General features: G+C 62.7%; 118 protein-coding genes (2 of these 118 only partly in view). 57 read left to right on the top strand and 61 right to left on the bottom strand.

From position 1 onward, the window contains the following. The 3 genes from KF794_05030 to KF794_05020 all read left to right on the top strand — a co-directional run. A protein-coding gene (locus tag KF794_05030) for a hypothetical protein (GenBank protein QYK46058.1) crosses the window boundary here: on the top strand, positions 1-133 show its 3' portion. The gene continues 68 nt to the left of window position 1, outside the view; the window shows 133 of its 201 coding nt (coding positions 69-201); its start codon lies beyond the left edge, outside the window; the stop codon is at positions 131-133. Between the two features lie 444 nt (positions 134-577). Beyond that, on the top strand, positions 578-1,468 hold the full coding sequence (locus KF794_05025) for a L,D-transpeptidase (protein ID QYK46057.1): 891 nt from the start codon (positions 578-580) through the stop codon (positions 1,466-1,468). A 45-nt stretch (positions 1,469-1,513) separates the two neighbouring features. Continuing rightward, on the top strand, positions 1,514-2,014 hold the full coding sequence (locus KF794_05020; GenBank protein QYK46056.1) for a hypothetical protein: 501 nt from the start codon (positions 1,514-1,516) through the stop codon (positions 2,012-2,014). On the opposite strand, the gene KF794_05015 is transcribed toward KF794_05020, so the two are convergent. Both KF794_05015 and KF794_05010 read right to left on the bottom strand, forming a co-directional pair. After that, a complete protein-coding gene (locus KF794_05015; GenBank protein QYK46055.1) occupies positions 2,006-2,917 on the bottom strand; it encodes a zinc ABC transporter substrate-binding protein in 912 nt (303 codons plus the stop codon). The two genes, KF794_05020 and KF794_05015, sit on opposite strands and share 9 nt — an antisense overlap. 9 nt (positions 2,918-2,926) lie before the next feature. After that, positions 2,927-3,988 carry a hypothetical protein gene (locus KF794_05010; GenBank protein QYK46054.1) on the bottom strand — a complete coding sequence of 354 codons (1,062 nt, stop codon included), beginning with the start codon at positions 3,986-3,988 and terminating at the stop codon, positions 2,927-2,929. A 172-nt stretch (positions 3,989-4,160) separates the two neighbouring features. On the opposite strand from KF794_05010, the gene KF794_05005 reads away from it, so the two are divergent. Next, on the top strand, positions 4,161-5,048 hold the full coding sequence (locus tag KF794_05005) for a cation transporter (protein QYK46053.1): 888 nt from the start codon (positions 4,161-4,163) through the stop codon (positions 5,046-5,048). Here the strand turns inward: KF794_05005 and KF794_05000 are convergent, their stop codons facing one another. The 3 genes from KF794_05000 to KF794_04990 are packed head-to-tail and all read right to left on the bottom strand — an operon-like array spanning position 5,049 to position 6,988. After that, the gene (locus KF794_05000; GenBank protein ID QYK46052.1) at positions 5,049-5,519 is read right to left on the bottom strand and encodes an OsmC family protein; all 471 of its coding nucleotides are present in this window, start codon (positions 5,517-5,519) and stop codon (positions 5,049-5,051) included. It abuts the gene before it with no gap. 26 nt (positions 5,520-5,545) lie between these two features. Continuing rightward, positions 5,546-5,950: an NADH:ubiquinone oxidoreductase subunit NDUFA12 gene (locus tag KF794_04995; GenBank protein QYK46051.1), complete on the bottom strand. Its 405-nt coding sequence runs from the start codon at positions 5,948-5,950 to the stop codon at positions 5,546-5,548. A 45-nt stretch (positions 5,951-5,995) separates the two neighbouring features. After that, on the bottom strand, positions 5,996-6,988 hold the full coding sequence (locus KF794_04990) for a hypothetical protein (protein QYK46050.1): 993 nt from the start codon (positions 6,986-6,988) through the stop codon (positions 5,996-5,998). 632 nt (positions 6,989-7,620) lie between these two features. On the opposite strand from KF794_04990, the gene KF794_04985 reads away from it, so the two are divergent. Beyond that, entirely contained in the window at positions 7,621-11,298 is a 3,678-nt protein-coding gene (locus KF794_04985) for a vitamin B12-dependent ribonucleotide reductase (GenBank protein ID QYK46049.1), read from the top strand. A 63-nt stretch (positions 11,299-11,361) separates the two neighbouring features. Further along, on the top strand, positions 11,362-11,793 hold the full coding sequence (locus KF794_04980) for a hypothetical protein (protein QYK46048.1): 432 nt from the start codon (positions 11,362-11,364) through the stop codon (positions 11,791-11,793). 103 nt (positions 11,794-11,896) lie between these two features. Here the strand turns inward: KF794_04980 and KF794_04975 are convergent, their stop codons facing one another. The 5 genes from KF794_04975 to KF794_04955 all read right to left on the bottom strand — a co-directional run bounded on the left by KF794_04975 (position 11,897) and on the right by KF794_04955 (position 15,753). Beyond that, entirely contained in the window at positions 11,897-12,439 is a 543-nt protein-coding gene (locus KF794_04975) for a hypothetical protein (GenBank protein QYK46047.1), read from the bottom strand. A gap of 33 nt (positions 12,440-12,472) precedes the next feature. Then, entirely contained in the window at positions 12,473-13,228 is a 756-nt protein-coding gene (locus KF794_04970) for a hypothetical protein (protein ID QYK46046.1), read from the bottom strand. Next, complete coding sequence (locus KF794_04965) at positions 13,218-13,802, bottom strand: hypothetical protein (protein QYK46045.1); 585 nt, start codon at positions 13,800-13,802, stop codon at positions 13,218-13,220. The genes KF794_04970 and KF794_04965 overlap by 11 nt, the downstream gene beginning before the upstream one ends. A 1,020-nt stretch (positions 13,803-14,822) precedes the next feature. Next, entirely contained in the window at positions 14,823-15,077 is a 255-nt protein-coding gene (locus tag KF794_04960; protein ID QYK46044.1) for a hypothetical protein, read from the bottom strand. A gap of 16 nt (positions 15,078-15,093) precedes the next feature. Beyond that, complete coding sequence (locus tag KF794_04955; GenBank protein QYK46043.1) at positions 15,094-15,753, bottom strand: hypothetical protein; 660 nt, start codon at positions 15,751-15,753, stop codon at positions 15,094-15,096. A gap of 381 nt (positions 15,754-16,134) precedes the next feature. On the opposite strand from KF794_04955, the gene KF794_04950 reads away from it, so the two are divergent. Continuing rightward, a complete protein-coding gene (locus tag KF794_04950) occupies positions 16,135-16,296 on the top strand; it encodes a Flp family type IVb pilin (GenBank protein QYK46042.1) in 162 nt (53 codons plus the stop codon). A gap of 22 nt (positions 16,297-16,318) precedes the next feature. On the opposite strand, the gene KF794_04945 is transcribed toward KF794_04950, so the two are convergent. Next, positions 16,319-16,630, bottom strand: a complete 312-nt coding sequence (locus KF794_04945; protein QYK46041.1) for a hypothetical protein — start codon at positions 16,628-16,630, stop codon at positions 16,319-16,321. 140 nt (positions 16,631-16,770) lie between these two features. On the opposite strand from KF794_04945, the gene KF794_04940 reads away from it, so the two are divergent. Continuing rightward, complete coding sequence (locus KF794_04940) at positions 16,771-17,268, top strand: pyridoxamine 5'-phosphate oxidase family protein (protein ID QYK46040.1); 498 nt, start codon at positions 16,771-16,773, stop codon at positions 17,266-17,268. Between the two features lie 18 nt (positions 17,269-17,286). Here the strand turns inward: KF794_04940 and KF794_04935 are convergent, their stop codons facing one another. The 3 genes from KF794_04935 to KF794_04925 all read right to left on the bottom strand — a co-directional run bounded on the left by KF794_04935 (position 17,287) and on the right by KF794_04925 (position 18,487). After that, positions 17,287-17,547 carry a PilZ domain-containing protein gene (locus KF794_04935; protein QYK46039.1) on the bottom strand — a complete coding sequence of 87 codons (261 nt, stop codon included), beginning with the start codon at positions 17,545-17,547 and terminating at the stop codon, positions 17,287-17,289. Positions 17,548-17,642: 95 nt separating this feature from the next. Beyond that, positions 17,643-17,909, bottom strand: a complete 267-nt coding sequence (locus KF794_04930) for a hypothetical protein (GenBank protein QYK46038.1) — start codon at positions 17,907-17,909, stop codon at positions 17,643-17,645. 62 nt (positions 17,910-17,971) lie between these two features. Then, positions 17,972-18,487, bottom strand: coding sequence for a hypothetical protein (locus KF794_04925; protein ID QYK46037.1), 516 nt, complete (start codon positions 18,485-18,487; stop codon positions 17,972-17,974). A 123-nt stretch (positions 18,488-18,610) separates the two neighbouring features. Between KF794_04925 and KF794_04920 the strand changes: the two genes are divergently transcribed. From KF794_04920 to KF794_04905, 4 genes are all read left to right on the top strand, one after another. Further along, positions 18,611-19,093: a DUF3859 domain-containing protein gene (locus KF794_04920; GenBank protein ID QYK46036.1), complete on the top strand. Its 483-nt coding sequence runs from the start codon at positions 18,611-18,613 to the stop codon at positions 19,091-19,093. 39 nt (positions 19,094-19,132) lie between these two features. After that, entirely contained in the window at positions 19,133-19,669 is a 537-nt protein-coding gene (locus tag KF794_04915; protein ID QYK46035.1) for a thermonuclease family protein, read from the top strand. Between the two features lie 50 nt (positions 19,670-19,719). After that, on the top strand, positions 19,720-20,079 hold the full coding sequence (locus tag KF794_04910; protein QYK46034.1) for a GFA family protein: 360 nt from the start codon (positions 19,720-19,722) through the stop codon (positions 20,077-20,079). Between the two features lie 73 nt (positions 20,080-20,152). Continuing rightward, the gene (locus KF794_04905; protein QYK46033.1) at positions 20,153-21,553 is read left to right on the top strand and encodes an amidase family protein; all 1,401 of its coding nucleotides are present in this window, start codon (positions 20,153-20,155) and stop codon (positions 21,551-21,553) included. A gap of 7 nt (positions 21,554-21,560) precedes the next feature. On the opposite strand, the gene KF794_04900 is transcribed toward KF794_04905, so the two are convergent. The 5 genes from KF794_04900 to KF794_04880 all read right to left on the bottom strand — a co-directional run bounded on the left by KF794_04900 (position 21,561) and on the right by KF794_04880 (position 27,051). After that, positions 21,561-22,463: a crotonase/enoyl-CoA hydratase family protein gene (locus tag KF794_04900; protein QYK46032.1), complete on the bottom strand. Its 903-nt coding sequence runs from the start codon at positions 22,461-22,463 to the stop codon at positions 21,561-21,563. A 355-nt stretch (positions 22,464-22,818) separates the two neighbouring features. Then, positions 22,819-23,535 (bottom strand): hypothetical protein, encoded by a 717-nt coding sequence (locus tag KF794_04895; GenBank protein ID QYK46031.1) that lies wholly within the window; start codon positions 23,533-23,535, stop codon positions 22,819-22,821. A 210-nt stretch (positions 23,536-23,745) separates the two neighbouring features. Beyond that, a complete protein-coding gene (locus KF794_04890; GenBank protein ID QYK46030.1) occupies positions 23,746-24,408 on the bottom strand; it encodes a ceramidase domain-containing protein in 663 nt (220 codons plus the stop codon). 212 nt (positions 24,409-24,620) lie between these two features. Then, positions 24,621-26,228 carry an EAL domain-containing protein gene (locus KF794_04885; GenBank protein ID QYK46029.1) on the bottom strand — a complete coding sequence of 536 codons (1,608 nt, stop codon included), beginning with the start codon at positions 26,226-26,228 and terminating at the stop codon, positions 24,621-24,623. A gap of 88 nt (positions 26,229-26,316) precedes the next feature. Further along, positions 26,317-27,051, bottom strand: a complete 735-nt coding sequence (locus KF794_04880) for a glycosyltransferase family 2 protein (protein QYK46028.1) — start codon at positions 27,049-27,051, stop codon at positions 26,317-26,319. Positions 27,052-27,147: 96 nt separating this feature from the next. On the opposite strand from KF794_04880, the gene KF794_04875 reads away from it, so the two are divergent. Together KF794_04875 and KF794_04870 are read left to right on the top strand one after the other, a co-directional pair. Beyond that, complete coding sequence (locus tag KF794_04875; protein QYK46027.1) at positions 27,148-28,314, top strand: glycosyltransferase family 4 protein; 1,167 nt, start codon at positions 27,148-27,150, stop codon at positions 28,312-28,314. After that, positions 28,311-29,399: a glycosyltransferase family 4 protein gene (locus tag KF794_04870; GenBank protein QYK46026.1), complete on the top strand. Its 1,089-nt coding sequence runs from the start codon at positions 28,311-28,313 to the stop codon at positions 29,397-29,399. Before KF794_04875 ends, KF794_04870 begins: the two co-directional genes overlap by 4 nt. A 3-nt stretch (positions 29,400-29,402) precedes the next feature. On the opposite strand, the gene KF794_04865 is transcribed toward KF794_04870, so the two are convergent. Then, a complete protein-coding gene (locus tag KF794_04865) occupies positions 29,403-30,683 on the bottom strand; it encodes a nucleotide sugar dehydrogenase (protein QYK46025.1) in 1,281 nt (426 codons plus the stop codon). A 114-nt stretch (positions 30,684-30,797) separates the two neighbouring features. Between KF794_04865 and KF794_04860 the strand changes: the two genes are divergently transcribed. Then, entirely contained in the window at positions 30,798-31,598 is an 801-nt protein-coding gene (locus tag KF794_04860; GenBank protein QYK46024.1) for a glycosyltransferase family 25 protein, read from the top strand. 1 nt (position 31,599) lies between these two features. Here KF794_04860 and aspS read toward each other — a convergent pair whose 3' ends face one another. From aspS to KF794_04840, 4 genes are all read right to left on the bottom strand, one after another. Continuing rightward, positions 31,600-33,396 carry an aspartate--tRNA ligase gene (gene aspS / locus KF794_04855; protein ID QYK46023.1) on the bottom strand — a complete coding sequence of 599 codons (1,797 nt, stop codon included), beginning with the start codon at positions 33,394-33,396 and terminating at the stop codon, positions 31,600-31,602. Positions 33,397-33,552: 156 nt separating this feature from the next. Then, positions 33,553-34,299, bottom strand: a complete 747-nt coding sequence (locus KF794_04850) for a glucose 1-dehydrogenase (GenBank protein ID QYK46022.1) — start codon at positions 34,297-34,299, stop codon at positions 33,553-33,555. 143 nt (positions 34,300-34,442) lie between these two features. Continuing rightward, positions 34,443-34,736 (bottom strand): helix-turn-helix transcriptional regulator, encoded by a 294-nt coding sequence (locus KF794_04845; protein ID QYK46021.1) that lies wholly within the window; start codon positions 34,734-34,736, stop codon positions 34,443-34,445. A 32-nt stretch (positions 34,737-34,768) separates the two neighbouring features. Beyond that, positions 34,769-35,230, bottom strand: coding sequence for an Lrp/AsnC family transcriptional regulator (locus KF794_04840; GenBank protein QYK46596.1), 462 nt, complete (start codon positions 35,228-35,230; stop codon positions 34,769-34,771). A 133-nt stretch (positions 35,231-35,363) separates the two neighbouring features. Between KF794_04840 and hppD the strand changes: the two genes are divergently transcribed. Next, positions 35,364-36,479 (top strand): 4-hydroxyphenylpyruvate dioxygenase, encoded by a 1,116-nt coding sequence (gene hppD, locus KF794_04835; protein ID QYK46020.1) that lies wholly within the window; start codon positions 35,364-35,366, stop codon positions 36,477-36,479. Positions 36,480-36,606: 127 nt separating this feature from the next. On the opposite strand, the gene infA is transcribed toward hppD, so the two are convergent. Together infA and KF794_04825 are read right to left on the bottom strand one after the other, a co-directional pair. Beyond that, the gene (gene infA / locus KF794_04830; protein QYK46019.1) at positions 36,607-36,888 is read right to left on the bottom strand and encodes a translation initiation factor IF-1; all 282 of its coding nucleotides are present in this window, start codon (positions 36,886-36,888) and stop codon (positions 36,607-36,609) included. 8 nt (positions 36,889-36,896) lie between these two features. After that, entirely contained in the window at positions 36,897-38,501 is a 1,605-nt protein-coding gene (locus tag KF794_04825; protein ID QYK46018.1) for a DEAD/DEAH box helicase, read from the bottom strand. 322 nt (positions 38,502-38,823) lie between these two features. On the opposite strand from KF794_04825, the gene rnd reads away from it, so the two are divergent. Beyond that, complete coding sequence (gene rnd, locus KF794_04820; GenBank protein QYK46017.1) at positions 38,824-39,984, top strand: ribonuclease D; 1,161 nt, start codon at positions 38,824-38,826, stop codon at positions 39,982-39,984. On the opposite strand, the gene ppx is transcribed toward rnd, so the two are convergent. From ppx to KF794_04795, 5 genes are all read right to left on the bottom strand, one after another. Continuing rightward, on the bottom strand, positions 39,981-41,447 hold the full coding sequence (ppx, locus tag KF794_04815) for an exopolyphosphatase (GenBank protein QYK46595.1): 1,467 nt from the start codon (positions 41,445-41,447) through the stop codon (positions 39,981-39,983). The genes rnd and ppx overlap by 4 nt on opposite strands. Before the next feature lie 31 nt (positions 41,448-41,478). Further along, positions 41,479-43,704: an RNA degradosome polyphosphate kinase gene (locus KF794_04810; GenBank protein ID QYK46016.1), complete on the bottom strand. Its 2,226-nt coding sequence runs from the start codon at positions 43,702-43,704 to the stop codon at positions 41,479-41,481. Between the two features lie 100 nt (positions 43,705-43,804). After that, positions 43,805-44,476, bottom strand: a complete 672-nt coding sequence (locus KF794_04805; GenBank protein QYK46015.1) for a chromosomal replication initiator DnaA — start codon at positions 44,474-44,476, stop codon at positions 43,805-43,807. Between the two features lies 1 nt (position 44,477). Then, entirely contained in the window at positions 44,478-45,563 is a 1,086-nt protein-coding gene (locus KF794_04800; protein QYK46014.1) for an AI-2E family transporter, read from the bottom strand. Further along, positions 45,560-46,120 carry a CDP-alcohol phosphatidyltransferase family protein gene (locus KF794_04795; protein QYK46013.1) on the bottom strand — a complete coding sequence of 187 codons (561 nt, stop codon included), beginning with the start codon at positions 46,118-46,120 and terminating at the stop codon, positions 45,560-45,562. Before KF794_04795 ends, KF794_04800 begins: the two co-directional genes overlap by 4 nt. A gap of 155 nt (positions 46,121-46,275) precedes the next feature. On the opposite strand from KF794_04795, the gene purM reads away from it, so the two are divergent. Then, the gene (gene purM, locus KF794_04790; protein QYK46012.1) at positions 46,276-47,349 is read left to right on the top strand and encodes a phosphoribosylformylglycinamidine cyclo-ligase; all 1,074 of its coding nucleotides are present in this window, start codon (positions 46,276-46,278) and stop codon (positions 47,347-47,349) included. Beyond that, the gene (locus KF794_04785) at positions 47,346-47,930 is read left to right on the top strand and encodes a phosphoribosylglycinamide formyltransferase (protein QYK46011.1); all 585 of its coding nucleotides are present in this window, start codon (positions 47,346-47,348) and stop codon (positions 47,928-47,930) included. Before purM ends, KF794_04785 begins: the two co-directional genes overlap by 4 nt. Here the strand turns inward: KF794_04785 and KF794_04780 are convergent. Together KF794_04780 and ndk are read right to left on the bottom strand one after the other, a co-directional pair. Further along, positions 47,927-48,772, bottom strand: a complete 846-nt coding sequence (locus KF794_04780) for a TerC family protein (GenBank protein QYK46594.1) — start codon at positions 48,770-48,772, stop codon at positions 47,927-47,929. The genes KF794_04785 and KF794_04780 overlap by 4 nt on opposite strands. Before the next feature lie 203 nt (positions 48,773-48,975). Beyond that, positions 48,976-49,398: a nucleoside-diphosphate kinase gene (gene ndk, locus KF794_04775; GenBank protein QYK46010.1), complete on the bottom strand. Its 423-nt coding sequence runs from the start codon at positions 49,396-49,398 to the stop codon at positions 48,976-48,978. A 140-nt stretch (positions 49,399-49,538) separates the two neighbouring features. Here ndk and KF794_04770 point away from each other — a divergent pair, with 140 nt between their 5' ends. The 6 genes from KF794_04770 (at position 49,539) to KF794_04745 (ending at position 55,684) form a co-directional block, all read left to right on the top strand. Beyond that, on the top strand, positions 49,539-51,005 hold the full coding sequence (locus tag KF794_04770) for a hypothetical protein (protein ID QYK46009.1): 1,467 nt from the start codon (positions 49,539-49,541) through the stop codon (positions 51,003-51,005). Positions 51,006-51,030: 25 nt separating this feature from the next. Continuing rightward, the gene (locus KF794_04765; GenBank protein ID QYK46008.1) at positions 51,031-51,558 is read left to right on the top strand and encodes a damage-inducible protein DinB; all 528 of its coding nucleotides are present in this window, start codon (positions 51,031-51,033) and stop codon (positions 51,556-51,558) included. Positions 51,559-51,716: 158 nt separating this feature from the next. Next, the gene (locus KF794_04760) at positions 51,717-52,304 is read left to right on the top strand and encodes a porin family protein (GenBank protein QYK46007.1); all 588 of its coding nucleotides are present in this window, start codon (positions 51,717-51,719) and stop codon (positions 52,302-52,304) included. A gap of 191 nt (positions 52,305-52,495) precedes the next feature. Continuing rightward, a complete protein-coding gene (locus KF794_04755) occupies positions 52,496-53,071 on the top strand; it encodes a porin family protein (GenBank protein QYK46006.1) in 576 nt (191 codons plus the stop codon). Between the two features lie 258 nt (positions 53,072-53,329). Further along, positions 53,330-54,274, top strand: a complete 945-nt coding sequence (locus KF794_04750; protein ID QYK46005.1) for a sulfurtransferase — start codon at positions 53,330-53,332, stop codon at positions 54,272-54,274. Positions 54,275-54,472: 198 nt separating this feature from the next. Further along, positions 54,473-55,684 carry a YeeE/YedE family protein gene (locus tag KF794_04745; GenBank protein ID QYK46004.1) on the top strand — a complete coding sequence of 404 codons (1,212 nt, stop codon included), beginning with the start codon at positions 54,473-54,475 and terminating at the stop codon, positions 55,682-55,684. Positions 55,685-55,803: 119 nt separating this feature from the next. Here KF794_04745 and KF794_04740 read toward each other — a convergent pair whose 3' ends face one another. Then, a complete protein-coding gene (locus tag KF794_04740; protein ID QYK46003.1) occupies positions 55,804-56,253 on the bottom strand; it encodes a DNA polymerase III subunit chi in 450 nt (149 codons plus the stop codon). 6 nt (positions 56,254-56,259) lie between these two features. Continuing rightward, the gene (locus KF794_04735) at positions 56,260-57,765 is read right to left on the bottom strand and encodes a leucyl aminopeptidase (GenBank protein ID QYK46002.1); all 1,506 of its coding nucleotides are present in this window, start codon (positions 57,763-57,765) and stop codon (positions 56,260-56,262) included. Positions 57,766-57,964: 199 nt separating this feature from the next. On the opposite strand from KF794_04735, the gene lptF reads away from it, so the two are divergent. From lptF to KF794_04700, 7 genes are all read left to right on the top strand, one after another. Beyond that, positions 57,965-59,086: an LPS export ABC transporter permease LptF gene (gene lptF / locus KF794_04730; protein ID QYK46001.1), complete on the top strand. Its 1,122-nt coding sequence runs from the start codon at positions 57,965-57,967 to the stop codon at positions 59,084-59,086. A 5-nt stretch (positions 59,087-59,091) separates the two neighbouring features. Continuing rightward, positions 59,092-60,195: an LPS export ABC transporter permease LptG gene (lptG, locus tag KF794_04725; GenBank protein QYK46000.1), complete on the top strand. Its 1,104-nt coding sequence runs from the start codon at positions 59,092-59,094 to the stop codon at positions 60,193-60,195. Further along, positions 60,195-62,624 (top strand): LPS-assembly protein LptD, encoded by a 2,430-nt coding sequence (locus KF794_04720; GenBank protein QYK45999.1) that lies wholly within the window; start codon positions 60,195-60,197, stop codon positions 62,622-62,624. Before lptG ends, KF794_04720 begins: the two co-directional genes overlap by 1 nt. Before the next feature lie 97 nt (positions 62,625-62,721). After that, positions 62,722-63,669, top strand: coding sequence for a SurA N-terminal domain-containing protein (locus tag KF794_04715; GenBank protein ID QYK45998.1), 948 nt, complete (start codon positions 62,722-62,724; stop codon positions 63,667-63,669). Next, positions 63,670-64,653 carry a 4-hydroxythreonine-4-phosphate dehydrogenase PdxA gene (gene pdxA / locus KF794_04710; GenBank protein ID QYK45997.1) on the top strand — a complete coding sequence of 328 codons (984 nt, stop codon included), beginning with the start codon at positions 63,670-63,672 and terminating at the stop codon, positions 64,651-64,653. Continuing rightward, entirely contained in the window at positions 64,650-65,498 is an 849-nt protein-coding gene (gene rsmA, locus KF794_04705; GenBank protein QYK45996.1) for a 16S rRNA (adenine(1518)-N(6)/adenine(1519)-N(6))-dimethyltransferase RsmA, read from the top strand. Before pdxA ends, rsmA begins: the two co-directional genes overlap by 4 nt. Before the next feature lies 1 nt (position 65,499). Next, on the top strand, positions 65,500-66,558 hold the full coding sequence (locus tag KF794_04700; GenBank protein ID QYK45995.1) for an alcohol dehydrogenase catalytic domain-containing protein: 1,059 nt from the start codon (positions 65,500-65,502) through the stop codon (positions 66,556-66,558). Here KF794_04700 and gmk read toward each other — a convergent pair. From gmk to fabD, 8 genes are all read right to left on the bottom strand, one after another. Then, a complete protein-coding gene (gene gmk, locus KF794_04695) occupies positions 66,555-67,160 on the bottom strand; it encodes a guanylate kinase (GenBank protein QYK46593.1) in 606 nt (201 codons plus the stop codon). The genes KF794_04700 and gmk overlap by 4 nt on opposite strands. Positions 67,161-67,224: 64 nt before the next feature. Next, positions 67,225-68,112 carry a YicC family protein gene (locus KF794_04690; protein QYK45994.1) on the bottom strand — a complete coding sequence of 296 codons (888 nt, stop codon included), beginning with the start codon at positions 68,110-68,112 and terminating at the stop codon, positions 67,225-67,227. A gap of 75 nt (positions 68,113-68,187) precedes the next feature. Continuing rightward, positions 68,188-69,354 carry an endolytic transglycosylase MltG gene (mltG, locus tag KF794_04685; protein ID QYK46592.1) on the bottom strand — a complete coding sequence of 389 codons (1,167 nt, stop codon included), beginning with the start codon at positions 69,352-69,354 and terminating at the stop codon, positions 68,188-68,190. A gap of 157 nt (positions 69,355-69,511) precedes the next feature. Then, positions 69,512-70,774, bottom strand: coding sequence for a beta-ketoacyl-ACP synthase II (gene fabF / locus KF794_04680; GenBank protein QYK45993.1), 1,263 nt, complete (start codon positions 70,772-70,774; stop codon positions 69,512-69,514). A gap of 67 nt (positions 70,775-70,841) precedes the next feature. Next, positions 70,842-71,081, bottom strand: coding sequence for an acyl carrier protein (locus tag KF794_04675; GenBank protein QYK45992.1), 240 nt, complete (start codon positions 71,079-71,081; stop codon positions 70,842-70,844). A gap of 279 nt (positions 71,082-71,360) precedes the next feature. Continuing rightward, on the bottom strand, positions 71,361-72,098 hold the full coding sequence (gene fabG, locus KF794_04670; protein ID QYK45991.1) for a 3-oxoacyl-[acyl-carrier-protein] reductase: 738 nt from the start codon (positions 72,096-72,098) through the stop codon (positions 71,361-71,363). A gap of 22 nt (positions 72,099-72,120) precedes the next feature. Beyond that, positions 72,121-72,741 (bottom strand): glutathione S-transferase family protein, encoded by a 621-nt coding sequence (locus tag KF794_04665; GenBank protein ID QYK45990.1) that lies wholly within the window; start codon positions 72,739-72,741, stop codon positions 72,121-72,123. 5 nt (positions 72,742-72,746) lie between these two features. Continuing rightward, positions 72,747-73,685, bottom strand: a complete 939-nt coding sequence (fabD, locus tag KF794_04660) for an ACP S-malonyltransferase (GenBank protein QYK45989.1) — start codon at positions 73,683-73,685, stop codon at positions 72,747-72,749. Positions 73,686-73,955: 270 nt separating this feature from the next. Between fabD and rpsF the strand changes: the two genes are divergently transcribed. The 8 genes from rpsF to KF794_04620 all read left to right on the top strand — a co-directional run bounded on the left by rpsF (position 73,956) and on the right by KF794_04620 (position 81,322). Then, complete coding sequence (rpsF, locus tag KF794_04655; GenBank protein QYK46591.1) at positions 73,956-74,381, top strand: 30S ribosomal protein S6; 426 nt, start codon at positions 73,956-73,958, stop codon at positions 74,379-74,381. Next, entirely contained in the window at positions 74,381-74,629 is a 249-nt protein-coding gene (gene rpsR / locus KF794_04650; GenBank protein QYK45988.1) for a 30S ribosomal protein S18, read from the top strand. Before rpsF ends, rpsR begins: the two co-directional genes overlap by 1 nt. Before the next feature lie 98 nt (positions 74,630-74,727). Further along, positions 74,728-75,696 (top strand): DUF2232 domain-containing protein, encoded by a 969-nt coding sequence (locus tag KF794_04645; protein QYK45987.1) that lies wholly within the window; start codon positions 74,728-74,730, stop codon positions 75,694-75,696. Between the two features lie 28 nt (positions 75,697-75,724). Then, the gene (rplI, locus tag KF794_04640) at positions 75,725-76,336 is read left to right on the top strand and encodes a 50S ribosomal protein L9 (protein ID QYK45986.1); all 612 of its coding nucleotides are present in this window, start codon (positions 75,725-75,727) and stop codon (positions 76,334-76,336) included. 186 nt (positions 76,337-76,522) lie between these two features. Continuing rightward, positions 76,523-77,785: a class I SAM-dependent methyltransferase gene (locus KF794_04635; protein ID QYK45985.1), complete on the top strand. Its 1,263-nt coding sequence runs from the start codon at positions 76,523-76,525 to the stop codon at positions 77,783-77,785. Between the two features lie 188 nt (positions 77,786-77,973). Next, entirely contained in the window at positions 77,974-79,470 is a 1,497-nt protein-coding gene (locus tag KF794_04630; GenBank protein ID QYK45984.1) for a replicative DNA helicase, read from the top strand. Between the two features lie 109 nt (positions 79,471-79,579). Further along, positions 79,580-80,701 carry an alanine racemase gene (gene alr / locus KF794_04625; GenBank protein ID QYK45983.1) on the top strand — a complete coding sequence of 374 codons (1,122 nt, stop codon included), beginning with the start codon at positions 79,580-79,582 and terminating at the stop codon, positions 80,699-80,701. A gap of 24 nt (positions 80,702-80,725) precedes the next feature. Then, positions 80,726-81,322, top strand: coding sequence for a DUF4337 domain-containing protein (locus KF794_04620; protein ID QYK45982.1), 597 nt, complete (start codon positions 80,726-80,728; stop codon positions 81,320-81,322). 71 nt (positions 81,323-81,393) lie between these two features. Here the strand turns inward: KF794_04620 and KF794_04615 are convergent, their stop codons facing one another. Then, positions 81,394-81,810 carry a hypothetical protein gene (locus tag KF794_04615; protein QYK45981.1) on the bottom strand — a complete coding sequence of 139 codons (417 nt, stop codon included), beginning with the start codon at positions 81,808-81,810 and terminating at the stop codon, positions 81,394-81,396. Between the two features lie 175 nt (positions 81,811-81,985). On the opposite strand from KF794_04615, the gene KF794_04610 reads away from it, so the two are divergent. The 6 genes from KF794_04610 to KF794_04585 all read left to right on the top strand — a co-directional run bounded on the left by KF794_04610 (position 81,986) and on the right by KF794_04585 (position 89,135). Further along, positions 81,986-83,440: a YcjX family protein gene (locus tag KF794_04610; GenBank protein QYK45980.1), complete on the top strand. Its 1,455-nt coding sequence runs from the start codon at positions 81,986-81,988 to the stop codon at positions 83,438-83,440. Next, positions 83,437-84,438: a TIGR01620 family protein gene (locus tag KF794_04605; GenBank protein QYK45979.1), complete on the top strand. Its 1,002-nt coding sequence runs from the start codon at positions 83,437-83,439 to the stop codon at positions 84,436-84,438. Before KF794_04610 ends, KF794_04605 begins: the two co-directional genes overlap by 4 nt. A 50-nt stretch (positions 84,439-84,488) precedes the next feature. Further along, positions 84,489-85,895 (top strand): DNA repair protein RadA, encoded by a 1,407-nt coding sequence (gene radA / locus KF794_04600; protein ID QYK45978.1) that lies wholly within the window; start codon positions 84,489-84,491, stop codon positions 85,893-85,895. A 159-nt stretch (positions 85,896-86,054) separates the two neighbouring features. After that, positions 86,055-86,744, top strand: coding sequence for a CvpA family protein (locus KF794_04595; protein QYK45977.1), 690 nt, complete (start codon positions 86,055-86,057; stop codon positions 86,742-86,744). Positions 86,745-86,746: 2 nt separating this feature from the next. After that, a complete protein-coding gene (locus KF794_04590) occupies positions 86,747-88,243 on the top strand; it encodes an amidophosphoribosyltransferase (GenBank protein QYK46590.1) in 1,497 nt (498 codons plus the stop codon). Positions 88,244-88,388: 145 nt separating this feature from the next. Then, positions 88,389-89,135, top strand: coding sequence for an SDR family NAD(P)-dependent oxidoreductase (locus KF794_04585; protein ID QYK45976.1), 747 nt, complete (start codon positions 88,389-88,391; stop codon positions 89,133-89,135). On the opposite strand, the gene der is transcribed toward KF794_04585, so the two are convergent. The 4 genes from der to panB all read right to left on the bottom strand — a co-directional run bounded on the left by der (position 89,136) and on the right by panB (position 92,631). After that, the gene (gene der, locus KF794_04580; GenBank protein ID QYK45975.1) at positions 89,136-90,557 is read right to left on the bottom strand and encodes a ribosome biogenesis GTPase Der; all 1,422 of its coding nucleotides are present in this window, start codon (positions 90,555-90,557) and stop codon (positions 89,136-89,138) included. It abuts the gene before it with no gap. 83 nt (positions 90,558-90,640) lie between these two features. Next, on the bottom strand, positions 90,641-90,961 hold the full coding sequence (locus KF794_04575) for a hypothetical protein (protein QYK45974.1): 321 nt from the start codon (positions 90,959-90,961) through the stop codon (positions 90,641-90,643). A 3-nt stretch (positions 90,962-90,964) separates the two neighbouring features. Next, positions 90,965-91,678: a tetratricopeptide repeat protein gene (locus tag KF794_04570; GenBank protein ID QYK45973.1), complete on the bottom strand. Its 714-nt coding sequence runs from the start codon at positions 91,676-91,678 to the stop codon at positions 90,965-90,967. Between the two features lie 110 nt (positions 91,679-91,788). After that, positions 91,789-92,631: a 3-methyl-2-oxobutanoate hydroxymethyltransferase gene (gene panB / locus KF794_04565; GenBank protein ID QYK45972.1), complete on the bottom strand. Its 843-nt coding sequence runs from the start codon at positions 92,629-92,631 to the stop codon at positions 91,789-91,791. Positions 92,632-92,818: 187 nt separating this feature from the next. Between panB and KF794_04560 the strand changes: the two genes are divergently transcribed. Further along, the gene (locus KF794_04560) at positions 92,819-93,721 is read left to right on the top strand and encodes an NAD(P)/FAD-dependent oxidoreductase (GenBank protein ID QYK45971.1); all 903 of its coding nucleotides are present in this window, start codon (positions 92,819-92,821) and stop codon (positions 93,719-93,721) included. Between the two features lie 165 nt (positions 93,722-93,886). Here the strand turns inward: KF794_04560 and KF794_04555 are convergent, their stop codons facing one another. Both KF794_04555 and KF794_04550 read right to left on the bottom strand, forming a co-directional pair. After that, entirely contained in the window at positions 93,887-95,500 is a 1,614-nt protein-coding gene (locus KF794_04555; protein QYK45970.1) for a peptide chain release factor 3, read from the bottom strand. A gap of 86 nt (positions 95,501-95,586) precedes the next feature. Then, complete coding sequence (locus tag KF794_04550; protein QYK45969.1) at positions 95,587-95,934, bottom strand: ArsC family reductase; 348 nt, start codon at positions 95,932-95,934, stop codon at positions 95,587-95,589. A 135-nt stretch (positions 95,935-96,069) separates the two neighbouring features. On the opposite strand from KF794_04550, the gene KF794_04545 reads away from it, so the two are divergent. Genes KF794_04545 through KF794_04530 form a run of 4 tightly spaced genes read left to right on the top strand, consistent with a single transcriptional unit; the run spans position 96,070 to position 97,804 of the window. Next, on the top strand, positions 96,070-96,432 hold the full coding sequence (locus KF794_04545) for a helix-turn-helix transcriptional regulator (GenBank protein QYK45968.1): 363 nt from the start codon (positions 96,070-96,072) through the stop codon (positions 96,430-96,432). Next, positions 96,429-96,923: an SRPBCC family protein gene (locus KF794_04540; GenBank protein QYK45967.1), complete on the top strand. Its 495-nt coding sequence runs from the start codon at positions 96,429-96,431 to the stop codon at positions 96,921-96,923. Before KF794_04545 ends, KF794_04540 begins: the two co-directional genes overlap by 4 nt. A 41-nt stretch (positions 96,924-96,964) precedes the next feature. Beyond that, positions 96,965-97,378 (top strand): VOC family protein, encoded by a 414-nt coding sequence (locus tag KF794_04535; protein ID QYK46589.1) that lies wholly within the window; start codon positions 96,965-96,967, stop codon positions 97,376-97,378. A 30-nt stretch (positions 97,379-97,408) separates the two neighbouring features. Next, positions 97,409-97,804 carry a cupin domain-containing protein gene (locus tag KF794_04530; protein ID QYK45966.1) on the top strand — a complete coding sequence of 132 codons (396 nt, stop codon included), beginning with the start codon at positions 97,409-97,411 and terminating at the stop codon, positions 97,802-97,804. 74 nt (positions 97,805-97,878) lie between these two features. Here the strand turns inward: KF794_04530 and KF794_04525 are convergent, their stop codons facing one another. Beyond that, the gene (locus KF794_04525) at positions 97,879-98,307 is read right to left on the bottom strand and encodes an organic hydroperoxide resistance protein (protein ID QYK45965.1); all 429 of its coding nucleotides are present in this window, start codon (positions 98,305-98,307) and stop codon (positions 97,879-97,881) included. 148 nt (positions 98,308-98,455) lie between these two features. On the opposite strand from KF794_04525, the gene KF794_04520 reads away from it, so the two are divergent. Further along, on the top strand, positions 98,456-98,941 hold the full coding sequence (locus tag KF794_04520; GenBank protein ID QYK45964.1) for a MarR family transcriptional regulator: 486 nt from the start codon (positions 98,456-98,458) through the stop codon (positions 98,939-98,941). A 6-nt stretch (positions 98,942-98,947) separates the two neighbouring features. Here the strand turns inward: KF794_04520 and KF794_04515 are convergent, their stop codons facing one another. After that, entirely contained in the window at positions 98,948-99,271 is a 324-nt protein-coding gene (locus KF794_04515) for a helix-turn-helix transcriptional regulator (protein QYK45963.1), read from the bottom strand. Between the two features lie 144 nt (positions 99,272-99,415). Between KF794_04515 and KF794_04510 the strand changes: the two genes are divergently transcribed. Beyond that, positions 99,416-99,946: a dihydrofolate reductase family protein gene (locus KF794_04510; GenBank protein QYK45962.1), complete on the top strand. Its 531-nt coding sequence runs from the start codon at positions 99,416-99,418 to the stop codon at positions 99,944-99,946. A 12-nt stretch (positions 99,947-99,958) separates the two neighbouring features. Here the strand turns inward: KF794_04510 and KF794_04505 are convergent, their stop codons facing one another. Together KF794_04505 and guaA are read right to left on the bottom strand one after the other, a co-directional pair. Beyond that, a complete protein-coding gene (locus tag KF794_04505; protein ID QYK45961.1) occupies positions 99,959-100,465 on the bottom strand; it encodes a hypothetical protein in 507 nt (168 codons plus the stop codon). Positions 100,466-100,588: 123 nt separating this feature from the next. Further along, positions 100,589-102,199 (bottom strand): glutamine-hydrolyzing GMP synthase, encoded by a 1,611-nt coding sequence (gene guaA, locus KF794_04500; protein QYK45960.1) that lies wholly within the window; start codon positions 102,197-102,199, stop codon positions 100,589-100,591. A 141-nt stretch (positions 102,200-102,340) separates the two neighbouring features. Between guaA and KF794_04495 the strand changes: the two genes are divergently transcribed. Beyond that, on the top strand, positions 102,341-103,240 hold the full coding sequence (locus KF794_04495; protein QYK45959.1) for a GNAT family N-acetyltransferase: 900 nt from the start codon (positions 102,341-102,343) through the stop codon (positions 103,238-103,240). Positions 103,241-103,351: 111 nt separating this feature from the next. On the opposite strand, the gene KF794_04490 is transcribed toward KF794_04495, so the two are convergent. The 5 genes from KF794_04490 to KF794_04470 are packed head-to-tail and all read right to left on the bottom strand — an operon-like array spanning position 103,352 to position 106,709. Continuing rightward, complete coding sequence (locus tag KF794_04490) at positions 103,352-104,650, bottom strand: RsmB/NOP family class I SAM-dependent RNA methyltransferase (protein QYK45958.1); 1,299 nt, start codon at positions 104,648-104,650, stop codon at positions 103,352-103,354. An 8-nt stretch (positions 104,651-104,658) separates the two neighbouring features. Then, positions 104,659-105,300: a 5'-methylthioadenosine/S-adenosylhomocysteine nucleosidase gene (locus KF794_04485; protein ID QYK45957.1), complete on the bottom strand. Its 642-nt coding sequence runs from the start codon at positions 105,298-105,300 to the stop codon at positions 104,659-104,661. A 3-nt stretch (positions 105,301-105,303) separates the two neighbouring features. Next, entirely contained in the window at positions 105,304-105,726 is a 423-nt protein-coding gene (locus KF794_04480; protein QYK45956.1) for an MAPEG family protein, read from the bottom strand. Positions 105,727-105,735: 9 nt separating this feature from the next. After that, entirely contained in the window at positions 105,736-106,158 is a 423-nt protein-coding gene (locus tag KF794_04475; GenBank protein ID QYK45955.1) for an MAPEG family protein, read from the bottom strand. An 8-nt stretch (positions 106,159-106,166) separates the two neighbouring features. Continuing rightward, positions 106,167-106,709, bottom strand: a complete 543-nt coding sequence (locus tag KF794_04470) for a hypothetical protein (protein QYK45954.1) — start codon at positions 106,707-106,709, stop codon at positions 106,167-106,169. Between the two features lie 65 nt (positions 106,710-106,774). Between KF794_04470 and KF794_04465 the strand changes: the two genes are divergently transcribed. Next, positions 106,775-107,323, top strand: a complete 549-nt coding sequence (locus tag KF794_04465) for a hypothetical protein (GenBank protein ID QYK45953.1) — start codon at positions 106,775-106,777, stop codon at positions 107,321-107,323. 3 nt (positions 107,324-107,326) lie between these two features. Here the strand turns inward: KF794_04465 and guaB are convergent, their stop codons facing one another. Continuing rightward, entirely contained in the window at positions 107,327-108,808 is a 1,482-nt protein-coding gene (gene guaB, locus KF794_04460; protein QYK45952.1) for an IMP dehydrogenase, read from the bottom strand. A gap of 206 nt (positions 108,809-109,014) precedes the next feature. Between guaB and KF794_04455 the strand changes: the two genes are divergently transcribed. Next, positions 109,015-109,788: an enoyl-CoA hydratase gene (locus KF794_04455; protein ID QYK45951.1), complete on the top strand. Its 774-nt coding sequence runs from the start codon at positions 109,015-109,017 to the stop codon at positions 109,786-109,788. A 301-nt stretch (positions 109,789-110,089) separates the two neighbouring features. Next, positions 110,090-110,902, top strand: coding sequence for a hypothetical protein (locus KF794_04450; GenBank protein QYK45950.1), 813 nt, complete (start codon positions 110,090-110,092; stop codon positions 110,900-110,902). Positions 110,903-111,453: 551 nt separating this feature from the next. On the opposite strand, the gene KF794_04445 is transcribed toward KF794_04450, so the two are convergent. Further along, a protein-coding gene (locus KF794_04445) for an aquaporin family protein (GenBank protein ID QYK45949.1) crosses the window boundary here: on the bottom strand, positions 111,454-111,639 show its 3' end. It continues 477 nt past the right edge of the window; only the last 186 of its 663 coding nucleotides appear in the window; its start codon lies off the right edge, out of view; it ends in the stop codon at positions 111,454-111,456.

Below are 111,639 nucleotides of genomic sequence, written 5' to 3'. Positions count from 1 at the left end.
ATCCGCCCAAGCCCAATCGGTTTACGAGAAGTGCAAGGCGAGGCATGCGCCTCCGGGCAACTATTCCCAGCAGCAGCGCGAAGCCGCTGCGGCCCGCATCAAAGCCTGCGTTGCAAATAAAGGGAAAGGCTGAACCTCAGCCTCTCTTCGCTTTCTTGCGCAAACGAACGTAATCCGCGGGCCGGTTGCCATCGCGGTGGCAATGCCGACGCAAGCAGCGATTCGATTTTTTCGATGCGTTGCTTGCGCCGGTTCGCTGGCTATTTGCTCGAGACAGCCTTCCCGGAAAATGCCGGGCTATCCGGTTCGTGACCGCGATACCCACGTCCGATGGGCGACAGAGCTTCCTGTCGTCCTTCTGCGCGACACCGGCCTGCCGTGGCGAAACGGCCTTCTGGCTGGCTGACATTTTCGTGATCGTGCCCGGAAACGGGCGACTGGTTCTATCGCACCGCCATTTTCTCGCCGCGCGGGGCTGTAGAACTGGAAAAAAGCCCCCAGATACCGCAAAGAGGGCGTAACGGAATTGCCGCGGCCCGCGGAGTTCCCTCAAGAGGCGAGCCGAGACCCAAGAAACATGTCCGAACCGTTTTCGCGCAGGCGTTTTCTCTCAACCGCCGCAGCCTTTGCTGCGGGTACGGTCCCCGCGCTTGCCCAGTTCAATCCGCCTCCCCTGCCACCCGCGCAGGACCCTTTCCCGCAATATCCGGGACAGGGACCGGGACCGCGTCCGCCTGCGAACGTTGACCCGCGCGATCCGCGCTATGATCCCCGTTACGATCCGCGCAACAACCCGCAATACGACCCTCGTTACGATCCACGTAACGACCCGCGCTATTCCGATCCCCGTTATCAGCAGCAGCAACAGGGTCCCGGCCAGCAACCGCAACAGGGCCAGCAGCCGCAGGTCCCGCAGAATCCGAACGACCTCGCCGCGCGCGAGCAATGGTACACGCGCGAGTCGATCCCCGATCAGCGCTTCCCGATCCGCAAGGTCAATCAGGAACTGCTCAACCCGGAATTCCGCCGTCAGCTCATCGCCTATCGTCATGACGAGCAGCCGGGCACGCTCGTCGTCGACGCCAAGAACCATTTCCTCTATTCGCTGCGCGAAGGCGGCAACGCCATCCGCTACGGCGTTGGTGTCGGCCGCGAAGGTTTCGGCTGGTCGGGACGGGCATATATTGGCCGCGTCGCGGAATGGCCGGACTGGGTACCGCCCAAGGAAATGCGGCTGCGCCAGCCGGAATTGCCGGAGCGTATGGCCGGCGGACCGGAAAACCCGCTCGGCGCACGCGCGCTCTATCTCTACGAAGGCAACAAGGACACGCTGTACCGCATCCACGGCACCGCGGAGCCTTGGACCATCGGCACCAACGTCTCCTCCGGCTGTATCCGGCTCCTTAACGAAGAGATCGCGGACCTTTATCTCCGCACACCGGTCGGAACGCGCGTCGTCGTGATATAAGTCTCGTGCTGTCCGCTTGTTTGCGGACGCACGGAGGGCGCAATCATGGTGGCTGGTATCCTGCAGAACACACCGTACTGGGTGTGGGCGGTTCTCGTTGTCCTGCTTGTCTTCGGTTTCCTGCAATCGCGCGACCGCACGATGGCTGCGGCGCAAGTCGCGGTTTTGCCCGCAATCATGATTCCGCTATCGCTGCTGGCGATCGTGTTGTCGTTCGGCGCGAGCACGGTCGCGCTGGTGGCGTGGTTGGCGGGCCATGTCGCCGCTGTCGTGTTCAATCGCACGGTGCTACGCACGCCGCGCGGAGTACGCTATCTCGCGGGCGAGCAGAAATTCTCAGTGCCGGGAAGCTGGCTGCCGCTGCTGTTGATGATGGTTATTTTCGCCGCGCGCTTCGTGAACGGTGTGCTGCGCGCGGTGCAGCCCGCTTTTGCTGCGAGCACGGTGTTCGCGGCCGGTCTTAGCGCGATCCTAGGCTTTTGCAGCGGGATGTTTCTCTCGCGCGCGGTAGTCACCCTCGCCGCGAAGCGCAACGCATCAGCGTAACGCCGCGGCGATGGTGCGCGCGTTGTGGCGCATCATCTCGATATAGGTCGCGGCCGGACCGCTGGCATCAGAAAGCGCATCCGAATAGAGCGTGCCGCCGAGCTTCGCGCCGGTCTCTTTTGCGATCTGCTGGATCAGGCGCGGATCTGAAATGTTTTCGACAAAGACCGCGCGCACGCCTTCCTTCTTGATCTGACGGATGAGGCGCGCGACTTGCGCTGCACTCGCCTGCGTTTCACCGCCCGCACCCTGCACCGCAAGGAATTCCACCGCATAGGCGTCGCCGAAATAATGGAAGGCGTCGTGCGAGGTGATGACCCGGCGTTCCTTCTGCGAAAAACCTGAGAACAATTGTTTGATCTCCGATTCGAGCGCGTCGAGCTGTTTCAGATAATCGGCGGCATTCTTCGCGTATTCGTCCTTGCCTGCCGGGTCGATGCCGGTCAGCGCGTCACGGATATTCGCAACATAGATCTTCACGTTCGCCACTTCCTGCCATGCGTGGGGATCGTAGCGCTCGCTATGCTTGTGCTTGTGATTATGACCGTGACCGTCGGTCTCTGCGGAAAGTGCCTTCACGCCTCGCGACGCGACCAGCCGCGCGCCCTTGTAGCCCACGCTTTTGACAAGGCGGTCGGCCCAGCCTTCGAAGCCGAGGCCGTTGATGACGACAAGCTGCGCGCCCGCGATCTGCTTCGCATGAACCGGGGTCGGTTCGAATGCATGAGCGTCCGCATTCGCGCCGACCAACGACGTCACCTCGACGCGGCTGCCGCCGACCTGCTTCACGAGGTCGGCAAGAATGGAGAAGCTGGTAACTACTTTGGGCCTCTCCTGCGCGCCCGCCGCGTGCGGCAGAACGAGCGCAAGGATGGCGGCAGCAAGAAACAGAATTTTGCGCATCGTCTTCTCCTAGAAATGAATGCCGGCTCTTACGCGAAACAGGTCGCGCTCGAAGTTGGCAAGATCGAGACGGAGATCGCTTCCCGCCTCCTGTCCCCAGACCTGCCGGTTCCATGCCACCGAGAGGAAGCCGCGTTCCCCGATCTGCGCGAACAGTGTCGGGCCGATATAGAACGCTTCACCTGTGAAGGCGCGGAACGTTAGCCCCTCATAGGAACGAAGATACTGCACGTTGGTGCCGAGATAGAGGCGGTCGGCGACAAGACCGGTCAACGCAAAACCAAATCCGATCTTCGAGCCGCGCTCCCATTCGGTTTCGCCCTGCTCCAGCACGCGCTCCACTTCATGCAGCACATTGAAGCCTGCGAACAGGCGATCCTTCACCAGTTCGGTGTCGAAGATCAGCTTGTTCTCGGAGCCGTATTTCCTGGCGCGGATGCCGGTGAGTTCGTCGTAGCGCTGCACGACCGGCTCGAGGTGCAGCGTCACGCCCACCGGCGAGATGCCGCGCTTCAGAAGATTCCAGCGCAATTCGCCGCCGAAACCGTTGAATACGTAACCGCTGCCGGCGTCGTCGAAGCCGGTGACGCCGACAATGTTGTGCCGCGCGGCGGAAAGGCTCAGCGCGGCGTTGAAGCTGTCGGTCACACCGTAGGCCAGTTCGAACTTCTGACCGAAGGCCTGATACTTGCCGTCGCGCTTGTTCGTGCGCAGAACCGCCTCTGTCATCAGGATCACCGCGCCGCGATGATGCACGTCGGAACCGGAGATGAAACCGAACAAATGCTCGGTCTCGACACCGTGGTTATGACCGAAATGCGGATCGTTCGGATGACGGCTGTGACGATCGTGAACATGGCCATCGTTATGATTGTGCAAGCCGTTGCCGTGGTTGTGGTTATGATCGTGGCGGTGCGAATGCCGATGTTGCGGCGGACGTTTCTGAAATCGCGGCGTGCGAAGATCGACCGTCTCCTGTCCGAACGGCTCGGTGCGCGCCTGCGCACCCGGCACGCACACGGCCATTGCCGCCGCCAGCACACCTGCCGCGATTCCTCCACGCAACGCCATTTCAGCCCCCATCAACGATACAATGTATCGACATTGATACAATATATCATTCCTAGGTCAAGCGCGTTCCGCATGGCGCGCACATGCAAACGATTTGCATTTGAATTCCAGCGGCTTGCGAAGACCGGGACGAGCGCCTAGACCGGCCCTGTTTTCGCGGACGGCCCTTTCCATGAAGCGCGTCGAAATCTTCGCAGCCGTGAGCATCGCGGTCGGCGTCGCCGTCCTCGCGTTGAAGTATCTCGCCTATCATCTGACCGGCAGCGTCGCGCTGCTCTCGGACGCGATTGAGAGCATCGTCAACGTGCTGACCGCGATCGCTGCGCTCATTGCTATCCGCTTCGCGGCACAGCCCGCCGACAAGGATCATCCCTACGGTCATCACAAGGCGGAATATGTTTCCGCCGTCATCGAGGGCGTGCTGATCGTGATCGCGGCAATCGCGATCCTGCGCGCGGCATGGGGTGCGTATCAGATGCCGCGCATGATCGAAGCCCCCTGGCCCGGCCTCGCGGTGAACGGCGCGGCGACGCTGCTGAACGCGGTGTGGTGCGCGGCGCTGATCGGTCAGGGCCGCAAGCATCGTTCGCCCGCGCTCACGGCCGACGGCTACCATCTTCTGACCGACGTGGTGTCCTCGCTCGGCGTGCTCGCTGGCCTGATCCTCGCCGTCTATACCGGCATCGCAGTGCTCGACCCCCTGCTCGCGGCGCTGGTCGCGCTCAACATTCTCTGGTCGGGCTGGAAACTGATGCGCGAGTCCGCGGGCGGCCTGCTCGACGAGGCGCTACCGGAGGAAACGCTTGCGCGCATCCGTGCAGCAATCGCTAAAAATGCGGACGGCGCCATCGAGGCGCACGATCTGCGCACGCGGCAGGCCGGGCCGATGACCTTCGTCGATTTTCATCTGGTGGTAAAAGGCTCGATGTCGGTCACCGAAGCACACGACATCTGCGACCGGCTGGAGCGCGCGATCAAGGCCGAATTGCACGACGCGCTGATTTCGATTCACGTCGAGCCGGACGACAAGGCGAAACACTCCGGGATCGTGGTGCTGTAATCAGCCCGCGACGATCTCCGGCTCGCAGCGCACCGGAAAATTCACCGAGTTCGCGACGAAACACTTTGCATGCGCGTCCTCATGCAAGGCGCGCGCGACTTCGGTATCTCCCGCCGCAATCGTGACGCGTGGGCGCAGCACGGCACCCGTAACCTTGCCTTGCATTTTTTCATCCAGCGACAACACGCATTCCGCTTCGTCGCGATATTCCATCACCACGACCCCGGCATCCGCGCACAAATGCAGATACCAAAGCATGTGGCACGACGAGAGCGAGCCGATCAGCAGTTCGTCCGGATTGTAATGGTCGAGCGAATGAAACGCCGAGGTCGCGACGATCGCGGGCTTGTCTTCGCCCTGTTTCGTCTTCGCGGTGATCGTGTGCGTGCGGGAAAAGGAACGATAGCTTTTCGTGCCCTCGCCGCCTTCGGCGGACCAGTGCAGCGTCGTTTTATAGATGTGGTCAGCCACGGCTCATGCGCCCCGCAGCAATGGCATCAGTCGTTCGGCGACCAAGCCTTGTAGTCGCCGGTCGCTTTCGGCCGCTTGCCCTGCGCGAGCGTGGAGCCGCGCGGCCGCCACGCGCTCGGCGTGCCGGTGTAATTCGGGCGATGCGGCTTCTGCCAGCTTTTCGGCTGGTAGTTTTCCTCGGTCGGCGGCGTATCGACGGTGTGATGCAGCCAGCCGTGCCAGTCCGGTCCGATGCGCGAAGGCTCGGCGAGACCGTTGTAGATCACCCAGCGGCGCTCGAACTGGTAGCCGGGATCGACTTTGCCGGAGCGGTAGTAGCGATTGCCCTGCTCGTCGGTGCCAACATACTTGCCATAGAGCAGCGTCCAGAGCCGGGTGCCCCAGGTCGCCGAATTCCACCAAGTGAAGATGCCGAGCAGGAAGTCTTTCATGGCGCCGCTCCTAGCATGCTGCCGCGAGAGGTCCAACGCGGCTTTTTAGGCATTCACCGCGCTGCCGGGGGCCACGCCGAGTTCGCGCAGGCGCAGCGCGATATGCTTCACCACGCCCCGCACGCCGGGGGATTTCAGGTCGGGGTCCTGCTGGAGCATGAGCTGCGCCAGCTTGGAGAGGTGCATCTTCGGGTCGGTGCCGTAGTGGATGGCGGAGAGCACGCTCTCGTCCACGTAGCGCCCGCCCTGTTCGGCGGCCATCTCGGCATCCATCGCGTCCAGCCCCCAGATCTTCTTCAGGAACTCCGCGTCGTCATGGAAAGAAGGCATCGGCTCCGGCGGCGGAGGCGGCACTGGCCTTTCCACCGGCGGCGGAATCACCGGCGCGGCGGCAACGGGCGGCGGCGGAGTAACGGCCGGAATCACCGGAGCCGGACGCGGCGCGACGGCCGGCGGCGTCACCTTGATCATGGAAGCGGGCGCGGGTTTCCCCGGCTCGATGGAAGGTTCGATGACAACCGGCGGCGGCGCGACAACGGAAGGCTGCACGACTGGTGTCGCCTGCGGCGTGACCGATGCAGGTTGCATGACGGGTGTCGCGGGTGGCGGCGTCACAGGTGCCTGCAAGGCGGAAGGATGCGCGACGGGTTGCGACACCGGCGGCTGCGCCGGCTGTTGCACGGGTTCGGGCGCGGAAACCGCCGCAGCCTGTAGCGCCGCGGTTTCTTCGGGAAGAATCTCCTCGATGGCGGCGACCGCATTTTGCTCGGCGGCGGCTTCTTCCTTTTTCTCCGCCTTCTCCGGCGCGGGCCTGCTGAAGCGCTCGACGATGATCGCGACCAGCAAGCCGAGGCCGACCGACGCAAAATAGATCAGCGCCATCTTGGATGCGGGCAGCCCGCCGGGCCGCGCGCAGGCGCGCACGAAGCCGAGCATCTCCGCGTATTGCGGATTGCGGCACAACCACGGGACGCCCGCGAGACTCGCTCCCGCATAGGCACCCGCAAACACAATGAGACCGACCAGCCAGGGACGCATGAACGCTATTCTTTTTCCGCCGCTTCGGAGTGTTGCGCCAAACCCCGCCTGTTCATGCCACCCGCGACTCGCCGAGTCTAGAATCAGGGCGTCACGCATCCGTCGCCGCCCTGTCGAGGGACGAGGCCATAATATTTTCTCGCCCCGGATTCCGTGGATTGCGGGCAAAGCCAGCAAAACCGGGCTGTCGACTCGCGGCCTAGCTCCTAGGGTGGCTACGTCAACTCTTGTCCTGACCGGGGAATCGCCTCCGAATACCGCTTCAGGATCGGCGGATTCGGGCAAGCAGCTATCCCCGTTATTCATGCCTGACCCTACCAGTTTTAGTGTTTGGTAACGGGTCGCGTACTATTACTTGACGTGTAGGTGGAGTCACCGTAGCGTCATGATCCTCCCGGGAAGCAAGTAATGCGGACCTTTCCGGGCACCCCCAGACGAGGGCTGAGACGAGGGCGCCGGGCAGTAGCCTGCCCAGCGAACGGTCGTCCTGTCGCCTCGATGGGGTCTAGAATCAGGGTCCGAACCAGCCCGAAAGTGGCTGGTTGGTCCCAAGGGAGGCCCGGCAGAGATCGGGCCTGAACATAAGAGCGCGGAAAGACGGGTTCCGCGCCCGAATTAAGGGGACGATGAAGATGCGTATTCCGCGCCGGTACACCAAAGAAGGCCAGTCGCCTTATTCCGCCATCAGCTTCCGCAAGGCGACGAGCGAAATCCGCAATCCGGACGGCTCGGTGGTCTTCAAGCTCGACAACATCGACGTGCCCGAGCACTTCTCGCAGGTCGCGACCGATGTTCTCGCCCAGAAGTATTTCCGCAAGGCCGGCGTGCCCGCGAAGTTGAAGCGCGTGGAAGAGGAAACCGTACCCTCTTTCCTCTGGCGCTCCGTCGCGGATGAAGCCGCCCTCGCCTCGCTCCCCGAAAAGGAACGCATCGTCGGCGAAACGCAGGCGACTCAGGTGTTCGATCGCCTCGCCGGTACCTGGACCTACTGGGGCTGGAAGGGCGGCTATTTCGATTCGGAAGCCGACGCATCCGCGTTCTTCGACGAAATGCGCTACATGCTCGCCATGCAGATGGCGGCGCCGAACTCGCCGCAGTGGTTCAACACCGGCCTGCACTGGGCCTACGGCATCGACGGTCCCGGCCAGGGCCACTTCTACGTCGATTACCGCACCGGCGAGCTGACGAAGTCGGCTTCGTCCTACGAACATCCGCAGCCGCATGCCTGCTTCATCCAGTCGGTGCAGGACGACCTCGTCAACGAGGGCGGCATCATGGACCTGTGGGTGCGCGAAGCGCGCCTGTTCAAATACGGCTCAGGCACCGGCTCGAACTTCTCGATGCTTCGCGGCGAGAACGAGCGCCTCTCCGGCGGCGGCAAGTCGTCGGGCCTGATGAGCTTCCTCAAGATCGGCGACCGCGCCGCGGGCGCGATCAAGTCGGGCGGCACCACGCGCCGCGCGGCCAAGATGGTCGTGGTCGATGCCGATCACCCGGACATCGAGCAGTACATCGACTGGAAGGTGATCGAGGAGCAGAAGGTCGCCGCACTCGTGACCGGCTCGAAGACCGTGCAGAAGCACATGAAGGCGGTGATGAAGGCCGCCATCAACTGCGAAGGCAACGGCGACGACTGCTTCAACCCGGAAAAGAACCCGGCGCTGAAGCGCGAGATCAAGACCGCGCGCAAGGCGATGGTGCCGGACAACTACATCCAGCGCGTCATCCAGTTCGCGAAGCAGGGCTACAAGGACATCCACTTCCCGGTCTACGACACCGACTGGGACTCGGAAGCCTATCTCACGGTCGCGGGCCAGAACTCGAACAACTCGGTGCGCGTCACCGACGAGTTCCTGCGCGCGGTCGAGAAGGACGGTGACTGGAATCTCACGCGCCGCAAGGACGGCTCGGTCGCAAAAACGCTCAAGGCAAAAGAGCTTTGGGAAAAGATCGGTCACGCCGCATGGGCCTGCGCCGATCCCGGCATCCAGTTCCACACGACCGTCAACGACTGGCACACCTGCCCCGCCAGCGGCCCGATCCGTGCGTCGAACCCGTGCTCGGAATACATGTTCCTCGACGACACGGCGTGCAACCTCGCGTCGCTGAACCTGCTCCGCTTCCGCAATGCGGACAAATCGTTCGACGTCGACTCGTACGAACATGCCGTCCGCCTCTGGACCATCGTGCTCGAAATCTCGGTGCTGATGGCGCAGTTCCCGTCGCGCGAGATCGCCGAACTCTCGTACCGCTACCGCACGCTCGGCCTCGGCTACGCGAACATCGGCGGCCTCCTGATGACTTCAGGCATTGCCTATGACTCGGACGAAGCCCGCGCACTCTGCGGCGCGCTCTCCGCGATCATGACCGGCGTCTGCTACGCGACCTCCGCCGAGATGGCCGCCGAACTCGGCGCCTTCCCCGGCTACGAGCCGAACCGCGAGCACATGCTCCGCGTCATCCGCAACCATCGCCGTGCCGCGCATGGCGACAAGGACGGCTACGAGCAACTCTCGATCCCGCCGGTGCCGCTCGACATCGCGAACTGCCCGGACAAGGAACTTGTCGCGCGCGCAGCCGCGGCGTGGAACCGCGCGCTCGAACTCGGCCACAAGCACGGCTTCCGCAACGCGCAGACGACGGTCGTTGCGCCGACCGGCACCATCGGCCTCGTGATGGATTGCGACACCACCGGCATCGAACCGGACTTCGCGCTGGTGAAGTTCAAGAAGCTGGCCGGCGGCGGCTACTTCAAGATCATCAACCAGGCGGTGCCGGAAGCGCTGCGCACGCTCGGCTACGGCGAGGCGCAGATTGCCGAGATCGAAGCCTACGCGGTCGGCCATGGCACGTTGTCGAACGCGCCCGCCATCAACCACGCTTCGCTGGCTACCCGCGGCTTCGACGCCGACACCATCAAGAAGGTCGAGGGCAAGCTCGCCACCGCCTTCGACATCAAGTTCGTGTTCAACCGCTGGACGCTCGGCGACGACGTACTGAAGAAGCTCGGCGTCAGCGACGAACAGATGGCGGACCCGGCGTTCGACCTCCTCACGCATCTCGGCTTCGCCAAGCGCGACATCGAATCCGCGAACACGCATGTTTGCGGCGCGATGACGCTGGAAGGCGCGCCGCACCTGAAGCTCGAACACTATCCGGTGTTCGACTGCGCGACGCCCTGCGGCCGCATCGGCAAGCGCTATCTCTCGGTGGAATCGCACATCCGCATGATGGCGGCGGCGCAGCCGTTCATCTCCGGCGCGATTTCGAAGACGATCAACATGCCGAACGACGCCAGCGTCGAGGACTGCAAGGCGAGCTACATGCTCTCCTGGAAGCTCGCGCTGAAAGCCAACGCGCTCTATCGCGACGGCTCGAAGCTCTCGCAGCCGCTCAACTCCGCGCTGATTCAGGACGAGGACGACGAGGAAGATCAGGTCGAGGCGCTGATCGCCGCGCCCGCGGCTTCGCGTGCTACCGCCCTTGCCGAGAAAGTGGTGGAGCGCATCGTGGAGCGCGTCGAGCGCATCCGCGACCGCGAGAAGCTGCCCTCGCGCCGCAAGGGCTACACGCAGAAGGCCGTTGTCGGCGGCCACAAGGTGTATCTGCGCACCGGAGAATACGATGACGGCCGCCTCGGCGAGATCTTCATCGACATGCACAAGGAAGGCGCGACGCTGCGCTCGCTCCTCAACAACTTCGCAATCGCGATCTCGCTCGGCCTGCAATACGGCGTGCCGCTCGACGAATATGTCGATGCCTTCACCTTCACCCGCTTCGAGCCGGCGGGCGCGGTGCAGGGCAACGACACCATCAAGATGGCGACCTCGATCCTCGACTATGTGTTCCGCGAACTCGCGATCTCCTATCTGGAGCGCTACGAGCTGGCGCATGTCGACCCAAGCGAGACCGGCGGCGCCGCGCTCGGCTCCGGCGAGAACGAGGGCAAGGCTTCGCCCGTGATCTCGCGCGGCCTCCTGCGCGGCAAGGCGCCGTCGCTGGCGGCGATCAACACCGACGCGCGCGGCACCGATGCGGGACGTTCCGCCTCGCCTGCGGCGGCGGTCGTCACCGCGTTCATGGGCGGATCGGGCGGCGGCGCAACCAAAGCCGCGACCGCGCTGAAGCAGGAGCCGGTGGTCGAGTCGGAAGCCGACCGCGCGAAGGCGCTCGAAGCCACGCAACGCGCGGCGGCGAAGGCGAAAGGCTACGAAGGCTCCGCCTGCCCCGAGTGCCACAACTTCACGATGGTGCGGAACGGCACCTGCCTGAAGTGCGATACCTGCGGCTCGACCACGGGCTGCAGCTAAGAGAGCAAACATCCGGCGCGAGCAATCGCGCCGGTTTCGTTTCAATCATAAGGAGACCCGAAAATGCTCCGTTCTCTTCGCGTCGCGTTTGTCGCGCTTGTTGTCGTGGTTGCAACTTCCGTCTCGGCGCTCGCCGAAACCTGCTCTGTCCGCATCCACTTCGTGAAAGCCGGCTGGGTGATCGGCGGCACGGTGGGCTCCGGCACGCTTACCTGCGGTGGGCGCAGTTATCCGCTCTCGATCGGCGGCCTTTCGTATGGCTTTACGTTCGGCGCTTCCTCGATCCGCCTGCGCGGCGTCGCGCGCAATGTCCACCGCATCAGGGACATCGAAGGCGCTTACGTTGCTGGTAGCGCCGGCGGCGCGATCATTCGCGGGCCGCAGGCGGCGGTGCTGACCAACCCGCGCGGTGTGGTGCTCGAACTCGCCGGCGAGCAGACCGGCCTGATCGTCAGCCTCGACCTGAACGGGATGGCGCTGTCGCTGGCGAGATGATTGAATACTCAAGACGCGACGATGTTTCGACAACGCAACGTTTGAACTAAAAAGGGCCGCGGAGAAATCCGCGGCCTTCACTTTTTGATACATAAGAACGTTTCTAGCTTTCCAACCAAATCTCGAACTCGGCTTTCGCCTTCGACGTTAAGCGATAGTCAGGCGGCGTGCCCCCAAGTTTACGCTGACTCGATGTAATGAAATTCGAGCCATGGCGCTTTAGGGTTGTAGAAAGATTTGGAAGTGAAATCTTCACATCCAAACCTTGAAGCACCTTATGAATCTTCCCCGACGTTAGAGGCTCATTCGCAGCCCAGAGAACTAGAGCTACTTTGTAATAGTAATCCCCCTTCTTATTGATGATCTTCGTTCGGATAACATCAAACCGCTCGTGTTCCTTAATTTCGTTCGCGAGTGCATTGGCATCAAATGCATCATCGCCTAATTCGTCTTTCTTATTAGATGTTGTACTAGATCGACTAGACTTCTTTCTCTGAGATGGCGTGTCGTCCAATACTCGTCCTTGGTGCTCGACAAGTTTTGGCCACCACTTCTCGATCATGCTCTCGACATCGCCCCGGTTGCCCGACGCGGAAATTTTTCGGCCGCCGACTTGTAGTTTCATCTTAAATGCACCTGTAGGCATATCATCACTCCATAAACAGAATGGGGAAATTCTTTACGCTGCTTCCTGACGAATGCGACGAACGATTTCTGTCGCCTTCGCATAACCGGCATTCGTCAGCCGATACCCTTTCTTTGGCTCTCCGAAAATGAGCTTACCTTCGACCATTGCACGCAACTTGTTACCTAGCGTTCCAAGATTTCGCCCAACCATACTTTTCTTGATCGATGCGAGCGGAACGAAATCTGGATAGAAACTGCGCAACAGAAGCGTTACTTCATCCTCGAGTGACACGTTTGCGTGAACGAGTCGGACATCGTCGATGTCTTCAATCAATTCATCGATCGGCGCTTGGACTTGAGCAATTAACGCCCCGGCCTCCTGCATCGATATCTTATTCGCGTGGCGAAGGAATTCGGTGACAATCCAACTGGCAGCATGATGCAGATAAGCGAGGTCATAAAAATTTGGATCGACCATTCCCTTATGCGCGATGCTTCGTCTATTTCGTAGCGTGTACGCCGACCGGGCTATGCGTCCTGCACAAATGCGAAGATCGTCGTGCAGCTTTGTCTCGCTTTCGACTTTCTTATTTAGGTATTCGTCCACAGCCGGCTTAACTTGATAGGTACGACCGGCGAGGTGTTGGAGGCACTGCACTACCGTTTCGACAAACTTTCCCGGTGCGGAGCGACCGAGTGTCTTGGTCGAGAAGTCTTGCCGAATGACCATAAAATCTTCGACGAGCTCTCCGGCTAGATTCGCCGGGAGCATCGTTGAGAGAGCTAGTTCAAGGCGCTTACGATCCATTTCCCGACCGTTGTGCAATCATGTCGTCGACAGCACGAATGCCTGCAGCAGTGAGCCGGTAGAGCTTTCTTGCCTGCTTCGCCTTTCCTGACTTCTTAGTCTGGATAACCAACGCCGGGTTCATCGCCTTAAGCGCGTCGAAGGCCATGGTTATGTTCGACAGCGGCCCGACCGCGTTCGCGAGTTCTTTATTCACGTCAGCAGACGCAAATTCCTCCGATCCCTGGCAAACCTGCATCCAATATCCACCGCACAAGGCTCGCATTACCCCGGTATCCGGGCCGGCTGCATTTAACAGCTCTGCGAAGGAGGCGTACTGATCATTACCTCCACCTTGACGTGCCGACCGATTCGGATTCACTGAACCTCCACGGCTGGCAATCGCGGGGCGGTCGAGTGCAATCGCATCTGCCACGCCGAAAATGTCGGCCAAATACGATACGGCCCGGCGGCGACCTTGTGGACCAAGTTTTTCAAGGGTTTTGAGGGCTTCAAGCGTAAAAGTCATCTCCTTCGCAGGATCGACCTCTGCTTGCTTTTCTTCGACGACTGCGGGGACATTGGCTTGTGGCACTGGCTAATCCTCCAAACTAGGCTTGGAGTGGATGTAGCGTTCCTCGTTTGTTTCGTCAAGGTTTCCTGAACGGGTTTGTTTTTTTCACTATCCTACCCTACTCCGATAATCAGCAGCTTAGTAATATAGGTAATATCTCTTCATTATCAATTACTTATATAAACAGCGTCCTGCCTTGATTCCATAACCTGATTTAATGTTGATGTTGAAAACACTAATTAGAACAATACGTTGCGGCGTCGTGACATTGCGCTCCGTCCACGAGTGGCAATCGCGGAGCGGTCGAGTGCAATCGCATCTGCCACGCCGAAAATATCGGCCAAATACGGCCCGGCACCGGCCCTAAGCGGGGACAATCAAATTTCGCGACGCGGATTTCGCAGCCCGGGCAAAGCCTTCCGCCACCAGCGAATAATTCCGTCCCCGCTCGTCCGCACACGCTTACGTTCGCCCTGTCCTGATCCACGAAAGGGCCACGTCGCGCGGCGTGTTCGATGTGCGGATCGGGAGCGGTGGCCGCAGCTTCGCGCGTAACGCACGCGTTGTTGCGGCGGCTGAAGTCGCGAAGTCCCGGCGAGCCTGCCGCTCGTCACAAGGGCCTTCCTTGGCGGCTTTCCGGGAACGTGTGCCAACACGCGCGACGGAAAAGCCGAGAAGGCCCGCCAGCGGTGGATAGCAAGGTACATCCACCGGGGGTTTCGCGAAGCAGGCCGTAACACCACTGCGCGTAGTCTTGAAAGGCGCGAATGGGGTAAACCCCACGCGCGCTACTAGGCACGATTGGCGAACGCGCTTGCCGCTTGCGGCATTCGCGAAAAAGAGCGCCAAGCGTGCTGGGACGCCGGGAGAACTTCCGGCTTTCTCGGTGACGACCTCGTTTGCGCTTTCTACTTTTTTGCGCAGACGGCCGCGGGAGACGGAATTCTCCCGGCGTCCCCGCCGCCCTTTCAATTTTGGGACGGCGTCAAATTGCTCATGCTGCGGCTCGTTCGAGCGCGTAAAGGAAAACCCGTGCGCGCCTCACGCTGTTCGGAAATTGCTCCAGAGTACGACCAGCAGCGCGGCAGTCGCAGGCGCGGCAACCAGCCCCACGAAATACGGCAGCGCGGACAGCACAATCGCAATCGCCGCCAGCGCGCCGGCAACACCGCATGCGAGCACCTGCACCGCGGAAAGCCTGCGGCCCGCAAAAGCATTCGCGATCAGCGCGCCGCCATAGCCGAACAAGAATTGAACCGCGATCAGAATTATCGCGATGATGGTGTAATCGCCCATGCGAAATTCTCCTCTTCTAGTTCGCCCCTTCCCGCTTGCGCATCTCCTCGATGCGCTCGGGCCAGAGCCGCAGTGCGAACTCGATCCCCATTTCGGTCAAGTGGTCGTTCGCAAACCGGATGACGCTGTGCGGGCCGAGGACGTCCACGAACAGATGCGACGAGTTCATCACATACACATACGAGTGCGCCGTCGTGTAGTAGCTGGAGAGCGGATGCCCGCGCTCATGCCCGATGTTGATGTCGATGCCGTCGCCGAAACCGGGACCGTCGATTTCGATACCCCGCGGAATGCAGCCGGGCGCCTCGCACAGCGCCGCGATCGTGTAGGCAAGGTTTTTCCCGGCGCGCTGCGGATCGGCTGGCCTTGCGGCCCCGGCCTCCGTCCCGGCAAGTTCGACCGCGCGCTTCACCAGCGCGGCGCAGCTCGCCTTGTCGTTCATCGCAGGCGCGCGCATCAGCGCCGAATACGGACGCGCGATCTCGCCGGCCCGCAGAAAACAGAGCGCCTCGAAGTAATCGAGATCCGCCTTCGTGAAGCGGGAGATGTGCTCGTTAAACTGGCTATGCAGTACCTTGCGTTCCGGCAGGTGGATAACCGGCGGGAACGATTGCGGGATGAACGGCTCCACGCCGCGGACAATCGCGGGCAATTCCAGCGCTGGCTTTTCCGTCATCCGAAAATCTCAAGACCCGACCCCGGCGGTCATAGCGCGAAAGCGCGGAAAGACAAATTACCCGCTCCGGTTTCCCCTTCCCGCGCGGCTCATCCCGACAAGGAGCGCGGACGAGCAGGATTTCGTCGTGCCGATTTAACGACGAAGCGGGCGCTGCCCGCCGGGCGCGGTTGCGCATCGAGTTCCCGATGCAGCACGCTTTCAGGTTCCATCCTCATCACGCGTTAACGACGCCGTAGAAGCAAATCATTCCAAGCCGCTATCTAGTTAATCGCGGAAAGGTTTCGGCAAGGTCCCGCGGGCTACACCACGGTTACACGACGCGCCAGAAGGCGGGTTCAAAACAAACCTTCCACGACATAAGCCTTGGGGATTGCAGTCATGAAACTCGTCCACGAATTTCTTCGCAACGAATCCGGCGCCACCGCCATCGAATACGGGCTGATCGCCGCGTGCATTTCGGTCGCCATCATCGCCGTCGTGCAGGGCGTCGGCACCAAGCTGACCTCAACCTTCACCTCGATCCGCAGCGCGCTGAAGTAAGCAGCCCTTTCTACGGCTCGCGCTACGCCATATCGCCGTTACGCTTCGGCGTCTGCCGGTGCGCGTTGCGAATGGCAATCGACGTCACCGCAATCGCTCCCACCGCAACCACGCCACCGAGGATGAGCGCGGCAGGCAGCGTGTAGCCGCGCGGACGCTGCGCGCGCAGCATCGGCAACCTCTTCCGAACATCGCGGTAGGAAGGTAGCCGGTCGCGAATCTGCCGTGCTTCCGGCAGCGCGTCGCGCAGTTCGCCGATCTTGCCCTGCAGGCGATCGAGCCTGTCGGTGATCGCGTCGAAGTCAATGTAGCGGGTCAGATCGTGGAGTCGCATCGGGGCCTCGCGGGTTCGGCGGTGATTTGCCGAGCAAACCCGCAGTGCGGCCATAAGTTCCTGCGGCAAGGAACCCAGCCGCGCCCTGCCGGTTGCCCTCGGAGCAATCGAGGAGCGCCCATGCCTACGCAACAAGACCCATGCCTACGCAACAAGAAATGACCGCGAAGTTCTGGAAACACCTGCACCGCGACCGCACGTTGATGCTCGGCGTCGAGGACGCGGAAAACGGCCACTTCCGCCCGATGACCGCCCTACTGGAGCATGAAACCGGCGGCCCCATCTGGATTTTCACCTCACAGCAAGGCGCGGTCGCGAATGCGCTGCAGAGCCGGAAGAAACGCGCAATGGCCGCCTATTCCGCCAAGGGGCACGATTTCTTCGCGACCGTGCATGGCACGATCCAGCTCGATATGAACCGCGAGATGATCGACAAGCTGTGGAATCCGTTCATCGCCGCCTGGTTCAAAGGAAAGGACGATCCGAAACTCGCACTGCTTCGTTTCGATGCGGCGCGCGGAGAAATCTGGCTGAACGAAAACAGTCTTTGGGCCGGCGTGAAAATGCTGCTCGGCTCCGATCCCAAGGAAGACTACAAGGAAAAGGTCGCGAAAGTCGCGCTCGGCGGCGGCAGGTAAAGGGCGGCGAAACGCAGATCAGAAACCTACGCCAGCGCGAAATCCCTTCTGCCAAACCAGAAAACATTTCTTGCGTAAGCCGCCGTGCAGCAGCTCGAAATATTTCGGCAGCGTCACCGGCTTCGTAAATTCCAGACAAGCGCCGCCGGAGGAGATGTCCGAGACGCCGCATTCCACGACCGGCGCTTTCGGATCGAGGATGAGTTTCGCAGTCCGGGCAACGAGGCCGGACGGCTTCACGCGGATGAACCTGCGATTGTCGGAACCGTTTTTCGGCATGATGCAACCTCGCCGCAAGCTTCGCACGGCGGGGTTGAAAACCGCGTAAATGCCGCGCCCTAACGCGCGGTAATCCTAACCGGTCGTTAAAGCCGTTACTGGCAGCGGCACTCGTAGTTGAGGCTGATGCAGTTCTTGCCCGGCGGGCAGTTGCAGGTCTGCGCGCCATCGCCGGACTTGCAGGATTTGAGCAGAATGTCGCCGTTCAAAAGGCTCATGCCGTTGCCGCGTTCGACGAACTTCACGCTTACGATCGCGCCGCGGGCGTCGCGCACTACCACTTCCGAATAGGAAGCGGGCTGACCGGCGTGGGCGCTGCCGAGCAACAGGAATGTCACGGCCAAGGCTGCAAAAATTTTCATATGAATCCTCCCTCAAGGACAGGGAGAGCCTAGCAAGCAGGACGCGCAGCGAAAAGCGGGCGTTACGGCAGTCTTTCCTCGCCGAGCATCAGCGCATTGATCTCCGCTTCCGCGGCTTCCGCCGGCGCGCGCGCCGCGAAGCTGTCGATCTCCACCGGCCCGCTCGCATTCGCGACGATGGCTTGCAGCAGAAAGCGCGACGGGCCTTCGGTCTGCGGATCCTCGATCACGTTCAGTTCGAGGATGTCGGCGAAACGGTAGCGCGTCTTCCAGCCGATGCCGAACGAGCCGTTACCGTCCACGATCATCTCGCGGGCTTCGCCGTCGAAGGTCACGGTTCGCGTCAGTCCTAGAATCGCGGCCAGCAGGAATACCGCCCCGATCAGTCCTGCGCCGATGCCGATGATCCAGAATGGGATCATGGCAAGCTGAAACAGCGGCACGCCGGGCCGGATCAGGAGTTCGTGCGGCGCGGACAGGGCCAGCGCGCCGCCCACGCCGAGGATGATACGGGCGATCCAACCCAGCGGCTGGTGGAAGACGAGGCAGTAGGCGCGTCCGGTGTCGATCTCGGCCATGCTTCCCGCCTAGCCGCCCTGCGCGGCACTGTCACGGGGTGTTGTGACGGCGCTGCTATGCGCCGGTCAAACATTCGCGCTAGGCTTATCCGGCATTCAGACTATCGGGATTGCGGAGAGACCATGAGACGAATTCTTGCTGCCGGAGCGGTTCTTTTCTTTGCGATGGCCGCGCAGGCCAACGCGCAGGTGCGCGGGTTCGAAACCTGGTACGGGCTTTACACGGTCGAAGGCGTGCAGATCGTGGACGATCCTTCCGCGCCGAGCGGTAAACGGCGCGTCGGCGGCAGGATCAAGGAACCGGCACAGAACAGCGACCGTATCCAACTGACGCCCGGCTCCTATTTCGGCTTCGGCTATGTGTTGCAGGATTCTGGCGGCGCGACCTCGGTGCAGGTGCGCCATGTGCAGCTCATTCCGCCGCCCGGCATCACCGACAATCAGGGCCGCGTACACGACAGCCTTCAGAGTGACCTGAACCTTTCCACCAACCGCGATCTGTTCATCGGGATTTCGATGGGCGAACGCACCGTGAAAGGCGTGTGGACCATGCAGGTCTGGGAGGGCGGCCGCGTTCTGCTGGAGCGCAAGTTTACGTTATACTAGGACCCCGCAATCGTCTGACCTAGTAAAGACCAATCCGTAATGACATTCCGTAAAGTTGCGCCCTGGCTGTTCGTGCTCGCCATCGCTCTTGGCGTGGTGATCTGGAGCCTGTTCTTCGACCGCGTCGAACGTACCGACAAGGACGGCCGCGGCATCGTCGTACAGGACGGCGACTCCTTCATCATCGACCAGACCACTATCCGCCTCGAGGGCATCGACGCGCCGGAGATCAAACAGAACTGCATGTCCGGCGATGGCTCGTTCTGGCGCTGCGGACGCGACGCGCAGGCGTTCCTCTCGAAGTTGCTGCGCAAGGGAGACGTGCGCTGCCAGCCGCGCGCGAAGGATCGCTATGGCCGCACCATCGCCACCTGCTCCGCGCGCGACACGGCTGACGTGGCGGAAGCGCTAGTGCGCGCCGGCTGGGCGATCAACGCCGCGAAGATCGGCGAAGGCAAATACGCGGCGGCCGAAGCGGAAGCCAAGGAAGCCAAGCGCGGCATCTGGCAGGGTCCGTTCGAGCGGCCTTCGGTATACCGATTCAACCATCCGCGCGAAGACGTGCCGAAGCAGTAAGCATCGAACGGAGCGCAGGCTTGCGCGTTTCGTAATCGAAGGAATGTTCAATGACCGAAGCGAAAAAATATACCGGAAGCTGCCATTGTGGGCGCGTGCGCTTCGAAGCGACGGCGGACCTTTCCAAAACCGTCACCTGCAATTGCTCGATCTGCGCGAAAAGCGGAACCATCCTCACCTTCCTGCCGCCATCGCAATTCGTATCGCAATCCGGCGACGGCGATCTCGTCGAATACAAGTTCAACAAGCACGTCATCTCCCACCTGTTCTGCCCGACATGCGGCATCAAGCCTTACGCCCGCGGCCAGATGCCGAACGGCGACCCCATCATCGCGCTGAACGTGCGCTGCCTGGACGGCGTCGAACTGGAAACGCTGAAGCCGAAGCATCTGGACGGCCGCAGCTTCTAGGCCCGAAAGCCGCTTGACGCAGGCCACAGGCTCCGGCGACCCTTCGCGCGGCAAGTGCAAGGAGCCTTCCCTTATGACCGATCTCTGGCGGCTGGACGCGACCGAACAGGCGCGGCTGATCCGGACCGGCGCTGTTTCCAGCGTCGACCTCACCAAGGCGACGCTCGCGCGCGTGGATGCGGTCAATCCGAAGATCAACGCCATCGTCGACCTGCTCGCAGAAGATGCGCTGCGCGATGCGGAAGCAGCCGACAGAAAAACCAGAAGCGGCGAAGCGGCGGGCGCGCTGCACGGCGTTCCGGTCACGGTGAAGATCAACGTCGATTTCAAGGGCCGCGCCAATACGAATGGCGTGGTCGCCTACAAGGACAACATCGGCAAGGAAGACAACCCGGTCGTCTCCAACCTGCGCAAGTCAGGCGCGATCATCATCGGCCGCACCAACACGCCTGCGTTCTCGATGCGCTGGTTCACTGACAACGCGCTGCACGGCCGCACACTCAATCCATGGAATAAAGAGATTACGCCCGGCGGCTCGTCGGGCGGCGCCGCCGCTTCGCTGATCACCGGCATGGGTGCGATAGGCCACGGCAACGACATCGGCGGCTCGATCCGCTATCCGGCTTACACCTGCGGCTTGCAGGGCATACGCCCCAGCTTCGGCCGCGTGCCGACCTACAATGCTTCGCTGGCCGCCGAGCGTCCGCATGTCGCGCAGTATGCTTCGATGCAGGGACCGTTGGCCCGCTCGATCCGCGACCTGCGGCTTTCGCTCGATGCGATGTCGGCGCGCGACTGGCGCGATCCGTTATGGATTCCGCTTGCGCCGGTGAACGTACCGAACGCAACCCCGGTGCCGGTCGCACTGTTCGACGAATGGGAAGGCTGCAAGGCCGATCCGCAGGTGGCAGACGCCTTGAAGAAGTCCGCACAATGGCTGGAAGACGCGGGCTACAAGGTCGAGCGCGCCGCACCGCCTTATTTCGGCGAAACCACGCAACTGTGGCTCCGGCTGGTGCTGAACGAAGGCCGCTTCGGATTCAATCAGGCAATCGAACAGCTCGGCGACGACGCAATCCGGAAAGCCTACCCGGCCGGTGCGGTGCCGGAGCTGGATTACGAAACCTTCGTGAAAGAACTCGCGTTGCGCAGCAAATACCTGCGCGCATGGAACGAGTTTTTCGAGAAGTATCCCGTGCTGCTGCTGCCGTCCTGCTGGAAGCAGCCTTTTCCGGTGGACGCCGATTTGCGCGGCGGCAACGCCTTCGTCGAGCTTTCCGATGCGCAAAGCCCGCAACTTTCCACACCGATCCTAGGCCTGCCCGGAGTGGCAGTATCGACCGGACTGGCAGATGGCGTGCCGATGGGCGTGCAGCTCGTCACCGCGCGCTTCGAGGAAGCGAAAGCGCTTGATGCGGCGGAAGTGATCGAGGCACGCGCGCCGAAGGTGGAAGTGATCGACCCGAAGTTCTGATTACCTGCTATTTCTTCTTGGGAACGATCACGTTCTTCGGATTGGGTTGCTGGTCTTTCGGCGCGGTGGAGTAGTCGCCGAATGGGGAGTCGCGGCGCGTGATGACTTCCTTCACGCCCTCTTTCTCCGCGACCTCGATGAACTCCAGCGCTTCCGGCGTATTGCGCATCAGGCCGTCGAGGATCGGGCCGAGGTTCTGCACGCTGGATAATCCCATCGCCTCGTAGGCCTGATTGACCATCATCTTCTGCGCGGACAACTGCGAGAGCGGGATGGTGCAGAGTCTCTGCGCGATTTCGGCGACCGTCGCTTCCAGCTTCTCGAACGGCACCGACTGGTTGATGAGGCCTATCTTCGCCGCCTCCACGCCGGAAAGCGCCTTGCCGGTCAGCGCGTATTCCTTCGCCTTCGTCAGGCCGAGGCGATAGATCCACATGCCGGAGAGATACGCGCCCCACATGCGCGAGTAAGGCGTGCCGATGCGCGCGTCATCGCTCGCAACCACGAGATCGCAGCACAGCGCATAGTCGGAGCCGCCGCCGACGCACCAGCCATGCACCTGCGCGATCACGGGTTTGGACGAGCGCCACAGACTCATGAACTTCTGGTGCGGCGAGAGCGCGGGCGTGGTGGCGAAGGAGAAGTCCTTGCCGGCGTCCCACTTGCCGCCGGTGTTCATGTGCTCGTCCCAATGGTGGAAGCCCTTGCCGAAGTTGTAGCCGGCACAGAATGCCCTGCCCGCGCCGCGCAGCACGATCACCTTGATCTTCGGGTCGCGGGTCGCGGCGTGTACTGCCGTCTCCACCTCGTCCGGCATCGGCGGGACGATGGTGTTCAGTTCTTCCGGCCGGTTCAGCGTAATCGTCGCGACCGCATCTTCGGTGTCATACAGAATGGTCTGGTATTCCATTGGCGTTCCCCAAGCTTTTTGCCGCGAAGCGTATCAGCCGCTTCCTCCCCCATCCAAATCAGGGTTTTTCGGGCTTTTCCCTGCAAGCAAGGACAAACGCTAAAATTTCACCATCCCGGAACCTATCGCGCAGCCGAGCGTTGTTAGCGGGAATGTGAATTGCATCAAGGAGCGAGGCTATGGGACGCGGATTGTTACTGTGGCTGATCGGTATTCCCCTGCCGATCATTCTCATTGTCTGGCTGCTCGGCGGCCTGAGCTGACGACGAGTAGTAACGCCGGCTGATCCCTCCCCCCGGTCAGCCGTTGCACATGGCCCGGAGCGTCCCCCCGCTCCGGGTCATTTTTCTTACGGTTATTTCCGCAGGCGCGCCCTTTCTTCCGCGCGCTCGACCAATCCCGGCGGGTTGCGGTCGACGTCGATCCTGAGAAAAAACCAGATATCCACCGCGGTCTTCGCCGCGATCAAAAGCACCAGCGGCGCGATCTTTCCGAACTTCTGCGCCAACGCAGCGCCCACGATGATAACAACGTGCATGGTGACGATGCGGGCATAGAGGCCGCCGATCAGCGCACCCTTTTTCTGGTCGATGACATCCTCGCCTACCAGCCTTTTCCAGAGCGGGAGCCTTGCCATCTCGATAACAAATGCGATGCCGCGTCCAACGAAGGAAATCGCCAGCGGAATCAAAAGTCCGTTCGCGAGGACGATATTGTTCCAGAAATCGGCCGGCATGGTCCGGAAGAAGTTTTCGTCGAGCTGTGGGGTGCCCCCTGCGCGGCCTGAAAAGAACGCCCACAGGAACAGGAAGTGGCCCAACATGAACCCGCCCGAATGGACGAGAAAGAACGCGAAAAAGAACAGGCGCGAGAACACCTCGCCAAGGAAACTTCTGGAGAAATCCGAACCGATCAGAACCCGAAGCAGGGTCCAGAACGCGATGACGACCGTTTCCGCCCAGTAGAGCATGAGCAGAACGAACACATCCCAGCCCCAGTACAACACGCCGATCAGCGGGATCAGGTTCGAGACAAGCACCAATAACGTCGAGGGATAAAGCAGTCGGGTCATGGATCATTCCGCCAGGCGGCCGGTGGGTTTCTGCAATTCGTCCCGGCAATTCACACGATTCGGCAGGCGGCGTACTGCCCGGCCCGCGCAAGTTTGTTATATTCAATTATTGCTGCGATTCGGTTCCTTCTCTCTACCGTATCGCGCAGATCCACTCCTCCCGGCGTGGCGTAAAGAACTGAGGCGGCCTTCGGGCCGCCTCTTCTGTTTCTAGCGCGCCTCTGCCCGCGCCTTGATCGCGGTCCACAACATCAAATAGATCAGCGCGCCATTCAGGCAGTGCCACATGAAATGCGTGCCGAGTGGAAACTGTGCGCATACCGACGGATCCACGATCCGGAAGCTGAGCGAAAGCGCAAACAATGCCGCGCCGGACAGAAACGCGCCGCCGATCCACAGCTTCGAGCCGCCCTTCGCACGCAGTGCAAAGCCGATGAGGACAAGCGCGAAAAACACCGGGAAATAGAATCCCGAATTGTTGAGAAAGCCCGGCGGCAGCAATCGCGGCAGTATCGCGGAGAAAGCGAGAAACCCTGCAAGCCAGAGTGCCGTTGCCAGCGGCGACTGATCAAGATAGCGCCGCAAGGCCAGTACGAGAAATGTAGCGACGAAAACCGCAATCGGGATTGCGTCCGCGAGCAAGCCCCAGCGCGTGCCGAAAGTATGAAACAGTGTTGAACCAATGCCGACCGCAACCGCAAGCGCAATCAGGACAAGGATGAAGCGATCGCCCTTCCCTTCGCGCTGCCACAACACAAAGGCCGCACCGGCCGCGATGAAGAACGCAAGATTGCTGAACGCATTGATTGGCTCCGCCCAGAACCCCGCATCGAGGCGTTCGCAATAGAGGTCGATCGGGTCGTTCCAGGCCATCGCGGAGATTCCTTCTGTCTTGCTTTCCTGCTCGCCGGGCGCGGAGTTTGCCCGCGCAAAGGCCGATTTGCGAGTCTTTCGATGCGTATAGACGCGCGGCTTCGCAACGCGATTCTGGCGCTTCATGCATCGCCGGAGAAATCAGCAAATTTGCGAGTCGGGAGAATCGGTTACGCGGTGCTGTAACAGCGCAATGTCAGCAAATCGAGCCGTTATGCAGCGGAAGCGGCCTTTTGCTCGTCGCCCGTCTGTTTGCGAGCCGCGCCGTCCATCGCCTCAACCAATGCGAGATAGGACGACGCCGGCAACGGCGGCGCGAACACATAGCCCTGCGCCAAATGCACGCCCTTCTTCTGCAAGTATTCGACCTGTTCGAAGTTCTCGACGCCTTCGGCGATCACTTCCATCTTCATCGTTCGCGCAAGCTCGAGCAGTGTCTCGATGATGGTATGCGAATGGCGCTCGGTGGAAATTGCGTCGATGAACATCTTGTCGATCTTGATGGCATCGACGCCGAGCTTCATCAGGTAAGAAAGCCCGCCATGACCGGTACCCACGTCGTCAATCGCGACGCGGATGCCGGTCGCCTGAATCTTTTCGATGATCTTGCGGGCATGATCAAGGTCGGGCAATGGCTCACGCTCGGTCACTTCCAGCACGATCTGCTTCAGGCTCATCTTCGAAGATCCGAAAATGGACTTCAGATCGGCAAGAATCGTCTCGTCCTTGAAATGCCCGGCATAGAGATTGAACGCGAGATTCAGGTGCGGACGGGTGGAGTGGGACTGCTCCATCTCCTCCTTCGCACATTTCATCAGTGCGCGCGTCATCGGGTAGATCAGCCCGGATCGTTCCGCGAGCGGAATGAAGTTGGCGGGAGAAACCATCGTGCCATCGGCGCGCCGCCAGCGCGCCAGCACTTCCGCGCCGACGACCTTACCGGACTGAATGTCGACGGTCGGCTGATAGTACGGGATCACTTCACCGCGGTCGATTGCCTCGCGGAACTGCACTAGCGGATCATTCCGATTACGCCGCACATAAAGCGCGCCAAGCGCAAAGGTCAGAATCGTGATCAACGCCGAGCAAAGACGCCCGATCATCAGGAGGTCGCTGTATTCCTCGCTCAGGGTAGCGCGCGTGCGTTCCGCGCTCACCGAAACCGGAAAGCGATCCGAGCGGATGTGAAAACCGATCATGCGCGTATCGTCTGCGCTGAGGCCTTCGTCGCCAGCCGGACGCGCTGCGATCACTTCGGAGCGGTCGAGGTACAGTCGCAAGCTGCGGCCGCCCTGATAGTCGCCTTCATAGGTATCAGGCAGCAGGAATTCGGACGGCACCAGTGCGCCGAGCGGCTTCGCATCCTTGCGGTCGAAGCGCAGGCGGACAGCGCGATCATTGCGGTCGCGGAAGCGTACCATTGCCAGTTCGAAGCGGCGATCAGCCAGCGGCAGTTCGCGCGAGACAGCACGCGGCTCCACGCCCTCACCGAAGTTCGTGCACAACGTGACGCCGCTGTCATCGAGGATCGAGATTTCCTTGATCGGCGTGGAACCGGCGGTGGCACGCCGCATCAGATCCAGAGATTTCTGGCTGCAGTCGTTCGCGCCGGAAGCGGCGAGATCGACAAGCGACGCCATCGCGCTCTCGAGGCGGAGTTCGGCGAGACTCAGCGAACTGCGCGCAAGCGACTCCAGTTTCGCGCGCGCGCTCCGCTCGACATAGGTTTGCAGGGAATATTCGACCGACAGAATCGGCACGCAGGCAGCCGCAACGCCGCCGAGCACGACTGCTCCCCACCATGTTTTGCTCTGACGCACGCAACGCTTCCGGCTACAAATCCGCAGCCTGTAGTAAAGCGTCCCGCAATTAAGGTTGCGTTAACGATGGAATGGTGCAGCGCAGGCTTTATGCGGCGCCGGACCACTTTTTATATGTGTAGGCCGCCTGATAGCGCGCGACCCGATGGCCGAGACGGCCTTCAAGAAAACCGAGGCGGAAAACAAACGCGCGAAGGTAAGCCGCGGCTGCACGGAGCGCCGCCTTCGCGGCCGAACCCTGTCTGCCCCGTTCCGCGAGCTGGCGGGCAGCAATCGCACCGTAACGCGCGGCCTTCTCGCGCGCGTCTTCGAGGCTGACGATGGTGTCGTGCTCGATAGGATTTTTCAGTGTTGCAACCGCGCCATCCGCAATCACGCTTTCATGCACGCGGTCCTCGCTGAAGCGCGCCTTCGATTTGCGGAATAGCCGCAGCACATGATCCGGCCACCAGCCGCCATGGCGGACAATCTCGCCGCAGAAACGGTTTCGCCGCGGCATCCGCCAGGCATCGGCACTTTTTGGGTTCGCGATAACCGCGCGGATTTCTTCCGCCAGTTCGGGGCCGATCCATTCGTCTGCATCGAGCGAAAGAATCCATTTGCCGCTCGCATGGTCGAGCGCGCGCTGCTTCTGCGGGCCGAAGCCCGGCCAGTCTTCCGGTTGCAGCACCTTGGCGCCGAGCGAACGCGCGACCTCGACCGTGCGGTCCGTGCTGGCGCTATCCACCACCACGATCTCGTCCGCGAACGGAACGGAAGCGAGGCAGCGCCGGATATTGGCTTCCTCGTTCTTGGTAATCACAATTAGGGACAAGCGCGGCATGGGGAACGGCTGGAACAACGGGAACGCCAGCAGCGATAACAGATGGCAGGGCGCGCAGAAAGCCGCTATAGGTCGCCGCCTCGATTCAGCAAAACCATGTCCACGCCAACACCGCCAAGCACCCCTCGCGTGCCGCCTTCCGTCGCCTTCGTGCGGCAGCAGTTTTCGCATTCCGGCGGCGCGGAACTGATCCTCGACCGCACCATCGCGGCGCTGGCTTCGCATGGCGCGCGCATCTCTCTGATCGCGCGCGAATGGCGGGAGCGGCCGGGAATTACTTTCCTCCGCTGCGAGAGCGGAAAGTTTCCGCGGGCAACCCGCGACTCGCGCTTCGCGGCGGCAGCCTGCGGCATCGTTGCCGGGCTTGAGAACACGTTGGTGCAATCGCACGAGCGGATCGAGTGCTGCGACATCTATCGCGCGGGCGATGGTGTCCATGCCGCCTATCTGGAACGGCGCGTGCGGACGCTCGGCACGGCGCGGCGCTTCTTCCAGAACATCAGCCCCTATCATCGCGACGTGCTAAGGCTTGAACGGCGTATGTTCGCAAGCCCGCGGCTGAAAGCCGTGGTGGTGAACTCAAAAATGGTGGCGGACGAAATCGTCGCGCATTTCGGATTCCCGCGCGAAAAGATTCACCTTGTGCCGAACGGGATCGACCTGGGGCGCTTCTCCCTTCCCTCGCTTGCGGACCTGCGCAAGGAAGCGCGCGCGGATCTGAATCTGAAGCCGGATGCGAAAGTTCTTCTGCTGCTCGGCTCCGGCTATGAGCGCAAAGGCTTGCCGCAGGCCATTGCCGCGCTCGCAAAAATGGCCACCAAGGCGGAATTGCTCGTGGTCGGGCGCGAGCGCAAGCCTTCGTATTATCGCGAGCTGGCTTCGCGTCATGGCGTTGCCGGACGTGTTCATATCTTCGGCGAACAGGCGGACCCGGTGCCGTATCTCGCGGCGGCCGACGCGATGATCCTGCCTTCGCTTTACGATCCGTTTCCTTCCGCCGTGCTGGAAGCGCTCGCCTGCGGTTTGCCGGTCGTGACTTCGGAGAACTGCGGTGCGCGCGATGCAGCACGCGAGCTGGACCGCGATATGGTTTGCGATGCGCTCGATATTCACGGCATCGCTTCCGCTGCGGATCGCGCGCTGGCGCTTGCGGCGCAGGGAGAAACGAAAATGCGCTGCCGCGCCATCGCCGAGCAGTACCGCATGGAATTCATGATCGAGCGGATGCTCGCGCTCTACGAAAAGCTGGCCGCAGCAAAATGAAAATCCTTCACACCGAAAGCTCCATCGGATGGGGTGGCCAGGAAATCCGCATCCTCGACGAGAGCGCGGGGCTGATCGCGCGCGGGCATGAAGTGGCCATCGCCGCACCGCCGGAAGCGGAGATCGCACGCGCAGCACCTGCGCGCGGCATCGCCTATTTTCCTGCGCCGATCTACAAGCGCACATGGCGCGCGCTTTCAACGCTGCGCAAGGTGATTACCGACTATCGTCCCGATGTCGTCGTCACGCATAGTTCGAGCGATAGCTGGCTGACGGCGGCGGCGACATGGTTCGGCCGCAGCGTACCCATCGTTCGCGTTCGTCATCTCGGTGCGCCAGTACGCTCCAGCCTCACCAGCCGCTTCATCTACGCCACCGTGCCGCGCTTCGTCGTTGGCACGGGTCATGCCGTGCGCGACATGCTGATCCGCAATGTGCGGGTCGATCCGTCGCGGATATTTTCCATTCCGACCGGCACCGACACCGAGAAGTTTGCGCCGCGTGACCGCGTGGCCGCGCGCCGCAGCGGCCCGTTCTCCGAGAACGATCGCGTCGCCGGCATTGTCGCGACATTGCGCATGGGCAAAGGCGTGACCTACCTGCTCGCCGCCGCCACGCTTCCCGAACTTGCGGGCGTGAAGCTGCTCGTCGTCGGCGACGGCCCGCAACTCGAAAACCTGCAACGCGAAGCCGGCGAACTCGACATCGCGGACCGCGTGCATTTCACCGGACGGCAGGAAGACGTGACGCAATGGCTGAACATGATGGATGCCTTCGTGTTGCCTTCCATCGTCGACGAAGGCGTGCCACAGGCGCTCTCGCAGGCGATGGCGAGCGGCCTGCCTGTGGTCACTACCGAATCCGGCGCGATCACCGAACTCGTGCGCGACGGCGAAACCGGCATCTATGTTCCGCGCAAAGACCCGGCTGCACTCGCAACCGCCATTCGCCGCGTGCTGGATGATGGCGCACTGGCGCAACGCATCGGCACGGCTGCGCGTGCGCATATCGAAGCAGGTTATACACGAAAGAAAATGCTCGACGACATGGAAGCGCTACTCGCGCGCGCCATCACGGAACGTTGAGAGCTATGGCCGCCAGAGCGTGATGCCGGCGGGCTTCGCCTTGCGGTCGAGGCAGCCCTTCACGTCGAGCACGATGCCGCTCTCCCCGCCGAGCGCCTTGCGCACCGTTGCCCACGCATCGTCGCGGAAGATTTTATGTGGCACGGCGAAGATCACTGCCTCGGCAGACGTGAGCTTCTCTAGCGGCGTCAGGTCGATGCCGTGTTCGTGTTTCGTAAGTTCCGCGTCAGCCACCGGATCGCAGACCGCGACCGTTGCGCCGCTCGCTTTCAGGGAACGCAGCAGATCGGCGACCTTTGAATTGCGCACGTCCGGCACGTTCTCCTTGAACGTCATGCCGAGGATATTGACGCGCTTCTGCGCGGATTTCGATTGCAGCAGCAGCCGCAGGCATTCCTGCGCGACCACTTCCGAGAAACCGTCATTGATGCGGCGGCCTGCGAGAATGATTTCCGGATGGAAACGCGCAATCTCGGCGCGGTGCGTCAGATAATAAGGATCGACGCCGATGCAGTGACCGCCGACCAGCCCCGGCGTGAACGGCAGGAAATTCCACTTCGTGTTCGCCGCGGCCAGCACATCGTAGGTGTCGATGTGCAGCTTGCGAAACAGCGACGAAAGCTCGTTCATGAAGGCGACGTTGAGGTCGCGCTGCGTGTTCTCGATCACCTTTGCCGCTTCCGCGACCCGGATCGACGGCGCACGGTGGATGCCGGCGCTCACCACCGAACCATACACATCGGCGACGGTGCCGAGGCTCTCCTCGTCCTGCGCGGAGACGACCTTGATAATGGTCTCGAAGCGGTGCTTCTCGTCGCCCGGATTGATACGCTCCGGCGAATAGCCCACCTTGAAATCAATGCCGCCGACAAGGCCGGATTTGTCTTCGAGGATCGGCATGCAGACTTCTTCGGTCGCGCCCGGATAAACGGTCGATTCGTACACGACGATGTCGCCTTTCTTCAGCGCGCCGCCGACGATCCCGCTCGCGGATTTCACGGCGGTCAGGTCGGGCCGGTTGGCGTTGTCGATCGGCGTCGGCACGGTGACGATGAAGAAGTCCGCCTGTTTCAAATCGGCGGGATCGTGCGTGAGGTGAAGGTTTTCATTACGCAGATCGCCTGCCGCGACCTCGCGCGTGCGATCGACGCCAGCGCGCAATTCGTCCACGCGGCGCGCGTCGATGTCGAAACCGGTGACCTTCGCGCCCACGCGCGCAAAAGCGGCAGCGACAGGCAGGCCGACATAGCCGAGACCGATGACAGCGATTTTCCGGGAATGCATTTGCAGGCGCGGGACCGGCGGTTTCAACGAGGGCGCAAGCTATAAACCGCCTGCCCGCAGATGCAAGCATGGGCGGCGTTAACCCCGCCGCACGCTATTTACCGTGTCTTTCGAATGCTCTATCTGGGCGCGATGATCCCGGTACGCATTGTCAGCCTGCAATCTTCGGCTGACCGCCGCCAGCACTGTGCCGATGTTTTCGGCGAACGCGGCATCCCCTTCACGTTCTTCGATGCCGTCGACGGACGAAAGATGTCCGCCGCGGAAATCGCCACGCTCGATCCGCGACGCTACGATTTGCAGCTAGGCCGCGAACTCAGCCCCGGAGAAATTGGCGTGGCCGCAAGCTTCCGCGCCCTGCTCGGCGAGATCGCTTCCGGCAACGACAAATATACCGCCGTGTTCGAGGACGATACCGTGCCGCTCGAAGGCCTGGAGCACTTCCTGCAAACGGAAACACTCTCGCGCCTGCCAACATTCGACGTGCTGCGGCTCTACGACGACGTGCGTGTGCCGCGCGCGGCGCTCGCGGTGATGGCCGCGAAAGAAAACGGCGCCTGCGTTTATATTCCGGTGAAGGCCGGTCTCGGTTGCGTAGCGCAGGTGGTCACGCGCGATGGCGCGCGAAAGATCGCGGAAGCCATCGTCCCATTGCGCGCGCCGCTCGACAACCTGATCTATCGCGATGCATGGGTGCCGGACCTGCGCATCCTGCAAGTACGGCCCGGCGTGGTCGGCTACCGGAAAGTGGGCGACGAGCGCACGACCATCGGCGGCGTGGTTCGTGGCGACAAGAATTTCGCGAACAACACGCGGCGCAAGCTGGGGCTGTTGCGGCGTAACCTGCGCGCAGCCTATCGCCTCGCGGCGACGTGGGGTGCCGGCACGCTCTTGAAGCTGCGGATTTACAAGTAGCCTACTTGTCCGGCAGCGAGAGCCGGATGTGCAGTTCGCGCAACTGCTTCGGCGTGACTTCCGACGGCGCACCCATCAGCAGGTCTTCCGCGCGCTGGTTCATCGGGAACGGCACGACCTCACGCAGGTTCTCCTCGCCGCAGAGAAGCATGACGATGCGATCCACGCCCGGCGCGATGCCGCCGTGCGGCGGTGCGCCGTAGGAAAGCGCGCGCAGCATGCCGCCGAACTTCGCTTCCAGCACGTCCTCGCGGTAACCGGCAATCGCAAAAGCCTTCTTCATCACTTCCGGGCGATGGTTACGGATCGCGCCCGACGACAGCTCGATGCCGTTGCAAACGATGTCGTACTGGATCGCCTTCATGCCGAGAATCTTGTCGTTGTCGTCGTTCTTCAACGCGAGGAATTCTTCCGGGTCCATGTTCGGCATGGAGAAGGGGTTGTGCGAGAAGTCGATCTTCTTCTCTTCCTCGCTCCATTCGAACATCGGGAAATCGACGATCCAGCAGAAGTCGAAACGGTCCTTCGCGACGAGACCCAGTTCTTCGCCCACTTTCGTGCGTGCGGGGCCGGCGAACTTCACGAAGTCCTTCGGCTTGCCCGCAATGAAAAACGCAGCGTCGCCGATGGCGAGGCCAAGCTGATCGCGGATCGCGGTCGTGCGCTCCGGCCCGATGTTCTTGGCGAGCGGGCCTGCACCGCCCTCCTCGCCCTCGCGCCAGAAGATATAGCCGAGGCCCGGCTGGCCTTCGCCCTGCGCCCATGAATTCATGCGGTCGCAAAACGCGCGGTTGCCGCCGGTCTTCGCCGGGATCGCCCATACTTCGACCGAAGGATCTGACTCGATCATCTTCGCGAAAATCTTGAAGCCCGAACCCGCGAAATGCTGCGTGACGTTCTGCATTTCGATCGGGTTGCGAAGGTCAGGTTTGTCGGAGCCGTATTTCCGCAACGCTTCCGCATACGGGATCATCGGAAACTTTTTCGTCACCGGCTTGCCGTTCGCGAATTCCTCGAACACGCCGCGCATCACCGGCTCGACTGCGTCGAACACGTCCTGCTGGGTCACGAAGCTCATCTCGATGTCGAGCTGGTAGAACTCGCCGGGCGAACGATCCGCGCGCGCGTCTTCGTCGCGAAAGCAAGGCGCGATCTGGAAGTAGCGGTCGAAGCCGGAGATCATCAAAAGCTGTTTGAACTGCTGCGGCGCCTGCGGCAGCGCGTAGAACTTGCCCGGATGAATGCGCGACGGCACGAGGAAGTCGCGCGCGCCTTCGGGCGACGACGCGGTCAGGATCGGCGTCTGGAATTCGAAGAAGCCCTGCTCCTTCATGCGGCGGCGCAGGCTGTCGATGATTTGCCCGCGCTTCATGATGTTCTGGTGGATGCGGTCGCGGCGCAGGTCGAGGAAGCGATACTTCAGGCGCAGCTCTTCCGGATATTCCTGATCGCCGAACACCGGCACCGGCAATTCGCCTGCCGCGCCCAGCACTTCGATCTCGGTCGCGAACAGTTCGACTTCTCCCGTGGGAAGGTCCTTGTTGTCGGTGCCTTCCGGGCGCTTGCGCAGCTTGCCATCGACACGGATCACCCATTCCGAGCGCAGCTTCTCGGCGGTCTTGAAGGCCGGGCTGTCGGGATCGGCCACAACCTGCGTCACGCCGTAGTGGTCGCGCAGGTCGATGAACAGGAGGCCGCCGTGGTCGCGGATGCGGTGGCACCAGCCCGAAAGCCGGACGGTTTCGCCGATATGCGAGGCGCGGAGCGCGCCACAGGTCTGGGAACGGTAGCGATGCATGTTCTTCAAGATCTTGGGGGAGCCGGATTCGCCTTTGAAATCGCGGCGAAAAGCGCATGGGGGGACATGGATGTCAACCCAAGCGCTGCACCGGAAAATCGTCATGGCCGGGACAAGCCCGGCCATGACGCGCGTTACAGGGAGATGGCTTGCCGCCTACCGCGCCCCACCCGATGCATCGAGATACTGGCCGGTGAGCCATTGCGACTGGTCGGAGGCAAGGAATACGGCCACGCGCGCGATGTCGTCCGGCCGGCCGAGACGGCCGAGCGGCGTGTCCTTGATCATGTATTCCTCGAATTCGCCGCCGGAGAAACCGGCGGAATGCATGCCCTCGGTCAAAACACCGCCGGGGCGGATCGCATTCACCCGGATTTTCTTCGGTGCAAGTTCGTTCGCGAGCGTACGGGTGAGCGAGTCTACGGCTCCCTTGGTCGCAGAGTAAACGGTAGTGGTCGCCAGACCTTTGTCGCTTGCGATCGAGGAGATGTTGATGATGCTCGCGCCCTCGCCCAGATATTTTGCGGCCTCCTTCGTCGCGAGCAGCGTGCCGAGCACATTGGTGTTGAACAGACGATGGAACTCGTCCTCGCTGATTTCGTGCAACGCATGGAAGCGATAGATACCGGCGTTGTTCACGAGAATATCGACACGTCCGAAGGCCTTGATCGTTTCTTCGAACAGACGCCTGACATCGGCTTCCTTCGCGACATCGGCGTGTAACGTGATGGCCTTGCCCTTGGCCGCGGATATTTCGGAAACGACCTTCTCCGCACCTTCCTTGCTGGAGGCATAGTTCACCACGACCGAGGCGCCTTCGGCAGCGAGGCTTTTTGCAATCGCAGCCCCGATACCCTTCGACGCGCCGGTCACGACGGCGACTTTACCCTTGAGATTGCTCATCTTTCTTCTCCATCCGGCAGGGGCAAAATCGCCCTTGCCATAATTCGATATTTCTATAATCATCGAAGTATGAAGCCGAAAGAGAACCGCAAGAGGTACGGCGACTTCAAAAGACGAAAGTTCAATTTCGCAGGTGCGCGGCGCTAAATCTTTGCGAGCCGGTCGAGGTATGCCCGCAGCACGTCGCGCTGGAGGGTAAGATTTGCGTATTTTCCGTCGCGCGTGATTTCGATCAGGCCCGCGGTTTCAAGCTCTTTCATGTGATGCGACATGGTCGCAGCACTGATCTTGTGATTCTGGCTGAGCGCGCTGCAAGCCATCGGACCCTTGGTGTGCGCGCCGATGTCCTGCAAAATCGCGAAGCGGCGCGGCTCGGCAAGCGCGCGCGCGATGCGCGCGAACTGCTTGTCGGTGAGTGCCGTTTTCTGCTTCGCCATGCCAATCAACGTAGTGCTTTGTAATCTCAAGTCTAGAGCGGCAGTTTCGTCCCCTGTTTCAGCGTCTCCAGGACCACGTTGGAGCGCACCCGCTCGACACTCTCATGGGGCAGCAGCACCTGGTTCACCAGCGCGCCGAGCGCGGGCAAATCCTCGACCACCGCCTTGACGAGGTAGTCGGCGTCGCCGGTGAGCGCGTGGGCCTCAAGGATCGCAGGCGTACGCGCGACGAAATCGCGGAAGCGCTTCGCGTTCTGGCCGGAATGGGTCGCCAGCGTCACCTGAATGAATACGGTTACGCCGAAGCCCATGCGCGCAGGATCGACGTCCGCCCGGTAGCCTCGGATCACGCCCGCCTGCTCCAGCCGTGTCCGGCGGCGCGAGGCCTGCGAGGCGGAGAGGTTCACGCGCTCGGCAAGCTCGGCATTGGTGAGCGCGCCGTTCTCCTGAAGTGCTGCGACCAGCGCCCGGTCCTGCGCATCCAGAACGATTATTTCTTGCATTGATCTGCCTCAATATGCGCATTTTATGCACAAGCAGCGTGTAAAACGCCGCAAATGACCGCCTTTTGCAAGAACTTCCTGCAATCCTGTGCGTCAAATCAGGGAAAGCAGGAGGAAACGCAGAATGGGTCCCTTCCCGCATGACGCCGAACCGGCGCAAATCTCGAAGCACAACCCGATGGGCACCGACGGCTTCGAGTTCGTCGAATACGCGCACCCGCAGCCGGAAAAGCTGCACCAGCTTTTCAAGCTGATGGGCTTCACCGCGACGGCGAAGCACAAGACGAAGAAGATCACCGTCTACCAGCAGGGCACGGTCAGCTATCTCGTCAACGAGGAGCCGGGTTCGCACGGCTTCAACTTCGTCGCGAAGCATGGTCCCTGCGCGCCCTCGATGGCGTTCCGCGTGGTCGATGCGAACCATGCGTTCAAGCGCGCGCTGGAAATGGGCGCGGAAGCCGCCGACCCGAAAGACGGCGCGAAGTCGCTCGACGTCCCCGCCATTAAAGGCATCGGCGGATCGCTGCTCTACTTCATCGAGCGCTACGGCGAGAAAGGCACCGCCTACGACGACGAGTTCGAGTGGCTAGGGAGCCGCGACCCGAAACCGGAAGGCGTCGGCCTCTATTATCTCGACCACCTCACCCATAACGTCATGCGCGGGCGCATGGATGTGTGGGCCGGGTTCTACGAGCGGCTGTTCAACTTCAAGCAGATCCGCTTCTTCGACATTGAGGGCAAGCTCACCGGCCTGTTCTCGAAGGCGCTGACCAGCCCCGACGGAAAAATCCGCATCCCGATCAACGAGAGCGCGGACGAGAAATCGCAGATCGAGGAATACCTGCACGCCTATAACGGCGAAGGCATCCAGCACATCGCCTGCGGCTCGCGCGACATCTACAAGACCATCGAGAAGCTGCGCGCGGACGGGCTGAAGTTCATGCCCTCGCCGCCCTCGACCTATTACGCGAAGGTCGATGGCCGCGTGCCGGGCCACGGCGAAGACTTACCGCGGCTGGAGAAGAACGGGATTCTTATCGACGGCGAAGGCGTGGTCGATGGCCGCGAGACGAAAGTGCTCCTGCAAATCTTCTCGTCGAATGCGATCGGCCCGATCTTCTTCGAGTTCATCGAACGCAAGGGCGACGACGGATTCGGCGAAGGCAATTTCCGCGCCCTGTTCGAGAGCATCGAGGAAGACCAGATCCGCCGTGGCGTGCTGAAAGAGGACGCGGCGTAATTCGCCTGCAGCCTCATCCTGAGGAGCAGGCGAAGCCCGCGTCTCGAAGGATGAGGCAATTCGTCGGCCTCATGGTTCGAGAGGCGGCGCATTAACACGCGCCGCTCCTCACCATGAGGACTGGAGTTTACCGCCGGCCGCCGCGGAACGGCGGCTTGCGCTGTGCGCCCGGCGCCATGACCGGCGCGTCGCCCTTGTGGCGGAACGAGATGCGGCCACGGCCGAGGTCGTAGGGCGACATCTCGACGGTGACGCGGTCGCCTTCCAGCGTGCGGATGCGGTGCTTCTTCATCTTGCCCGCGGCATACGCGAGGATGACGTGATCGTTGTCGAGCTTTACGCGGTAATTGCCGTCGGGAAGCACTTCCGTGACGATGCCGTCGAACTCGATGAGATCTTCTTTCGCCATGCGTTTCCTTAGTGTTGCGCGGGGCGCGGCTGCTGGTGCCCGCCGCGGCGCTTCGGTTTGCGGTTCATGAAGGCGACGCCGGACAACTGCCCGCCATTTACCGCCTTCGGCTGGTTTTGGGTACCATTGTTGTTGTGCTGCCGGTGTTCCGACTTGGCGTGATTGCGCGGCTGCTGCGCACGCTGCTCATGCTTGCGCTCGCCTTGCGGATGCGGGCGCTTGGAACGGTGTTCGTGGCGGCCTTCGTGCTTGCGCTCGCCGTTGAACTGCGGACGCGGCTGGCGCGGCTCGCTACGCTGTTCCTTGCGCGGTTCCTGCCCCTCGGCGATGTGCAGCGGACGCTCGCCCGCCTCGCCCTGCGGCTGCGGACGCTGGCCGCGATGCGGGTTGTTCCCGCGGCGGTGACGCTTGCGACCCTGCCCGTTGTTGCGGCCACCGCGATTTTCGCGCTTCGGTTCACCCAGCGACGGGTTCAGACGGCGATCCGTGGTCGGGATCGAGATTTTCGTCAGCCGCTCGATGTCGCGGAGGAATGCACGCTCGTCGTTGGCGACGAACGAAATCGCGATACCGTCCGCGCCGGCGCGCGCAGTGCGGCCGATGCGATGCACGTAGCTTTCGGGAATGTTCGGCAGGTCGAAGTTGAAGACATGGCTGACGCCATCGACGTCGATGCCGCGCGCGGCGATATCGGTCGCGATCAGCACGCGCACCTTGCCGGAGCGGAACGCACCGAGCGCGCGTTCGCGCTGGTTCTGCGACTTGTTGCCGTGGATCGCGTCGGAAGCGATGCCGGCCTTCTCAAGGCTCTTCACGACCTTGTCCGCGCCATGCTTGGTGCGGGTGAAGACAAGCGCGCGATCGATCGGTTCGGCTTTGAGCACTTCCGCGAGCAGGTCGTTCTTGCCGTTCTTTTCGATGAAGATGACGCGCTGCTCGACCTTGTCGGCGGTCTTTGCGACCGGCGTCACGGCGACGCGCACCGGCTCGTTCAGGAATTGCGCGACGAGATGCTCGATCTCCTTCGGCATGGTCGCGGAGAAGAACAGGCTCTGCTTCTTCGCGGGCAGCATCTTCACGATCTTGGTGATGTCGTGAATGAAGCCCATGTCCAGCATCCGGTCGGCTTCGTCGAGTACGAAGAACTCGATGCGGTCGAGGCGGAACGCTTTCGTGTTCACGAGGTCGAGCAGGCGGCCCGGCGTCGCGACCAGGATGTCCACGCCGTTCGCGAGCGCCTTGATCTGGCGGCCGATGTTCACGCCGCCGATGGCAAGCGCGGTCGAGAGGCGCAGATGGCGGCCGTAGGTCTTGAAGCTCTCGGCGATCTGGCCGGAGAGTTCGCGTGTCGGCGAGAGCACCAGCACGCGGGCGGATTTACGCTCCAGCTTGCCGCGGTTCAGCGCGAGATGGTTGAGGATGGGGAGCGCGAAGGCGGCGGTCTTGCCGGTGCCGGTCTGCGCGATGCCGACCAGATCGCGGCCCGAAATCACGGGCGGGATGGCTTGCGACTGGATCGGGGTCGGGGTGGTGTAGTTTTCTTCGGCCAGCGCACGCGCAATCGGTGCAGCAAGGCCAAGTCCGGAAAAAGAGTCCAACAACGTTTCTTTCATGCATGCGAAACGTCGGCGCCGCCCTTATAGGGGCGGATTGCCGCGAATCGCGGGGGTTGAAGACACCCCGCGTGGCCTGGGAGGTCAAGAAATCGATCTGATAAGGACGGGCGGAAAAGCCTGCTTTGGCTTCGTCACGCGGCCCGTGTGAGTCCTTAGACGCCGCCCATGTGGCTTATTCGGGGCAATTTTACAAGGCCCGGCAGGCTTTTATCTCCCTGCTGCCCCACACGGGGGAAAGCCGCACGGCTATTCTCACCGGGGAGGCTTGCGACAAGGCTCGCGGTTTACGCGCGTTGCCCGCTTCGCTAGTGCTTTTTACATGAATCTGATTACGACGACCGGCGAATTAACCGCCGCCTGCGAGCGACTTTCGAAACATCCTTTCGTTACCGTCGACACCGAGTTCCTGCGCGAGACGACGTTCTGGCCGAAGCTGTGCATCGTGCAGATGGCCTCGCCCGACGAGGCGGTGGTCATCGACGCGCTGGCTGCCGGCATCGACCTCGCCCCCTTCTTCACGCTGATGAACGACGAGAAGATCGTGAAGGTCTTCCACGCGGCGCGGCAGGACATCGAAATCGTCTGGCATCGCGCCAAGATCATCCCACATCCGGTGTTCGACACGCAGGTTGCGGCGATGGTGCTGGGATACGGCGACTCCATTTCCTACGACCAGCTCGTGCAGCGCATCACCGGCGGGCAGATCGACAAGTCGTCGCGCTTCACCGACTGGGCGCGACGGCCGCTGACGCCGCAGCAGATGACCTACGCCGTTTCCGACGTGACGCACCTGCGCGAGGTCTATCTCAACCTCAACGCCGAACTGGAAAAGAAGAACCGCACCTCGTGGGTGCAGGACGAGATGAAGATCCTCACCTCGCCTTCCACCTACGAGCAGCACCCGGAGAATGCGTGGGTGCGCCTGAAGGCACGCGTGCGCAAGCCGAAGGAAATCGCGGTGCTGATGGAAGTCGCAGCCTGGCGCGAACGCGAGGCGCAGTCGCGCGACGTGCCGCGCGGTCGCATCCTGAAGGACGAAGTGATCGGCGAGATCGCCATGCAGCAGCCAAAGACTGCGGAAACGCTGGCCACGCTCCGCTCGTTGCCCAAAGGTTTCGAGCGTTCGCGTGCGGGTGAAGGCATCCTGCAAGCGGTCGCAGCGGGACTTGCGCGCGACCCGGTTACGTTGCCGAAATTCGAGCGGCACCGTCCGCTGAGCAACGGCGCATCGGCGACGGTCGAATTGCTCCGTGTGTTGCTGCGCATGACGTCCGAGCAAAATGGCGTCGCTGCGCGCGTGATCGCCAACGCTGAAGACCTCGAAGCGATTGCGACCGACGACAACGCCGATGTGGCGGCGCTGAGCGGCTGGCGGCGCGATATGTTCGGCGAGAAAGCGCTCCTGCTGAAGCACGGGCAACTTTCGCTGGCCATCGAAAAAGGCCGCGTGGTCGCGAAGGCGAACCAGTCCGAAAGCTAGCCTGCCTCGATCACGTACTGCCGGCCGATGACGCGGCCCAACTGGCGCACACGGTTATTCAGGCGGCCACCGGCAAGCGCGGCGAGCTCGTCCGGCAGTTTCAGTTTCAACACGCCCTTCTCCACTTTCAGCGGCGCACGCGGCAACACGCCCGGCATCGACGCGCTCGCGAGATAGGCGACGCGCAGCACCGCGCCGAGGATGCGCGCGCGGTCGATCAGGCGCGTGCTCGCCAGTTCGCGGATGCGCGGCGAAAGCTCCTCGTCGTTCAGGCCGGTGTGGCGGTAGAAAATCGAGATCGCGAGGAATGCGCGCCCCGGATGGTCGACGCCGGTGAAGGCCGCGTTGGAAATGATGTTGACGCTCTGCTCGCCGCGGTAATCGGGGTGCGCGCGCCAGCCGATGTCCGCCAGCAGGCAGGCGGCATGGCGCAGCCGCATTTCCTCCGGCGTTTCGTCGATGCCGGTGGAGTCCATGAAGGCGTCGGTCCACGCCAGCAACTCCTCGCCGTGCTCCGGCGAGCGCGAGCGCAGCACGTTCATCTCGCGTGCTGCCGCGAGCAACGGATCGGAGACGCGCTCCTCTTCCGAAAGACGCTCGAACAAAAGCCCCTCGCGCACGCCGAGCGCGGAGATGACGATTTCCTTCGGCTTGCCGATGCGGACGATCTGCTCCAACACCAGCGAGCCGTAAGCGAGCAAAGGACGCCGCGCCTCGGCGATCACTTCGATCCGCGAGAGCGTTTCCGGATCGACGCGATGCAGGAGGCTGGAAAATTCCATCGCCTCTTTCGCGGGGATCGAATAGCCGTGCATGACGTGGAGCGGATAGCCGGTCTGCCACATGTGCAGCCGCGCGATGGCGCGCCATGTGCCGCCGACCGCATAGAAGCGCCGCCCCGCGAGCGATTTCAGGAGCGGTACTTCCTTCAAGCGATCGCGGACGATCTTCTCCGCCGCTTTCAGCGAGCGCGCGGAAGCATCCGCCAGCGACAGCGAACCGAGGGGCAGCGTGATGCCCTCCCCGGTCTGGTGGCCCTTCACCTCGATCAGTTCGAGCGAGCCGCCGCCGAGGTCGCCGACCAGTCCGTCGGCGCCGCTTGCGCCGGAGAGCACGCCATAGGCCGCGAGCATCGCCTCGCGCTGGCCCGAGAGCAGTTCGATATCGCAGCGGCAGATTTCCTTCGCCCTCGCGAGGAACTCCGCGCCGTCGATTGCGTCGCGCACCGCGGCGGTCGCAATCGCGATGGATTCGGATACGTGCATGACGTCGCAAAGTGCGCGGTAGCGCTTGAGCGCTTCGAGCGCTTTCTCCACCGCGTCGGGTGCGAGCCTGCCCGTGCTCGCAACTTCGCGGCCGAGGCCGCACAGCGCTTTCTCGTTGAACAGCGGCGTGAGATTGCGGCTCAGGCTCTCGTAGACGACGAGGCGCACCGAGTTGGAGCCGATGTCGAATACCGCGATCGGTTCGCTGGCAGGCAAGCGGCCGCGCGCGTCACTCTGCTGCTGACTGCCTTGCCCGTTCCGCTTTACGGACGAGACTACGCGGAGAAGAGTCTTTGAGAGATTTGCCACGTCCCGAGAGGCTCGGATTCGTCATGAAATATTGGTGAGCGTTGAACGGTTCCTCACCGGCCGCGGGCAATATGCGGGCTGAGCTACCGTCGGGCAAGACCCGCCAGCTTTGCTCGTTATCCTTGAGGTTAGCGACCATGATCTGATCGAGCACCTGCTGGTGCACGGTCGGATTGAGAATCGGCACCAGCGTTTCGACTCGACGGTCGAGATTGCGCGGCATCAGATCGGCGGACGCAATGTACACTGCGGCTTTCCGGTGCGGCAGGCCATGGCCCATGCCGAAACAGAAAATGCGGCTGTGTTCGAGGAAACGGCCGACGATGGATTTGACGCGGATGTTCTCCGACAATCCCGGCACGCCCGGACGCAGGCAACAGATGCCGCGCACGACAAGATCGATCTCAACGCCCGCCCTGCTCGCATCGTAAAGCGCGTCGATCACCACCGGATCGACCAGCGAATTCATCTTGAGCCAGATCGCGGCGGGCTTGCCCGCGCGCGCATGCGCCATTTCCTGCTGGATATGATCGAGGATGCGCTGCTTGAGGCTGATCGGCGAAACCGCCATTGCTTCGAGATTCTGCGGCTCGGCATAGCCGGTGATAAAATTGAAGACGCGCGAGACGTCGCGCGCGATCGCCTGATCCGAAGTGAAGAAGGAAAGATCGGTATAAATGCGCGCCGTCACCGGATGATAGTTGCCGGTGCCGAGATGGCAGTAGGTTGTGACCGACTTGCCCTCGCGCCGCACCACCATCGACATCTTGGCGTGGGTTTTCAGTTCGATGAAGCCGAACACAACCTGCACGCCCGCGCGCTCAAGGTCGCGCGCCCAACGGATGTTGGCTTCCTCGTCGAAGCGAGCCTTCAGTTCGACCAGCGCGGTCACGGACTTGCCGGCCTCCGCGGCTTCGGCCAGCGCCTTCACGATGGGGCTGTCGGACGAGGTGCGGTAGAGCGTCTGCTTGATCGCGATGACGTTCGGGTCGCGCGCGGCCTGCATCAGGAACTGCACTACCACGTCGAACGACTCATACGGGTGGTGGACGATCAGGTCCTTCTGGCGGATCGCAGCAAAGCAATCGCCGCCGGAATCGCGGATGCGTTCGGGGAAGCGCGGATTGTAGGTCTTGAACTTGAGATCGCGCCGCTCGATGGAAACGAGTTGCGAAAGCTCGTTCAACGCCAGCGTACCTTCGGCGACGAAGGTTTCGTATTCGAGCACATGCAGCGCGTTCGCGACGAAGGCGCGCAATTCTGGCGCCATGCCGGCTTCGATTTCGAGACGGATCACCGAGCCGCGGCGGCGGCGCTTCAGCGCGGTCTCGAAGAAGCGCACCAAGTCTTCGGCCTCTTCCTCGACCTCGATATCGCTGTCGCGAATGATGCGGAACGCACCCTGCCCGCGCACGACATAGCCGGGAAACAGCTTGGCGATGAACAAGCCGATCACCGCTTCGAGCGCGATGAAGCGCATTTCCTTGTTGTCGCCTTCCGCCAGCCGGATGAAGCGCTCGATCTGCGCCGGGACGCGGATCAGCGCGTTCATGCCGCGCTGGTCGCTGACGCGCGAAAGCTGCAAGGCGAGCGAGAAGCCGAGGTTCGGAATGAACGGAAACGGATGCGATGGATCGACCGAGAGCGGCGTCAACACCGGAAATACTTCGCGCAGGAAATATTCTTCCAGCGAAGCGAGTTCGGTTTTGCTGAGATCGGCAGCGTCGGTGATGACGATACCTTCCTTCGCGAGCAGGCTGCGCAGGTTGCGCCACTGCCCCTGCTGTTCGCTCGCGAGCTTCGCGGTCTCGGCCACGACTTCGATCAATTGCTCCGCAGGCGTAAGGCCGTCGGGGCTTTGCGTCATCACGCCTTCGCGCACCTGGCCGCGCAGGCCGGCGACGCGCACCATGTAAAACTCGTCGAGGTTCGCCGCCGAGATCGAGAGAAACCGCAGCCGTTCCAGTAGCGGATGTTTTTCGTTCTCGGCTTCTTCCAGCACGCGGCGATTGAAGCGCAGCCACGAAATTTCGCGGTTGATGAAGCGCTCAGGCTTCGCGCGCAGCTCCGCCGCCTCCGCGGACACGGCGGGGGTGCTCGCCTCCGTTACGGGGAGGTCGGTCAGCGGTTTGATTTCGAGATTCATCTACGCCTCGGCGCACTTCCAGCGCTTGGCTAAAGCATAGTCCGAATTGACGAAATTTATATGACCGTAAATTATGCAACCATTCCAGATGGTTGATGGGCTATTGGCGCAACAAGGCCGAAACGAAAGCCCTTGTTGCAGGCTTCCCCGCGGCGAGCGCCGCCGCGTCCACCCGCGCCACCAGTTCGCGCGCGGAGCCGAGCGAGCGCTCCATCCGCGGCAGTAAATACGCGATGACATCCGGCTCGATTGCGATCTGGCGGTCCGCGAACAACTTCACCAGCACGGCAGCGATCAGTTCGTCATCGGGCGCGGACAAAATTGCCTTCGGCAACGCGCGCAGCCGTGAGGCGAGATCTGGCAGCGCCGCGGCGCCATGATCGGGCGAGTGCTCCGACGTAATCAGCACATGCGCCGCGTCCTCGCGCGCCATGTTGAGGAGGTGAAACAACGCCGCCTCGTCATATTCGCCGGGCACGAGATTTTCGAGCACCGCCGCGCCGGTGGAAAGCGCGGCCGCAGCCTCCGCCCTGCTCAGCATCCGCAGCGGCAGCACGCGCGCGCCCGCGCGCTCGGCCCAGATCGACGCGAGATGGCTTTTCCCCGAACCGTGCGGACCGACAATCACCGCACCATGCGTCGGCCATTCCGGCCAGCGCTCGACCAGCGCCAGCGCTTCGGCGTTCGCGGGACTTTCCAGAAAATCATCGCGGCGAAAGCTGACCTCGTGCGGGAGGTCGAGCGGAAGCTGCCGCGCCGCTGCACCGCGCATGTCATTGATCCTTTGCGCGGCGGCGTGGCGTCTCGCCGGTATAGAGCGAGCTTGCCATGTATTGACGGAGCGCGAAACGCGCGAGCACGCCGACCGCCGCCGCCATCGGCACCGCGAGCAGCAACCCGACGAAGCCGAACAGATAACCGAACGCAACCAGCGAGAACATCAGCCACACGGGATGCAGGCCGACGCTCTCGCCGACCAGCTTCGGTTGCAGGATGTAACCTTCGATGAACTGGCCCGCAAAGAAGATCACCACGATCAGCAAAATCCAGTGCCAGTCCGGCCAGAACTGCGCGACCGCGACGATCAATGCGAGCAGCAATCCGGTGAGCGAACCCACATATGGAATGAAGCTGATGATTCCGGAGATCATGCCGATCAGGAAACCGAAGTTCAGGCCCGCCAACGTCAGCGCCAGTGCGTAGAGCGCGCCGAGTACAAGGCCGACACCTGCCTGCCCGCGCACGAAACCCGCAATCGCGCGGTCCATCTCGCGCGCCAGCTCGCGCACGGTTTCGCGGCTGCGGATCGGCACCCAGCTATCCACCTTCGCGATCATCTTGTGCCAGTCATAGAGAATGTAGAACGCGATCACCGGCGCGATCACGATCAGCGCGACGATGGAGAACAGCGCCTGCCCGCCCGCCCAGATCGATGCGAGGAAGGTGACGATCCACTTCGCGCCTTCGGTGACGATGTCGCTGATCGACTTGTTCAGGTCCGGCATGCGGTCGCCGACGATTTTCGACAGCCACTCGCGGTTTTCTTCCGTCAGCAATTCCTGCAGGCGCGTCACCGCGCGCGGCAGGCCCTGCACGAATGCGGAGATCTGCGCGCCGAGGATCGGCAGGAACAGAAGTCCGAGCACGACGCAGCACAGCAGCACCAGCGCAACCATGATCAGCGAAGCAACCAGCCGGCTTATGCCGAGACGCTCCAACCGGTCCGCGACCGGATTCAGGAAATAGGCGAGCACCATGCCGGCGACAAACGGCAGCAAGACTTCGCGCAACGCCCATAGCGTCAGCACGAACAGCACGAACGCCGTGAGCCAGAACGTGAACTGCCGTTGCAGCGTCATTTGCGGCTGCGCTCCGGCATGTCGGAGGCCATGTGGCGCATCCAGGCGATGAGGTAAGCGGCGGCGGAGATCGTGGTCAGTCCGCCGACCAGCAGCAGCGCGACCCGCATCGCGCCGCCCGCATCGAACTTGAAGCCGGTCGAGGCGAGCACCAGCGCCGCCAGCGCGATCTGCGCGGTGGTGTTCAGCTTCGATACGATCAAAGGCTGGATCGCGATCGGCTTGTTCATCACCCAGGTCAAAATGACTGCGCCCATGATCATAATGTCGCGCGAGACCACCGCGATCACAACCCAGCGCGGCAGCAATCCTTCGATCCCAAGCGTGACATAGATCGACATCAGGAGCGCCTTGTCGGCGAGCGGGTCGAGATAGGCGCCGAACTCGCTCTGCGCATTCAGACGCTTGGCAAGGAACCCGTCCACGGCATCGGATGCCCCGGCGGCCACGAACAGCCAGAATGCCAGCAGCATGTTGCCGGACGCGATGGACCAAACCACCACCGGCACCAGCACGATCCGTCCGACCGTGATGAAGTTGGGCAAACTATGGAGCACTTCCGCCTGACCCCGTTTCTGCCGCCTTGGCTACCGTCAAATGCCCCCTCTCGCCAACCGGATCGAGCAAATTCCGGGGTGCAGCGGCGGAATACCGCTAGAAAAGCAGGCGTTCCGCGCGCTATTCACATGCCCGGAAAGGCGAAAATCCGGCCATGACCAGCGGCAAGAATAGTCTCAGCTACCGCGACGCGGGCGTCGACATCGACGCAGGTAACCGGCTGGTCGATCTGATCAAGCCGTTCGTGCGCGCCACGCGCCGACCCGGCGCGGACGCGGAGATCGGCGGCTTCGGCGGCGTGTTCGACCTGAAAGCGCTCGGCATGCGCGACCCCTTGCTGGTCGCGAGCAACGACGGCGTCGGCACCAAGGTCAAGCTCGCCATCGACGCGAACCGTCACGAGACCATCGGCATCGATCTCGTCGCCATGTGCGTGAACGACCTCGTCGTGCAAGGCGCGGAGCCTCTGTTCTTCCTCGACTACTTCGCCACCGGCAAGCTCGATCCGCAGCACGCAGCCAGGGTGGTGAAGGGCATCGCGAAGGGTTGCGAGGAAGCGGGCTGCGCGCTGATCGGCGGCGAGACCGCGGAGATGCCGGGTCTTTATTCCGGCGGCGACTACGACCTCGCCGGTTTCGCGGTCGGCGCGGTGGAGCGCGAGGATTTGCTGCCGCGTCCGGACGTGAAGGCCGGAGACATCCTGCTCGGCCTGCCCTCGTCGGGCGTCCACTCCAACGGATTCTCGCTGGTGCGCAGGATCGTGGAGCGCAGCGGCGTGAAGCTCGACGCGAAAGCGCCGTTCGACGGCGCGCGCACGCTCGGCGAAGCGCTGCTCACGCCAACGCGCATCTACGTGAAGCAGGTGCTGGCCGCGATCCGCGCGACACCGGGCATCAAGGCGCTCGCGCATATCACCGGCGGCGGCTTCGTGGATAACATTCCGCGCGTACTGCCGGACAACACCGCGGCGCAGGTCGATCTTGCAAAGATTCCGGTACCGCCCGTCTTCAAATGGCTGGCGAAGGAAGGCGGCGTTTCCGAACTCGAAATGCTGCGCACCTTCAACTGCGGCATCGGGCTTATTCTCGCCGTGGACCCCGCGAAAGCGAACGACGTCGAAGCCGCACTGCGCAAGCAGGGCGAGCAACCGGTCCGCATCGGCACCATCGCAGCGCATGACGGCGAGCCGGTCACTAGGTTCGACGGCAAGCTCGACCTGACGGCATGAAACGCAAACGCGTCGCGATCCTGATTTCCGGCCGCGGCTCGAACATGCGCGCGCTGATCGAAGCGGCTGCGAAACCGGACTACCCTGCGGAAATCGTCCTCGTGCTCTCGAACATCGCCGACGCAGGAGGCCTCGCCTTCGCGCGCGAGCGCGGGATTGCGACGGAAGTCATCGAGCACAAATCCTTCCCATCCCGCGAGATCTTCGACAATGCGATGAACGCCGCGCTGGAACGCGCGAACGCCGAGATCATCGCGCTTGCGGGTTTTATGCGGCTGCTATCGCCACGCTTCGTCGAAAAATGGCGCGGGCGGATGATCAATATTCATCCGTCGCTGTTGCCGAAGTTCAAAGGGTTGCACACGCACAAGCGCGCACTCGAAGCGGGCGAGAAGATTCACGGCTGCACCGTGCATTTCGTCGAGCCGGAACTGGATTCCGGCCCGATCATTTTACAGGCGGAAGTGCCGGTGCTCGCGGACGATACCGAGGACAGCCTCGCCGCCCGCGTGCTCGCGGAAGAACATCGGATTTATCCGGAAGCGCTCCGATTGGTCGTTGAAGGCAAGGCGAAGATTTAGCCCTTCGCCTTCACCTTTTGCGCAGCCGGCGGATGGCCGACCTGACCCGCACCGGTCAGCAACGGTTCTTCGAATACCGGTTTGTGACGGCGCTTGCGGATGAACCAACCCACGCCGAGCACGAACAGCGCACCGAATAGAGCGGCGAAGTTGATGTACGCTTCCTTGATGCCGAGGAACGGAATTCCGAACGGCAGCGTGAAGTGCTGAATGCCGTGATGCAGCGCTGTCGGCAGGAAGCTCGCGAGCGCAGCGTCTTTCACGATGATGTCGCCAGCGACCCAACCGAGCAGTGCGGCGCCAGCCCAGACCAGCACGGGATAGCGGTCGAGCAGCGCCATCAGGAGCGCACTGCCCGCGACGATCAGCGGGATCGAAGTGGCGAGGCCGAAGATGATGAGCGTCGCTTCGATCGCGCCCGCGTGCGCCGGATCGACCGCCTGCGCGGCGAGCTTCGCGGTGCCCGCAATCGCGATCACGTTGTCGAGGCTCATCACGATATCGGCGATGGCGACGATGCGAACCGCTTTCCAAAGGTTCGAGGCGGCCTCGATCTTGTCGTCGCCTTCCTCGTCCGGAACGATTAGTTTGATCGCGACCCAGAGCAGCAACACGCCGCCGATCAGCGCGATGTACGGATACTGCATCGCCTGCGCGACGAAGACCGTGAAAATGATGCGAAGCAGAACCGCCACGCCTGCGCCGAGGATCATGCCCCAGAAGCGCTCTTTCGGCGGCAGGTTGCGGCAAGCCAGCGCGATGACGACGGCGTTGTCACCGGACAGCACGATATTGACGCCGATGATCTTCAGGGCAGCGACCCAGAACGCGCCCTGCATCATGTCATTAAAAATGAAATCCACGCGCTTGCTCCGTTTCCACCGGACCCGCCAGCACAGGCATCTGATCTGCGCCTGTAGAATTACGGGTGTATATTTTCTGTGTAACGGGCATAGTGAAATCGTCCGGCCCTGCCAAGCAAAACCGGACGATTGCAGCGCAAAAAGCGACATGATGACCCCGGCAAACGCCGGAGCCGGGCGTCTTAATCGACGATTTCTTCCGGCTTAAAGAAAAATTCGATCTCGATTTTCGCGTTTTCCGGGCTGTCGGAACCGTGCACCGAATTGGCTTCGATGGATTCCGCAAATTCCTTGCGAATGGTTCCCGGTGCCGCCTTGGCGGGATCGGTCGCGCCCATCACTTCGCGGTACTTCGCGACTGCGTTGTCGCCCTGCAGCACCTGCACGACAACCGGACCCGACGTCATGAACGCGACGAGGCTGCCGAAGAAGGGGCGCTCCTTATGAACGCCGTAGAAGCCTTCGGCCTGCGCCTGGCTCATCTTGATGCGCTTCTGTCCGACGATGCGAAGGCCCGCGGCCTCGATGGTCTTGTTGATCGCGCCGGTCAGATTGCGCTTGGTCGCGTCCGGTTTGATGATCGAAAAGGTGCGCTCGACCGCCATGTTCTATTCCTGCTGGTTCGGGAGATGATTTCGGCGCGGTCTATAGCGGCGCAGGCCCGCGCCTTCAAGGCAGGCTTTTCTTCGCCACAACTGGCTGGCAAGAAAGCGTTCCCCTCACCGGCCAAGACGCCAAGCCATCCATGAATGCCAGCGCCCTCCCGCCGCTTCAGCTTCAGCGGCGTTTGCTCGCCGCAGCGACGCTCGCGGCGCTCGTCAATTTCTACGCCTTCTATCCGGGCCTCTATCACCACGACGCCTGGGCCTATGTGAACCAGGTCCGCACTGGCGCATGGGACAACTGGCAGCCACCGCTGCTCGGCGTGATGTGGATTCCGTTGCAGGCGGTCTGGACCGGACCGCAGCCGATGCTTGCGCTTTTTCTCGCGGGCTACTGGAGCGCCTTCGTGCTGATCGCGCTCGGCTACCGCGACGAGGAAAGCCGCACGCTGCCTTACTTCGTTTTCCTTGCTGCCTTCTTCCCGATGGCGCTGAACTACAATGCGCAGCTCGTCAAAGACATCGCGATGGCAGTTTCGATGCTGCTCGCAGCCGGCATCGCGGCGTTGTTGCTGCGCGGATATTTCAAACGCACGCGCATCGCGGGTGCGTTCATGTGGCTCTTTATCCTGATGGGCGGGTTCTTCCGCGCCAACGCCGTCTTCGGCATGCCGCCGCTGATCGATCTCGCGATTTCCGCCGTCAGCCCGCGCTGGCGCGCGATGGGCTTCATCAAGCGCACCATCATCGCCGGCATGCTGTCGCTGCTCTTTATCCCCGGCCATCTGATCGCCGACACCAAGATCTTCGGCGTGAAAGACATCAAGCCGATTTCGCCGTTGCAGGTATTCGACCTCGGCGGCATCACCTATTTCTCCGGCCGCGATCAATACAAGGGCTTCTTCGGCCCGGACTTCGTGGAGAAGAACCGCAACTTCAAAGACCGCCCCGAAAGCGGCCGCGGCTGCTACACGCCACGCCACTGGGACACCTACGGCTGGGACCCCGATCTCAAGGGCGGTTGCCCGGAAGTTTACGAAAACCTGAAACCGAAATTCGGCAGCGAACTCGGAAGGCTCTGGGTGGACGCGATCCTCGCGGAGCCGCGCGCCTACCTCACGCATCGCCTCGCCCACGCCAACCGCTTCTTCCAGTTCCTCTGCAAAAGCTGCGAGGAGCCGGTGAAAACCGGATGGCAGTCGAACAACCAGAAGGACGTCACCTTCACACCGAACCCGGTCTACAACGCGATCGAATGGATGGCGGTGAACTGGAGCCTGTCGCCGCTCGGCCCGCCCTACATCTATCTGCTGGTGTGCATCGCGTTCATGTGGGCTTCGACCGGCATCCGCGAGCGGGTAACGCGGCATGTGACCTTCGCGCTGGTGTCGTCGGGCACGCTCTATGCGCTCGCGCTGTTCGTTATCGGTATCGCGCACGAGTATCGCTACATATACTGGACGATGCTGTGCGCGCTGATTGCTACGCCGGTCATTGTCGCGCGGGTCGTGATGCGCACCGAGATACCCGTGCTGTTGCGCTTCGGACCGCTGGTCTTGATCGCCGTGGTGATTGCAATGCGCGAAATCGCCGTGCGTTTTTATCTGTGAGACTTGTTTATCAGCGAGACTTGCAATGAACCTCGCCCGCTACATCATGCTCGCCGGTTATAATGCCTGGGCCAACGAGCGCATCTATGCCGCCGCGGAAAAGCTGACCACGGAAGAATATCGCGCCGACCGCGGAGCATTCTTCAAATCGGTGCACGGCACGCTCAACCACATCCTCGTCGCGGATCGCATCTGGATGCAGCGCTTCACCGGTCAGGGCGATGCACCTTCGCGGCTGGACGCGATCCTTTTCGAAGATTGCGTAAGCCTGCGCGCGGCGCGCGACCGCGAGGACGCGCGCATCTCTGCTTTCGTCGGCACGCTCAGCGAGAATGCGCTCGCGGCGGATTTCAGCTACCGGACCATCGTCAATCCGAAGACAGTGACGCAGCCGCTTTCACCCGCGCTCGACCACGTCTTCAATCATCAGACGCATCATCGCGGACAGGTCCACGCCATCCTCACCGGCCTGCGCGGACGCGACTTCGCGCCGTCGCTCGATCTCATCCTCTATCAGCGCGAAACCGGTAGCGGCGGCGTGACGAGCAGATAGCTAAACCCCGATCTTCGCCGCATCGCACAAACGAATTCCTTGTTTCGAGCAGCAGAATTGATCGCGCTTTTGTTTCCGCCCGCTGGCGGACCGCGTCTCAACGGTACTAACCTGTACCTATAAGGCTGGGGCCGATTCATCGGCCAAAGGGGTCATTCATGAAGAAATTTGCGATCCTCGGCGCGGTTGTTGCCGCGCTCACGTTCACCGCTCCCGCGAATGCAGCGGATACTCCGATCAAGGGACCGTATTACAAAGCCGAGCCGGCATTCAGCTGGCAGGGCTTCTACATCGGCGCCCATATCGGCTACGGCAGCGGTTCGGCTTCCGATGGCACCGTCAACGTCGACATCGACGGCGTCTTCTACGGCGGGCAACTCGGCTACAACTGGCATGTCTCGCCCAACTGGGTTTGGGGTATCGAGACGGATCTCTCAGGCAGCGACATCGGCGTCGGCGCATTCAACGTCGACTGGTTCGGCACCACCCGTCTGCGCCTCGGCTATGCAAGCAACCGCGCATTGTTTTATGTGACGGGCGGTATCGCTTACGGCTCCACCAACGCGAACAGCGACCATCTGGGCTGGACCGCGGGCGTCGGCATCGAATGGGCCATCGCACGCAACTGGTCGGCGAAGGTCGAGTACCTCTATGTCGATCTCGGCGAAGAAGTGCTTCCGCTGTTCGTCGCACCGATCTCGGTAGATTTCAGCACGATCAAGTTCGGTCTGAACTACCGCTTCTGATCGGAGCACTTCGAATTGCAAAACCCCGGCCCTCGTGGCCGGGGTTTTTTGTTGCGCGCGCGACACACCCTCAGCGCGACAGCGCCGCGTTAACCCGCGCTTAACCGGTAAATAACGCCGCATTAACCATGAAAACCTAGCTTCCTCGCGGGCTTCCGGAATCGTCCGGATCTACCTGAGGGGTAACTCACTTGAAAAAACTAGCACTGGCTGCGGCCACGCTCGCCGCGCTTACCTTCGGCGCTCCGGCGAACGCCGCCGACATGCCGATCAAGCCGTACTACGCACCGCCGCCGGCGGTCTTCAACTGGACCGGCTTCTATGTCGGCGGCAACGTCGGCTATGGCTTATCCAGCACCGATTTCGTTCTCGAGCCGGCCGGCATCGTTGGCGGCGTACAGCTCGGCTATAACTGGCAAATGTCGCGCAACTGGGTGTTCGGCCTCGAAGGCGACATCACCTTCACCGACATGAACGACAGCGTCGCCGGCGTGCACAGCCATGTCGATTACATGGGCACCCTGCGGGCGCGTCTCGGCTACACGTTCGACTCGACCATGCTCTATGCGACCGGCGGTCTCGCCTATGCGCGCTTCGGCGTCGCGGGCGTGCACGACAGCGATCTGGGCTGGGCGTTCGGTCTTGGCATGGAATGGGCGCTGACGCGCAACTGGTCGGCCAAAGCCGAATACCTCTACGCGACGTTCAGCGATCTCGACATCCAGACCGTCAAGGTTGGCGTGAACTATCGCTTCTCGACGTACTAAGCGGCTTCATCGCTCGCGCGGTCTGCGCGGAAAAGCCCCGGCCAGAAGGCCGGGGCTTTTTGCGTTTCGGCGGTAAGACGAACGTAAGGCGACAGCCCGGTAGAAGCCTCTCCGTAATTCCACATAGAAAATCGTATATCTATCCCATAATCCACATGTGAAATGTATAATACTTGACAACCCATTTTATCTTGTGAAATCTCCGCCATCCGATCCGGCGCCATCAACCAGGCCGGATACATTTCAGGAGAGCTACCGATGTCCCCCCTCCGCCTATTTGCCGGTCTGGCCCTCGCCGCCTCGCTGGTACTTCCCGCCGCCGCGCAGCAGAACGCTGTCCCGGCCGGCCCTCTCGTCACCGCCGACTGGCTGGTGAAGAATCTCGACAATCCGAAAATCCGTGTGTTCGAAGTCAGCGTCGATACCGGCGTTTACGAGCGCGGCCATATCCCCGGTGCAGTGAACATCCGCTGGCACCACGACCTCGTGGACACCGTGAAGCGCGACATCGTCAGCGCGAAGAACCTGCAGGCGCAGTTGCAGGCGGCCGGCGTCGACAAGGACACCACCATCGTTCTCTACGGCGACAACAACAACTGGTTCGCCGCATGGGGCGCATGGGTCTACGAAGTTCACGGCATCGGCGCGCAGGTGAAGCTGCTCGATGGCGGCCGCAAGCTCTGGGAAGCCAAGGGCCTGCCGCTCGACACCAGTGTGAAGACTTTCGCGAAGTCGAACTTCGTTCTGCCCGCCGGCAAGCCGCAGCTTCGCGCCAAGCTCGCCGACGTGCTCGCCGTCGTGAACTCGAACGGCCAGAACAAGACCGTGCTGGTCGATATCCGCTCGCCGGACGAATACAACGGCAAGATCATCGCGCCGGAAGGCATCAAGGAACTGTCCGTGCGCGCGGGCCATATCCCCGGCGCGAAGAACGTACCGTGGGGCAAGGCGGTTGCGGCGGACGGCACCTTCCTCCCCGCCGAACAGCTCAAGAAGGTCTATGCGGACGCCGGCATCGACGGCACCAATCCGATCATTACCTATTGCCGCATCGGCGAGCGTTCCAGCCACACCTGGTTCGCGCTGGCCAAGATCCTCGGCTACCAGAACGTCAAGAATTACGACGGCTCGTGGACCGAATACGGCAACGCCGTCGGCGTGCCGGTGCAGAACAACACCGGCCTGGTCTGGCAGGGAAAATAACCGGATTGCCTCGCCCTTCGCGGTGTCTGCGGTTCGCAGCATTCGAACGAAGGTTCAACCGCAAAGGGCGAGGCCAAGGTTAGATTGCAAGATTACATTTAACGGCAAGCGCGTTCCGGTTGTTCCTCCCGAGAGCGCAACACTGGGCGCGGACGCGAAAGCATCCGCGTCCTTTTTCCATTCTGGTATAAATCGCAAATGCAGATTCTGACTCTCCCGCGTATCGTGTCGCTCCTGATCGGCGGCGCCGTTTTGTTTTTCGTCTGGCAACTTGCGGCGCCGGAAACGCGAAACTTGAGCCTCTCGCTCGCGCTCGGCGCTGCATTCGGTTTCGTGCTGCAACGCTCGCGCTTTTGTTTCTTCTGCCACGCGCGGGACTTCCTCGAAGACCGCGATCCGCGCGGACTGCTTTCCATCCTGCTTGCGCTCGGCGTCGGCGCAGTCGGCTATCTGGTCGTGTTCGGCATGTGGGTGCCGGTGCCCTCGCCCGAACGGCTGCCGCCGACCGCGCACGTCGGACCGGTAAGCTGGGTGCTGGCGCTAGGCGCGTTCGTATTCGGCACCGGCATGTCTATTTCAGGTTCGTGCATTTCGGCGCACATCTACAGACTGGGAGAAGGCTCGCCGACCTCTCCGTTCGCGCTGCTCGGCGCGGTGATTGGGTTTGGTCTCGGCTTCCTGAGCTGGAATACGCTCTATCTCGCCACGCTCTACAACGCGCCTGCGATCTGGCTGCCGCACTGGCTCGGCTATGCAGGCACGATCGCGTTGACGATCGCGCTGCTGCTCGCCCTCGCCCTTTATCTGCTCACGCGCGGAAAATTAGTTGTGCCTGCGCAGGCGAAAGAGAATTACGGCGTGGGCAGCGTGCTATGCGCGGTGTTCGTCGCGCGCTGGCCGGCATGGATCGGCGGCCTGCTGGTGGGACTCATTTCCGCGGTCGCTTACCTGCGTGTCGCGCCGCTTGGTGTCACCGCCGAACTCGGCTCGCTCGCGCGCACCGCGACGGAAAAAATCGGTTTGTTGCCGGAGACGCTGCATGGCCTCGATTCATTTCGCGGCTGCATGACCGCGGTAAAGACCGCGCTGCTCTCGCCGAACGGAATGTTCGTGCTCGGCATCGTCGCGGCGAGTTTCGCTAGCGCGCTCACGGCCGGACAATTCACGCCGCGCCTGCCGACGCTCGACGAGGCGGCGCGCGGCGTTGTTGGCGGCGTGATGATGGGATGGGGCGCGATGGTCGCGCTCGGTTGCACCGTTGGCGTGCTCCTGTCCGGCATCCACGCGGGTGCGCTAAGTGGCTGGATTTTCTTGGTTTTCTGCTTCGGCGGGATTGTTGCCGGGTTGTGGCTGCGGCGCGCCGTGCAGGCGCCGCCGAAGAAGGCCGCGCGCAGGAAGGCGAGAGCCTAGTTGCTCATGGTTCGAGACGCGGTGCTACGCACCGCTCCTCACCATGATGGAGAGATAATCAAAACCTCATCCTGAGGAGCCGCGCGAAGCGCGGCGTCTCGAAGGATGAGGTGCGAATCCTACGCCTTCTGCTGCCAGCGGCCCGCTTCGTCCTGCTGCCAGTACGTCACCGCGTGACCGGCGGCTTGCGCTGACTTCCAGTTCTCGCGCGCGGCATCGACCGCATCGGGATCGTTGCCGTCGAACAGATGAATCGCGCGCTCGTATCCGGCGAGATCGTTGTTGTTCGCGCCCTCGACGAAGAAGCGCACGTTCGCCGCGTTTGCATTTGCATCCGATGTCGTGAGCAGCACCGGCTGCTCGACCGCGTTCAAGTCCTTGTCGGTGCCGTGCGGCAGGAACGACTCCTCGCGCCACGTCCACAGATGCTGGTCGAGCGCCTGCACGCGCTCGTCCGTCTCCGCCTGCACCACGCAGCGCCAGCCGCGCTCAAGACATTTCTCCAAGAGTTGCGGCAGCACGCGCTCAAGCGGCTGGTTTTGCAGGTGATAGAAATAGACGTCGGTCACGCGATCCTATTTCTCGTAATGATCCGCGATGAATTGATTGAGCAGGCGCACGCCCCAGCCCGGACCCCATGACGTGCTGATCTCGTTCGCGTTCGCCGCCATGCCGGTGCCGGCGATGTCGAGATGCGCCCACGGCGTCTTGCCGACATAGCGCTGCAAGAACTGCGCGGCGGTGGTCGAACCGGCGAAACGGCCGCCGGTGTTTTTCATGTCCGCGAATTTCGAGTCGATCATCTTGTCGTAAGCGGGGCCGAGCGGCATCCGCCACAGCGTCTCGCCGGTCTCGCGGCCCGCGTCGATCAGGCGGCCCGCAAGCTTGTCGTCGTTCGAGAACAGTCCCGCGTGCTCCTGTCCAAACGCGATCAGGATTGCGCCGGTCAGCGTCGCAAGGTCGATCATCAGCTTCGGCTTGAAGCGCTCGTTGGTGTACGCGAGCACGTCGCACAAAACGAGACGGCCTTCGGCATCGGTGTTGATGACCTCGATGGTCTGGCCCGAATAGGATTTCAGGATGTCGCCGGGACGATAGGATTTTCCATCCGGCATGTTCTCGACGATACCGATGACGCCGATCACGTTGGCCTTGGCCTTGCGTGAAGCAAGCGCGTGCATGAGGCCGGTGACGCAGGCCGCGCCCGCCATGTCGCCCTTCATGTCTTCCATGCCCGCCGCGGGCTTGATCGAGATGCCGCCGGTGTCGAAGCACACGCCCTTGCCGATGATCGCGACCGGCTGTTCGCCCTTCTTGCCGCCGTTCCAGCGCATGATGACGACGCGGCTGTCGCGGTCCGAACCCTGCCCGACTGCAAGCAGCGCGTTCATGCCGATCTTGCGGAGCATCGGCTCGTCGAGCACCTCGACGCCGACGCCGAGCTTCTTCAACTCGGAGGCGCGGCGCGCAAACTCCATCGGGAACAGCACGTTCGGCGGTTCGTTGACGAGTTCGCGCGCGAGCAGGACGCCATTGCCGATGCCTTCCGCCGCGCTCCAAGCCTTCTTCGTCGCGGCCAGATCCTCGACGCCGATCGTGATGGCGGCGCCACCGGAGGATTTGTCGTCGCCCTCGTCGGCCGCCTTCTTTTTCGTCTTGTAGCGGTCGAACTTGTAGGCCCGGAGCTTGCAGCCAAGGGCGAACTGGGCGGCGTTTTCCGCCCCTACCTTGTTACCGGAAAGCTGCACCAGCACGGTCGCAGCCTTCCCGGCGGGGAGCCGTCCCAGAACGGTGCCCCCCAGCTTGAGCCACTTTTCCGGTCCGAGTTCCCCGGCCTTGCCCGCCCCTACAACCAGCAGGCGGTCATAGCCGAGCCCGGCCGGGGCGATCAGTTCCAGCACCTTGCCGTAGCCGCCCTTGAATTTTTCGGCTTTTGCGACCCGTTCCAGCAGGTTTCCGGCCGGTTTCAGGGCGGTTTTGGCGGCACTTCCGAGCGCCAGGTCGTCGCCGGTCAGGACGACCAGAATCCCCTTGGCCGGAGCCTTCAGATCGGAGAGGGAAATTTTCACGGAATCAGCCATGGCAGGGGTCCATTAAGGGATTGATGTTCCACTATTAACCGATGATTTTGCCCGCGGCGAGCGCCGCCTTCAGGCCTCATTTTCAGGCCAGTTTCCGGGCGGTCAAATATCGAGGGGGACGGGCCGATTCCGGGGAAGAATCGGCTCGCTGTGTAACGGCTGTATGGGGCGGATCGACCGGTATCTTTTCCGAACCGCTTTGATCGCATTTCTCGCGGTGCTGTTCAGCCTGACCACCATGGTCTGGCTGACGCAGGTGCTGCGCCGTTTCGACCTGCTCGCTTCGCAGGGGCAGACGCTCCTGATCGTGTTCAAGGTCACGCTGCTCGCGCTGCCGATGCTGATGCTGGTGATCGCGCCGATCGCACTGTTCATCGCGGTCGTCTACACGCTGAACAAACTCAACGCCGATTCCGAACTCGTGGTGATGTCCGCGTCCGGCGTCAGCGGCTGGCGCATCTTCCGCCCGCTGTTCATGCTGACCGCGCTGGTCGCGCTGCTCTCGGTGCTGGTGAGCGCGCATTTCGGTCCGTTGTCGCTGCGTACGCTGCGCGAGCAGATCGCGAAGGTGAACGCCGACATCGTCGCCAACGTCGCGGTGCCGGGGCGCTTCAACGCGCTCGAAGGCCTCACCTTCCACATCCGCGAGCGCGGCGCGAACAACACCCTGATCGGAATCTTCGTCCACGACCTGCGCGATCCCGCCAACGAAGCGGTCTACATCGCCGAACGCGGCCGCATCGCGCCCGCGGAGAACGGCAACGGCCTGTTCCTGATCCTCGATCAGGGCATCCTCCATCGCATCCAGGGCGAGAAGCGCGCGCCGAACTTCGTGAAGTTCCAGCGCTACGCCTTCGACATGTCGCAATTCACCGCGGCGCAGACGGTGCAGTACCGCGCGACCGACCGGCCGCTCGACGAACTGATCTGGCCCGACCCGGAAGACCCGGTCTACAAACAGGACCCGTATCGCTTCACGTCCGAACTGCACAAACGGCTCTCCTCGCCGCTCTATCCGCTCGCGGCCTTCATCATCGCCTTCGCGTTCCTCGGCGAAGCGCGCACCACGCGCCAGAGCCGTGGCGTCTCCATCGCGGGCGCGGGCATCGCATTCGGCGTCGTCGAAATCATTGGCTTCGGCACGTCCGGTTTCGTGGGCCGCAGCGCGCTGCTCACCCTCGTCCCCTACGTCATTCCGCTGACCGGCATCGTATTCGGCTTGCTGTGGATCGCGGGCTTCATCCGGCTCGAAGTGCCGGCATGGGTCCAGCGCATCGCCGACGCGATCAACCGGCGCATCGAACGTCTGCAAACGGCATAACGGTCATGGTCGCGTTCGGTTTGTTGGGTCGCTATTTCGGCCGCCGCTTCCTGATGGCGGTGCTGGTGGCGTTCACGACCTGCATGCTGCTGATCGCGGTGGTCGACTTCTTCGAACTCACGCGCCGCGTCGGCGACCGCCCGGACTCCTCCGTGTTGCAGATCGCCTACCTCGTGCTGCTGCGCCTGCCCGCCTTCTCCGAACAGATGTTGCCGTTCGCGGTGCTGGTCGGCGCGATGTCGGCTTTCCTCGCGCTGTCGCGGCGGCTCGAATTCGTGATCGCGCGCGCGTCGGGCATGTCGGCGTGGCAATTCATCGGCAGCGCAGTCGCAATCGCGTTCTTCATCGGCATCCTCGCGACTACGGTCTACAACCCGCTGTCCGCGACGCTGAAAGAACACGCCGACAACATCGAGGCGACACTGGTCACCGCGCGATCCGGCAACGTGCCGCGCGCGACCACGCGCTCGAACATCTGGCTGCGCCAGCGCACCCCGGACGGCGCGGAAGCGATCATCAACGCACAGGCCGGCACCCGGCAGGGCCGCTCGCTCACGGGATTGCGGATCTTCACCTTCGACCCGTCGGGCGAATTCGCCGAGCGGATCGAGGCCAAGACCGCCGAGCTGGAAGACGGCTTCTGGCGGCTGACCGAGGTCTCGATCTACTCGCCCACCAAAAGCCCCCAGTTCCTCAAGACCCACAACCTGCCGACGAGTCTGACCGCGAATCAGGTCCGGGGCAGTTTCGCCAACGCGGCCTCGATTTCTTTCTGGGAACTGCCGCTCGCCATCGAACTGGTACAGGCCGCCGGGCTGACCGCCGCCAACTACCGGATCCAGTACCAGGTGCTGCTGGCGCGGCCGTTATTGCTCGCGACCATGGTCATCATCGCGGCCGCCGTGAGCCTGCGAATTTTCCGTCTCGGCGGGGTCGGAAAGATGGTTACGGGTGGCGTTTTAGCAGGGTTTTTGCTTTACGTTGCGGTGCAGCTCAGCGAACAGCTCGGCGAAGGCGGCTTCCTGCATCCAGTGGTTGCAGGCTGGCTGCCTATCGTTTGCGCGGCGCTGATCGGTTGTTCGGTTCTCCTGAACCAGGAAGACGGTTGATGGTATCGCGTAGCGCCGTCAGTTCCGGAGCTTTGCGTCCTGCCCGGCGGGTCAACCGCCTTGGGCTGGCGATCGCTTGTGCGTTGCTGGCCGCGATCTTCGCGGCGGACGCGTTCGCGCAATCGCTGCCGCGCTCGCGCACCACCGACCCGACGCTCTCCACCAAGCTCGACAACCGCAAGAAGCGCAATCCAAACGCGCGGATGTTGGTGACCGCCAACGAGATGATCTACGACAACCGCTCGAACAAGGTTCACGCGGTCGGTCAGGTCCAGATCTATTACGACGGCAACACGCTGGAAGCGGACCGCGTCAGCTACGACCGCAACAGCAACCGCGTCTTTGCCGAGGGCAACGTCCGCTACAAGACGACCGACGGCAACATCGTGCACAGCCAGTCGCTCGAACTGACGCAGGACTTCAAGGAAGGCTTCGTCAATTCGCTGCTGGTGGAAACGCCGAACCGTACGCGCTTCGCGGCGACCCGCGCCGACCGCACCGACGGCACGCTCACGGTCTACCAGCGCGGCATCTACACCGCCTGCGAACCCTGCAAGAACGATCCCCAGAAGCCGCCGCTGTGGCAAGTGAAGGCCGCGCGCATCATCCATAACGAAGGCGAGCGCAAAGTTTACTACGAGAACGCCACCATCGAGGTGTTCGGCTATCCGCTGGTCTACCTGCCGTTCTTCTATCACCCCGACCCGACCGTGAAGCGTCAGTCGGGCTTCCTGCAGCCGACGTTCCGCTCGACCAGCCGTCTCGGCGTCGGCGTGGAAATCCCGTACTTCTGGTCGATCGCGCCGAACATGGATTCGACGCTGTCGGTCACGCCGTACACGTTGCAGGGACCGCTGGTGAAAGGCGAATTCCGCCACCGGCTGGAGAACGGCGCGTACATGATCCGCGCCGCGGCCATCGACCAGTTGAAGCCCAACGAATTCGCCGGCCTCTCCGGCCAGCGCGACTTCCGCGGCTCCATCGACATCAGCGGCGAGTTCAACATCAACAGCCGTTGGGTCTGGGGCTTCGACGGCATGATCTCCAGCGACCGCAGCTTCCAGCGCGACTACAACGTCGTGCCGACCGGCCGCATCGAACGTACCTCGGAAATCTGGCTGACCGGCCAGGGCGACCGCTCCTACTTCGACTTGCGCGGGATGCATTTCCGCGGCCTGTCGGAAGTCGACCGCAACGACCAGTTGCCGCTGGTGCTGCCGGTGCTCGACTATTCGTACTACTTCAAGAACCCGATCCTCGGCGGCGAACTCTCCTACAAGATCAACGTCACCAGCCTGACGCGGCAGGAAGCCGACTTCGCGGCGCTGCGCGCGCTCGGCGCCGGTGTTGCCGACCCGCAGGATCCGAACAAGTGTCTGGTCTCGGCGGCGGTGCCCGCCAACTGCTTCATCCGCGGCATCCCCGGCGAATATACCCGCATGTCGGCGCAACTAGACTGGCGCAAAACCGTCATCACCACGCCGGGCATCATGGTGACGCCGTTCGTGCGGCTGCGCACCGACGTCGCCTCGGTGAACGTCTCGAACGACGCGGGCGTCATCAACTACCTGCAGACCGGCAGCGACGAACTGATCCGCGCCATGCCCACGGTCGGCTTCGAGACGCGCTGGCCGTTCATCTCGGTCCATTCGTGGGGCACGCAGACGCTGGAGCCGATCGTGCAGACGATCTTCCGTCCCAGCGAGCGCCTGATCGGCCGCTTCCCGAACGAAGACGCGCAGAGCCTCGTGTTCGACGACAGCACGCTGTTTGCGATCGACAAGTATTCGGGCTGGGATCGCGTCGAAGGCGGCTCGCGCGTCAACTACGGCGTGCAATACACCGCGAACGTGCACCGCTTCGGCATGGTCAACGTGCTGTTCGGCCAGTCCTATCAGTTCACGGGCGACAACTCCTTCGCCCAGACCGGCTTCACCGACGGCACGCAGCAGATCGGCTCGACGCTGCAATCAGGCCTCGAAGACAAGATGTCGGACTACGTTGCGCGCGTATATTTCCAGCCGACCGGCCGGTTCTCGTTCATCACGCGCTACCGCTTCGACAAGGATGACCTGGCGCTTCGCCGCTTCGAATTCGAGACGCGCTCGACCTGGGATCGCCTGCAACTGTCCACGATCTACGCCTATTACGACGCGCAGCCTTTGATCGGCTACATCGACCGCCGCGAGGCGCTGTTCCAGACCGCCAGCTACAAGGTCCACGATTACTGGACGCTCACCGGCGCGGTCCGTTACGACCTCGACCGCGGCAAGATCGACTTCGGCTCGCTTGGCGTACAATACGCCGACGAGTGCATCGCACTATCCGCCAACTACATCGTCGACTACACGAATCTGTTGACCTCGACGCCTGTGCAGCGTTTCGTCTTCAAGCTGAACCTGCGTACAATGGGCCAAACCGTTCGCTAGGGAGAACCGCCGCTTCGCCCGTCCCAATACCGCCACAGCAGCGGTCTTAGGATCGAACCGTTGTATCGGCGGCAAGCCGCGCCACAGACTAACGACCATGAACCAGACGCGCCTTATCCGAGTAATTCATTTCGCAGTACTCGCCCTCCTCCTGATCGGCGCCGCCGCACAATTCACGCCGCGCGCGCAGGCACAGCAGGTGCGGGCGCTGGTCGCGCTGGTGAACGGCGAACCGATCACGGCGCTCGACGTCCAGCACCGCCTGAAGCTGCTCGCTACTTCCGGCCGCCCCAAGGCGACGCGGCAGGAGGCGCTCGACGAACTCATCAACCAGAAGCTCAAGCTCCAGATCGCGCAGCGCAACAACGTCAACCCGACTCGCGCGGAAGTGGACAAAGCCTTCGCCGGCATCGCGCAGCGGCTCGGACGCAGCCTCGCCGATTTCGAGAAGGTGCTGCAGTCGAACGGAATCGACGTTGAGAGCTTCCGGGCACGCGTGAAAGCCGATGTCGCCTGGCAGCAATATCTGACCGCCAATCCTTCCCACTTCGCGATCCGTGACGCCGATCTGGTCGCCGCCATGACCGCGCGCGGACAGAACCTGCAAGGCAAGGCCGTGCAATACACCATGCAGCAGGTGATCTTTGTCACGCGCCGCAACGCGCCTCCCGCGGTACGGCAGGAGCGCATCAAGCAGGCCGAAGCACTGCGCGCTCGTGTTTCCTCTTGCGAACAGGCGGTTCAGCTTTCGCGCGAATATCAGGAAACCGTGGTGAAGCCGCGCGTCCGCCGTTTTTCGACGGACCTTTCGGCCAATCTGCAAAAGCTGCTGGAAACCCTGCCCGATGGCAAGATGACGCCACCTGAGCCGACCGCGAACGGCATCGAGGTCGTGGCCATTTGCGATCGCAAGGTGATCGCCTCCGACATCTCGGCAAACCGCGAACTGAAAAACGAACTGATGGGCCAGCGGCTGCAGGCCTATGAGAAAAAAGTGCTCGATCAGGCACGCGCCAAATCGATCATCCAGATCATCTCGCAGTAAATGCTTCCGCTCGCGCTGACCCTCGGCGAACCGGCGGGGATCGGTCCTGACCTGACGCTGGCGCTTTGGCGAGAACGCGAAAAGCGGAAACTGCCGCCATTCTTCATTGCCGGTGACGCCACCTTTCTTGCGCGGCGCGCGCAACAACTCTCGCTCGATGTAACGATTGAGAGTTGCGTGCCCTCGGAAGCCGCGAGTGTTTTCGTAGGTGCGCTGCCGGTCGTCGAAACCGGCGCGCTCGCCACCGCCTCGCCCGGCAAACCCGACGCTTCGAGCGCGAACGCCGCGCGCACCGCGATCGACCTCGCGGTCTCGCACACGCAGCGCGGCGAAGCGGGCGCGGTCGTGACCAATCCCATCGCCAAGCACGTGATGCAGGCGGGCGGATTTCCGTTTCCGGGGCATACCGAATATCTCGCGCATCTCGCGGGAACGCCGCGCGTCGCCATGCTGATCTGGAGCGAGGAACTCGCGGTGGTGCCACTCACCATCCACGTTCCGCTGCGCGAGGTGCCCCGCCTGCTGACGCAGGAAATGATCGCGGAGACCGCGCGCATCGTCGCGCGCGACTACCGAACGAAATTCGGAATTGCAAAGCCGCGCATCGCCGTTTGCGGGCTGAACCCGCACGCAGGCGAGGAAGGCACCATCGGCACGGAAGAGAACACGATCATCGCGCCGGCGATTCAAACGCTGCGCGGCGAAGGGTTCGACATTTCCGGTCCCCACCCCGCCGACACGATGTTTCACGCAGCGGCACGCAAGCGCTACGACGTTGCGCTCGGCATGTATCACGATCAGGTGCTTGCGCCCGTGAAGGCGCTTGCTTTCGACCGCGCGGTGAACGTGACGCTCGGTTTGCCCTTCGTGCGCACCTCGCCCGATCACGGCACGGCGTTCGATCTCGCGGGCACCGGCCGCGCCGACCCATCGAGCCTAGAAGCTGCGATCAAACTCGCACACAGGCTCTCGTCGCGCGCATGAGCGCCATCGACAACCTGCCGCCGCTGCGTGACGTGATCCGGCGGCATGAATTGCAGGCGAAGAAATCCCTCGGCCAGAATTTCCTGCTCGACCTGAACCTGACCGCACGCATCGCGCGCGCAGGCGGACCGCTCGAAGGCGTCACGATAATCGAAGTGGGTCCCGGCCCCGGCGGGCTGACGCGCGCGCTACTCGCGGAGGGCGCGGCCCGCGTCATTGCCATCGAGCGCGACCGGCGTTGCATCGCCGCGCTGGAGGAAATCTCCGCCGCCTATCCCGGCAAACTGGAAATCGTCGAGGCCGACGCGCTCGCCTTCGACCCGCTGCCGCTTCTCAAGGGCGCGCGGGCGCGCATTGTCGCGAACCTGCCCTACAACATTGCGACGGCGCTGCTGGTGAACTGGCTCACCGTCGAGCCGTGGCCGCCCTATTACGACTCGCTGGTGCTGATGTTCCAGCGCGAGGTCGCAGCGCGCATCGTGGCGCAGGCGGGCGACGATGCCTACGGGCGTCTCGGCGTGCTGGCCGGATGGCGTTCCGCAGCGCGGATTATGTTCGACATCAGTCCGAGCGCGTTCGTGCCACAGCCGAAGGTGACGTCTTCGGTCGTGCACATCGTTCCCCGCGAAAATCCGTTGCCGTGCGACTCCGGCATCCTTGCGCGCGTGACGGCAGCCGCTTTCGGCCAGCGGCGCAAGATGCTACGCCAAAGCCTGCGCTCGCTCGGCGTGGACGCGCTTCAGCTACTGGCCGAGGCGCAGATCGAACCGACGAAGCGCGCGGAAGAAATTCCAGTGGAAGGTTTCGTGCGGCTCGCAAATGTTTTCGCCGCGACGGGGAAATGAAATGACGAAGATCACGCGGCAGGTGTTCACCGATTACGGCAAGCCGCTTTGCGAGGAAACGATCGACGCTCCCGCGCCAGCCGGCACCGAAGTCCTGATGCGCGTCAGCCATTGCGGTGTGTGCCATTCCGACATTCACCTGCACGACGGCTATTTCGATCTCGGCGGCGGACGCAAGGCGGAGCTTGCAGGCGGACGACCGCTGCCGTTCGCGCTCGGCCATGAAATCGAAGGCGCAGTGGAAGCGCTCGGCCCCGACGCGAAGGGCGTCAACGTGGGCAAGCGCTATGTCGTTTATCCGTGGATCGGCTGCGGGAGATGCGCGACCTGCGAGAGCGGCGACGAGCATCTCTGCGCGAAGCCGCAGCAGATCGGTATCCAGACCCAGGGCGGCTATGCGACCCACGTACTGGTGCCGCATCCGAAATACCTGCTCGAATACGATCCGATCCCGCGCGACCTCGCCGGTACTTATATGTGTTCGGGCGTCACCGCCTATTCGGCGATTGCCAAGCTCGGCGCGCTGGCCGACCGCGGCCCTGCACTCCTCATCGGTCTCGGCGGCGTCGGCATGATGGGCTTTTCGTTCCTGAAAGCCCGCTCGCAGCACAAGCCCATCGTGGTCGAAATCGACCCGAAGAAGCGCGAACATGCGCTTGCGAACGGCGCAGCCGCCGCGTTCGATCCGTCCGACAAGGCGACGCGTAAGGAAATCATGGTGGCTTCCAGCGGCGGCGTGCTCGGCGCGATCGACTTCGTTGGCTCGGATAAATCCGCCGCGCTCGGTTTCGGCGCGCTGGCGAAAGGCGGCAAGCTGGTGGTCGCCGGTTTGATCGGCGGCGAGATGCCGCTTTCCGTGCCGGTGCTCGGCCTGAAAGGCGTTTCGATTGCCGGTAACTACGTCGGCTCGCTCGCGGAGGCGAAGGAAATGCTCGCGCTGGTGCGTGCGGGCAAGGTCGCGCCGATCCCGGTGAAGACGCGGCCGCTTGCGGAGGCGAACGCCGCGCTCGACGACCTGCGCAATGGCCGGACCATCGGCCGGACGGTGCTGACGGCTTAAAGTTTTTCCTGCAACGCGCGGACGAAATTCGATAGCCCGGTGCGGCGTTCGCGTTTCAGCCGCTCGGCATGCAGGATCGCCTGCACTTCCGCGAGGCAGGCGTCGAAATCGTCGTTGACCAGCACGTAGTCGTATTCGGCCCAGTGGCTGATTTCGCCGGAAGCCATCGCCATCCGCTTCTTGATGGTGGCTTCCGAGTCCTGCGCACGCTTCTGCAAGCGGCTATGCAATTCGCGGGCGCTCGGCGGCAGCACGAACACGCTGACCAGATCGTCGCGCGCCTTTTCGCGAAGCTGCTGTGTGCCTTGCCAGTCGATGTCGAAGATCACGTCGCGCCCCGTAGCGAGCGCCTTCGACACTGCTTCCCGCGGCGTGCCGTAGTAGTTGCCGAACACTTCCGCCCATTCCAGCAATTCGCCGCGCTCGCGCATCGCGGTGAACTTCTCCGGCGAGCGGAAGAAATAATGCGTGGCTTCCTTCTCGCCTGGACGGCGGGGCCGCGTCGTCACCGAGATCGACAGTTTCACGTTCTTGTCGAGCTTCAGGAGTGCGCGGGTGAGCGAGGTCTTGCCCGCACCCGCCGGCGACGAGAGCACGAACATCAGCCCGCGCCGCGCCAGCTTTTCGCGGCGCTTCGGGGCCTTGCGTTTCACGGCCTTCTTTTTCTTACTCAAGGTTCTGCACCTGCTCGCGGAACTGATCGACCGCGGTTTTCAGCTCCAGCCCTATCGCGGTCAACGAAACGTCGTTCGATTTCGAACAGAGCGTATTCGACTCGCGGTTGAATTCCTGCGCCAGGAAATCGAGCTTGCGGCCGACCGCGCCGCCGTTCTTCAACAATGTCCGCGCAGCGGAAACATGCGCGCCAAGCCGATCCAGTTCCTCGCGGACGTCGGCTTTTGCCGCGAGCAATGCTGCTTCCTGATGCAGCCGCTCCGGGTCGAGCGTGGAGCTGGCGGCGATCAATTCCTTTACCTGCTCGGCGAGTTTGGCACGGATTGCTTCCACGCTACGCGAGGGCGAGCTTTCCGCCGCCTTCGCGAGTTTCTCGATCTCGGAAACGCGCTCGCCCAAAACCTGTCCGATGATGGCGCCTTCGCGCGCGCGCATGGCGGCAAGCTCGGCGAGCGCCGCCTCGAAGCCGCGCAGCAGTTCTGCGTTCGCAGTGTCGCGCTCGGCTTCGGTTTCCTCGCTCTCCACCACTTCCATCACGCCCTTGATGGCGAGGATGCCGTCGAGGGCCGGAGGCTGCGCGTCGATGAGCTTTGCGATCTGTGCAGCGGTGGCCAGCACTGCGGAGAGCACTTCCTCGTTCACGCGCACGACCGGTGGCTGGCCTTCGCGTGCAATCGTAAGATTGGCGGTAACGCTGCCGCGCGTCAGCGCGCGCGATACGGCGGCGCGAAGTTGCGGCTCCAGCGCATCACGTCCGGGCGGCAGGCGGAAGCGGATGTCGAGGCCCTTGGAATTGACCGATTTCAGTTCCCACGCCCAGCGCGACGCACCGAAGGTGCCGGAGGTGCGGGCAAAGCCGGTCATGCTGGCGAGGGACATTCGTGAACCGCGATTCTTACGAGCCGAAATCGCGGCGACCTTAACGGCGCGGCGCAGGCCTCACAAGCGCGCCGCCTATTGCTTCGGCTCGGCCTTCTTCTCTTTCTTCTTTTTCTGCGGCTCGCCGGACTTCGCGTTCTTCTTCTCTTTGTCTCCCGAAGACTGCTTCGGCTCGCCGGCGGGTGCGGGCGGCGGCGTCTGGCCGGTCTGCGTCTCGCGCTTGTCGCGCTCGATGTCGCGCCAGCGGGCGACGTTGCGCTGGTGCTGCTCGTAGGTCTCGGCGAAGACGTGACCGCCGGTGCCGTCGGCCACGAAGTAGAGATCCTTGGTGCGCGACGGATTGGCGACCGCTTCCAGCGAAGCGCGGCCCGGATTGGCGATCGGTCCGGGCGGCAGGCCGTTGATGGTGTAGGTGTTGTAGGGCGTCGGCGTGTCAATGTCGGAACGCGTGATGGAGCGGCCCAGCGTGCCCTTCCCGCCGACGATGCCGTAGATGATCGTCGGGTCCGATTGCAGCCGCATGTTGCGGTTCAGGCGGTTAACGAACACGGCGGCGACGCGGGTGCGTTCGCTGGCAATCGCGGTTTCCTTCTCGACGATGGACGCGAGTGTGATGAATTCCTGAATATTCTTGACCGGCAGATCCTGTGCGCGGCGGTTCCAGATTTCCTGCACCAGACGCATCTGCGCCTGACTCATGCGCTGGATCAGTTGTTCGCGCGTGGTGCCGCGCGTCACACGATAGGTTTCGGGCAGCAGCGTGCCTTCCGGCGGAATGGTCTGGATCGGGCCGGTCAGCACTTCGGCGTCGTTGATGCGCTGGAGGATCTGCTGGCTGGTCAGCCCTTCCGGGATCGTGACCTGATGCTGGATCGACTTGCCCTCGATGATCGTCTTCAGCACGTCGGCCATGCTGGCGTTCTTCTCGAAGACGTATTCGCCGGCCTTCAGGTCGCCATGCGCGCGCTGCACATAGGCGCCGAGCACGAAAAGGTTGGGCTGCTCGATCACGCCTTCGCGGCGGAGCAGGTCCGCCATGTCGCGCAGGCCGGTCTTCGGCGGGATGTTGACGGTCTTTTCGCGGTCGAGCGGACCCGGCTCGCTGAACTTCACGCTGCCATAATAAAGAGCGCCGCCCGCGAAAATCGCGAGCAGGAACAGCGTCGTGAAGATCGCGTTGCCGATGATGACAATGGGATGCCGCGCGCGGCTCGACGGCGGCGCGGGAACGCGGTCGGCCATCAGCCCGTGCCTCGTGCTGCGTGTGCCGGATTGCGGACGATCGTCATAGTCGTAATCATAGTGATCGTTGTCGTTGTGCCGCCCAGCCATCACGCCCGTCCCGTTAGCCCCGCGCCCACCCTAACGGCGATTGTGGCCGAAGCGGGAAGCCCACGGATTAGTGATTGACGCGCCGGAAGATCAGAGACGCATTGGTCCCGCCGAAACCAAAGGAATTCGAAAGCGCGATGTTGATGTCGCGCTTGCGCGGCGTGTGCGGGACGAGGTCGATCGGAGTTTCGACCGAAGGATTGTCGAGATTAAGGGTCGCGGGCGCGACCTGATCGCGCATCGCAAGCAGGGAGAAAATCGCCTCCACCGAACCCGCCGCACCGAGCAGATGGCCGATGGAAGATTTCGTCGAAGACATCGAAATCTTGGAGGCTGCATTCCCGACCAGACGCTCGACTGCGCCGAGTTCGATGGTATCGGCCATGGTCGAAGTACCATGCGCGTTGATGTAATCGAGATCGGAAGCCGAAATACCCGCGCGCTTCAGCGCCATGGTCATGCAGCGGAACGCGCCTTCGCCATTCTCCGAAGGAGCGGTGATGTGATAGGCGTCGCCGGAGAGGCCATAGCCGATCAGTTCGCCGTAAATCTTCGCGCCGCGCGCTTTCGCGTGCTCGTATTCCTCGAGCACGACCACGCCCGCGCCCTCGCCCATGACGAAACCGTCGCGATCCTTGTCGTAAGGGCGCGACGCCTGCACAGGACGATCGTTGTAAGACGCGCAGAGCGCATGCATCGCGGAGAAACCGGCGAGCGCCATGCGGCCGACCGGAGACTCCGTGCCGCCCGCGACCATCACGTCGGCATCGCCGAGCGCGATCAAACGGCCTGCGTCGCCGATGGCGTGCGCGCCGGTCGAGCACGCGGTGACGACCGAATGGTTCGGTCCCTTCAGCCCGTGCTGGATGGAAACGTAACCGGACGCGAGGTTGATCAGGCGGCCGGGAATAAAGAACGGCGAAACGCGGCGCGGACCTTTTTCCTTCAGGATGATCGCGGTCTCCGCGATGCCTTCGATGCCGCCGATGCCGGAGCCGATCAGGACGCCGGTGCGCTCCTGATCTTCGGTGCTGACGGGCTTCCAGCCCGCGTCTTCAAGCGCCTGCGTCGCCGCGCAGATCGCATAGAGGATAAAGTCATCGACCTTGCGGCTTTCCTTCGGCTCCATCCACTGGTCGCGGTTGAAGGTGCCGTCGGAGCCGTCGCCCTTCGGGATGACGTGCGCGATCTGGCAGCGCAGATCGGACACTTCGAATTCGTCGATCTTCTTCGCGCCGCTCTTGCCTTCGAGCAGGCGCTTCCACGTAGTCTCGACGCCGCAACCGAGCGGCGAGAGCATCCCCAGCCCGGTAACGACGACACGACGCATGGTTCGGGAATCCTTGGCTGAGCCGCCCGAGCGAAACGCGCGCGCGGCCGTCCGGTCAGGAAGCGGTTTAGGACTTCGCGTTCTTCTCGAGGAACTTCACGGCATCGCCGACGGTCGAGATCGTCTCCGCGGCATCGTCCGGAATTTCGCAGCCGAATTCTTCCTCGAACGCCATGACCAGCTCGACGGTGTCGAGACTGTCGGCGCCGAGATCGTCAATGAAGCTCGCCTTCTCGTTGACCTTCTCCGGCTCCACGCCGAGACGTTCCACGACGATCTTTTTTACCCGTTCCGCAATATCGGCCATTGACACACCCTTGGTCGCCCGGAAATCCCGCCCGGCTTGTTCGATTGTTGCCGCGAGAATTCCCCTCGCGGCGGGTCCGGCTTTCTTTGTCCGATTGTCGCGGCGCGCGCCAGCGAAAAATTCCGGGGTTCCCCGGCACCGTTCACCGCGCTTCGCCAACCGGACGCGAAAGCCGCTTGGGTCGTACCATACCCCTTTTCGGTTTGCCAGCGGGCAATCCCGCTACAAGTATTTGATATTCCTTCTCTATTCCGCCCCCACTTACCGCCGGAGCAGTGCTCAGAACATCGCCATGCCGCCGTTCACGTGGAGCGTCGCGCCGGTGACATATCCGGCCTCGTTGGAGGCAAGGTAGACCGCCGCCGCGCCGATATCGTCCGGCGTGCCGAGCTTCCTTGCCGGGACGGCGTCGAGAATCGCTTTCTTCTGCGCCTCGGTCAGCACGTCGGTCATGGGCGTCGCGATGAAGCCGGGTGCGATGCAGTTCGCAGTGACATTCCGGCTCGCCAGTTCCTGCGCCAGCGATTTCATCATCCCGACCATGCCCGCCTTCGCGGCGGCATAGTTGCCCTGCCCGGCGTTGCCGGTCGCACCCACAACGGAAGTGATGCCGATGATGCGGCCGAAACGGCGGCGCATCATGTCGCGCGCGGCAGCGCGTGCCAGCCGGAAGCCCGCGGTGAGGTTCACCGCGATCACCTGATCCCACGCCTCGTCGCTGAGGCGAACGAAGATGTTGTCCTTCGTGATGCCGGCATTGTTCACGAGGATGTCGACCTGCCCCATCGCCTTGTCGGCGGAAGGAACGAGCGCCTCGACCGCGTCCTTGTCGGCGAGATTGCATGGCAGCACATGCACGCGCTCTTTCATTTCCGCCGCGATGGCGTCGAGCGCTTCCTTGCGCGTGCCGGATATCGCGACTTCCGCGCCCTGCGCGTGCAGCGCCTTGGCGATGGCGGTGCCGATACCGCTGGATGCGCCGGTGACGAGCGCCTTCTTGCCGGTGAGATCGAACATTCTCTTCTCCACTATTCCCGTTCTAGCCCAGTTGCGCCGCGAGCGCCCGCTTGACGGCGGGCCGTTCGCCGACGCGCGCGAAATGATCCTTCACCTTGGGAAAACGGTTGCGGTCTACGCCGTCCGCTTCCATCCATTGGGTCAAGGTATAAAGGTATGGATCGGCAATCGTGTAGCGCTCGCCCATGACCCACGGGCCGCGCAGGAAGTGCCGCTCGATCATCTCGAAGCCTTCGCCGACCGATTGCGGCACCTTGCGCTGCATGGCGGCGATCGCCTCCGGCTCGTCGGCCCAGCGATAGCCGCGCATCCTGTGGGCGTGCGAAACGTGCACCGTCGAACACAGGTAGCTGTTGAACGCCTGCACTTCGGCGAAAGCAAACGGATCTTCGAGCGGCGCGAGGTTCGCGGCCGGAAACTCCTGCGCCACGAAAGCGAGAATTGCGGGCACTTCGGTCAGCACGCCGCGTTCGGTTTTCAGCGCGGGCACGCGGGCCTTCGGATTGATCGCCGTATATTCCGGCTTGCGCTGGTCTTCGCTCTTGAAGCTGAGGCGCACGGTTTCGTATTTCGCGCCCGCTTCTTCCAGCGCGATGTGCGGCGCAAGCGCGCCGGTATGCGCCGCGAAGTAATAGGTCCACATATCCGTTATCCGGCAGCCTTGTATGCGGCGACATCATCGGGCGTGCCGACCGGCTGGCCGGAAACTTCCTTCGCGATGCGCTTGAGAAGCCCGGTGAGCACCTTGCCCGATCCGGCCTCGACGATCTTCGTGACGCCGTTCGCGGCGAGATACTGCACGCATTCTCTCCAGCGAACGGTGCCGGTCACCTGCTTCACCAGCAGATCGACGATTTCGTTGGGGTCGCTCACAGCGCTGGCGGTGACGTTCGCCACCACCGGCACCTTCGGCTTGTTGACCTGAACTTTTCCGAGCGCGTCGCGCATCGCGTCCGCCGCCGGCTGCATGAGTGCGCAATGGAAGGGCGCGGATACGGGCAGCATCATCGCGCGCACGCTCTTGCCTTTCGCGATTTCGGCGGCGCGTTCGACCGCCGCCTTGTTGCCGGAGACGACCACCTGCCCGCCGCCATTGTCGTTCGCGACGTCGCAGACTTCGCCCTGTGCCGCTTCGGAAGCCAGTTCGCGCGCCGCGTCGAGTTCGATGCCGAGCAAGGCCGCCATCGCGCCGGTGCCGACCGGCACCGCCTTCTGCATCGCCTGCCCGCGGATGCGGAGCAGCTTCGCGGCATCCGTGATCGAGAACGCGCCCGCCGCCGCCAGCGCCGAATATTCGCCGAGCGAATGACCGGCGACGAATTTCACGTCGCGCGCGAGATCGAGGCCCGCCTCAGCTTCCAGCACTTTCACCACCGCGACCGAAACCGCCATCAGCGCGGGCTGGGCGTTCTCGGTGAGGGTCAGCGTCTCCTGCGGGCCTTCCCACATCACCTGCGAGAGCTTCTGGCCGAGCGCTGCGTCCACCTCGTCGAATACGGCCTTTGCCGCCGGAAAGGCGTCACTGAGCGCCTTGCCCATGCCGACCGCCTGGCTGCCCTGACCCGGAAAAGCGAATGCGAGTGCCATGAAACCCTCGAAAAATGCTGATTTTCCCGGCCCTTGGACACGGCCCCTTCGTTTTAGTCAAGGTAGCCGCAAAGCCTTGCCTATGGCCCGGAATCCCTTATAAACCGCGCCTTCTGCCGGTCCCGGCCGGGAGCTGAATGAAGGGTGGCGTCACGCCATAGGGCCAGTCGGTCCGTCCTTCAGTGTTCCCGCCTCTGAGATTTTTCGAGCCTTCACGAAGGCTCGGAGGGCTCGGCGCCAGACCGGCGCCAACTGATGGAAGGCTTATCCATGCCGCTTTACGAGCATGTCTTTCTCGCGCGTCAGGACGTGACCGCGCAGCAAGTCGAAGAAATGATCGCCCAGTACAAGGGCGTGATCGAAGCCGGTAAAGGCTCGGTCAAGAAGGAAGAATACTGGGGCGTGAAGTCCCTCACCTACCGCATCCGCAAGAACCGCAAGGCGCACATGGCGCTCCTCAACATCGACGCGCCGGCCGCGGCCGTGCACGAGATGGAACGCCAGATGCGCATTTCCGAAGACGTAATCCGCTTCATGACCGTGAAGGTCGAGGAACTGGAAGAAGGTCCGTCGGCGATGATGCAGAAGCGCGACCGCGACGACCGCCGTGGCCGCCGCGACCGTGACGGCGAGGAAGGCGGCAGCGACGACAACGCGCCTGCACGCGACGGCGACTCGAACGAGGGAGCGAACTAATGGCCATGGGTGCTCAGGGCGGCCAGCGCCGTCCGTTCTTCCGCCGCCGCAAGACCTGCCCGTTCTCGGGCGCGAATGCGCCGAAGATTGACTACAAGGACACCAAGCTCCTGCAGCGCTACGTTTCCGAGCGCGGCAAGATCGTCCCGGCCCGCATCAGCGCGGTCTCGACCCTCAAGCAGCGCGAACTCGCCGCCGCCATCAAGCGCGCGCGTTTCCTTGGGCTGCTGCCTTACGTTCTGAAGTAAGAAGATAACTCGACGCCGTGCGGGGTAACGCCCGCGCGGCGATGGTTGGGGCGGAATTCATCCGCCTCTAACCGCCGGAAAGGGCGGGACAGCTGACGATGATACAGGCAATCCTCATTGGCATTGGCGCAGGCGCGGCTTCCGCGCTCCTGTTCGCGTCCGCGCTTACCCGCGGACCGCTGGCGCTGATCCTTGTGCCGCTTTCCATGCTGCCCGTGCTACTCGCCGGCATTGCGTGGAGCCATCGCATCGCGCTGCTCGCTGTCGCCACGGCGGCAACGCTCGCCGGCCTGCTCATTTCCGGCTGGAGCGCGGTCTCCTATGTCGTCGCGTTCGGCGTACCGGCCTATGTCCTCGCCTATCTCGTAATGCTCGGCCGCACCACCGAGCATGGCGCAGAATGGTATCCGCCGGGACGCATCGTGATCTGGGCGGCACTGCTTGCGGCCGGTGCGGGCCTCGCTTTCGTCCTGCTGTTCGGCAGCGACCTAGAAACCTATCGCGGTTCCGTCCGCGCCACCTTGCAACAAAGCCTCAAGGACGCGCCGCCGGAAGCGTTCGCGCAGCAACTGAAACTGCTTGGCCTGAAAAGCACCGACGAACTCTTCAACGTCGTCGCGCTGATCCTGCCGGCGTGGGTCGGACTGTTCGCGTTCACGTTCTACATTCTCAACGCATGGCTCGCGGCGCGCCTCGCCCGCGTTTCCGGAATGTTGCCGCGCCCGTGGCCCGATCTCCGTGCGATGACGTTTCCGCCGATGGCGTCGGTCCTGTTCGTCGTAGGCCTCGCGGTTTCGTATTTCATTCCGGGCCTGCCCGGCCTGATCGCGACCGTGATCGTCGCGATCCTGACCTTCGCCCACTCGCTGCTCGGCTTCGCCGTGCTGCATTCGATCACGCAAGGTGTCGGCGGTCGCACGCCGATCCTTGCGCTCGCATGGATCTCGCTTGCCTTCGGCTGGCCGGTCCTGCTCGCGGCGATGCTCGGCATCGCCGACCAGATTTTCGATTTGCGCGGAAAGGCGGCACGACGCCGCCCGCCCGCGCCGCCTGTCCCCATGAAATAACGACATGAGATAACGAGGAGTATCTGCAATGGAAGTCATCCTACTCGAGCGCGTCGCCAAGCTCGGCCAGATCGGCGACACCGTGAAGGTGAAAGACGGTTTCGCCCGCAATTTCCTGCTGCCGAACGGCAAGGCGCTGCGCGCGACCGAAGCAAACAAGAAGAAGTTCGAGGGCATGAAGGCGCAGATCGAAGCGCAGAACTTAGAGCGCAAGAACGAAGCGGAAGCGGTCGCGAAGAAGCTCGACGGCAAGTCGGTCATCCTCGTCCGTCAGGCCGGCGAAACCGGCCAGCTCTACGGCTCGGTGCAGTCCCGCGACATCGCGGACGCGCTCACCAAGGACGGCTTCACCGTGCAGCGCCGCCAGATCGTGCTGAACTCGCCGATCAAGGTGATCGGCCTGCACACGCTCCCGGTTTCCCTGCATCCGGAAGTCGACGTGAACATCATCGTCAACGTCGCCCGCACCCCGGACGAAGCCGAGCGTCAGGCACGCGGCGAAGACCTCACCGTCACCCGCAGCGACGACGAGGAAGAACGCGCGGAAGCCAAGCTGGCCGCCGAAAAATTCTTCGAGCAGACGCCGGAAGAACTCAAGGCCGGAGAAGAAGCGGCTACGGAAGAAGCGCCCAAGGCGTGATCGCCGCGTAACGGCAGCCTAAAATTTGCTCCAGCCCCGGAACGGCCTCGCCGCTCCGGGGTTTTTATTTTCGGGCCGGGTGCCGTTTTTTTGGATTTGCCTGTCTTTCGTGTTTGCGCTTCAATTTTGCATCCGCGTAAGGCGCGAGACGAACGGACGCCGGGCGCGGAGCCGACGAGGCGTGCCATGTTCGAACGTTTTGTACGGGGCATTTTCTCTTCGATCGTCAAAGAGGGATCGCTGGCCATCGCGATCGCCGACGGAAAGCCTTTTGCCGTAGGCGACGGCACCGGCGAGCCGCTCGCGATCCGTTTCAAAAGCAGGACGGCGCTGCTGCGCTCGATCATCAATCCCGAACTGCGTTTCGGCGAAGCGTTCATGAACGGCGGCTTCGTGATCGAACGCGGCGACATCGCCAAGCTGCTCGACCTGCTGTTGCGCCAGACCAGCATTACCGCGCCGACGCCGACAGCATGGATCTTCGACAAGGGGCGCTTTCTCCTGCGCCGGTTCGAGCAGTTCAATCCGCGCAGGCGGGCGCGGCAGAACGTGCACCACCACTACGATCTGGACGGCAGGCTTTATTCCTTATTCCTCGATGCCGACCGGCAGTATTCCTGCGCCTATTTCGAGACGCCCGGCCAAAGCCTCGACGACGCGCAGCTTGCGAAGAAGCGGCATCTCGCGGCGAAACTGCTGTTCAACCGTCCGGGATTGCGCGCGCTCGACATCGGCTGCGGCTGGGGCGGCATGGCGCTCTATCTCGCGGAGATTGCGGACGCGAAGGTCACGGGTGTCACGCTCTCGGACGAGCAACATGCGGTTGCGCGCCAGCGCGCCGCCGAAAAGCATCTCAACGGGCGCGTCGAGTTCCGTTTGCAGGACTATCGCGACGTGCCGGAAACCTACGACCGTATCGTTTCGGTCGGCATGTTCGAGCATGTCGGCATCGACCACTATAAAGAGTTCTTCCGCAAGGCTGCTTCCCTGCTGAAACCGGATGGCGTCGCGGTGCTTCATTCCATCGGCCGCTCGGACCGCCCGACCGCCACCAGTTCGTGGATCGCGAAATACATCTTCCCCGGCGGCTATATCCCGTCGCTTTCGGAAGTCCTGCCCGCGATCGAGCGCTCCGGCCTGATCGTGACCGACATCGAGATCTTGCGCCTGCACTACGCCGGGACGCTGAAGGCGTGGCGCGAGCGTTTTCTCGCGCACCGCGAGGAAGTGCTGGCACTTTACGACGAGCGGTTCGCGCGAATGTGGGAGTTCTATCTCGCCGTCTCGGAAATGGCGTTCCGCCACCGGCACCTGATGGTATTCCACATCCAGATGGCGCACCGGCAGGACGCGGTGCCGCTGACACGCGGCTATATCGAGGACGCGGAAAACCGCTTCCGCGCGGTAGAACGGAACGTCAAGCGTCCGTTGCGGCTGGCGGGAGAATAATTTTCTCCGCACCCGGCAACCCAATTTCGCCGTCAAGGCATTTCAGACTTCCCTGCGAATCAAAGTAGCGGCTGTGAATTGCTGTGGGCTTCCGATTACCGCTTGCGACAGCGAGCGCGCGTGCTAATCCAATCTTCCTTGCGTGTCGCGTTTGTTGACGACCCAAGACAAAACAGAAAACGCAAACGATGGCACTCGAGAACGCGCTCCGAAAAGCCTTTCCGGAACCCGAAACACCGGAGTACCGGCAAGCGCCGCACAATATCGAGGTCGAGCAGGCGCTGCTCGGCGCGGTCCTCGTCAATAACGAAGCGTTCTACCGGGTTTCCGACTTCCTGGAGCCGAAGCATTTCTTCGAGCCGATCCATCAGCAGATCTTCGAGGTGGCCGCGAGCCTGATCCGCGCCGGCAAGATCGCCTCGCCCGTCACCATCAAGACCTTCATCCCGGCCGAGACCGACATCGCGGGCCTGAACCCGACGCAATATCTCGCGCGCCTCGCCGCGGAAGCGACCACCATCATCAATTCCGGCGATTACGGCCGCACCATCTACGACCTCGCCACGCGCCGCGACCTGATCCAGATCGGTCAGGACATGGTCAACGTCGCCTATGACGCGCCGGTGGAACTTCCGCCCCAGACGCAGATCGAGGATGCCGAGCGGCGGCTCTACGAACTCGCGGAGTCCGGCCAGTACGACGGCGGCTTCATGCGCTTCTCGGAAGCGCTCAAAGACGCGGTCGATCTCGCGGCGCGCGCCTATCAGCGCGAAGGCGGGCTTTCCGGCGTCGCGTCGGGGTTCACCGACCTCGATCAACTGATGGGCGGCCTGCAGCGGAGCGATCTCATCATCATCGCGGGCCGTCCCGCGATGGGGAAAACCGCGCTCGCCACCAACATCGCCTACGCGATTGCCAGCGACTATCAGGGCGAACCGAAAGCGGACGGCTCCATCGAAACCGTGTCGGGCGGCATCGTCGGTTTCTTCTCGCTGGAAATGTCGGCCGAGCAGCTCGCGACCCGTATCATGTCCGAGCAGGCGGAGATCGCCTCGTCGCGCATCCGCCGCGGCGAAATCTCGAAGGAAGAATTCTCCAAGATCGCGGGCGTCGCGCAGCACATGGAATCGGTGCCGCTCTATATCGACGACACCGGCGGCATCTCGATTGCGCAACTGGTCGCGCGCGCGCGGCGGCTCAAGCGACAGCGCGGCCTCGACGTGATGATCGTGGACTACCTGCAACTCCTCACCGGCGCGAAACGCTCCGGCGACAACCGCGTGCAGGAAGTGACCGAGATCACCACCGGCCTGAAGGCGCTCGCGAAAGAACTCAACGTCCCGATCATCGCACTGTCCCAGCTTTCGCGTCAGGTCGAAGCGCGCGACGACAAGCGCCCGCAACTCGCCGACCTTCGCGAGTCCGGCTCGATCGAGCAGGACGCGGACGTGGTGCTGTTCGTGTTCCGCGAGGAATATTACCTCAAGAACAAAGAACCGAAGCCGAACTCGGAAGAATGGTTCAAGTGGGAAACCGAAATGAAGGCCGCCGAGGGCCGCGCCGAAATCATCATCGGCAAGCAGCGCCACGGCCCGACCGGCACGGTGAAGCTCTCCTTCGAGTCGGCCTATACCCGCTTCGGTAATCTTGCCAATGCCGACCGCCTGCCGGAGCGGCGGCCGTAATAATGTAATAATAGTGTGCGGCTTGCAGGCCAGCATGGCCTTGCAGCGAGCGCCCGAACCAGATCACCTGTACGCGCGCAACGGCGGCCAATCGGATATAAGCGCGGCCATGACGACGACCCTCTCCCCTGAGTCCACCGGCCTGCTCACCATCGACCTCGCGGCGCTGGCCGCGAACTGGTCGGCGCTGGCCGAGCGCGCGGGCACCGCGAAGTGCGCAGCGGTGGTGAAGGCCGACGGCTACGGCACCGGGCTGGAACAGGCGGCGCTCGCGCTACAAAAAGCGGGCGCGGATACTTTTTTCGTTGCGACCTTCGACGAGGCGTTGCGGCTGCGCACGCTGATGCCGTCCGTCACCATCTATCTGCTGAACGGCGTGAACCCCGGCACCGCGGAACTGATCTGCGGCATCGACGTGCGGCCCGTGCTCGGTTCGATGGCCGAGATCGAGGAATGGAACGCGCATTGCAAGGAGAACGGCGAGGAAGCACCCGCCGCCATCCACATCGATACCGGCATGAACCGCCACGGCATCTCGCTTGCGGAAGCGGAAGCGCTGGCGCCGAAACTGCCGACCGACGACATCGCGTTCAAACCGTCGCTGCTGATGAGCCACTTCGCCTGCGCGGACGAGCCTTCGCATCCGCTGAACCGGCAGCAGATCGACATGTTCAATGCGATCCGGCCCAAATTTCCCGGCATTCCCGCTTCGCTTTGCAACTCCGCAGGGCTGCTCGCGTTCCCCGAAGCGCATTTCGATCTGGTGCGTCCCGGTATCGCGCTCTATGGCGGACGCGCGCTGGCGGATGGCGAAAATCCGATGCGGCCCGTCGTAAATCTGCAAGCGCGCATCGTTACCGTGCGCGACGCCAAGGCGGGAACCACGGTCGGCTACGGCGCGCAACGCAAACTCGCGCGCGACTCGAAGCTCGCCATCCTCTCCGCCGGTTATGCGGACGGAATCTTTCGCGCAGCCGGTTCCCGCGACGACAAGGACGGCGCGGAAGCGATGGTCGCGGGCGTGCGCTGTCCGCTCGCGGGAAGGATTTCGATGGACTTGCTGGTGGTGGACGTGACCGACGTGCCTGCCGGAAAAGCAAAACGCGGCGACCTCGTCACGCTACTCGGCGACGGCATCGGGGTGGACGATCTCGCCTCGCATTCAGGCACCATCGGCTACGAAGTGCTGACGGCGCTCGGACCGCGCTGGAAGCGGATTTATTCCGAATAATTTTTTTAATACTGGGAGACAATCATGAAAGCCGACGAAGCCGGTGAGATGATGGATGCCGAACGTGCCGACGACAAATTCAAGCAGCGCGCGGCAATCCTGATCGCGGTGCTCGCCATGCTGCTCGCGATCACCGGCCTCGGCGGGCAGAACGCGGCGAAGGAAGCGACCAACAACAACATCTTCGCGTCGAACCTCTATGCGTTCTATCAGGCGAAGAATATCCGCCAGACCAATTTCGCACTCGCCGCCGACAATCTCGAAATCGCGATGGCGAACCCGGCGCTCGCCCCGGAAACCAAGGCGGAGATGCAGAAGAAGATCGACGCCTATCGCAAGAACGTCGCGCGCTACGAAACCGAGCCGGAAACGCAGGAAGGCAAAAAGGAACTGCTCGCGCGCGCGAAGATCCACGAGGAAAAGCGCGAACACGCGCTGAAACAGGATCCTTATTTCGATTACGCGGAAGTATTCCTGCAAATCGCGATCGTGCTGGTTTCGGTCGCTATCGTTTCCGGTCTTGCGTGGCTGGTCTATTTCGGCGCGACGCTCGGCTCGATCGGCACGCTGCTCATGCTCAACGGCTACCTGCTGCTGGTCGAGATACCGTTCCTCGGTTAGCAGCGGGAAACACGCGAATAAAAAAAACGCCGCCCCGAAGGGCGGCGTTTTCGTTTGGCGGGAAGCGCCGTTCAGCGGCGCGCGCCGCGATCGTCGTAGTATTGCGGCTCAGCATATTGCTGCTGCGCGGGCGCCGCCGCTTCCGGCTCGTAATAGGCGAGCACGCGGCGGGTGTTCTTCGCGATTTCGGCGAGCAACAGGAAGGTCGCGGCAAGAATGCACGCCACCAGAAAGCCGATACCGGCACCAAGAATAAAGCCGATGATTCCGAGGCCGTTGGTGCCACTGAACCGTCCTGCCTGTTCCATCGAAATCGCGCCGCTGACCGCGGAGACGATGACGACGACAAGGCTCAGGAAGATGATGAGAAAGTCCGCCGTCGCGACGATGAGACGGCGCAGCTTGTCGCGAAACAGGATGGTGACGACGAGCGCGCCGATAACCAGAAGGACAACAACGATCAGACCGACCAGACCCAGAGCAGCCATTCTTTACTAACCCCTTTTGACGTTTCCGCCTCGCCCCACGAGGCTTGCTTACATAGCAAGGTAAGCACAGTTTTCCGCCTCACGCCATGCAGGCAGGCAACAAGACACGGTCCGGGGCAGACTCGCATCCGCCGAAAAACTCTCCATATTCGCTACCGGAAGCACGGGAACATTCATGGCGGTCGGCGACATTATCGAGGAAGCACGGCTGGCGGCGCGGGCGGCGGCCGACTACGGCAGCAACCTGCTCAACCCTACGCTGCGACTCGGCGTTACCGGGTTGTCTCGCTCCGGCAAGACCGTGTTCATCACCGCGTTGATCCATGCGCTGCTGCACGGCACGCGCCTTCCCGTGTTCGAGGCGCTGACTTCGGGACGCATCGCGCGCGTGCGGCTTAGCCCGCAACCGGACGCTTCGGTGCCGCGCTTCGATTACGAGACGCACCTGCGCGATCTCACGCAGGCGCGGCGCTGGCCGGAGTCCACGCGTCAGATCAGCGAACTGCGGCTACTCATCGAATACCAGTCGAAGAACGGGCGCGAGCGCACGCTGACCCTCGACATCGTGGACTATCCCGGCGAATGGCTGCTCGACCTGCTGTTGCTCGACAAAAGCTACGAGGAGTGGTCCGCGCAAAGCCTCGCGCTTTCGCGCGAAGGTCCGCGCGCGGCGCTGGCCGCAGCTTGGCACGCGCATCTCGCCACGCTTTCTCCCGCCTCGCCCGCCGACGAGCAGGCAACGATCAAAGCGGCAAAACTCTTCACGGACTATCTCATCGCCTGCCGCGACGAGCGCTTCGCGATGAGCTTGCTGCCTCCGGGGCGCTTCCTGATGCCGGGCGACCTTGCCGGCTCCCCCGCCGTCACCTTCGCACCTCTCGACGTGCAGTCCGGCGAGAGTGCGCCCCGCGGCTCGCTCTGGGAAATGATGGCGTCGCGCTACGAGGCCTATCGTAATTCCGTGGTGCGTCCGTTCTTCCGCGAACATTTCGCGCGGCTCGACCGGCAGATCGTGCTGGCGGACGTGCTCTCCGCGCTCAACTCCGGGCCGGAAGCGCTGCGCGACCTGGAACAGACGCTCGCCGCGGTCGTCGCGTGCTTCAACACGGGACGGAAAACCTGGCTCTCAGCAATCTTCCGCCCGCGCATCGACCGCGTGCTGTTCGCGGCGACCAAAGCCGATCACCTGCACCACAGCGGTCATGACCGGCTGGAAGCGATCCTCTCGCGCATGGTCGCGGATGCCATCGGCGGCGCGGCGCTCACCGGCGCACGGACCGATGTGGTTGCGCTCGCCTCCGTCCGCGCGACGCGCGAGGCTGTCGTCACGCGCGACGGCGAGAAACTCTCCGCCATCGTCGGCACGCCGCAGGCGGGCGAGATCGCGGGCGGGGAAACCTTCGACGGCTCGCGCGAGATCGCGCTGTTTCCCGGCGAACTGCCGATGCCGGGTGACGGCAAGGACTGGACCTTCAAGGGCCTCGCCGCGGCCCCGCACGACGAGAGCGACTATCGCTTCGTGAAGTTCCGCCCGCCCCTGCTCGACTCTGCTGCTGGCGGAACGCCGTCGCTGCCCCATATTCGCCTCGACCGCGCGTTGCAGTTCCTGGCCGGAGACTATCTCGAATGAGCGCACAACCCTCCAAGCCCGCCGCGTTCCGCGCCGACGATCCGCGCGTGACGGTCGCGCCAGCCGAGCCGGTATTCACGCGCGAGGAGTTGCGCGAACTCGAAACGGACGCCGAGAACCTTCCGGCAGTGGTCGAGAGCGCACCGCCGCGCCGCCGGTTCTGGGGCAAGCTGTTCTGGACCGCGGCGAGCGGACTGGTGTCGCTCGCCTTCGGCCTCGCGGTGACGAACCTGATCCAGTCCATGTTCGCGGTCGCGCCGTGGCTCGGCTGGCTCGCGGCGGGGCTGACCGCGCTGGCGCTGCTCGCGCTGCTCGTCATCGCCACGCGCGAATTGTGGGCGGTGTTCCGTCTCGCCAAGATCGAGCACCTGCAAAAGCGCGCGGCGGAAGTTCTCGCCTCCGACAATCGCGACGAAGGCAGGGCCGTGGTCGGCGAGCTGCTCTCGCTCACGCGTGCGATGCCCGCACTCGCCCGCGCGCGCACGTCGGTCGAAGGCTATACCGGCGAGATTATCGACGGCGCGGATCTGGTGCGCCTCGCCGAGCGCGAGATGATGAGCGGCCTCGACGCGCAAGCGCGCGTACTGGTGAGCAGCGCCGCGAAGCGCGTCTCGCTCGTCACCGCGATTTCGCCGCGCGCTGCGGTGGACATGATCTTCGTGTTCGCGAACACGATTTTCCTCATCCGCAAGCTGGCGACGCTTTACGGCGGCCGCCCCGGCCTGCTCGGCATGTTGCGGCTGATGCGCCATGTGGTCTCGCACCTCGCGCTCACCGGCGGCATGGCCATCGGCGATTCCATCGTGCAGCAGGTGCTGGGCCAGGGCCTTGCCGCGAAACTTTCCGCGCGGCTCGGCGAAGGCGTGCTGAACGGGTTGCTCACCGCGCGGCTCGGCATTGCCGCGATCGAGGTCACGCGCCCGCTGCCCTTCGCGGCACTGCCGCGGCCGAAGCTCTCCGATCTCGCGGGCAACCTGCTGCCGAAGAAGGGCGAGTGAGCCTGACGCCTGTGCTAGGCTGACGGCCGACTTTCACCTTCGCGATTCTCATGGCCAAAGCCCGCTCCAATTTCGTCTGCCAGAACTGCGGCGCGGTTTCCCCGCGCTGGCAGGGCAAGTGCGAGTCCTGCGGCGAGTGGAATACCATCGTCGAGGAACAGTCGGCAGCGAGCGCCGTGCCCGCGAACCAGCGCACCTCGCGCAAGGGCCGCTTGATCGCGCTGGAATCGCTCGGCGGAAAATCCGAGGAAGCGCCGCGCATCGCCTCCGGCATCAAGGAACTGGACCGCGTCACCGGCGGCGGCTTCGTGCGCGGCTCCGCGATCTTGCTCGGCGGCGATCCGGGCATCGGCAAATCGACGCTGCTGATCGAGGCGGCCGCCGCACTCGCGCGCGCGGGCAAGCGCGTCGTGTACGTCTCCGGTGAGGAAGCGGTCGATCAGGTGCGCATGCGTGCGCAGCGCCTCGGCCTCGCCGACGCGCCGGTCGAACTCGCCGCCGAAACCAACGTGGAAGACATCGTCGCCACGCTTTCACAAGGTAAAGCTCCGGCGCTCGCCGTGATCGATTCCATCCAGACCATGTGGACGGACTCGGTCGAAAGCGCGCCGGGAACGGTGACGCAGGTGCGCGGCTCCGCGCAGCAGTTGCTCCGCTTCGCGAAAAGCACGGGCACGACCATCGTGCTCGTCGGCCATGTCACGAAGGATGGCCAGATCGCCGGGCCACGCGTGGTCGAGCACATGGTCGATGCCGTGCTGTCGTTCGAAGGCGACGGCGCGCACCAGTTTCGCATCCTGCGCGCGATGAAAAACCGCTTCGGCCCGACCGACGAAATCGGCGTGTTCGAGATGACCGGCGGCGGTCTCGCGGAAGTCGAAAATCCGTCCGCGCTGTTTCTCTCCGACCGCGATACGTCTTCACCGGGAACGGCCGTGTTCGCCGGGCTGGAAGGCACGCGGCCGCTGCTCGTGGAAATTCAGGCGCTGGTCGCACCGACTTCCCTCGGCACGCCGCGCCGCGCGGTGGTCGGTGCCGATCAAAGCCGCCTCTCGATGATCCTCGCCGTGCTGGAAGCGCGTTGCGGCGTGCGGCTCGGCCAGCAGGATGTGTACCTCAACGTCGCGGGCGGACTGCGCATCAACGAACCAGCCGCCGACCTCGCGATTGCCGCCGCTCTGATCTCGTCGCTCTATGGCGCGCCGCTCCCCGCCGACTGCGTCTATTTCGGCGAGGCCAGCCTGACCGGCGCGGTGCGTGCCGTGCCACAGGCAACCGCGCGCATGAAGGAAGCGGCCAAGCTCGGTTTCGCGCGCGCCGTCATCCCCGAAGCGGGACGCGGCGACTCCTCCGAAGGACTGGCGGTCCGGGCGGTCCCGGCGCTCGACGCCCTCGTCGCGCAGATCGCGGCTACCGCGCCGAAGGTCCGCAAGCTGCCGGAGCGCGACCGGGCATAAGCCCCGCCCTGCGGCAACTGCGCCGCGCATGGCTGCCAGAAATCGTTGATTACGTTTCGAGGGACCGGGTGACGGCGGCGTGGCCTGGGTCTATATGCATGGCGCGGCGCGAAAGCCGGTTCCGAATCGGGCCATGATCGGCCCAAACACCGAGGTTCCATGCCCATTACCTACCTCGATATGGGTCTTCTCGCCGTGATGCTGATTTCCGGCGTCCTCGCCATGGTGCGGGGATTCCTGCGGGAAGTCTTTTCCATCGCGTCCTGGGTTCTTGCCGCGCTTGCCGCCGTCTACGGCTACCAGCGCGTGCTGCCCTATGTGAAACAGTATGTGAACAACGACCTGATCGCGACCGGCATCGCGGCGGGCGGCATCTTCCTGATCACGCTGCTGATCGTCTCGCTGATCACGGTCAAGATTTCCGACATGGTGCTCGACAGCCGCATCGGTGCGCTGGACCGCACGCTCGGCTTCATCTTCGGACTCGCCCGCGGCCTGATCGTGATGGTGGTCGCATTCATCTTCTTCCTGTGGCTGGTGCCCGAAAAGAGCCTGCCCTCGTGGGCGGCCGAGGCGCGCTCGTTCCACATCCTGAAAAATACCGGCGACTGGCTGATCTCGGTGCTGCCCGACGACATCGAGGCGCGGGTGCGCTCCATCCTGAACCGGCGCGGAACCAGCGACGACGCAACGCCGCCGGATGCAAATCCGCAAACGCCGCCGGTGCCGGGCCGCACCCAATTGCCGCCCGATAATCTTGTTACGCAGACCAAAGAGCCTACTTATAAGAAGAACGACCGGCAGGTGTTCAACCAGCTCCTCGAGAGCACCGGGCAATCGCAGCAGTAGCGATCCCGGAGAGAGGTTCCGACGTGGCGCACGAAACGCATCTAGTAGACGGCGACTTCGACGCATACGGAGACACGCTGCGAGAGGAATGCGGGGTCTTCGGCATCTTCGGGCACCCCGACGCCACCGCCCTCACCGCGCTAGGGATGCATGCGCTCCAGCATCGCGGCCAGGAAGCGGCCGGCATCGTCTCCTACGACGGCAAACGCTTCCACTCCGAACGCCGGCTCGGTCTTGTCGGCGACACCTTCTCCAAGCGCGACGTCATCGACCGCCTGCCCGGCGATACCGCGGTCGGCCATGTGCGCTACTCCACCACCGGCGAAACCATCCTGCGCAACGTGCAGCCGCTGTTCGCCGAACTGACCGGCGGCGGCTTCGCCATTGCCCACAACGGCAACCTGACCAACGCCCTCACGCTCCGCCGCCAGCTTGTTCGCGACGGCGCGATCATGCAGTCCACCTCCGACACCGAAGTCATCCTGCACTTGCTGGCGCGCTCAAAGCGCCCGCGCTTCATCGAGCGCTTCGTCGATGCGATCCGCGAGATCGAAGGCGCTTATGCTTTCGTCGGCCTCACCAACAAGAAGCTGATCGGCGCGCGCGACCCGCAGGGCATCCGCCCGCTGGTGCTCGGCGAACTGAACGGCGCGCCCATCCTCACTTCCGAGACCTGCGCGCTCGACATCATCGGCGCGAAGTTCGTGCGCGACGTCGAGAACGGCGAAATCATCGTGATCTCGTCGGAAGGCGTCGAGTCGCACAAGCCGTTCCCGCCGATGACGCCGCGCCCCTGCATCTTCGAATACATCTACTTCGCGCGGCCGGACTCGGTCGTGGGCGGCAAAAGCGTCTACGAAGTGCGCCGCAACCTCGGCACCGAGCTTGCCCGCGAGTCCCTCGTTCCCGCCGACGTGGTGGTGCCCGTGCCCGACTCCGGCGTTCCCGCCGCCATCGGCTTCGCGCAGGAAGCGAATATTCCCTACGAACTCGGCATCATCCGCAACCACTATGTCGGCCGCACTTTCATCGAGCCGACGCAGCAGATCCGCGAACTCGGCGTGCGCATGAAGCATTCCGCGAACCGCGCGGCGGTGAAAGGCAAGCGCGTCGTGCTGATCGACGACTCGCTGGTGCGCGGCACGACCTCGGTGAAGATCGTGCGCATGATGCGCGAGGCGGGTGCGAAGGAAGTCCACTTCCGTATCGCCAGCCCGCCGATCACGCACCCGGACTTCTACGGCATCGACACGCCGGACAAGGACAAGCTGCTGGCCGCGACCCACAGCCTCGAAGAGATGCGCAAATATATCGGTGCCGACAGCCTCGCCTTCCTCTCCATCGACGGCCTGTATCGCGCGATGGGCGCGGGCAAGCGCAACCCGGAACGGCCGCAATACACCGATCACTGCTTCACGGGCGATTATCCGACGCCGCTGACCGACAAGAACGGCGAAGCGAGCCCGCGGCAACTTTCGTTGCTGGCCGAGGCGAGCTAGCTGGCCTCGTCCTAAGGAGCGCGGGCGCAAAGCATCCGCGCGCGCCGAAGGACGACGCTTTCACTCCAGAAACTCTTGCTATAGGAAACCTCATCCTTCGAGACGCGCTCCCGTGGAGCGCTCCTCAGGATGAGGAATAGTTTTAATGGCAGACGACAAACCTCTCTCCGGCAAAATCGCGCTCGTTACCGGCGCATCGCGCGGGATCGGCGCGGCGGTCGCGAAATCGCTCGCCGCCAAGGGCGCGCATGTGATTGCGCTGGCGCGCACCACCGGCGGCCTCGAAGAACTCGACGACGAAATCAGCAAGCTCGGCGGCACCGCGACGCTGGTGCCCGCGGACCTGCGTAAATACGACGACCTGGATCGCATGGGCGCGGCGCTGTTCGAGCGCTTCAAGAAGCTCGACATCCTGGTCGGCAATGCGGGACAGCTCGGCGTGCTCTCGCCTATTCCTCACGTCGACATGAAGGCATGGGACGAAGTGATCGCGGTCAACGTCACCGCAAACTACCGGCTGATCCGCTCGCTCGACATGCTGCTGCGCGCTTCCGATGCCGCTCGCGCGGTGTTCATTTCGTCGGGCGCGGCGAACAAGGCGACCGCCTACTGGGGACCGTACGCGGTGTCGAAGACCGCGATGGACATGCTGGTCCGCACCTATGCGTCGGAAGTTTCGACCACGCCGATGAAGGTCAACCTGTTCAACCCCGGCCCGATCCGGACGCGGATGCGCGCGAAGGCAATGCCGGGCGAAGATCCGATGACGCTGACTCCACCGGAGACGGTCGCGGAAGCGATCGTCGAACTTTGCCTGCCGTCGGTAACCCAGAACGGACAGCTTTACGATTACCCGCAGAAGAAGTGGCTGAGCTATCGGGGGCCGGCGTAACTACTTCCTGTTCACTTTCTTCCGCTTGCCGCGCGCATCGCGCTTTGGTTTTTTACGCAGGAACGGATTGTCCGGCTGGCGGAATGCAAGCCGTACCGGCACGCCCGGCAGATCGAACGCCTCGCGGATGCCGTTGGTCAGGTAGCGCAGATAAGACTCCGGCAGCGCATCGGTGCGTGTGCCGAACAGCACGAAGCTCGGCGGGCGCGCCTTGTTCTGCGTCATGTAGCGCAGCTTGATACGCGCGCCAGAAACGGCAGGCGGCGGGTTCTGCGCCAGCGCGCGGTCCAGAAAGCGGTTGATGACGGAAGTCGGCACGCGGCGGTTCCACACTTCGTAGGTTTCGACCACGGCTTTCATCAGTCTATCCAGACCGTCACCGTGCAGGCCGGAAAGCGCCACCACCGGCATCCCCTTCGCCTGCGGCAGCCAGTGATCGGATTCCTCGCGCAGACGTTTTGCCGCCGTCTCGGAAGGCGGCGCGAGATCGCGCTTGTTCATGCCGATCACCAGCGCGCGGCCTTCGCGCACCACGAGGTCGGCGATGCGCAAATCCTGCTCCTCGAACGGCATGGTCGCATCCATCAGGAGCACCACGACTTCCGCAAAGCGGATCGCGCGCAGGCTGTCGCCAACCGAAAGTTTTTCCAACTTCTCTTGTACCTTCGGCCGCTTACGCATGCCCGCGGTGTCGAGCATCTCGAATTTCTGGCCGCCGTATTCGAACGGCACCTCGATGGAGTCGCGGGTAATGCCCGGCTCCGGCCCGGTGACAAGACGGTCCTCGCCGATCAGCTTGTTGATGAGCGTGGACTTGCCCGCGTTCGGGCGGCCGACCACCGCGACGCGAATGGTTTCCGGCTTCGGCGCTTTTTCCTCGCCTGCTTCGCCGCCCACTTCCTCTTCGTCTTCCTCCTCGCGATCCTCGCGCGGAAAAATCTTGCGCAACGCGTCGTAGAGTTCGCTCAAGCCCTCGCCGTGTTCGGCGGAGAGCGGTACCGGATCGCCCAACCCAAGCGCATAAGCCTCCAGCGCGCCGGACGCAGCCGCCTTCCCTTCGCTCTTGTTGGCGATGAGGATCACGGGCTTGCCGGACTTGCGCACGATCTGCGCGAATACCTTGTCATCGGGCAGCAGGCCCGCGCGGGCATCGACCAGGAACAGCACCGCGTCCGCATCGGCGATTGCACTTTCGGTCTGCGCGCGCATGCGGCCTGCCAAGCTCTCCGCGCCCGCTTCCTCGAAACCCGCGGTATCGAAAATCCGGAACGAGAGATCGGCCAGCTTCGCTTCGCCCTCGCGGCGGTCGCGCGTCACACCCGGCGTGTCGTCGACCAGCGCGATGCGCTGCCCGACCAGACGGTTGAACAGGGTGGATTTGCCGACATTGGGCCGGCCCACGATGGCGACGGAAGGAGACATGCCGTGACCGGCTTAACTGCGCTTGGCGGTGCTGACCAGCCCAAACGCCGCGATTAACGGCGCTGCCCGGCCCAACGCCGCGATCAGCGGCGCTGCCCAGCCCATGGGTCTTCGTTGTTGCGGTTCGCGGCCGGATTCTGCGGTCCGTCCGGATTCGCCTGCGGCTGCTGGGGCTGCTGCGTGACGTCGATGTTCGAGTTCGAGGGCTGTTGCGGCGGGGCGTTGAATTCGACGCCCGGCACGCCTTGCGGAAATACCGGCTTGCGGTCGCCCGTCAGCGGCGCCTTCTTTTCCTCAAGCGGGTTCAGGTCCTGCAACGTCTCGCATGCCGCCAGCGCAAACGATAGCGGCAGCGCAATCAGCGCCACGCGAAACATCGATGCGAGAGGACGGCGGACCTGCATGGCTTACTGCTTCTTCAGGAGCGGCGACTGCGCGGGCGGCGGCGTCTGCGGCGCGACAGCAGGCTTTTCCTTCGGCTCAGGTAAAATCTGGATCAACGCGCGGGCACGCTGCGCGATGCTCTGCGGCGCTTCCGGGTGCAGGGTCAGTTCGATCAACTGCAGTTCGGCGTTCTGGCGGTCGCCGGCGCGGATATAGGCCAGCGCCATCAGTTCTTTCGCGGAGAAGCCGAAATTGCCCTTCGCGCCGAGCAGCGGCTCAAGCCGCTTTTTCAGGTCTTCGGGGCTGGCGGTGTCGACGAGCAGCTTCGCCGCGCGCAGGCGCGCGATGTCGCGGAAGTTCTGCTCGACCGAAGTGTCGGCGGCGATGGCGTCGAAGGCGGCCGCACCTTCCTGCGCGTTCTTCTCGCCGATCTCGCCCGCGAGCCGGAAGCGCGCGAGCAGCTTGTAGCCGGAAGGACCGTTGGCGACGATGTCGCCCAGTGCCTTCTTCGCCTCGTCAGACTTGGCGTCGTCATTGGCGAGCTTCTGCGCCGCTTCGAAGCGTGCGCTGGCTTCGGCCGCGGCTTTCTCCGCGTAGTATTCCCACGCACGCCAGCCGGCGGTGGCGGCGACAATCAGCAGCGCCGCACCGACGATGTAGCCGCCGTATTGCTTCCAGATCTTCGCAAGGCGCTCGCGGCGCAGTTCTTCATCGACTTCGCGGATAATGTCCGACATGCAATTCCCGAGGGTCGCGTCCCAAGCCTCTCGCGGAGACGCGCTCCCATAGCCCGTTTTTCGTTAAAGCGGGCGTAAAATAGAGATGTGGGCGTATCGTGGCAACCGGCTCAGGCGCCGGTTTTTGCCTTATTTTTCAATGCGTAAACATGCTCCGCCGCCGGGAAAGAGCGGTCGCGGACCTCGTTCGCGTAGCTCGACACCGCCTCCTCGATCAGGCGGCCCATGTCGGCGTACTGCTTCACGAACTTCGGCACGCGCGGCGACAGGCCGAGCAGATCTTCGAGCACGAGGATCTGGCCGTCGCAGGCCGAAGACGCGCCGATACCGATGGTCGGGACCGGGACTTCCTTCGTGATCTTCTGCGCCAGCGGCTCGGCCATCGCTTCCAGCACGATGGAGAACGCACCGGCATCCGAGATCGCCTTGGCGTCGTCGAGGATCGGTCCCCACTCGCTCTCCTCGCGGCCGCGGGCGCGGAACGAGCCGAGCGTGTTGATCGACTGCGGCGTCAGGCCGACATGGCCCATCACCGGGATGCCGCGATCGGTGAGGAAGCGCACATGCTCCGCCATCTTCACCCCGCCTTCCATCTTCACCGCGCCGCAGCCGGTTTCCTTCAGCACGCGGGCGGCGGTGTGGAATGCCTGTTCGGGGCTGGCCTCATAGGTGCCGAACGGCAGGTCGACAACGACCAGCGCTTTCTTCGAGCCGCGCATGACGGCGTGGCCCTGCAAAATCATCATCTCCAGCGTCACCGGCACGGTGGTCTCGAAGCCGTGCATCACCATGCCGAGCGAGTCGCCGACCAGCAGCAGGTCGACATGGGCGTCGAGCCAGCGCGCGGTGTGGGCGTGGTAGGAGGTCAGCGACACGATCGGCTCGCGGCCCTTGCGGGCGCGGATGTCGGGTGCGGTGTTCCGGCGGATGTCGGCGGTGTTCTGGATCGACATGGGCGCTCTCCTGCTCGCTTCCCTTTGGCCAACGGTTTTGCGGGATAACGATTTTCCGTAGTCCGCGCGGGCCAGCAGATAGGGAGCGGGTGTTTACAACGGAAGGGGTGCGGAGGCGAATCTGTCGCGGCGGTGCGGAAACCGAATAGCACTCTCCCGCGTTAACGAAGCCGAACGGGGGATTTCCATGAGCGACGCCTATGACTGCCTGATCGTGGGTGGCGGGCCTGCGGGACTGACCGCGGCAATCTATCTTGCCCGCTACCGGCGCAGGGTTCTGGTGATCGACGCGGGAAGAAGCCGCGCGGCATGGATTCCGACCTCGCATAACTATCCCGGCTTTGAAGACGGCATCTCCGGTAAGGCGCTGCTCGCGAAATTGCGCGAGCATGCGGAGGAATACGGGGCCGAAATCCGAAAAGGCGAAGTGAGCAAGCTCGAAGAAGCACGCGACGGTTTCGTCACCACCGCAGACGGCAAAACCATCGCCGCGAAACGAATCGTCATGGCGACCGGCATCATCGACGAAACGCCGTCGCTGCCCGGCCTGCGCGACGCGGTTTACGAAGGCGCGCTGCGTTTCTGCCCGATCTGCGACGGCTACGAAGCGCGCGATCAGCGCATTGCCGTGCTGGGCGACGTGGAGACCGGCTGGAAGAAAGCGCTGTTCCTGCGAACCTATTCAAAGGACGTGACGCTGCTTTGCATCGATGATCCGGCAAAAGCCTCCGCTGAAGCACGGCGCGCGATGGAAGAAGCAGCGGTTACCCTCTCCCCCGAATGCGCCGTCGATATCGACCGCGCCGGCAAAGGCATTACCGCGGTGCTCGAATCCGGCAAGCGGATGCAGTTCGACGTGCTCTATCCGGCGCTGGGCTGCGAGGTTCGCTCGACTGTCGCGACCGCCCTCGGCGCGAAGGCGAACGAAACCGGCAACCTGATCGTCGACGACTGCCAGCGGACTTCGGTGAGAGGCATTTATGCTGCCGGTGACGTGGTTTCGGATTTGCACCAGATCAGCGTCGGCATCGGCCATGCCGCGATTGCCGCGACGAAGATCCATAACGAACTGGAGCGGAATTTGGCTTGAACCATCCTCATCCTGAGGAGCGCGCCCACCAAGTCGGGTTTACCCGACTTGGTCATCTAAATTCCGATCTCGGGTAGACCCTAGATCGGTTGCGCGCGTCTCGAAGGATGAGCATCATGGTTCGAGACGCGATGCTTTCGCATCGCTCCTCACCATGAGGCCGCACTACGCCGCCTTCTTCACGTCCTTGATGTCGCTGAATACCACGCCCGGCGCGCGCTCGCGCGTGTAGTCGAGGTCGAAGTTGCTTTTCGCGAGGAACACGGGGTCGCCGTCGAGATCGGTCGCCATCGAAAACGTCTTGGCGCTGATGAAGGTGTCCACTTTGGCGCGATCCTCGCCCGATACCCAGCGCGCAAGATCGAACTCGCTTTGCTCCAACGAAATCTGGAGGCCGTACTCGGCGTCAAGCCGCGCTTTCAGCACGTCGAGCTGTAGCGGGCCAACCACGCCGACCAAGGCCGGCGCGCCGTCCATCGGCTGGAACACCTGCACCACGCCCTCTTCCGCGAGTTGCTGGAGCGCTTCCTTGAGTTTCTTCGCCTTCATCGGATCGCCGAGCTTTACGCGGCGGAGGATTTCCGGCGCGAACGAAGGCACGCCAACGAAGTTCAGCGCCTCGCCTTCGGTCAGCGTGTCGCCGATGCGGAGCACGCCATGGTTCGGGATGCCGACCACATCACCGGCATAGGCTTCCTCGGCCAGCGCGCGATCCTTTGCAAAGAAAAATTGCGGCGCATTCAGCGCCATCTGTTTTTCGGTGCGCGCGACCTTCACCTTCATGCCTCGCGAGAGCTTGCCGGAGCAGAGCCGCGCGAACGCGATGCGGTCGCGGTGGTTCGGGTCCATGTTCGCCTGAATCTTGAAGACAAAGGCTGTCAGCTTCGGCTCTGCCGCTTCCACCGTGCGCTTGTCGGCGACCTGCGCGCGCGGCTGCGGCGCGTAATCGCCAAGCGCTTCCAAGAGATCGCGCACGCCGAAGTTCTTCAGCGCGGAGCCGAAGAACACCGGAGTAAGATGTCCTTCGCGGAAGGGACCAAGTTCGAATTTCTTGGTGCCTTCCTTGGCCAGCATCAATTCCTCTTCGAGCGCCGCCGCATCGAGGTTCGCACCGAGCGAAGCCATCTGCGCCGCGTCCATCTTTTCGCGTGCGGCGTTGGCGTCGGCTTCGAGACGGCGAACGCCGCCGGAGGAAAGCTCCACCGTACCCGCAAAATCCCTGCCCCGGCCGATGGGCCAGGTCACCGGCGCGGTGTCGAGCGCCAGCGTCTTTTCGATCTCGTCTAGGATCTCGAACGGGTCGCGGCTCTCGCGATCCATTTTATTGATGAAGGTAACGATGGGAATGTCGCGCAGGCGGCAGACCTCGAACAGCTTGCGCGTACGCGCCTCGATGCCCTTCGCGGCGTCGATCACCATGACGGCGGAGTCGACAGCGGTCAGCGTGCGGTAGGTGTCTTCGGAGAAGTCTTCGTGGCCTGGCGTGTCGAGCAGGTTGAACACCAGCCCGCCGAACTCGAACGTCATCACGGAGGTCACGACCGAGATGCCGCGCTCGCGCTCGATCGCCATCCAGTCCGAGCGCGTGTTGATGCGGTTCTTCTTCGCCTTGACCTCGCCCGCGAGATTGATCGCGCCGCCGAACAGCAGGAGCTTTTCGGTGAGCGTAGTCTTGCCCGCGTCCGGATGCGAGATGATCGCAAACGTGCGCCGGCGCGCGACTTCGCGCTCGATTGGCGTTTCGTTGGCTTTGGGATGGGTGAGAGAAGTGTCGGACATGGCTGCGGGACTTTCGGCGCGACGTGATCCCTGAATCGGACGCCGGGGTCAAGCGGAACCGCGCGCGATGCCCGCGCGGCAGAAAATCAGACTGCCTTCCTGTATTCCTCCGGCTTGAAGCCGACCAGCAATTTGCCGCCGGGCAATTCCAGCACCGGGCGCTTGATCATGGAGGGCTGCGAGAGCATCAGCGCAATCGCCTTTTTTTCGGTGATGCCTTCCTTCTCCTTCTCGCCCAGTTTGCGGAACGTGGTGCCCGCGCGGTTGAGGAGCGCTTCCCAGCCCGCCTTCTTCGCCCAACCTTCGAGTTTCTTCTGCTCGATGCCGCTCGTCTTGTAGTCGTGGAACGAATACGCGACGCCGCGCTTGTCCAGCCAGGCGCGCGCCTTCTTCATCGTGTCGCAGTTCTTGATGCCGTAAATGGTGATGGTCATGCGCCATTTATAGCGTGCATGCGCCTCCCCTTCACGCACGCTTTAGAGAACCGCACGAATTTCAATACTTAGGTATTTACCTAAGTATATTCGCAGCCTAGTTTCGCGCCTGACCTCAAATCGGAATCCACGAACATGAATGCGCAAGCCGTCAGTGCGGCGTCCGGTTCCGCCAATGTCGATGCAATCTTCCGCGCGCTGGCCGATCCCACGCGCCGCAACGTGGTCGAACGGCTGAGCCAGAAGCCTGCCTCCGCCAGCGATCTCGCTGCGCCGTACCGCATGGCGCTGCCCTCTTTCGTCGAACACATGAAGGTGCTGGAAGGCTGCGGCCTCGTGCGCTCGCGCAAGCAGGGCCGCGTGCGCACCTACGAACTCAGCGTCAATCGCCTCAAGCTCGCGGAAGACTGGCTGAGCAGGCAGCGCCGCTTCTGGGAGAAGCGGCTCGACCAGCTCGACGAGTATCTGCTGAAAATGAAAAAGGGAGAAGAAAAATGACGAACGGATTTTTCAAGGCGGATCCCGCGCTCGACCTCGTGCTGGAACGCGACATCGACGTGGCGCCTGAACTCATCTGGAAAGCGTGGACCACGCCGGAACATCTGAAACACTGGTTCGTGCCGCGGCCGTGGTCGATCACCGATTGCAAAATCGACCTGCGCCCCGGCGGGGAATTCTCGACCACGATGCGCTCGCCGGAAGGACAAGAGTTTCCGAACCGCGGCTGCTATCTCGAAGTGTTGCAAAACCGCCGCCTCGTCTTCACCGATACGCTGCTGCCGGGTTTTCGCCCCGCGCCCAAGCCGTTCTTTACCGCCGTACTCTTGCTGGAACCACGCGGCTCCGGCACGCATTACACTGCGATTGCGATTCACGGGAACGAGGAAACCCGCAAACAACATGAGCAGATGGGATTCCACGACGGCTGGGGCACGGTCGCAACGCAGATGACCGATTTCATCAAGGCCGGATTCAAGCCGGCGAGCTAACCTGCACGAAGAAAGGAACCAACATGACCGCCGCTGCCAACATGAAAGTGCAGCCCTATCTGTTCTTCGACGGGCGCTGCGAAGAAGCGCTGGAATTCTACAAGAAGGCGATCGGCGCGCAGGTGGGCATGATGATGCGCTTCGGCGAAAGCCCGGACGGCCAGGGTCCCGATGGCGTGTCCGGCGACAAGGTGATGCACGCTTCGTTCTTTGTCGGAAATACCCTGCTCATGGCTTCCGATGGCTGGGCCAAGGGCCAGCCGGCATTCGAAGGATTCTGCCTTTCCCTCAGCGCGAAGGACGAAACGGATTCGCAGAAACTTTTTTCCGCGCTCTCCGATGGCGGCGAAGTCACGCAACCGCTCGCGAAGACATTCTTCTCGCCGAGCTTCGGCATGGTGAAGGACAAATTCGGCGTGCACTGGATGGTGATGGTGCCGCAGGAAATGGTGTAGGCTCTTTCCCTCACCCGGCGGAACAGCATCATGGACATCAAACAAAGCAACGCACGCAGCGCGAACAAAGGACCGGAGAATTATTTCACCGGCGACGTGAAGGTCGAGCCGCTGGTGGAAGCGCCCGCGCCCGCCCGCGTGCGCGCGGCCAGCGTCACCTTCGCGCCGGGCGCGCGCACCGCATGGCACACGCATCCGCTCGGACAAACGCTGATCGTGACCGAGGGTATTGGCTGGGCGCAAACCGAAGGCGGCCCGGTCGAGGAAATCAAACCGGGCGACGTGGTGTGGTTCGCGCCCGGCGAGAAACACTGGCATGGCGCGAGCGCGAACAGCGCGATGACGCACATCGCGATTCAGGAAGCGCTGGACGGCAAGGCGGTTGACTGGCTGGAACAGGTCAGCGACGCGCAGTACCGGAAATAAAACCTGCCGCGTGAAATACGAAACGCAAAACGGCGGCGTCCCGCGACGCCGCCGGTATTGCCCGCCTGCTTCGCTCAGGCCGCGAGCGAAAGCCGCACATCGAGATTGCTGCGCGTCGCGTCCGAATACGGGCAGACGATGTGCGCGGCATCGACGAGTTCTTTCGCGACCGCCGGGTCTACTTCCGGCACCGAAACTTTAAGTTCGACATCGAGGCCGAAGCCCTTGCCGTCGTCGCGCTTGCCGAGGCCGACCGAAGCGGTGACGTTGGTTTTGTCCGCGAGCTTCACCTTCTTCTGGTTCGCGACGAATTTCAGCGCGCCGAGAAAGCAGGCTGCATAACCCGCGGCGAAAAGCTGTTCGGGATTGTTGCCGGGCGCGCCGGAGCCGCCAAGCTCTTTCGGGCTGACCAGTACGGCGCTGAATGCGCCGTCGGTGGTTGCGACATTGCCGTTGCGGCCGCCGCCGGTCGCGGTGGCTTCGGTGCGATAAAGGACGTTCATGGTCAGGCTCCTGTTTCTGCCTTTGAATATGTAACAATAATACTTATCGTGATAAGTAAATACCTACCCTTTCCAAACCTTGTCAAGCATAATATTTATTGCGATATATGTTTGTGGATACTCACGTTTGCCTTGCCGGAGACACTACATGGCCGAGAAAACCAAAGGCCCGCTGCCGCTCGACGAGCAGCTTTGCTACGCGATCTATTCCGCAGGCATGGCGATCCAGCGCACCTACAAGCCGCTGCTCGACGATCTCGGCCTCACCTATCCGCAATATCTCGTGCTGAACGTGCTGTGGCGCGAGGGCGCGCAGACGGTCGGCGCGATTGCGGAGCGCATCGGCCTCGAATCCAGCACCCTCACTCCGCTGCTGAAACGGCTGGAGGCGTCGAAGCTGGTGGAGCGCACGCGCAACCCCGAGAACGAACGGCAGGTCGTCGTGTCCGTGACCGCGAAAGGCAAGGCGTTGCAAGGCAAGGCCGCGTGCCTCGGCGAAGCGTTGCTTGCGGCTTCGGGGCAATCGCCGCGCGAACTCATGAAGCTCAAGGAAGACGTGCGACGGCTGCGCGACACAATTTACCGGAATATCGGCGGCTGGAATCTCGAAGGCGAACGCGCGGGGAAGAAGTAGCCGGCGTTACGGCGCGTCGTCCGAACGCACGGCCCCGCCCTCGCCTTCGAGACGCTGGAGTTGCTTCACGTCCTGCCGCGTGAATTTCAGGCGCACGCCAGCGCCCATGCCGTGACTTTCCTCGACCACGACCACGCCGAACGTTTCCAGCGCGCGGTGCGCGGCTTCGGCGTCGGCGTCCGTATGAAGCCACGCGCTGCCGTTCGCCTCGATTGCGGCAATCGTATCGGCGGATACGCCCGCGGCTTTTGCGAAATCCTCGCGGCTGATGCCGGCAAGCGCACGCGCCGCCGCGACCAGCCTTCCGGTCAGCTTATGTTCGGCACTCATGTTCCCGCTCCGTTGATCCCGTGCGTGCATGATGCGTTCTTTGTTTCCGCGCGACAATAGCAGCATCTCCACGCGGGGCGGCCTTGCAGCGAATTGCGAATGCGGCGAACAATGCGGCATCAAGCGCGAAGCAAAGGAAACGGAATGGCGAAGCTCGTATTCGGAATGAACCAGTCGCTCGACGGCTATGTCGATCACGACAAGTTCGCGTCCGGTCCGGCGCTGTTCCGTCACTTCATCGAGCAGGTTCGCGGCCTCACCGGCAGCATCTACGGCCGCGGCATCTATGAAGTGATGCGCTATTTCGACGAGGAGCATCCCGAATGGGATGCGCCGACGCGCGAGTTCGCCGAGGCGTGGCGGCGCCACCCGAAATGGGTGGTGTCGAACTCGCTCAAATCCGTCGGCCCGAACGCCACGCTCGTCGCGGATGACCTTGAAAAGACAATCCGGAAACTGAAATCGGAACTTGAAGGCGAGATCGACGTCGCAGGTCCGGTGCTGGCGCGAAGCCTGACGGAGCTGGGTCTGATCGACGAATACCGGATTTACCTGCATCCGGTCGTGCTCGGCAAAGGCAGCCCTTACTTCGTCGGCCCTCGCCCGCCGCTGCGGCTGAAAAGTATGGAGCGGATGGATGGGGATGTGCTGCAGTTGGTGTATGTAACGGTTTAGCACGAACTAACTTTAAAGCCAAAGACCCGCCCACGGCCTAATATGCCGCCACCACTCTGCTGGCGTTAGAATTCGCATTGGAATTTGCCTTAGCGCATCACGTTTGCTGATTATTGTTGAACGATCACGAGTGCAGAATACATCACATCCAAGGCCAACAGCGTTACTGATTAGCTCACGATCTGCGCGTCCGGAAATCGCAGAAACAAACTTTGAATCCTTTAATCGTCTCGCAAAATCTGCAGCATATCTCCAGTCGTCGCCGTCGTGATAATCTACGAAGCAAGAGCCATAATCCAGAAGAGCGTCGCGCAAAATAGCGTCTTTCGTGTTTGCCAACTCCTCAAGAGTCTTTTTACACGCAAAAAGCATCCAGTTAGCTCGGGTACTTACTGCGCTTATGTGCATTAGCGCCTCAATATCATCAGCTAATGTAGCATCCACATTCTCTGGGAAGCCCTCGTGTTCGAAAATTGTCGCTCCATGCTCGACTAACGTTCCAATAACATTGGTATCCAAGAATATTTTGCGAGGAAGGCTCTCGTAAGGGAACAGAGCGCAATCCTCGCCGTGTTGCTGCGACGTATTATAAAGTTGATATTTCCCGGTTTGAGTATTTCGACGCTCAATAGTCAAAGCGCCTCACTCCCACTCGATCGTTCCCGGCGGCTTGCTCGTCACGTCATAAACGACGCGATTGACGCCTTTCACCTCGTTGATGATGCGGGTCGCGACCTGACCAAGAAACTTCATGTCGAAGGGATAGAAGTCGGCGGTCATGCCATCGACTGACGTGACCGCGCGCAGTCCGAGCACATGATCGTAGGTGCGGCCGTCGCCCATCACGCCCACCGTCTTAACCGGCAGGATCACGGCGAAAGCCTGCCAGATTTCATCGTACAAACCGGCCTTGCGGATTTCGTCGAGATAGATCGCGTCGGCCTGCCGCAGAATGTCGAGCGCCTCTTTCGTGACCGCGCCCGGACAGCGGATCGCAAGTCCCGGCCCCGGAAACGGATGGCGGCCGACAAACACATCCGGCAAGCCCAGTTCCTTGCCGAGCTTGCGCACCTCGTCCTTGAACAGTTCGCGCAGCGGCTCGACCAGCTTCATGTTCATGCGCGCGGGCAGCCCGCCGACATTGTGGTGCGACTTGATCGTGACCGAAGGCCCGCCGGTGAAGCTCACGCTCTCGATCACGTCGGGATAGAGCGTGCCCTGCGCGAGAAACTCCGCGCCGCCTATCTTCTTCGCTTCCGCCTCGAATACGTCGATGAACAGCTTGCCGATGATCTTGCGTTTCTGTTCGGGGTCGGTGACGCCCGAAAGTTCGCGCAAGAACGTATCGCTGGCATCCGCATGCACCAGCGGAATGTTGTAGTGGTTGCGGAACAGATCGACGACGGTCTTCGCTTCGTTCAGGCGCAGCAGGCCGTGATCCACGAACACGCAGGTCAACTGGTCGCCGATCGCTTCGTGGATGAGCAGCGCCGCGACGGACGAATCCACGCCGCCCGAAAGCCCGCAGATCACGCGGCCCTTCCCCACCTGTGCGCGGATGCGCTCGACCGCTTCCTCGCGGAACGCGCGCATCGACCAGTCGGCCCTCGCGCCTGCGACTTTCAGCACGAAGTTCTGCAAGATCTTCGCGCCGTCCGGCGTGTGATAGACTTCCGGGTGAAACTGCATCGCGTAGAAACGGCGCTTCTCGTCGCCGATGATCGCAATCGGGGAGTTCGGTGCCTTGCCGAGCACGCGAAAGCCTTTCGGCAGCACGGTCACGCGGTCGCCGTGGCTCATCCAGACCGGATATTTCCCGCCCTTCTGCCACACACCCGCAAACAGCGGCGCATCTTCCGTCACTTCCACTTCGGCGCGGCCGAATTCGCGATGATGCCCGCCCTCGACCTTGCCGCCGAGTTGCTGCGCCATGGTCTGCTCGCCGTAGCAAATGCCGAGCACGGGAAGACCGCTATCGAAAATCGCGGGGGGCGCGGAAGGCGCATTCGCATCCAGCACCGATGCCGGCCCGCCGCTCAGGATCACTGCCTTCGGGTTCATCTTCTTGAACGCCGCTTCCGCCGACTGGAACGGCACGATCTCGGAATAGACGCCCATCTCGCGCACGCGGCGCGCTATCAGCTGCGTCACCTGCGAGCCGAAATCGACGATCAGGATCTTGTCGTGGTCGGGGGTTTGGGCGGAGGAAGGCTTTGTCGCCGGGCTGGCAGTGCTGCTCATTTGGCTGCTCATGGCAAGGAAGTAAGGGAAGCCGGTGCGCCCCGCAAGCAAGGCGTTGCGGCGCTGGTATGCTTTCCAACAGCTTAAGCCCGGCCCACCGCCGGGCCGCCGCCTCTAACCCGATGTTAGGCCACGGCGGGCTAGAACCCGGCCATGAATTCCCCCTCCATCGTGCCCCCGATCCCGGACGCAGCGGCCCGCCGCGAAGCGCTGTTTCGCGAAACCCCGCGCGACATCGCGGAACGGATCGCGCTCGGCCTCGTCTGGGCGATGCATCCGAAGCGCGTTCGGGCAATCCCGGCGGTCGCCGGTGTCTGGCTGCGCGATCTGTTCGGCAGCCGCGGCCTGCCCGATCCACGCACGGCGGGCGAAGGCGGCATCGCCGGCATCGCGCACGATCTTTCCGTCAACACACTGCTCGCCGCTTACAAGCGCACGCTCTATCCGTGGGGTCATATCGGGCCGTTGAAATGGCTCTCCACCGATGAACGCTGCGTGCTGTTCTTCGACGAGTTGCATATTGCCAAGCGACTCCGCCGCCAGATGCGGCAGAACGAATACCGCGTGACCTTCGACACCGACTTCGAAGGCGTCATGCGTGCCTGCGCCGAACGCCGTCCGGGGCGCTGGCACTTGACATGGCTGCGCCCGAAGATCATGCGCGCCTTCGCGAACCTGTACGACGCGGGCCACGCCCATTCGTTCGAGGTCTGGAACAAGGACGGCGCGCTGGTCGGCGGCGGCTACGGCCTCGCGGTGAACGGCGTGTTCTTCACCGAGTCGCAGTTCTCGCGGGAGAGCAACACTTCGAAGATGGGCTTCACGCTCTTCAACTGGCATCTCGCGAAATGGGGCTTTGCGCTGAACGACGGCAAGGACCCGACGCCGACCATCGACGGTATGAACTTCCGCATGATCCCGCGCGCGCAACTTCAGGCAACGCTCGACCGCGGCAGCATGGAAACTTGCCGCGTTGGCCGCTGGCAATGCGAGACGGATTTAAAGTCGATTGCCGAGTGGAAGCCGGAGAAAGAAGCGGCTCCGATCTCCTGATATTGTCTCATGGTTCGAGACGCGATGCTTCGCATCGCTCCTCACCATGAGACTGCCCTAAAGCCTCATCCTGAGGAGCCGCGAAGCGGCGTCTCGAAGGATGAGGCGCAGCTACACTCTCTTAAGCACCGCAACGAAAAACCCGTCCGTCCCGGTGCGACGCGGAGTCATCTGGATGCCCTCGTCCGACAACTTCGCGGCGCGCGCAAAGATCATCGCGTTCTCGCCGAGCGCCTTCACCACTTCGTTCGGCGAAACGATTTCAAAAGATTCATTGCGTCCGGTGAAATTCCGAACCTGCTCGCCGTTCTCCGCGTCGAGGATCGAACAGGTAATATAAACCAGCCGTCCGCCCGGCTTCACGAAGCGCGCGGCTTCATCGAGCAACGCGGCCTGTTCCTTCACGCGGATTTCCAGCGCGCCGGGACGCGCGCGCCACTTCGCATCGGGATGACGCCGCCACACACCGCTGCCCGTGCACGGCGCATCGAGCAGCACCAGATCCATTTTCCCTTCAAGATCGGCCAGCACATCCTGCTCGCCCTTCGGCGAGCGCACCTGCACATTGCGCACGCCCGCGCGCGTGAGCCGTTCATGGATCGGCTTCAGGCGGCGCAGGTCGGAGTCATAGGCAAACAACTGCCCCTTGTTCTCCATCGCCGCCGCGAGCGCCAGCGTCTTGCCGCCCGCGCCTGCGCAAAGATCAAGCACCTGCTCGCCGCCTCGCGCGTTCGCGAACACGCTGGCGAGTTGCGAGCCTTCGTCCTGCACTTCGAAATCGCCCTTGAGAAACGACGGCTCGCTCGTCACCGGCGGCTGCCGCCCGTCGTCGCCGAGTTCGATGCGCAGGCCATGCGGCGACCAGCGCGACGGCGAAGGCTTCAGATGCGAAAGCTCCTTGGCCACGTTGTCGCGGTCGTCTTTCAGCGTATTCACGCGCAGGTCGAGCGGCGCGCGGCCCGCAAGCGCCATGCCTTCCTCCCAGCGCTCCTCGCCGAAACTTTTCGCGAGGTGCGGGTCGAGCCATTCCGGATAATCGCCCGCGATGTGCGGCGGCGCCGCACCAAGCGAGCCGTGTTCGAGGCGCTTCCGTTCGTCGTCGCTGAGCGCTTCCGGCGCGAAGCGCGAACCATCCGCGAGTTTCGCAATGTCGTCCGCGTTCATGCGCCGCGCCAGCCTGAGCGCGCCGAGCAAAAGGGCGCGCGGCGTTTCCGCACCCATCAGCCACGCCGAAGACGCGCGGCGGCGGAGCGCATCGAACATCAGTGCGCCGATGGCATTGCGGTCGCCGGAGCCGGCGAAGCGGTGCGTGCGCCCCCAGTCGCGCAGCACGTCGGCGGCGGGGCGCTTCTTCGATTCGATTTCGGTCAGGATTTCTATGGCGGCGGCGAGCCGCGCGGCGGGTGTCATGGCGCGGCTTATAGAGTGAAAGCGCCGCTTTCGATAGCCGCGAAAAACCGGTCCACGTCGAGCGCGAGCTTGCGGTCCACGATCTCCAGGTAATCGGCCCAATCCTCGTAGCGCGCGAGTTCGCTCTTGCCATCGGTGATGCCGCGCAGGCCGATCATGGGCACGCCGAAACGCTTCGCCGCGCGATAGACGGCATAGCTTTCCATATCGACCATATCGGCCTCGATTGCGTCATACATCGCGCCGGAGACGATGCTCGCGCCCGTCGCAATCGAGGCCGACGCGATGCCCGGTATCTGCTGCGCAATCGGAACCACCGCGGGTTCGTCGAGGAACGGCACGAGGCCGCGCGCGAAACCAAGCGGCGAACAATCCATGTCGCGGTAGCTCACGCTCGCAAGCTGATAGACTTCGGCATGTTCGAGATTTCGCGAACCCGCGGAGCCGAGCGAGAAAACGAGTTGCGGCAGCTCGCCCTGCGCACGCAGCGCGGCCAATGCTTCCGCGGTCACTGCCGCCGCCTCCACCGGCCCGACGCCGGTAATCAGCGGATGAATGCGCTTCCTGAGTTCAGGCCCGTATTCCTGCTCCGTCGCCATGACAAACAGGACCGGGATGCGGCCTTTCCGGATAACCTGCCAGCCGCCCATCGCTCAGATGCCGGTCAGGATCAGCACCGCAAAATAAATCCACATGATGAGAAGCGTCACCAGCGAAACGAGGTAAGCGAAGAAGCGGCGCGGGACACGGTTCGACGTAGTGTGGATGAACGCATGGAGAAAGCGCGCAGCCACGAACACCCACGACAGCACCACGAACACCAGGTCGGCCTTGCGCGTGATCAGCGCGAAGGCAACGAGAATGAAGAACAGGACCGGCAGTTCGTACTGGTTGTGATAGGCGTTCGAAATCTGCTTCGCCCGCGATGGCCAGCCTTCCTTGGTGAGCGCGACATCGCGGATGTGCACTTCTTTCGAGTACAGCGCGCGATTGCGCTCGTAGCCCATCCACATCGCAAGCGCGAACATCAACGCGATCTGCACGAAAACCGGAAGCAGGATCGTCGGCACGGTCATGACAGCACCTCAGGCGAGGATGAAACGAATGGCGAGGTAAACCCACATCACGATCAACGTGAGCGAGCCAGCGCGGAAAGCATTGCTGCGATACTTGCGCGTGTTCGATGTCGTGTGAACATAGGCCTGTACCGCGCGGCAAACGACAAATACCCACGCCAGCACGACGAAGATGATGTCCGCCTGCTTCGTGACGAAAGCCAAGATCACGGCGACGTAGAATAGGAGGGGCAGTTCGAGCGAGTTCGAATAGGCGTCGCTGAAGTGCGCGGCCTGCGGCGGCCACGGGTTCGCGCCGCGCACCAGCAGATCCTTCGGATCGACCTTCTTGTCCATCACCGCGCGGCGGCGCGTCAGCACCATGCCGATCATCAACACGAAAGTAATCGCCGCCATCGCGAATAGCGGCGCCAGAATGGTCTGCGTGCTCATGTGCGTGCTCAGTTGTTCAGTTGTTCGAGGTTCGGAAGGATGCCGGCGATGCAGGTGTCCGCGCCGCGCGCGCCCGGATAGACTTCGACAATTGTGAAGCGTACCCATTGCGGCTTCGCGGGACGCGGCAGCTTGATCTTGTGATCGTCCTTGGTGTCGGGGACGGTGACAACGGTGGCGAAGCCGTCGCTGGTCTGGATGCGCAACTGCCTCACGCGGGTATTATTCTTGAAAGTTTCTTCAGTCTTCGGATAGCCGTTCAGGAACGTGAACTCCTGCACGCGCACCGCGGGCTTGAAGCGGATCGTCACCGTTTCGCCGATGCCGTATCCGGTCACGCCCTCGCACCATGCCTTACCGCCCTCGCCCTCGATGAAATTCTCCGGGCCGTATTTGTTGTCGCCTTGCGGCGCGAGCAGCGAACTCACGCAGAATTGCGTCTCGGCGAACTGGCCCTTCTGCTCGGCGCAGGTTTCTTTCGGCTTGGGCTGTGCGTTGGCAGAAACGGCGAACGCGCAAAAAACGAGCAAGGCGATCAGACGAAGCGGCATGGAAGAATCCCAGAATTCGGCTGCGCCGTTGTAGTCTGGCGGCGCAAAGTTCGCGAGTCATTCCCATGTCACGTTCCACGGCCACCGATCCCGCCTTTACCGGCGAGCGTCCGCTGCTTCCCGTGCTGGCCGAATATCTCGAACAGGGTGAAAGCGTCCGCTGGGCCGCGCGGCCAAGTGCGCTTTCCTTGCTGCGGAGCAAATCGGCGCTGTGGCGGGTCGGCGTGCCATGGCTGGCGTTCTGGTTCGGCGTCTATCTGGCGGGGTGGCTGAGCTGGAACTGGTTCGCGCCGTTCGGGCTTGTCGGATTCGCGCTGATTGCCGCGCCCTTCATCATGTTGTTTGAAAGCGACCGGACGATTTACGCGATCACCAGCCGCCGCGCGCTGATCGTGCATAACGGCAAGCGGCACGAAGTGGTCAGCGTGCCGTTCCGCGACATGGATGCAAAGCTGGAAGTGCTGGAGACCGGCGGCGCTGCAGGTCATGTCTATTTCGCGTCCGGGCGATCCACGAAAATGCGCGACACGGATTACACCGGCAAGCTGGCGTTCCGCGATGTGGCAGATGCGCAGCGCGTTGCGAAGATTCTCGACGCAGCGAGAGAACGCTAAGGCCTACAAGCGCCCCGGATAATTCGGGCTTTCGCGCGTGATCGTCACGTCGTGGACGTGGCTCTCGCGCAGGCCCGCGCCGGAGATGCGCACGAAGTTCGCCTTTTCGCGAAACTCTTTCATGGTGGCGCCGCCGACGTAACCCATGGAAGCGCGCAGGCCGCCGACAAGCTGGTGCAGCACGGTTGCGAGCGGACCCTTGTACGGCACCTGCCCCTCGATGCCTTCCGGCACCAGCTTCAGCGTGTCCTTGATGTCCTGCTGGAAGTAGCGATCGGCCGAGCCGCGCGCCATCGCGCCGACCGAACCCATGCCGCGATACGCTTTGTAGGAACGGCCCTGATAGAGATAAACCTCGCCGGGGCTTTCCTCGGTGCCTGCAAGCAGGTTGCCGATCATCGCGCATTCCGCGCCGGCCGCGAGCGCCTTCGCGAGATCGCCGGAGAACTTCACGCCACCGTCGGCGATCACGGGCACGTCGGCTTTCTGCGCTTCGTTCGCCGCGTCGAGAATGGCGGTGAGTTGCGGCACGCCGACGCCCGCCACCACGCGCGTGGTGCAGATCGAACCCGGACCGATGCCGACCTTGATCGCATCCGCACCGGCGTCGATCAGCGCCTTGGTGCCTTCGGCAGTCGCGACGTTACCCGCCACCACCTGCACTGCGTTCGAAAGGCGCTTGATGCGTGCAACTGATTCCAGGACGCGGCGCGTGTGGCCATGCGCGGTATCCACAACGACCACATCGACGCCGGCATCGACCAGATGCTCCGTGCGCACGAACCCGTCGTCGCCGACAGTAGTCGCGGCGGCGACGCGCAGCCTGCCCTGATCGTCCTTGCAGGCATTCGGATTGGCGACCGCCTTCTCGATGTCCTTGACCGTGATAAGGCCGACGCAACGATAGTTCTCGTCAACGACCAGCAGCTTCTCGATGCGGAATTGATGCAGCAGCTTCTTGGCTTCGTCCTGCGTCACACCTTCGCGCACGGTGACGAGGCGGTCCTTGGTCATCAATTCGGAAACGCGCTGGCTGGTATTGGTCGCAAAACGCACGTCGCGATTGGTGAGGATGCCGACCAGCTTGCCGTTGGCCTTCTCGGTGACCGGCACGCCGGAGATCGAGTGCGCGCGCATCAGTTCAAGCGCCTCGGCGAGCGAGGCTTCGGGATGAATGGTGAGCGGGTTCACCACCATGCCGCTCTCGAACTTCTTCACGCGTCGCACATGCTCGGCCTGTTGATCGGGGGTCATGTTGCGGTGAAGGACGCCGATGCCACCGGCCTGCGCCATTGCAATCGCGAGACGGGCCTCGGTGATGGTGTCCATCGCAGCAGAGAGGATGGGAATGTTCAGCGAGACGGTGCGGGTGAGCCGCGTGCGGACGTCCACTTCGGACGGCAGCACATCGGAGAGACCCGGCTTCAGGAGAACGTCGTCGAAGGTAAGCGCTTCCTGCGCGAGCCCGTTGGTAAGACGGTTCATCGCCAACTCCTGTTCACCGGACTTGAGCCGGAAAGATGGCGAGGCCTTGCCGGCCGGAATCGCCATAAGGCGTGGGTTGGCGAGGGTCGTTAGCATGGCGGTTCCAAAACGCAAAGGTGCCGTCACGTCCCCAAGCCCTTGGAGCCTCGCAGTGCACAGGCTTTCGCCGGTATAGTGAAGAAAAGCCAATCCCGGAGGACGCCAAAATGACCGATCTCGTTCGCACCGCGCTGGAAGGCGGCGTGCTCTCAATCACCCTGAACCGCGCCGACAAGAAGAACGCCCTCAACAAGGCCATGTACGCCGCCGTGGTGCAGGCCATGCTCAAGGCCGAGGAAGACCCGGCCATCCGGGTCGTGCTGTTCCAGGCCGAGGGCGATTTCTTCACGTCCGGCAACGACATCGCGGATTTCACCGAGATCGCAATGGGCAAGGTCGAGCCGCGCGACGCCGCCGCCAGCCCGTTCCTGCTGGCGTTGGCCTCCGCCACCAAGCCGCTGGTTGCCGCGGTGCAGGGCCATGCGGTCGGCGTCGGAACCACGATGCTGCTCCACTGCGACATGGTGGTGGCCGCGGACGACGCGAAGCTCTCGGTGCCCTTCGTCAACCTCGCCCTCGTGCCGGAAGCCGCCTCCTCCATGCTGCTCCCGGCGCGCATCGGCTATGCGCGGGCATACAAGCTGTTCGCGCTCGGCGAGCCGCTGTTCGGCAAGGATGCGGCCGCGCTCGGCGTCGTTACCGAAGCGCTCCCAGCCGTGCAGGTGCGCGCCCGCGCGCTGGAACTGGCGAAGGCTTTGGCAACGCGCCCCGCAGGCGCGCTCAAGCTGACGAAGCAACTGATGCGCGATCCCGGCGTCATCAAATCGGTGATGGAGCGCGAAGGCGCGATGTTCAAGGACCGGCTGCGCTCGCCGGAAGCGCTGGAAGCGTTCCGCGCGTTTGCGGAGCGCAGAGCACCAGATTTCACGAAGGTGGCGTGATGTTTTTCAGCTGGGCCGCAAGAATCGTCGCAATTATTGTTCTCGTGCTCTCGATTCTGAAGTTTGGAGTCGCAATTTATGTCGCCCAAATTGATAATGCCGATGATCGCGCAAGAGCTACGATTATGTATCTAGGTAGCGGAACTACTGGCAGACACATCGACCGAGCAATTTACCAGATACTCATTGCAATCGCTTTAGGCACGCTTGCAGAGATTAGTTTCTCGCTGCGAGCCAATAGGAACAACTGATGCCGTCGAATTTCTCGAAAGTGACGTAAGGAAGTACGTATCGCCTAGTCATGCGCTTTCCTCCAGTCGGACGTTGCGTCTACTGTGGAAGCACAGATCAACTTTCAGACGAGCACATTGTACCTATTTCTTTGGGAGGCGACATTGTTCTCCCCAATTCGAGTTGCGAAAATTGCAGGCTTATTACAAGCAGATTCGAACAAGTTGTCGCTCGCGATATGCTGTGGCGAGCGCGCCTTAAATTGAAAATACCCGGCAATCGCAAACGAAAAAATAAGAAAAGAACTCACTGGCCGATGCTGACGATTGGCCCGGGCGACATTGAGCAAACCAAGAATATTCCGGTTGGTGACATTCCATTGGTGATGAGCATTGTTAAAATGCCACCGCCCGGAATCATCTCAGGCCGACCTCCGTCGGAGATTCCCACGTTGCAAATAAGGGTTGGCTCAAGCCCATCAGAAATTGCGAAATTTCAGAATGATTATCAAGCCACTCCTAGATTTGAGATGCAGCACAATCAACTTGAGTTTAATCAAACGCTCGCAAAAATCGGGCACTGCGCAGTCGCCGCTGTTGTTGGTTTGGATGGCTATGAGCCTCTTCTAATTCCCTTCATTAAGGGAGAAAGAACATATGAAAATAGCTACTATTATATCGGCGGAATCTCATCGGATGATGAAGTGCTAAAAGACAATCAGCTTATCGGCGTCACTACTGTCGAACATAACAACGAGAAATTTGTTGTAAGTCGTGTCACAATATTTGGAAAAGGTCTTCAGCCTACATACCTGGTTATCGTTGGACGAGTTACAGACCGAACTTTGGTTTCGAAGAGGTTGAATCTTGCCGCTCCACCCTAAAACTATGGATACCGGGGATCGCGACATTTCCTAGGCAACACTTTCTCGTTCGTGCTCAATCACTTCCCCGAATCCCGAAAAATCTTCATCCCCGCTCCTTCCCGCAGAAATAAAATCCGCGCCGTTCCGGTCCGAATACAGGGCATCGCGCAACGCGTGGCACGGTGAGGGCCGGAAGCGGTGGCCGCATCTTGTCTCTTACGCGAGAGGCGAAGTGCGGCGGCTGAAGTCGCATGTTCCCGGCGCGCCTGCCGCGCGTCACTGGGCATCGTTAGCCCGCAGCGGTGGATAGCAAGGTAAGTCCACCGGGGGTCATGCGAAGGAAAGCCGAGAACCATCGCGCGAAGTTTTTACTTGGCCCGATTGGCGCAAGTGCCAAGCGGGCTGGGACGCCGGAGATGCTTCCGGCCTTCGCGGTGACGACCTCGTCTGCGTTTTTTATTTCTTACGCAGGCGGCCGTGGGGATCGGAACATCCCCGGCGTCCCCGCCGCCTTTCAAATCGCACTGATGGAGCGCGAGAACGCGGAACGCTGTTTGAAATCCGGAGAGCTAGGATTTGCGTGCCGCCGGCCAGAACCACGCGGCCAGCATGACCGCGAGAAACAATCCCGCAAGCTGGCAAACGATAAAAACCGTCGCGCTCGACGGCGCTATACCCGCGAACGTATCGGATAGCGACCGCGCAATCGTGATCGCTGGATTGGCGAACGAAGTCGAGGACGTGAACCAGTAGGC

The sequence above is a fragment of the Xanthobacteraceae bacterium genome (assembly GCA_019454205.1).
In the GTDB taxonomy this organism is placed as follows: domain Bacteria; phylum Pseudomonadota; class Alphaproteobacteria; order Rhizobiales; family Xanthobacteraceae.
This window is presented reverse-complemented; position numbering and strand designations above follow the sequence as displayed.

Coding starts and splice junctions, on each gene's coding strand:
- KF794_04635 (QYK45985.1), top strand. CDS start 76,523: ATGTTCGAACGTTTTGTACGGGGCATTTTCTCTTCGATCGTCAAAGAG.
- lptG (QYK46000.1), top strand. CDS start 59,092: ATGGTCGCGTTCGGTTTGTTGGGTCGCTATTTCGGCCGCCGCTTCCTG.
- rnd (QYK46017.1), top strand. CDS start 38,824: ATGAATCTGATTACGACGACCGGCGAATTAACCGCCGCCTGCGAGCGA.
- KF794_04850 (QYK46022.1), bottom strand. CDS start 34,299: ATGAGCAATCTCAAGGGTAAAGTCGCCGTCGTGACCGGCGCGTCGAAG.
- der (QYK45975.1), bottom strand. CDS start 90,557: ATGTCTCCTTCCGTCGCCATCGTGGGCCGGCCCAATGTCGGCAAATCC.
- KF794_04525 (QYK45965.1), bottom strand. CDS start 98,307: ATGAACGTCCTTTATCGCACCGAAGCCACCGCGACCGGCGGCGGCCGC.
- KF794_04540 (QYK45967.1), top strand. CDS start 96,429: ATGACGAACGGATTTTTCAAGGCGGATCCCGCGCTCGACCTCGTGCTG.
- KF794_04550 (QYK45969.1), bottom strand. CDS start 95,934: ATGACCATCACCATTTACGGCATCAAGAACTGCGACACGATGAAGAAG.
- KF794_04465 (QYK45953.1), top strand. CDS start 106,775: ATGTCACGTTCCACGGCCACCGATCCCGCCTTTACCGGCGAGCGTCCG.
- KF794_04480 (QYK45956.1), bottom strand. CDS start 105,726: ATGACCGTGCCGACGATCCTGCTTCCGGTTTTCGTGCAGATCGCGTTG.
- hppD (QYK46020.1), top strand. CDS start 35,364: ATGGGTCCCTTCCCGCATGACGCCGAACCGGCGCAAATCTCGAAGCAC.
- KF794_04750 (QYK46005.1), top strand. CDS start 53,330: ATGTCCCCCCTCCGCCTATTTGCCGGTCTGGCCCTCGCCGCCTCGCTG.
- KF794_04925 (QYK46037.1), bottom strand. CDS start 18,487: ATGGCCGAGATCGACACCGGACGCGCCTACTGCCTCGTCTTCCACCAG.
- KF794_04735 (QYK46002.1), bottom strand. CDS start 57,765: ATGGCTGATTCCGTGAAAATTTCCCTCTCCGATCTGAAGGCTCCGGCC.
- KF794_04615 (QYK45981.1), bottom strand. CDS start 81,810: ATGGCTGCTCTGGGTCTGGTCGGTCTGATCGTTGTTGTCCTTCTGGTT.
- KF794_04515 (QYK45963.1), bottom strand. CDS start 99,271: ATGAGTGCCGAACATAAGCTGACCGGAAGGCTGGTCGCGGCGGCGCGT.
- KF794_04620 (QYK45982.1), top strand. CDS start 80,726: ATGAAAGCCGACGAAGCCGGTGAGATGATGGATGCCGAACGTGCCGAC.
- purM (QYK46012.1), top strand. CDS start 46,276: ATGACCAGCGGCAAGAATAGTCTCAGCTACCGCGACGCGGGCGTCGAC.
- KF794_05020 (QYK46056.1), top strand. CDS start 1,514: ATGGTGGCTGGTATCCTGCAGAACACACCGTACTGGGTGTGGGCGGTT.
- KF794_04995 (QYK46051.1), bottom strand. CDS start 5,950: ATGAAAGACTTCCTGCTCGGCATCTTCACTTGGTGGAATTCGGCGACC.
- rplI (QYK45986.1), top strand. CDS start 75,725: ATGGAAGTCATCCTACTCGAGCGCGTCGCCAAGCTCGGCCAGATCGGC.
- infA (QYK46019.1), bottom strand. CDS start 36,888: ATGGCGAAAGAAGATCTCATCGAGTTCGACGGCATCGTCACGGAAGTG.
- fabG (QYK45991.1), bottom strand. CDS start 72,098: ATGTTCGATCTCACCGGCAAGAAGGCGCTCGTCACCGGCGCATCCAGC.
- KF794_04485 (QYK45957.1), bottom strand. CDS start 105,300: ATGGGCGGCTGGCAGGTTATCCGGAAAGGCCGCATCCCGGTCCTGTTT.
- KF794_04920 (QYK46036.1), top strand. CDS start 18,611: ATGAGACGAATTCTTGCTGCCGGAGCGGTTCTTTTCTTTGCGATGGCC.
- KF794_05005 (QYK46053.1), top strand. CDS start 4,161: ATGAAGCGCGTCGAAATCTTCGCAGCCGTGAGCATCGCGGTCGGCGTC.
- KF794_04765 (QYK46008.1), top strand. CDS start 51,031: ATGAACCTCGCCCGCTACATCATGCTCGCCGGTTATAATGCCTGGGCC.
- KF794_04575 (QYK45974.1), bottom strand. CDS start 90,961: ATGCAGGTCCGCCGTCCTCTCGCATCGATGTTTCGCGTGGCGCTGATT.
- ndk (QYK46010.1), bottom strand. CDS start 49,398: ATGGCGGTCGAGCGCACCTTTTCGATCATCAAACCGGACGCGACCAAG.
- KF794_04630 (QYK45984.1), top strand. CDS start 77,974: ATGGCACTCGAGAACGCGCTCCGAAAAGCCTTTCCGGAACCCGAAACA.
- KF794_04610 (QYK45980.1), top strand. CDS start 81,986: ATGGCGGTCGGCGACATTATCGAGGAAGCACGGCTGGCGGCGCGGGCG.
- KF794_05015 (QYK46055.1), bottom strand. CDS start 2,917: ATGCGCAAAATTCTGTTTCTTGCTGCCGCCATCCTTGCGCTCGTTCTG.
- KF794_04555 (QYK45970.1), bottom strand. CDS start 95,500: ATGTCCGACACTTCTCTCACCCATCCCAAAGCCAACGAAACGCCAATC.
- rpsR (QYK45988.1), top strand. CDS start 74,381: ATGGCCATGGGTGCTCAGGGCGGCCAGCGCCGTCCGTTCTTCCGCCGC.
- KF794_04930 (QYK46038.1), bottom strand. CDS start 17,909: ATGAAAATTTTTGCAGCCTTGGCCGTGACATTCCTGTTGCTCGGCAGC.
- rpsF (QYK46591.1), top strand. CDS start 73,956: ATGCCGCTTTACGAGCATGTCTTTCTCGCGCGTCAGGACGTGACCGCG.
- guaA (QYK45960.1), bottom strand. CDS start 102,199: ATGAGCAGCCAAATGAGCAGCACTGCCAGCCCGGCGACAAAGCCTTCC.
- KF794_04675 (QYK45992.1), bottom strand. CDS start 71,081: ATGGCCGATATTGCGGAACGGGTAAAAAAGATCGTCGTGGAACGTCTC.
- KF794_04455 (QYK45951.1), top strand. CDS start 109,015: ATGACCGATCTCGTTCGCACCGCGCTGGAAGGCGGCGTGCTCTCAATC.
- KF794_04475 (QYK45955.1), bottom strand. CDS start 106,158: ATGAGCACGCAGACCATTCTGGCGCCGCTATTCGCGATGGCGGCGATT.
- KF794_04700 (QYK45995.1), top strand. CDS start 65,500: ATGACGAAGATCACGCGGCAGGTGTTCACCGATTACGGCAAGCCGCTT.
- KF794_04950 (QYK46042.1), top strand. CDS start 16,135: ATGAAACTCGTCCACGAATTTCTTCGCAACGAATCCGGCGCCACCGCC.
- KF794_04980 (QYK46048.1), top strand. CDS start 11,362: ATGCTCCGTTCTCTTCGCGTCGCGTTTGTCGCGCTTGTTGTCGTGGTT.
- KF794_04470 (QYK45954.1), bottom strand. CDS start 106,709: ATGCCGCTTCGTCTGATCGCCTTGCTCGTTTTTTGCGCGTTCGCCGTT.
- KF794_04450 (QYK45950.1), top strand. CDS start 110,090: ATGCGCTTTCCTCCAGTCGGACGTTGCGTCTACTGTGGAAGCACAGAT.
- KF794_04910 (QYK46034.1), top strand. CDS start 19,720: ATGACCGAAGCGAAAAAATATACCGGAAGCTGCCATTGTGGGCGCGTG.
- KF794_04545 (QYK45968.1), top strand. CDS start 96,070: ATGAATGCGCAAGCCGTCAGTGCGGCGTCCGGTTCCGCCAATGTCGAT.
- panB (QYK45972.1), bottom strand. CDS start 92,631: ATGTCGATCCAGAACACCGCCGACATCCGCCGGAACACCGCACCCGAC.
- KF794_04945 (QYK46041.1), bottom strand. CDS start 16,630: ATGCGACTCCACGATCTGACCCGCTACATTGACTTCGACGCGATCACC.
- KF794_04905 (QYK46033.1), top strand. CDS start 20,153: ATGACCGATCTCTGGCGGCTGGACGCGACCGAACAGGCGCGGCTGATC.
- mltG (QYK46592.1), bottom strand. CDS start 69,354: ATGGCCGACCGCGTTCCCGCGCCGCCGTCGAGCCGCGCGCGGCATCCC.
- alr (QYK45983.1), top strand. CDS start 79,580: ATGACGACGACCCTCTCCCCTGAGTCCACCGGCCTGCTCACCATCGAC.
- KF794_04805 (QYK46015.1), bottom strand. CDS start 44,476: ATGCGCGGTGCAGCGGCGCGGCAGCTTCCGCTCGACCTCCCGCACGAG.
- KF794_04960 (QYK46044.1), bottom strand. CDS start 15,077: ATGGGCGATTACACCATCATCGCGATAATTCTGATCGCGGTTCAATTC.
- fabF (QYK45993.1), bottom strand. CDS start 70,774: ATGCGTCGTGTCGTCGTTACCGGGCTGGGGATGCTCTCGCCGCTCGGT.
- radA (QYK45978.1), top strand. CDS start 84,489: ATGGCCAAAGCCCGCTCCAATTTCGTCTGCCAGAACTGCGGCGCGGTT.
- KF794_04845 (QYK46021.1), bottom strand. CDS start 34,736: ATGGCGAAGCAGAAAACGGCACTCACCGACAAGCAGTTCGCGCGCATC.
- KF794_04935 (QYK46039.1), bottom strand. CDS start 17,547: ATGCCGAAAAACGGTTCCGACAATCGCAGGTTCATCCGCGTGAAGCCG.
- KF794_04745 (QYK46004.1), top strand. CDS start 54,473: ATGCAGATTCTGACTCTCCCGCGTATCGTGTCGCTCCTGATCGGCGGC.
- KF794_04720 (QYK45999.1), top strand. CDS start 60,195: ATGGTATCGCGTAGCGCCGTCAGTTCCGGAGCTTTGCGTCCTGCCCGG.
- KF794_04760 (QYK46007.1), top strand. CDS start 51,717: ATGAAGAAATTTGCGATCCTCGGCGCGGTTGTTGCCGCGCTCACGTTC.
- KF794_04900 (QYK46032.1), bottom strand. CDS start 22,463: ATGGAATACCAGACCATTCTGTATGACACCGAAGATGCGGTCGCGACG.
- pdxA (QYK45997.1), top strand. CDS start 63,670: ATGCTTCCGCTCGCGCTGACCCTCGGCGAACCGGCGGGGATCGGTCCT.
- rsmA (QYK45996.1), top strand. CDS start 64,650: ATGAGCGCCATCGACAACCTGCCGCCGCTGCGTGACGTGATCCGGCGG.
- KF794_04890 (QYK46030.1), bottom strand. CDS start 24,408: ATGGCCTGGAACGACCCGATCGACCTCTATTGCGAACGCCTCGATGCG.
- KF794_04785 (QYK46011.1), top strand. CDS start 47,346: ATGAAACGCAAACGCGTCGCGATCCTGATTTCCGGCCGCGGCTCGAAC.
- KF794_04770 (QYK46009.1), top strand. CDS start 49,539: ATGAATGCCAGCGCCCTCCCGCCGCTTCAGCTTCAGCGGCGTTTGCTC.
- KF794_04975 (QYK46047.1), bottom strand. CDS start 12,439: ATGCCTACAGGTGCATTTAAGATGAAACTACAAGTCGGCGGCCGAAAA.
- KF794_04940 (QYK46040.1), top strand. CDS start 16,771: ATGCCTACGCAACAAGAAATGACCGCGAAGTTCTGGAAACACCTGCAC.
- KF794_04825 (QYK46018.1), bottom strand. CDS start 38,501: ATGAAAGAAACGTTGTTGGACTCTTTTTCCGGACTTGGCCTTGCTGCA.
- KF794_04585 (QYK45976.1), top strand. CDS start 88,389: ATGGCAGACGACAAACCTCTCTCCGGCAAAATCGCGCTCGTTACCGGC.
- guaB (QYK45952.1), bottom strand. CDS start 108,808: ATGAACCGTCTTACCAACGGGCTCGCGCAGGAAGCGCTTACCTTCGAC.
- KF794_04510 (QYK45962.1), top strand. CDS start 99,416: ATGGCGAAGCTCGTATTCGGAATGAACCAGTCGCTCGACGGCTATGTC.
- KF794_04865 (QYK46025.1), bottom strand. CDS start 30,683: ATGCATTCCCGGAAAATCGCTGTCATCGGTCTCGGCTATGTCGGCCTG.
- KF794_04875 (QYK46027.1), top strand. CDS start 27,148: ATGTCCACGCCAACACCGCCAAGCACCCCTCGCGTGCCGCCTTCCGTC.
- aspS (QYK46023.1), bottom strand. CDS start 33,396: ATGCATCGCTACCGTTCCCAGACCTGTGGCGCGCTCCGCGCCTCGCAT.
- KF794_04495 (QYK45959.1), top strand. CDS start 102,341: ATGAATTCCCCCTCCATCGTGCCCCCGATCCCGGACGCAGCGGCCCGC.
- KF794_04990 (QYK46050.1), bottom strand. CDS start 6,988: ATGCGTCCCTGGCTGGTCGGTCTCATTGTGTTTGCGGGTGCCTATGCG.
- KF794_04970 (QYK46046.1), bottom strand. CDS start 13,228: ATGGATCGTAAGCGCCTTGAACTAGCTCTCTCAACGATGCTCCCGGCG.
- KF794_04915 (QYK46035.1), top strand. CDS start 19,133: ATGACATTCCGTAAAGTTGCGCCCTGGCTGTTCGTGCTCGCCATCGCT.
- gmk (QYK46593.1), bottom strand. CDS start 67,160: ATGTTCGTGCTCTCGTCGCCGGCGGGTGCGGGCAAGACCTCGCTCACC.
- KF794_04520 (QYK45964.1), top strand. CDS start 98,456: ATGGCCGAGAAAACCAAAGGCCCGCTGCCGCTCGACGAGCAGCTTTGC.
- KF794_04985 (QYK46049.1), top strand. CDS start 7,621: ATGCGTATTCCGCGCCGGTACACCAAAGAAGGCCAGTCGCCTTATTCC.
- KF794_04870 (QYK46026.1), top strand. CDS start 28,311: ATGAAAATCCTTCACACCGAAAGCTCCATCGGATGGGGTGGCCAGGAA.
- fabD (QYK45989.1), bottom strand. CDS start 73,685: ATGGCACTCGCATTCGCTTTTCCGGGTCAGGGCAGCCAGGCGGTCGGC.
- KF794_04570 (QYK45973.1), bottom strand. CDS start 91,678: ATGTCGGACATTATCCGCGAAGTCGATGAAGAACTGCGCCGCGAGCGC.
- KF794_04605 (QYK45979.1), top strand. CDS start 83,437: ATGAGCGCACAACCCTCCAAGCCCGCCGCGTTCCGCGCCGACGATCCG.
- KF794_04690 (QYK45994.1), bottom strand. CDS start 68,112: ATGTCCCTCGCCAGCATGACCGGCTTTGCCCGCACCTCCGGCACCTTC.
- KF794_04955 (QYK46043.1), bottom strand. CDS start 15,753: ATGACGGAAAAGCCAGCGCTGGAATTGCCCGCGATTGTCCGCGGCGTG.
- KF794_04535 (QYK46589.1), top strand. CDS start 96,965: ATGAAAGTGCAGCCCTATCTGTTCTTCGACGGGCGCTGCGAAGAAGCG.
- KF794_04595 (QYK45977.1), top strand. CDS start 86,055: ATGCCCATTACCTACCTCGATATGGGTCTTCTCGCCGTGATGCTGATT.
- KF794_04800 (QYK46014.1), bottom strand. CDS start 45,563: ATGACGCTGCAACGGCAGTTCACGTTCTGGCTCACGGCGTTCGTGCTG.
- KF794_04780 (QYK46594.1), bottom strand. CDS start 48,772: ATGATGCAGGGCGCGTTCTGGGTCGCTGCCCTGAAGATCATCGGCGTC.
- KF794_05010 (QYK46054.1), bottom strand. CDS start 3,988: ATGGCGTTGCGTGGAGGAATCGCGGCAGGTGTGCTGGCGGCGGCAATG.
- KF794_04860 (QYK46024.1), top strand. CDS start 30,798: ATGCTCTATCTGGGCGCGATGATCCCGGTACGCATTGTCAGCCTGCAA.
- KF794_04560 (QYK45971.1), top strand. CDS start 92,819: ATGAGCGACGCCTATGACTGCCTGATCGTGGGTGGCGGGCCTGCGGGA.
- KF794_04490 (QYK45958.1), bottom strand. CDS start 104,650: ATGACACCCGCCGCGCGGCTCGCCGCCGCCATAGAAATCCTGACCGAA.
- KF794_04810 (QYK46016.1), bottom strand. CDS start 43,704: ATGAATCTCGAAATCAAACCGCTGACCGACCTCCCCGTAACGGAGGCG.
- KF794_04895 (QYK46031.1), bottom strand. CDS start 23,535: ATGACCCGACTGCTTTATCCCTCGACGTTATTGGTGCTTGTCTCGAAC.
- KF794_04665 (QYK45990.1), bottom strand. CDS start 72,741: ATGTGGACCTATTACTTCGCGGCGCATACCGGCGCGCTTGCGCCGCAC.
- KF794_04530 (QYK45966.1), top strand. CDS start 97,409: ATGGACATCAAACAAAGCAACGCACGCAGCGCGAACAAAGGACCGGAG.
- KF794_04715 (QYK45998.1), top strand. CDS start 62,722: ATGAACCAGACGCGCCTTATCCGAGTAATTCATTTCGCAGTACTCGCC.
- KF794_05025 (QYK46057.1), top strand. CDS start 578: ATGTCCGAACCGTTTTCGCGCAGGCGTTTTCTCTCAACCGCCGCAGCC.
- KF794_04645 (QYK45987.1), top strand. CDS start 74,728: ATGATACAGGCAATCCTCATTGGCATTGGCGCAGGCGCGGCTTCCGCG.
- KF794_04880 (QYK46028.1), bottom strand. CDS start 27,051: ATGCCGCGCTTGTCCCTAATTGTGATTACCAAGAACGAGGAAGCCAAT.